Origin of the sequence: Pseudomonas sp. MIACH (assembly GCF_001269925.1) — a bacterium.
Classification (GTDB): domain Bacteria; phylum Pseudomonadota; class Gammaproteobacteria; order Pseudomonadales; family Pseudomonadaceae; genus Aquipseudomonas.
Genome location: NZ_LHVO01000046.1, coordinates 1 through 115,343, shown reverse-complemented (window position 1 = coordinate 115,343; position 115,343 = coordinate 1). Strand labels below are relative to the sequence as shown.

Sequence of the window (115,343 nt, the reverse complement as noted above, 5' to 3'; positions counted from 1 at the left end):
TGAAACCATCGGCATACAACTGATCGGGCCGCTGGTTGGAGGTACAGACCATCACCACGCCTTCCTCGAACATCACTTGGAACAGCCGCCCCAGGATGATCGCGTCACCGATGTCGCTGACGAATAGCTCGTCGAAACACAGCACCCGCACCTCCCGGCTCAGTTCCCGCGCCAGGGCCTGCAACGGGTCATGGGTGCCAGTGAGCTGGAACAGGCGCTGATGCACCCAGCCCATGAAGTGATGAAAATGCTGACGCCGCGCGGGCACGCGCAGGCTTTGGTAGAACTGGTCCATCAGCCAGGTCTTGCCCCGGCCCACCGGCCCCCACAGGTAAACCCCGGTAATGGGAGAACGGCCTTGATGCAAGGCCTGATGACACGCTTGCAAGGCGTCCACCGCCCGGCGCTGGGCGTCGTCGGCGACGAAGCCCTGCTGGGCGATGGCGTGTTGATAGGCAGCGAGGGGCGAGTCGAAAGTCATGCCCGCGATTATGACCTACAGAGAAATATCCAGCCGTGAAATCTTGCCCTGTTCATCAAGGCGGAAGGTGTAGCGCAACTCCAACGGGCTGCCGGGAAAGTTGCCCGAAACCACATTGCTGACCAGCACCTTGCCGGTTCGGTGCTGCACCTTGAGCACTTCGACACGCGGCTGGTAACGGCGTCCGGTGTCTTCCATCCAGCGGGCAATGGCGGCGCTGCCCACCTGGTGCTGGCCTTCATCGAACACATTGGCATCGTCAGCAAAACACTGGGCGATCATCGAGGTGTCACGGGCATTGGTCGCTGCGATATAGGCCGCAATGGCTGGGGCCAATTCAGGCTGGGACATGGCAAAGCTCCTTTTCAGGTGGTTGTGGCGCCATGCTAAGCCAGGGTTGTGTCAGTTTTTGTCAGGAGTGAACGGCCCGCTTTCATGCTGTTCCATCAGCTTGCGCCAGGCCCGCAGCCAGTCGCTGCGCCGCCCCGGATAACGTTCGCCAAGGGCCTCGGCACTCGCCACGCGGTCGGTGCGAAAGGTGCGATACGCGCCGCGTAGCTCACACCAGGCCACGATCACCCGCACCTCATTGAGAAACCCCAGGGCCAGGGGCCAGATCAGGCGTCGACTCTGGGTCTGGCTGGCGTCCGCGTAGTCGATGTGCAACTTGCCCTGATGACGAATGGCTTCGCGAAATACATCCAGCGGTACGCGGTTTTCCGGGTAGCCAAACCCTGGTGGGCCGGGCAGCAATGTCGGGTTGCGCAAGGCTTCCTGGGCCGCCGGGTCGAGCACATCGGCAATTTTCGCCAAGGCGTTGGCAGCGGCACGACTGAGCACGTCATCGCCGCGCTGGTCCACATAACGCAAACCCAGCACGATCGCTTCGATTTCTTCGGCGTTGAGCATCAAGGGCGGCAGAAACAGGCCGCTGCGCAACACGTACCCAACCCCGGCCTCGCCAAAAATCGGCGCCCCGAGGGCCGTCAACTCGGCGATGTCGCGGTACAGCGTACGCTCGGACACCTCCAACTGCGCCGCCAGCACCGCGGCGGTCACCGGGCGTTTCTTGCCCCGCAGGGCCTGCAACAACGTCAGTAAACGAGTGGTGCGCGACACGTTGATCCCACCGAATAAGGAAAAGTGCCGCAGCTTAGCAGAGCCTTCTGCCAGGAAACGTCAGCAGCAAAAAAGCGCTCCTTGAACGAAGCTCCGAGGCAAAAAAAACGGCCTGAACAGGCCGTTTTTTTACCGAAGCGGTTTATTTAAGCAAGACTCTTGCTCACCACCTCGAACACATCGCTGGACAACTCGCCAGACCCACGAATGCGCTCCAGCTCGGCCTTCATCAACGCCTGGCGCGCGCTGTCGTATTTACGCCAGCGGGTCAGTGGCGCCAACTGGCGCGAAGCGATCTGCGGGTTGAAAGCATTCAACTGAATCACCAGGTCCGCCAGGAAGCGATAACCCGAACCATCCGCCGCATGGAAGTTGATCAGGTTCTGCCCGGCAAACGCGCCGATCAGTGCACGCACCTTGTTTGGGTTCTTGAGAGTGAACGCCGGGTGCTCCATCAACGCCTTGACCCGTGCCAGCCCGCCCGGCAGTGTGCTGCCGGCCTGCACGCTGAACCACTGGTCCATGACCAAGGGGTTGTCCTTGAAGTTCTCGGCAAACACCGCCAGCGCCTGGGCCTTCTCCGCGTCGAACGGCGAATTGACCAGCACCGCCAGCGCGGTAAGGCGCTCGGTCATGTTGTCGCTGGTATCGAACTGCTCAAGCGTCGCCGCCAGCACTTCGGGCTTGCCGCTGAGCATCAGGTACGACAGCGCGATGTTCTGCAAGGCACGACGGGCGAAGTGCTCGGCGGCGGCGACATAAGGCGTCTGCTTGGACAGCTCGCGATTGGCCTGGTAACGCAACCACAGCGGTTCATGCAGGTTGTCAGCCAGTTGCTTGCGCGCAAACTCACGCGCGGCGTGGATGGCATCCACATCCGCCACGTCACTGATTTCCGTCAGGTAGGCTTCGCCCGGCAACGACAGCATTTCGGCGACCATGGCCTGGTCCAGGCTTTCGTCGCTCAACACACTGCGCAATGCCGTGATCAGGCGCTGATCCATCTGCAACGCCTTGCCCTGCTGATGCTGACCGATCAGTTCCTGCAGCACCTGCACCGACAGCTGCTGGCCGGCATCCCAGCGGTTGAAGCCGTCGCTGTCATGCTGCATCAGGAACATCAGCTGATCGCGGTTGTACGGGAAGCTCAGTTTCACCGGCGCCGAGAAGCCGCGCAGCAGCGACGGCAATGGTTGTTCGGCGATGTCGACGAAAGTGAAGGTTTGCTCGGCTTCGGTCACCGAGATCACGCGGGACGTGCCGCCCGCCGTGGCTTCGCCGGCGAGGCGCAAGGCAATGCCCGCGCCCTGCCCGTCCAGCAGGCCCAGCTCGACTGGGATCACGAACGGCAGCTTTTCTACTTTGTCCGGGGTTTCCGGGCAGCTCTGGCGGAAGGTCAGGCTGTAGGTCTTGGCCGCAGCGTCGTAGGACTCGCTCACCGCCAGGCGTGGCGTACCGGCCTGGCTGTACCAGCGCTTGAACTGGCTGAGGTCGGCGCCATTGGCGTCTTCCATGGCCTTGATAAAGTCGTCGCAGGTCACGGCCTGGCCGTCATGGCGTTCGAAGTACAGGTCGCTGCCTTTACGGAAGCCTTCGGCGCCGAGCAAGGTATGGATCATGCCGACCACTTCCGAGCCCTTTTCGTACACGGTCAAGGTGTAGAAGTTGGAGATCTCGATAAAACTGTCCGGGCGCACGGCATGGGCCATGGGGCCGGCGTCTTCGGCAAACTGGTGGGTACGCAGGTAAGCCACGTCCTGGATGCGCTTGACCGTGGCGGAGTTCATGTCAGCGGAGAAACCCGAATCCCGGAACACGGTGAAGCCTTCTTTGAGCGACAGCTGGAACCAGTCGCGGCAGGTCACACGGTTGCCCGACCAATTGTGGAAGTATTCGTGGGCGACGATCGCCTCGACCCGCTGGTGTGCGGCGTCGGTGGCGGTTTCGGCGCGGGCCAGCACGGCGCTGGAATTGAAGATATTGAGGCCCTTGTTCTCCATCGCGCCCATGTTGAAATCGTTGACCGCGACGATCATGAAGATGTCGAGGTCGTACTCGCGGCCGTAGGTTTCTTCGTCCCAACGCATGGATTTTTTCAGGCTGGTCATGGCGTGCTGGCACTTGTCGATATTTTCCGGCTCGACGTAGATGCGCAGCGCCACTTCACGCTGGGTCATGGTGGTGAAGCTGTCTTCGACACACCACAAGTCACCGGCCACCAACGCAAACAGGTAGGCGGGTTTCTTGAACGGGTCTTCCCAGGTTGCCCAGTGGCGACCGTCTTCACCCGGACCGCTGGCAATCGGGTTGCCGTTGGACAGCAGCACCGGATAGCGGTGTTGCTCGGCGATCACGGTGGTGGTGAAGGTGCTCATCACGTCCGGGCGGTCGAGGTAATAGGTGATCTTGCGGAAGCCTTCGGCCTCGCACTGGGTGCAGAACATGCTGCCGGATTTGTACAGGCCTTCCAGGGCGGTGTTGGTTTCCGGGTGGATGCGCACGCTGGTATCGACCGTGAAGGTCTCGCTGCTCGGATGCAGGGTCAGGTGGCTGTCCGTCAACTGGTAGTCAGCCTCGCCCAGTTCCTGGTCGCCGAGGTTGACGCTCAGCAACTCCAACTGCTGGCCGTCGAGTACCAGCGGTGGCAGGCCGGCGCCACGCTCGGGGTTACGGCGCATCACCAGCTGCGCGTGGACCAGGCTGTGGTCCTCGAACAACTCGAAGGTCAGGTGCGTCTCTTCGATCAGGTAGTCCGGCGCCTGATAGTCCTTCAGGTAAATCATCTTCGGTTGTTCGGTGCGCATGGGTGGCATCCTTTTTACTGATGCACGGCGAGCTGGTAGGCCGTGTACTTACGAATATTGATAACGCCGGTGTCGAAGATCAGGTATTGGCCCTTGATCCCCAGCAGCGTGCCTTCGGCAATCGGGTTTTTGTCCAGGTTGAAGCTGACGATCTTGGCCGGATACTGCTCCACCGGGTAGCGGATTTCCAACGGTTCGAGGTCGGTTACCGGTTGGATGGCTTGCAGGCCGAAGCGTTCCTGCAATTGCAGCAGGCCATCGGCGCAGGAGGCGAACAACTCGTCGCGCACTTGCTTGAGGTCCACCGCCGCCGCGTCGCCCTTGAGCAACGCACGCCAATTGGTCTTGTCCGCGACCTGGCTGCGCAACACATCCTCGACAAACCCGGACTGCTGGCGCGTAGCCACGCGCATGATCGGCAGCGCCTGGCTGGCGCCCTGGTCCAGCCAACGCGTGGGCAATTGGGTGGCACGGGTAATACCGACCTTGATGCCCGACGAATTGGCCAGGTACACCACATGGTCGGTCATGCAGAATTTCTCGCCCCAGCCTGGATCACGGCAGGTGCCCGCGTCGTAATGGCAACGCTCGGGGCTCATGATGCACAAGTCACACTGGGCCAGCTTGGTCATGCACGGGTAGCAATAACCCTGGCTGAAGCTGGTCTTGGTCTTGCGGCCGCAATGGCTGCAATGGATGGCCCCGAGGTATTCGAGGCGCACATGGGTGCCGATCAACGGGTTGACCGGCACCTCGGTATCGCCTAGGCGAAACGCGTATTGAACGGTCGGCTCACCGAGTTGCGCCGACATTTTGCTGACTGCACCGCGACCAATTTCAATCAATGGATCGCATCCGACTTGAACAGGATATTCGGCACGGTGGTCGACTTCGACTGACACTCCTGCGGGCCCATGTAACCGGTGCGCTGGTCTTCCGGCAGGTTCTGGATCTCCCAGGCGATCATGGCTTGCAGGGACAATTCACGCTGCTCGGCGCTGAGCTTGCGGCCATCGGACCACTTGCCGATTTCCACGGCGAGCTTGAGGCTCTCGTAGATGTCCGGGGTGATGTTTTCGATCATTTCAGCAAAAGAGGACATTGGCTCTTCCTTATCAAATAGAAGACTTGCGGCGGCTGTAGAGCCCGCCCAGCAAACCTGTGAGGCAACCGATGGCCAGGCCACCGACGTGGGCAGCGTTGGCGATTTCGCCGAAACCGATCATCGACACCAGCCCCGACAGGCACAACACCAGCCACACCAGCATCATCACCAGCACCCCACGGGGCAAGCGATAGGCCGGGTTGGGCGAGAGCAGTTGAAAGATCCAGCAATGCCCGAGCAGGCCATACAGCACGCCGGACAAGCCACCGAACAGGCCGGGGCCACCGTACGCATATTGCGCGTAGTTGGAGACCAGGCTGAACAACAGGGTCAGGCCCAGCAGGTTGATACTGCCCTGGCGCATTTCAATACGCCGGCCCAGCTCCCAGTACCACATGCCATTCATGGCCAGGTGCAGGATGCCGAAGTGGATCAGCATCGGCGTGAACAGCCGCCACCACTGGCCCGAGCCCAACATCTCGGCGAACGGCGTGAACTGGATGTACTCGCCCATCACGCGAAACGGCAGGAAGGTCAGCCAGCTCATGGCTTGCAGGTTTTCACCGAGCAAGGTCACGGCGCCGACAATGATGCTTGCCAGCAGCACCAGCGCCGTTACCGGGCTATGGCGCACTTGCTGGACAAAGCCCGGACGTGTGACCGGCGCCTGTTCGGGAATATCCAGTTGCTGGTCCGGGTCACCGGCGGGAAAGCGCTGGTACAGCACGCGCACGTCATCGCTGATGGTCTCGGGCACCCACAGCACCTGCTCGCCGGCTTCTTCGCTGACGCGATGGGGCACTTGCATGCGTTGCAGCAGTTTCACGAAACCGCCCAGGTCGACGCTCAAAGGCAAGCGCAATACGGGCACGGTACTCATACAATCACCTCGGGCCGCTCAACGTCGACCCATACGAATTTACGCGGATCCAATTGGGTTTCCTGGTCCAGGCGGTACGCCACCAGCTTGCCGTAGAGCACCGCGCTGTAGTCCAGGCACGCCAGGTTCGGGCGGATCGGCGCCGGTTTGCCACTGCGCCAGTAATGGCCGACGAACAGCAACGGTTCATCGGCGCCGTAGCGCAGCAGGGAATTTTTTTCATGGGGCGACAATGGCGTGCGCGCCACCGGCTCCGGCAAGGCGTCGGGCTGGAACACGATGTCGCCGTAGGTTTTCGGATCGTCTTCCCAGAACTTGGTGCGGAAGAACGAACGCGTCAGGCCATCGCCACCGGTCAGCGTCAAGCCGTCTGGCAAGCGCATATCGGTGCCGCGCAACAGGCGATCGAAGGCGTTACAGGCAAAACTGCCGGGCACGGCGGCGGCCTGCAGAAAGTGCTGGTCGATACAGCCATCCGGGAACGTCGCGCGCAGCGGCTGGATAAACCCATCGTCCCAGCACGCATGCACCACGCGGAAACGCCCGGCGTCGACAAACAGCGGCATGTCGTAGAACCAGCCGAGGAAGTCGTGCCAGTCAGCCGGGTGCTGCTCGAACTGGGTCAGGGTTTCGTGGATCAGCCGCTCATGCCGTGGAGTGTGCTCACGCACGAACTGCTTGCCACTGCCCGGTGGTGCCGGCGTGGCCCAGCCCAGGGCGTTGAACTCGTGGTTGCCCATGATGCACAGCGCCTGGCCGGCCTCGGCCATGTCGTGGACGATATGCAGCGCCTCGCGAATGCGCGGGCCACGGTCGATGATATCGCCGAGGAACACCGCCATGCGCGAGGGATGGCGCCAGGTGCCGGCCTGCTTGTGGTAGCCCAACTGGTCGAGCAAGTGCTCAAGGGTATGAGCGCAACCGTGCACGTCACCAATCAGGTCGTAGCTACGCGCGGGATCGAGCATCAGTCGCCTCCACCCCCCAAGCGGCTGCCCCAGCCCAACTTGGTACGGCACACTTCGTAGTAGTTGTGATCCAGCGGGTGGATCAACCGCAACTTCTGGGCCTTTTTGCTCACGGTGATGGTGTCACCGGGGGCGCAGGTGAAATGGTTCTGCCCGTCGCAGGAGACTTGCGGGTAGATCTGCATGTCTTTGGACACCACGATTTTCAGCTCACTGTTGCCATCGACCACAATCGGCCGGCTGGACAACATATGGGGGTACATCGGCACGATCACAATGGCATCGAGCTTGGGATGCATGATCGGGCCACCGGCCGACAGCGCATAGGCGGTGGAGCCGGTCGGCGTCGCGACGATCAGGCCGTCGGCCTTCTGGCTGCACACGAACTGGCCGTCGATATACAGCTCGAATTCGATCATCCGCGTGGACTTGCCTGGGTGCAGCACCACGTCATTGAGCGCATCGCCCTGGCCGATGGCTTCGCCGTGGCGGCGCACTTCGGCCTGCAGCAGGAAGCGGTTTTCCACCAGGTAATGGCCGTCGAGCACCTTGGCCACTTCGACTTCCAGCTCATCCGGGCGGATATCGGTGAGAAAACCCAGGCTGCCACGGTTGATGCCCAGCACCGGCACGTTATGCCTTGCCAGGGCCCGGGCCGCGCCGAGCAGGCTACCGTCGCCGCCGACCACGATGACCATGTCGCAGACTTCGCCGAGCATCTTGCGCGAGGAGGTTTGCAGGCCGTGGCCGGGGAGGATTTCGGCGATGGTGTCTTCGAGGATCACATGCAGGTGGCGTTCCAGCAGGAATTTTTTCAGCCGGCGGACGGTGTCCAACACCTGGGTACTGCCCAGGCGACCGATAATGCCGATATTGCGAAAGTGCTCCATGGGGCTCCTGCGGGATTGGGGGTGTGGCAAAAAAGAAACGATTATGGGCGAAAGGCCGCCTCAGGCAAAATCCTTTGTCGCCGTGAAGCCTTGATGACAACGGTTCTCAGCCACCTGCGCAACGGTTAAAAGGCTATGCTCGGACCATGACTGTGTTCCCGGATTTGCACAACCTGCCCCGCCAGCTGCGCCACCCTGAGGTGCGCGACCTGGCGTGGGTAATGCTTGCCCCGCCGATGCTCGCGCAGACGCCCTGGCCACAGCGCCACCCGCTGGCCGGCAGTGATTGGGTACAGGCGCCCGAGCGCCTGGAACACTGGCTACGCGCACTCGACCAGGACAGCCGCGCCTTGCAGCATTGGTTGAGCCTGTCACGCACGCGGCGCCTGGGCTTGTACTACGAGCGCCTGTGGCAGTTCGCCGTGCAGCACGCGCCGGGGGTGGAGTTGCTCGCCGCCAACCTGCCGATCCGCCGCGCCGGGCACACCCTGGGCGAGCTGGACATGCTGCTGCGCGACCGCGAGGGCGTGCACCACCTGGAATTGGCGATCAAACTCTACCTGGGCCCGCAGGACGGCAACGGCCAAGACACCGCGCAGTGGCTGGGCCCAGGCTGCCACGATCGGCTGGACCGCAAGCTGGCGCACCTGGCCCAGCATCAATTGCCGATTTCGGCGCGCGCGGAGAGCCGTGAGGTGCTGGCGGCGCTGGATATCCAGCAGTTTGATGCGCACCTGTGGCTCGGCGGGTACTTGCTCTATCCCTGGCCTGGACTGGCCGAATCGCCCCACGGCGCCCATCCGCAGCATTTGCGTGGGCGCTGGTTGCATCAGCGTGACTGGCGGGACTTTGTCAGCGCCAGTGCACCTGGCCGCTGGCAACCGCTGCCCCGCCACGCGTGGCTGGCGCCGGCGCACTACCCGGCGGATGAAGTGTGGAGTGAAGAACAGATGCAGGCCTGGCTGGCAGACCTTGATCCGATGGCGCCCGCGCAGTTGCTCGTGCGCATGGTGCAGAACGGCGAGGATTGGGAGGAAGCCGAGCGGTTGTTTCTGGTAGCGGATCTTTGGCCGAATGTGCCGGGGGCTGGCTGATAGAGTGTGTGGTGTATGTGAGGGCCTCATCGGGGGCAAGCCCCCTCCCACATTTGACCGAGTACGCCCTTTGGAATGCAGTCGAGTGTGGGAGGGGGCTTGCCCCCGATGACGGTGGTACCGCCACTACAACTTATCGATATGCCGATAATCCAACTGCAACCCCGCCGCCAACTCCTGGGCCCGCCCCAGCCTGATCGGCCCGCGCTCGATATCCACCAGCAACCCCGCACACGCCAATAACGGCAACCCGGCGATGTCCTTCAGCCGCCCATCCGTGATCACCAGCACGCGCCGCTGCTCAGCCGGATACCGCTTGCGTCGCGCCACCAGCCAATTCGCCGCCTCGGTCAGCGCCGCCAGCAACGGCGTACCACCGCCCGCACCCAGTTGATCCAGCCAGCCCGCCAGGCCTTTCGCTGCTTTCAACCCCTGTACCTGCCACTTCGGCGCCTGCCCGCTGGCCGTCAGCAATGCCATACGCGCGCGCTGTCGATAAGCATCGTCAAACAACTGGGCGAGCAAGCCCTTCGCATCGGTTAATGCACGATGCCGCCGGGTGGAGGCCGACGCATCCACGATCACCAGCCACAACTCATGGGCCGAACGGCTGCGCAGGTGGTAGCGCAGCTCTTCACGGGAGTGCGGTCGGCCACCGAGCAAGGTGCCCGGCCAGTTGATCGAACCCTGCTGCGCACTGCGCGCCTTGCCCTGCCTGCCGTTGTCCAGTCGCCCCGCCTTGGGCCGGGCATCCGCCCCCGCGTCAGGTCGGGGGCGAACGCCTAGGGCTTTTTTGGCCAGGCAGGCACGTCTCGGCGAGTGCCCGTGGGCAGGGCCGGCGCGGGCATGTCGCCCCATTGGCCTTGGCCGGGCGACGTGTCCGAGGGTGTCGGTGACTGCCCTTGATGGGGTGGGCTGGCCGGTGGGGATTGCTCTTGGCGACGGTGGCGCAAGGCAAATTCCGCCACCGCTTCGATGTCTTCTTCGGCAATTCTATCCGCGCCCCGCCACGCCGCATGGGCCCGGGCGCCGCGCAGCCAGACCAGGTCAGCCCGCAAGCCGTCGACACCTGCGGCAAAGCAACGCTCGGTGATCTGCGCCAAGGCCTGATCATCCAGTTCGATACTGTCCAACTGCGCCCGCGCCTGGGTGCAGCGCTCGCGCAACGCCGCCTGTTGTTCGGCCCATTGCGTGCAGAAAGCGGCGGGGTCGCTGTCGAAATCCAGGCGACGCCGGATGATCTGCCCACGCTCGGCCGGCACCGTCTGCCCACTCAGCGCCACGTTGAAGCCGAAGCGGTCCAGCAGTTGCGGGCGCAACTCGCCCTCCTCCGGGTTCATCGTGCCGATCAGTACAAAGCGCGCCGAATGGCGATGGGAGATGCCGTCGCGTTCGATCAGGTTGGTGCCGCTGGCGGCGACGTCGAGCAACAGGTCCACCAGGTGATCAGGCAACAAGTTGACTTCATCCACATACAACACGCCGCCGTCGGCCTTGGCCAGCACGCCAGGGGAAAACTGCGCGCGGCCTTCGCCCAGCGCGGCATCCAGGTCCAGGGTACCCACCAGGCGCTCTTCGGTGGCGCCCAGCGGCAAGGTGACGAACTGCCCGCTGGCCAGCAGATCCGCCAAACCACGGGCCAGGGTGGATTTGGCCATGCCGCGTGGGCCTTCGATCAGCACGCCGCCGATCTTCGGGTCGATGGCGGTCAGGCACAGCGCCAGTTTCAGCTCATCGGCGCCGACCACGGCGGACAGTGGGAAATGCGGAGTATCAGTCATCAGCTGTCTTCTTCTATATCCAGCAACAGGTTTTCCAGCGCCTCGCGGTACGCCCCCGGCTCCTGCCACAGGCCACGCTGCTGGGCTTCGAGCATGCGCTCGGTCATGTCGCGCAGCGCTGCGGGGTTGTGCTGCTGCACAAACGCGCGGGTGTCAGGGTCCAGCAGGTAGGCGTCGGCAAGCAAAGCATATTGATGATCGTCGATCAGCGCCGTGGTGGCGTCGAAGGCGAACAGATTGTCCACGGTCGCGGCCATTTCGAACGCGCCTTTATAGCCATGGCGCTTCACCCCTTCGATCCACTTGGGGTTGGCGGCGCGGGAACGGATCACCCGGTTCAGCTCTTCCTTCAAGGTACGAATCCTGGGCAGGTCCGGCTGGCTGTGGTCGCCATGGTAGCTCGCGGCCTTGTCGCCACTCAGGGTTTCCACGGCGGCGAGCATGCCGCCCTGGAACTGGTAGTAGTCGTTGGAGTCGAGCAGGTCGTGCTCGCGGTTATCCTGGTTCTGCAACACCGCCTGCACCTGGCTCAGGCGCTGGGCGAACTGCTCGCGGGCGGCGGTGCCTTCATCGGATCCGCCATAGGCGTAGCCGCCCCAGTTCAGGTAGACCTCGGCCAAGTCCTCGCGGCTTTGCCAAAGACGCCCGTCAATGGCGCCCTGCACGCCGGCGCCATAGGCACCGGGCTTGGCCCCGAAGATACGCCAGCCGGCCTGTTTCGCCGCTGCTTCGTCATCCAACCCGGACGCCAGCAACGCCGCCCGCTCACTGCGCACCTTGGCGGCCAGCGGGTTCATGTCGTCCGGTTCATCCAGGGCCGCCACCGCTTGCACCGCCGCGTCGAACAGGCGGATCAGGTTAGCGAACGCATCACGGAAAAATCCGGACACGCGCAGCGTGACGTCAACGCGCGGGCGGTCCAGCAGGCTGATCGGCAGGATTTCAAAGTCATCCACCCGTTGACTGCCGGTGGCCCACACCGGCCGTACGCCCATCAGCGCCATGGCCTGGGCGATGTCGTCACCACCGGTGCGCATGGTGGCCGTGCCCCACACCGACAGGCCGAGTTGGCGCAGGTGGTCGCCGTGGTCCTGCAGGTGCCGCTCAAGAATCAGGTTGGCCGACTGGAAGCCGATGCGCCACGCGGTGGTCGTGGGCAGGTTGCGCACATCGACGGTGAAGAAATTACGCCCGGTCGGCAGCACATCCAGGCGCCCGCGGCTTGGCGCGCCGCTTGGCCCTGCGGGCACAAAACGCCCGCCGAGGGCATCCAGCAAGCCGCGCATTTCCGCCGGGCCACAGGCGTCCAAGCGCGGCGCCACGACGATGCGCAGGCTTTCTATCACTGCCTTCACATCCTCCCAGCCAGGCTCTTCAAGTTGCTCGACCGGCCCTTCCAGCGCCTGCTCGATCAGTCGCGCAGCGTACAGTTCCAGGCGCTCGCGGGTATCACCGGCGGTACGCCACAACTGCGTATCGATCGTCTGCAACACCGCCGGGCGGCGTCCGGTCCACGGTTCGGCCAGGGCGCAGTCCAGCGGGTCAAAGTCCAATTCGAAGGCTTTGGCCACCACGCGCAGCAGGCTCGATTGCGGGCCACGGCCATCGCCACGGGGGATACGCAACAAGGCCAGCAACGTGTCGATCCGCAAGCGCCCCTGCGGCGACTCGCCAAAGATATGCAGGCCGTCGCGAATCTGCGATTCCTTCAAGTCACACAGGTAGGTGTCCAGGCGCGGCAGCCAGATCGCCGCATCGGCGTCGCCATCCAGTTCAAGCTCCTGGTCGATGCGGGTTTCGCGCACCAGTTTGAGGATGTCTTTTTGCAGCTCGCGGGCCCGGCGTGGATCGAGCAGTTGGGCTTCGTAGTATTCGTCTGCCAACAGCTCAAGGTCGCGCAGCGGCCCGTAGGTTTCGGCGCGGGTCAGCGGCGGCATCAGGTGGTCGATGATCACCGCCTGGGTGCGCCGCTTGGCCTGCGCGCCCTCGCCCGGGTCGTTGACGATAAACGGGTAGATGTTCGGCAGCGGCCCCAGCAGCGCATCCGGCCAGCAGTTTTCCGAGAGCCCCACGCCCTTGCCCGGCAGCCATTCCAGGTTGCCGTGCTTGCCCACATGGATCACGCCATGGGCGCCGTAGGTGTGGCGTAACCAGAGGTAGAACGCCAGGTAGCCATGGGGCGGCACCAGGTCCGGGTCGTGATACACCGCGCTGGCATCCACCTGGTAACCCCGGGCCGGCTGGATACCGACGAAGGTCAGGCCCAGGCGCAGGCCCGCGATCATCAGGCGGCCGTCGCGGAACATCGGATCGTTTTGCGGCGTGCCCCAACGCTCCAGCACCGCCTGGCGATTGGACTCAGGCAGGCGCTGAAACATCGCCTCGTAGTCATCCAGGCCCAGGCTTTGATGGCAGGGGCGCAGGTCGAGGCTGTCGAGATCGTTGGTGACGCCGCCGAGCAGATCATGGATCAGCGCAGTGCCGCTCTCGGGCAGTTGATCCGGCACCGGATAACCTTCGGCCTGCAGGGCGCGCAGGATATTCAGCGCGGCAGCCGGGGTGTCCAGGCCCACGCCATTGCCGATGCGGCCGTCGCGGGTCGGGTAGTTGGCGAGGATCAGGGCGATGCGTTTATCCGCATTCGGCACCCGTGCCAGCTCGACCCAACGGCGCGCCAGTTCAGCGACGAAATTCATGCGTTCGGGCGCTGCGCGGTAGCACACCACGTCCGACTGGCTGCGCTCGCTGCGCCAGGCCAGATCCTTGAAGCTGATCGGCCGGCTGATAATCCGCCCGTCCAACTCGGGCAAGGCAATGTGCATCGCCAGGTCGCGCGGGCCAAGGCCTTGCTCGCTGGCCTGCCAACCGGGCTGGTTATCCTGGGCACAGATCGCCTGGATCACCGGGATATTACGGCGAAACGGGCGCAGATGCGGGGCTTCGGGGCTGGATTGGGCAAAACCGGTGGTGTTCAGGATCACCGCCGCGCCGACCTCATCCAGCAGGTCCTCGACCACCGTCAGGCAGCCGGGTTCTTTCAAACTGGCCACCGCCATCGGCAACGGGTTAAGGCCCGCCGCCTGCAAGCGCTGGCAGAACACATCGATAAAACCGGTATTGGCCGCCTGCAAGTGCGAGCGGTAGAACAGCACCGCTGCCACGGGCCAATCCGCGTGCCAATCGGTCTGCCAGTCATTGAGGCGAGGGTTGGCTTTGTGCGGGTGATAGATCGCGGTGCGCGGCAAGGTCTGCGGCTCGGCCCACGGGTAATCGCGGTCCAAGTAGCCGCTGGCCAGGCAGCGGAAAAAATCCAGCGCGTTAGCGAGACCGCCCTGGCGCAGGAAGTGCCACAGGCGGTCGCGCTGTTCGGCATTCACCGTGCTCAGGCCGCTGAGCTCCGGGTCCGGGCGATCATCCCCCGGCACCAGGATCAGCGTAACGCCGCGCTCGGCCAGCTCCACCAGACGCTCGATGCCATAGCGCCAATAACCGATGCCGCCGTGCAGCGAAATCAGGATGACCTTGGCGTGACGCAGCACTTCATCCACATACAGGTCAACCGAGGCATGGTTCTGCACCTGCATCGGGTTGGCCAGGCGCAGGCTGGGGTAATCCTCGGGCAACTGCTGGGCGGCTTCGGCCAGCAGCGCCAGGCTGGAATCGCCGCTGCACAGGATCACCAGTTCGGCGGGGGTTTGGCCAAGGTCTGCAATATTGTCGTCCGCGACGAAACCACCGGGCTGAGTCCTGAGCAGGTGCATGGGTTAAACGCTGAGGGCAGCGCGCAGTTGCGCTTCGAGGCCCGCTGCGTCCAGCTCCTGGCCGATCAGCACCAGCCGCGTGACGCGCGGTTCATCAGCGCCCCAGGCGCGGTCGAAGTGCTTATCGAAACGCGTGCCCACGCCCTGGATCAGCAGGCGCATCGGTTTGTTCGGGATGGCGGCGAAGCCTTTGACGCGCAGGATGCCGTGCTGAACCACCAACTGGTTCAGGGCGCCGAGCAGCAGTGCTTCGTCGGCTTGCGGCAGGTCGATGGAGATGGAATCGAAGGCATCGTGATCATGATCGTCCTCACCTTCGTGATGATGATCGTGGTGGCTATGGCGAGCATCGATATGTTCTTCGGAACCCGCGCCCAGGCCGATCAATACGTCCAACGGCAGGCGACCGCTGCTGGCTTCGATGATCTTCACCGCTGGTGGTAGTTCTTCGGCGACTTCCAGGCGTACACGGGCCAGGTCTTCGGCGCTGATCAGGTCGGATTTGTTGAGGATTACCAGGTCGGCGCTGGCCAGTTGGTCGGCAAACAGCTCGTGCAGCGGCGATTCGTGGTCCAGGTTCGGGTCGAGTTTGCGCTGGGCATCGACCTGATCCGGGAACGCGGCGAACGTGCCGGCGGCCACGGCCGGGCTGTCGACCACGGTGATGACCGCATCAACCGTGCAGGCGCTGCGGATTTCCGGCCACTGGAAGGCCTGTACCAACGGTTTTGGCAGGGCCAGGCCCGAGGTTTCGATGAGGATATGGTCGAGGTCGCCACGACGGGCGACCAGTTCGCGCATCACCGGGAAGAACTCTTCCTGCACCGTGCAGCACAGGCAGCCGTTGGCCAGCTCGTACACGCGGCCGTTGGCCTCTTCTTCGGTGCAGCCGATGGAGCACTGCTTGAGGATCTCACCGTCGATGCCCAGCTCGCCGAACTCGTTGACGATCACCGCAATACGACGGCCCTGGGCGTTGTCGAGCATATGGCGCAGCAAGGTGGTTTTACCCGAGCCGAGGAAGCCGGTAACGATGGTGACGGGAAGTTTGGCCAGTGTTTTCATCGGATGCCCTTTGGGGCGGGCATACGGGACGATAGGCCCTGCGGCGGCGCGCAGCAGCAGATTTCGTCACCGGATCACCCCGCCCGGTTGAATTGGAAAATCGGTTACGAGGCAGGTCTCCTGGCTTGGGGCTTGCGGGTCTTGCGACCGGCGCTGGCTGCGCCTTCCCGCCGCAGTGGCAGTGGCGTGGCAGTCAGATAAACCCTTCACAGTTGCGGGGGCAGCCGCGGCTTGAACCGCGTTCCCTTCTTAGCTTCGGCGTGGGCCGAAGAACCTCGAAGGTGCAAGGCTACGCAGTGCGCGGGGGATGGTCAATGTCGGCGACTTTCAAGTGACTATCCTCGAAGAGACGACCGAGATGGCTTACCCCCACGCTATACCTCGTGATTAGAAATCAGTAGCAGACCTTACGACTGACTCGATCCGCTCACGCCCTGCACTCGTCAAACGCTTCACACCAAATGTCTTGGCAATTTCCAAAGGCTGGTCACCCGCTGAAATCAAAGACGCCACTAACAGCAACTCTTCAGCAGCTATTTCTTCGACAGAACGGGCATCGTCAAGTGCGCCTGGTGTTCGATATAGATTCCAGTTCAACACATCGCTTTGCGAGTGCCAGACGAACTGCCCTTCCACCGGGTCGCTTTTCAAATGGTGATGCTGCTCGGTCAATTCGAGAACACGCTCCCGGATCAAGCGACCGGACCGTTGAAATCCATGCGCCCTTGCAATTCGCTGTACCAACAGTGAATCCAGAATCGGTGCTTCATGGATCAGCACATGGGAAATCAGGTCTTTCAGAACCGGATCATACGCCTCCGAGTAAAACGCATCCGCGCGAATCCTTTCACTCACACTGGTGAAGTCCGTGACTCGATATTCACCTTTGACAGCAGGATGGGCTGAAACCGAGGCTGCCCTGGCAACTTTGAGCTCCGGAGGCTCGTTTATCGCCAGGCTACTCACAGAAGCTGCAACGATATCTTCTGCCTGATCCTGGACGGATAGAGATGAATCACTACCGACGAGTGTCAAAGGTGGAATGAATACCTGCTGCTCTCCATAAACAACCACTTCAGGGGTAGCCCGGGATTCAACCAGCAGCGCTTCAAGAGCTGCGTGCAGACGATCAAGAGCTCCGGACTTGTCGATCCACCAATCTGTGGACCACAATCGCACCAGCTTCCAGCCCAAACCTTGCAGAATCGCGCTTCGCACCTTGTCACGGTCGCGCGCCGTCGCCGCACTGTGATAAGTCGCACCATCACATTCGACGCCAGCAAGGTAATCACCGGGGCGGTCTGGATGCACGATGCCCAAATCAAGACGGAAGCGGGATACGCCAATTTGCGGAACGACTTGCCAGCCTTTGCGTCTCAAACCTTGGGCGACAGCTTCTTCAAAGGGAGAGTCGTATCCACCCACCGAGCCCTGTATCGCTTCGGCTAACGCTCTCGGCCCACGCTGGGCAAACTCAATGAAGTGTTTTAGATCACGTACGGCTCTTGCATTGGTGCGATTCAAGTCGATCATCGAAGCATCAAAAGATGAAAAGACCAGCATTTCCCGGCGAGCGCGGGTTATTGCTACGTTCAATCGACGCCAGCCGCCCTCTTTATTCAGGGGACCGAAGTTCATCGACATGACCTGAGCACCGGGTTCCGTTGGCCCATACCCAATGCCGAGCATAATCAAATCGCGCTCATCGCCCTGTACGGTTTCCAGGTTTTTGACTACCACCGGTTCAGGTTGATCATCTTGAAAAAACGGCTCAATTTGCGGGAACTGTTGCCGCGCTTTATCCAGCAGGTCAGTAATCAGTCGTTGTTGATCGCTGTTAAGCGTGATGATGCCAATCGTATGACCCGCAGCGATAAAGGCCGGATCCATCAAGCGCTTAACCGTTTCGGCGACGATGGCCTCGGCCTCGGCCTGGTTATTACGACCCTTGCCCTTCGCATACACGCCGTCAACACGTCGCCATTCGACCGTGCTCGCACGCGTTTGCGCGGCTGGGAACGTAATCAAGTTGCTGTCGTAATAACGATGATTGGAAAATGCGATCAAGCTCTCGTGACGGCTACGGTAGTGCCAACTGAGGCTGTGACTTGGGATACCTGCACCCAGACATTCGTCGAGGATGCTTTCCATATCTTCCGCAGTGTCGTCTTCAGAGGCGGATGCCGCACGATTGAAGAAGTTGGTCGGCGGCATTTGCCGAGGGTCGCCCGCAATCACCACTTGCTTGCCTCTGGCAATAGAGCCAATGGCATCCCAAGGTGCTATCTGCGATGCTTCATCGAAGATCACTAGGTCGAAAAGCTGGAGATCCGCAGGAAGGTATTGAGCAATCGACAACGGACTCATCAGCATGCATGGCGCGAGCTTAGGTAACGCATCACCCATTTCCACAGCCAATTGACGCACCGGTTTGTGACGTCGAGACTTCTGCAACTCATGCTTCAAGACACCAAAACCACCTTGTTTACCGATGTCATTTTTCGATGGAATCGAGCCACAAAGTTTCGCGCGAATGTAACGCACAGTAAGCCTAGATAAATCGTCATCCAAGCGCACAAACGCTTCAATATCGCTGGTGTGCTCAACAGGAACGAAGTTGCGCAACAATGGTTCTGCGTCAATCGCCCCAGTTGCAAACCAGCGCGCATAAGCTGTTTCGAACACACTCAGGGTGCCTCCCTCGGGCAATGCATTTGCCGCCAGAGCGTCGCTTAGGGGTTGCAGTCCCACTGCCAGCGCCTCGTCCCTGACTCGACACCAGTCGCACCAAGCCTTCAGCTTTGAGGATTGTCGAGTGACTGCACTGGACACATCAAACAGTGCTTCGATTGACAGCTTGGCCTCGCAGGGTCGATTACAAAGTTCGTAAAAACGTTGGGTTCCCTGATTAAAGTCCCCCAGTACATCCTTCAATACGTGCAACGCGGAAGAAATAAAACCACCTGCACCCAATAGCTCATTGGCTTTCACGACCAGTTTTTCAGTCGTCTCCCTAAGGGAAATCAGGTGCTCTGGCGATTGCGCACTTGAACTGATGATAGCCCTTAAGCGTTCGCCCAACTCACAGGCTGCGGTCATGGCCACACCATCACTAGCCAAACCGCTCCACCCAGGCACTGTACTCAATTCTGAGGACACTCCATCCAGAGCGGCGAGCAAGGTTTGCATTTCATTGAGCTTGGGCAGATCGGCTTCGACGTCCGGCAGCCCTACCGCGCCACCTGCGCCGGCCAGATTTTTGGCAACTGTTTTCTTACCCAGGGTTGCGAAGAACCAGAACTTTTCCTTGGCCCGACTCCATTCCTCCTTGAATACGGCAAGCTCGAGCGTGCGACATACACCCTCGCTGTACCGGACAGAGAGCGAACTTTCGATTGATCGATAATCAGCCAAAAGTTGCGATGCTTTTTTTGCCGAGCTGATCTTGGCACTGACATTCAGCGTGAAGACAAATGAGAGATCAATGCCATGGGCATCAATCAGCAAGGTGACAAACCGTACAAGCTGCTCGAAATCCTCAGTACTCTCGACAGCGAGCGGGAGGCTCGTTGCCTTGAGAAGGTTGGCACCGGCGACTTTGAGTCGTTCGATTTTATCTGGCATCTCTTGTGCGGCAGCGACAATCGCCTCTTGCCATCCATTCGACCAATCTGTAGGCGCCATCAGTGCAAAATCTTTCGACAGCTCACGCGCGGCCTGACTGTTCAAGTCGAGACGTCGCGCCAACTCTTTCATCATCAAGTAAGTGTGCGAGTCGTGAACCGTTCCGGACGGCCACGTCAATCGCGGCAACGACTCGTTCCAATCCCGTACTACCCGCCCGATGGCTAGGTGCACCGACAGACCGTTAGGTGAGCGTTGATGGAGCAACTCGACAACTTGATTGAGCCGGTTTCGCAGCTTATGCAGCTTGGCCGTTTCGTCAGCCCATTCATCCGCACTCAGCGCATCACGAACATCCCAGGCGCGTTCGAGCTGCTTAAGTACTTCAACCTTGGACGTCTTACTCGAGTGAAGCTCGAGGCAAAACTCGCCCAGCCCCTTTTCTTCAAGCCGTCTATACACCACATCAAGCGCGGCCATCTTTTCAGCAACAAACAACACCCTTCGTCCAAGCGCAAGGTTGTGCGCAATCATGTTGGCAATAGTTTGGGATTTACCTGTGCCTGGCGGCCCATCGAGTACAAAATCACAACCACTGGATGACGCAACCACAGCAGACAGTTGAGAGGAGTCCGCTGGTAGTGGGGTAAATAAATTCGCAGGGTTGACCTTTCGATCCAACTCGTGGGGTTGCGGAAACTCTCCAGAGGTCGCATAACTGTCACCGCCTAGGCTTCGCTCCAACAGGTGCTTGACCATCGGACTCTTCAGCAGCTGCTCTGAACGAGCTGCCAAATCTTGCCACATAAGGTACTTGGCGAATGAAAATGTCCCCAGTACGAGTTCTGTAGTGACCTCAAATCCCGGCACATCCCTGACAGCGCGTCTCACGATGTTCCAGATACCAGCCACATCAATACCGCTGTCATCCGTTGGTAGCTCACGATCCAAACCAGGGATAACCAGTTCGAAGTCATGTCGCAGTAACTCAAGCAAGGTCAAGTTGAAGCGCGGCTCATCTTCCAGCAACGTCATCGTCACGCCGGACAACGCACTTTTACGATCAAGTTTGACCGGCAGCAAAATCAACGGAGCTGAATAGCTCTTCTGGTCATCCGCGGATTTTTTCCATTTCAGAAAGCCCAAGGCGAGAAACAAGGTATTCGCGCCGCCCTCATCGAGATCACTTCGGGCCTTGCGATACAAGTCGATCATGGCGACTTCAAGCTTGGCTTTCTCAAGTGTAGCGAGCACCTCCCCCCTGGCCAGAGCCGACCTCGCATACTCGTCGCGCAGGTTTTCACGATTCTGCTGCTCATACAGCGCAGCATCTCTACCACCAGCAGCAAGGTCAGGCACCGAGACAATTCGAATGCGTTTACCGCTGGACAACTGATCTTCCAGTTCAGTTGGATCAGGACAAATTAGCCGCACACCCTTGGCGCTGTCCGGCAGATGCAGGAGCCGATTGCGGGTGGTCAAATCCAAGAGTTTGCGTTGCCATAACGTTAGCTTACCGGCGGGCGAATCCGAATCGGTAGACATCTCAACGTCAAATGGTGGCAGTGCCGGAGCGATCTCCAAGCCCTCAAGCACAGTCGCCGCCTCTTGGTCAGCATCCGGTTTGATGGCAGACACTGAAGTTGCGAGAGGTCGGATGCGCTGCATACGTGCGCGATGCAAATCAACAGCCATGATGAAATCTTCATCATTGATTTGTCGCTCACCAGCATTGATTGCCTGACTGAAGCTCGGAACCGGAAACTGAGTGGCTAGAGTGGTTTCAAATACCAGTGCTTCTTTCAAATCAATGCGTTTACGCACCGCAGCCGCTTCATCAGTAATTAACTGGGAGAATTCTTGAGGCTGAAGCCAGACACCCACGAACGCATGACCCTTGGTCAGAATCAGCAGCGCATTGAGGCCGGCCTGCTCCAGCGCTCCAGCGAACAGAAGCGCAGTGTCCAAGCACGTAGCTACGCGTCCGTCCAAGACAAGTCCCGGCGACCTAACCTTTTGTCCACGGGTTTCAAAGCTTGCAGGCGGTAGCGCATAACTCAGTCTCAGCCCGCAAACTGCCGACCAAATAGCGGAAGTCAGCTCCCATGTTCGAGCTCGGGACTTACGCTCGTATCCATCAATACCATCCGGTTTGCCAGCTCGACGCAGTACGTCCGATGCCGACTTGAGTATCCGATCAACTGCTGGGTCATTTGGCATCGCGAACGCAGGCAATAGCTCCGGCATGGCATTCACACCACCCCACTCATTTTTCGCGAGAAGCTCCACAGAAAAGGTCTGAATAGCCAGAACCTCGTCCTTGCAGCGAAGTCGCAGAACAAGCGTTGCAGCCAGGCTTTCAGCAAGATCAGCCAAATAGCCGGCATTCAATGTCAGATTGCGATCTGAAATATGCAGGGTTGAATCTTTGCCTAGACGATCAAGACGCCAAACCTTTCCTTCCAGGAAAGGCGGGTCAGCCACCAGCTCCAACTCAAGATCGTTGTAATCCGCCTCACCATCATTGTGTACCGTCAGTTTGAATCGCCTCGGGTTTCGTAGACACCTCTTTGCCTTAAACTGAGGCCAATTAGGAGGTGCCATGAGCAACCCACGTTATCCCGAAGAATTCAAAATCCAAGCGGTCAATCAAGTGGCCGAAAAGAAGCTGCCTGTCGCTGAGGTGGCAGCACGTCTTGGTGTGTCGACGCATAGCCTCTATGCCTGGATAAAGCGCTACAGCAAACCTCTAGAAGAACGACAGCAAGACGATGATCAACACGCTGAACTGCGTCGTCTGCGAGCGGAGCTCAAGCGCGTCACTGAAGAGCGAGATATCTTAAAAAAGGCCGCCGCGTACTTTGCCAAGGAGTGCGGTTGAAGTACGCCTTTATCAAGCAGCGAGCCGGCGACTATTCCATTCGACGGCTTTGCCTGACGCTGAAAGTCCATCCAAGTGGCTATTACGCCTGGTTGTCTGAGCCGCAATCTGCACGCGCCAAAGACAACCAGCGACTGCTGGGTTTGATCAAGCATTCATGGCTGGAAAGTGGCGGCGTTTATGGCTATCGCAAAATCCATGACGATCTGCGCGAGGTCGGTGAAGTTTGCGGGCGCCATCGCGTGGCAAGGCTGATGCGTCTTGAAGGGCTGCGCTCTCAGACAGGTTATCGACGCCGCCCTGGAAAGTACGGCGGTAAGCCAGCGGTCGCCTCACCCAATTTGCTGAAGCGCCAGTTCGATGTCGTGGAACCCAACAAGGTTTGGGTCACCGACATCACCTACATTCGTACGTATGAAGGCTGGTTGTATTTGGCGGTGGTGCTGGATCTGTTTTCTCGTCAGGTCGTTGGCTGGTCAATGAAGGCGCAGATGACCAGTGATTTGGCTATTGATGCGTTGTTGATGGCGGTTTGGAGGCGTAAACCGAAGCAAGAGGTGATGGTTCATTCCGACCAGGGCAGCCAGTACAGCAGCTCCGACTGGCGCAGCTTTTTGAGCGCAAACAATTTGGTTGCCAGCATGAGTCGCCGAGGCAACTGTCATGACAACGCCGTGGCCGAGAGCTTTTTCCAGCTTCTAAAACGGGAACGGATCAAGCGAAAAATCTACATCACGCGGGAAGATGCTCGTAGTGATGTGTTCGATTACATCGAGATGTTCTACAACGTAAAACGCCGCCATGGTTTCAACAATCAGCTGTCACCGGTAGAGTTTGAAAAGCGTTACGCAATGAGCTTGCAAGGTGTCTAGAGAATCCGGGGCGATTCAGTTCGCGTAGAACTGGGACAGCGTTTTGGTGGGACGCAAAGCCAATCTTGTTGGCGATCACTCCCTCGATCTTGATGGTCATGAACCACTTCTCCTTAGTAAACGGGGCAACGCGACATTGCAATACAGGCAAAAGGAATGGGCATACTCAACGACGTGCAGGCTTTTTGAAACTGCTTTTTTCATCAAACTCCGATAACACGACCAGGTAATTGTATTTTTCATATTCCACACTTCATAAGCGGCGCCTGGCCACCACATTTGACTCAAATCATCGCCCATGCTCTCCTACACATCTTGTTTCGGGTGCCCTTCACAGGGTGAAACGGGAAACCGGTGAGTCATAGCCTTATGACGAGTCCGGTGCTGCCCCCGCAACGGTAAGCGAGTGAAGCGTCAGATCCACTGTGCCTGTACGGCATGGGAAGGCGACGCTTTCTAGACCCAGTGTCCCTCGCAAGCCCGGAGACCGGCCCGAATAACATCCAATAACAAACCCGCGGTGGGCGGGCGCTGTTAAAACCCTGCGTGCCTGGCTCGCGGGGTTTGCATGCGCTCGTTTCACCCTGACACCTGAAAGGGACGCGCCATGTCGATCATCAGCAGCACCTCGCACACCGCCAGCAGCTCCGCCACCCTCAGCCAACGCCTGACCGCCGCCATCGGTGCGTCGATCCTCGGCGCGTGCCTGGTGTATTTCGCCGGTTTCTCGCACATCGAGGCGGTGCACAACGCTGCCCACGATACCCGCCACAGCGCCGCGTTCCCGTGCCACTGAGGCCTGCCGACATGATCAAGCGTATTGCACAAACCGCAGGGTTCACCGGCTTGCTGGCCGCCCTGCTGCTGACCTTGCTGCAAAGCTTCTGGGTCGCTCCGCTGATTCTGCAGGCGGAAACCTTTGAAAAAGCCCCGGCCGCGACCGAAGTCGTGCACGAGCACGCCGCTGGCGCCGCTGCACACTCCCACGACGCCGAAGCCTGGGAGCCGGAAGACGGCTGGCAGCGCGTGCTGTCGACCACCGGCGGCAACCTGGTGGTGGCCGTCGGCTTCGCCCTGATGCTGGCCGGCCTCTACACCCTGCGCGCACCGACCCGTACGGCCCAAGGCTTGCTGTGGGGCCTGGCCGGTTACGCGACCTTTGTGCTGGCGCCCACCCTGGGCCTGCCACCGGAGCTGCCGGGCACTGCCGCCGCTGACCTGGCGCAACGGCAAATCTGGTGGATCGGCACCGCTGCCTCGACGGCTGTGGGTATTGCCCTGATCGTGTTTGGTCGCAACTGGCTGCTGAAAGTCTTGGGCGCGGCGATCCTCGTGGTGCCACATGTGATCGGCGCGCCGCAGCCGGAAACCCATTCGATGCTGGCTCCGGAAGCCCTCGAAGCACAGTTCAAGATCGCTTCGCAGTTGACCAACGTGGCGTTCTGGCTGGCCTTGGGCCTGATCAGCGCCTGGCTGTTCCGCCGCAACCGCGACGATCAATACTCGGCATGACCCTGGTGGTCGGCCTGGGTTGCCAGCGGGGTTGTGATGTAGACACCCTGCTGGACCTGTTCGACAGCGCCCTGGCCGAGGGCGGGGTCGAGCGCCAGCGTGTCACGGCACTGGCCAGCATCGACCGTAAACAGGACGAGCCTGGGTTACTCGCCCTGGCCCGACTGCTCGAACTGCCCTTGCAGTGCTTCAGCGCCGGGCAACTGGCCGTTTACGAAGCCCGGCTGAGCCACAAATCGGCGGTCGCGTTTGCCCATACCGGCTGTTACGGCGTCGCCGAAAGTGCCGCCCTGGCCCTGGCCGAACAGCTCTGCGGCGGCCCTGCCCGCTTGTTGATCACCCGCCAGAAAACCGCCCAGGCCACCTTTGCATTGGCCTGCGCCGGCTAAAATCCCGATAATCGCCCTTCCCGATCATGAGCAATCTTCATGCTCGCCCGCTTTTGCACAGGAATTCTCCATGACCGTCTACTTCATCGGCGCCGGCCCCGGCGATCCGGAATTGATCACCGTCAAAGGCCAACGCCTGATCCGCAGTTGCCCGGTGATCATCTATGCCGGCTCGCTGGTGCCGGCGGCGGTGCTGGAAGGTCATCAGGCGCAACAAGTGGTCAACAGCGCTGAACTGCACCTGGAACAGATTATCGAACTGATCAAGACCGCCCACGCTAATGGCCAAGACGTGGCACGGGTGCACTCCGGCGATCCGAGCCTGTATGGCGCGATTGGCGAGCAGATCCGTTATTTGCGTGAGTTGGGCATCCCATTTCAGATCATTCCCGGCGTCACGGCGGTGGCCGCCTGCGCAGCCTTGCTGGAGACCGAACTGACCCTGCCGGACATCGCCCAAAGCGTGATCCTGACCCGCTACGCTGATAAAACCAGCATGCCGGCCGGGGAAGACTTCGACAGCCTGGCCCGGCATGGCACGACCATGGCGATTCACCTGGGGGTCAATCATCTGGAAAAGATCGTCGCCGAACTGCTGCCGCACTATGGCGCGGACTGTCCGATTGCCGTGGTGCACCGGGCGACATGGCCGGATCAGGATTGGGCGGTTGGCACGCTCAGCGATATTGCCGACAAAGTCACCGCCAAGGGCTTTCGGCGCACGGCGCTGATTGTGGTAGGTCGGGTACTGGCGAGTGATAGTTTCAGTGAGTCGTCGCTGTATCGGGCGGGGCATGCGCATTTTTATCGACCTTGATTATTTACTTCACGAACAACCTATAACGCATTGATTCAAATGAATAAATACAATAAAAAACGTGGGAGGGGGCTTGCCCCCGATGACGGTGTGTCAGCCTGCTCATGAGTCGACTGAGGCACCGCTATCGGGAGCAAGCCCCCTCCCACACTTAATCCTCCTTGCCAGATAGATTGCATAACCGCTTGAATTTTAATAATAAAAAACGGCGCTCACGGGCGCCGTTTTTTGTTCGCAGTGAACGCCTTACTCAGTAGTAGGCGTTTTCTTTCTGCGTGTGGTCCGTCACGTCACGGACGCCCTTGAGCTCCGGAATACGCTCCAGCAGGGTCCGTTCGATGCCTTCACGCAAGGTCACGTCCGCCTGGCCGCAGCCCTGGCAGCCGCCGCCGAATTTCAATACGGCAATCCCGTCTTCCACGACATCGATCAAGCTCACCTGACCGCCGTGGCTGGCCAGCCCCGGGTTGATCTCGGTTTGCAGGTAGTAGTTGATGCGCTCGTTGACCGGGCTATCAGCGTTGACGTTCGGCACCTTGGCGTTAGGCGCCTTGATGGTCAATTGGCCACCCATACGGTCGGTGGCGTAGTCAACCACGGCATCGTCCAGGAAGGCTTCGCTGAAGTTGTCGATATACGCGGTGAAGCTTTTCAGCCCCAGGGCGGTGTCTTCAGGTTTCTCTTCACCTGGCTTGCAGTAGGCAATGCACGTCTCGGCGTACTGGGTGCCAGGCTGGGTGATAAAGACGCGGATGCCGATACCCGGGGTGTTCTGCTTGGACAGCAGGTCAGCCAGGTAATCGTGGGCGGCGTCGGTAATGGTTATGGCAGTCATGGAAACTCCTCACAGGCTTGCCGGCAGTTTACGCCAAAATATTACGCAGGTACAAAGTCCGAGTAATTTTGTCGGAAAAGACTCTCGCTCCCGTCAGAGGTTTTCATAGCGGTTCATATCCAGCACCCCTTCTTCCACGGGTGTGGTCTCGCGGATGTACACGGACAAATCGTGGAAATACTGCCAGAACAACGGGTGGCTGCGGCGCACGCCCCAGCGATCGACGATTTTCTCAAAGCGGTTGGCGTCCTTGGCCCGCTCCATTTCGGCGACAAACTCGGGGACTTCCCGCGCCGGAATATTGAACATGAAGTTCGGGTAGCTGCTGAGCACGCCTGGGTAGATGGTCAGCGTGTCCAGGCCCGGCTGATAGCGATAGGCCTCACCTAACAGAAACGCCACGTTACTGTGGGCGCGGTTGCGCAGCATGCTGTAGACCATACGCTGGCCGCTGGCGGTTTCAACGCGCAGCATCGTGGCTTCGGGCAACTGGTCGATCACCTTGAGCCCCGCCGCCGGGCGTGAGGTCAGGCGACTGAGCGCCTGCTCCGCGCCCTGCAACTCCGAGTCGACGCCATCACGGGAGCAGTACGCCCCGGCGCAACGGTTGATCGGGTCCGGGCTGACGTTCAGGTCGCCGTAGCGGGTGAGCAACTGATTGGCGAAGTCACGCTTCGGGTCTTTTTTATCCAGATGCAGGCCCGTCGGCTTGTCGTCGTCAATGGCCTCATAATCCAGCCACAGCTTGAGCTTGCCGCTGTTCTGGTACCAGTCATCCATAAAGTCGTCGCGGCTGTTGGCCGGCATCAGGCGCAGAAAATTCTGCTCGGCGCCGTTACGGATCAGGTCGAAGTACAGGCGGGTCTGGGCCTGGTGCGACACGTTGCCGAACACGTCGAAGTTGACCGCCAACTGGTAATAGGTGCGCTCCAGCAGTGGGTAATCGAACAGCCACATCGTCTGCGGCACCTCACCGATCAGGCCTTTGTTGACCGAAGCGCTGTCGAAGTGGCGGAAGATGCTCAGCAACGCATTGTCGTTGCCCGCCCACAGGCTCGACCAACTCGGTGGCGGCAGGTCGGCGTAGCTGTCACGGCGCAGCGCCTCGTATTCATTGCGCTTGTCACGATAGGCCAGCCACAGGCTCAGCACGCTGCCCACGTCGTCGTTCTGCCCCGGCATCGCCAGCAACGGCGTGGCCTGGCCGCGATAACGCGCATCGGTGATGTACAGGTCATGGTCCGGGTCCTGGAACAGAGTCCAGAAATTATCGCGGATCACGTCCGTGGCGATCTGCCCACGGCACACCGGCCCGCGAATAAAGGTGCGTACGAAGTATTCGGCGTTATCGAGCATGAACTGGTAACGCGCCTTGGCCGGGATCGCCTCGAACGTTTCAAATGGGTTGGCTCGACGGCCCGGCCCGTAGCCCGGCAAGGCATTGACCTGCCAGTTTCCGGCGTAGAACAACGCTTTTATACGTGCCATTTTCTCGGCACTGAACGGGTAAGTGATGTGGGTTTTATGCACGATCACACCCTGCACCGGCCACAAACGGTAGTACACGCGGGTGCCTGGATCATCGTTGGGTCGGCGCGTGGCAATCAGGTCGATCGGCTGGCCGCTCGGCGTGCGCGAACGCACCCACTGGAAGAAATGCCCCGGCTCGCCGCCCTCGAAATAGATGTGGGCCAGGAACAGATGCTCGAACAACCAGCGCGCCACCAGGCTCTCCCGGGCGCCGGGCTGGTTGAACAGGTTTTCCCATTGCTGCACCTGCAGGGCTTCCCTGGCGCTCGGCGCCAAGCCCTGCGCATCGATCGGTGCGCCGGACGCCAGCCAGCGTTGCAAGGTCTGGTATTGCTGGTCAGTCAGGCCGGTGACCGCCAGGGGCATGCCTTCCTTGGGATGGGCGCCGGCATAGGCGTTGAATTCACCGGGCGTGGCGCACATGTTTTCGCGATTCAGGCCCAATACGATCTCTTCGGGCAACTTGGCATTGGGCTTGAGCGCTGCGGTATGCCCCAGCTCCAGCATGCGCGCCATCAATGCGGCCTGGCTGCCTTGGGCGTCGAGTACCGAATAGAAGCCCTTCTGCTGCCAGGCCTGCTGGCCGAAGGCGTCATAGAACAAACGGGTGGTGGGCGTGGCCTGGCTGCGCTCGCCGTCGTACACCGGCATCTTGCTGGCGCCCCGCGCCGCGCCCTCGGCACTGCCCAGGTTGAGCTGGCAGGCAGAATCGTAGCAGGCATGGCAGGCCACGCATTTCTCGGTGAAGATTGGTTGGATGTCGCGGGTATAAGAGATCGCCGAAGCGAGACCTTCCGCCAGAGCGGTACTGGCTATCAATGCCAGGACGGCGCTGACGATAAGACGAAGTGACATGTATCCGGTCCCGATTCAATGCGTGCGATTAAAAGTGGCGGTGATTCTACCGGGCCATACTCCCTACCAACATGAGCGATATTCATGCAAATCCCGGGCATGCCGCAAATCTGCACAGGTTTGCTATGATCCACGCCCTCCGTAATGCCTGACCAGAGTAGTCCCATGTCCGATCGTAGCGCTCGTCTGCAAGCCCTTCACCACGCCCTCAAGGAACGCATCCTGATCCTCGACGGCGGCATGGGCACGATGATCCAGAGCTATAAACTGGAAGAACATGACTACCGCGGCAAACGCTTCGCCGACTGGCCGAGCGACGTCAAGGGCAACAACGACCTGCTGGTGCTCACCCGCCCGGACGTGATCGGCGGGATCGAGAAGGCCTACCTGGATGCCGGTGCCGACATCCTCGAAACCAACACCTTCAACGCCACCCGCATCTCCATGGCCGACTACGGCATGGAAGAGCTGGCCTATGAATTGAACGTCGAAGGCGCACGCCTGGCACGCAAGATCGCCGATGCCAAGACCGCCGAGAACCCGGCCAAGCCGCGTTTCGTTGCCGGCGTCCTCGGCCCGACCAGCCGCACCTGCTCGCTGTCGCCCGATGTGAACAACCCCGGCTACCGCAACGTTACCTTCGATGAACTGGTGGAGAACTACACCGAGGCCACCCAGGGCCTGATCGAGGGCGGTGCCGACCTGATCCTGATCGAGACCATCTTCGACACCCTCAACGCCAAGGCCGCGATCTTCGCCGTGCAGGGCGTGTTCGAAGCGCTCGGTATCGAATTGCCGATCATGATCTCCGGCACCATCACCGACGCCTCCGGCCGTACCTTGTCGGGCCAGACCACCGAAGCGTTCTGGAACTCGGTGGCCCACGCCAAGCCGATTTCCGTGGGCCTGAACTGCGCCCTCGGCGCCAGCGAGCTGCGCCCGTACCTGGAAGAGTTGTCCAACAAAGCCAACACCCACGTGTCCGCGCACCCCAACGCCGGCCTGCCCAACGAATTCGGCGAGTACGACGAGCTGCCGTCGGAAACCGCCAAGGTCATCGAAGAGTTCGCCCAGAGCGGCTTCCTCAATATCGTCGGCGGCTGCTGCGGCACCACCCCGGGCCATATCGAAGCCATCGCCAAGGCCGTTGCCGGCTACGCGCCGCGCCCGATCCCGGACATCCCCAAGGCTTGCCGCCTGTCGGGCCTGGAGCCGTTCACGATTGATCGCAGCTCGTTGTTCGTCAACGTCGGCGAGCGCACCAACATCACCGGTTCCGCGCGTTTTGCCCGTCTGATCCGTGAAGACAACTACACCGAAGCCCTGGAAGTCGCCCTGCAACAGGTGGAAGCCGGCGCCCAGGTGATCGACATCAACATGGACGAGGGCATGCTCGATTCGAAGAAGGCCATGGTGACCTTCCTCAATCTGATTGCCGGCGAGCCGGACATCTCCCGTGTACCGATCATGATCGACTCCTCCAAGTGGGAAGTGATCGAAGCCGGCCTCAAGTGCATCCAGGGCAAGGGCATCGTCAACTCCATCAGCATGAAGGAAGGCGTCGAGCAGTTCATCCATCACGCCAAGCTGTGCAAGCGCTACGGTGCGGCGGTGGTGGTGATGGCGTTCGACGAAGCCGGCCAGGCCGACACCGAAGCGCGCAAGAAAGAAATCTGCAAGCGCTCCTACGACATCCTGGTCAATGAAGTCGGCTTCCCGCCGGAAGACATCATCTTCGACCCGAACATCTTCGCGGTCGCCACCGGTATCGAAGAACACAACAACTACGCCGTCGATTTCATCAACGCCTGCGCCTATATCCGCGACGAGCTGCCGTATGCGCTGACCTCCGGTGGCGTGTCCAACGTGTCGTTCTCGTTCCGTGGCAACAACCCGGTGCGTGAGGCGATCCACTCGGTGTTCCTGCTGTATGCGATCCGCAACGGCCTGACCATGGGTATCGTCAACGCCGGCCAGCTGGAGATCTACGACCAGATCCCGGCCGAGCTGCGCGATGCCGTGGAAGATGTAGTCCTCAACCGCACCCCGGAAGGCACCGACGCCCTCCTCGCCATCGCCGACAAGTACAAGGGCGACGGCAGCGTAAAAGAGGCCGAGACCGAAGAATGGCGCGGCTGGCCGGTCAACAAGCGCCTGGAACACGCGCTGGTCAAGGGCATCACCACCCATATCGTCGAAGACACCGAGGAATCGCGGCAGTCGTTCGCGCGCCCGATCGAAGTGATCGAAGGCCCGCTGATGTCCGGTATGAACATCGTCGGCGACCTGTTCGGCGCCGGCAAAATGTTCCTGCCCCAGGTGGTGAAATCCGCCCGCGTGATGAAGCAGGCCGTGGCCCACTTGATCCCGTTCATCGAGCTGGAAAAAGGCGACAAGCCGGAAGCCAAGGGCAAGATCCTGATGGCCACGGTGAAGGGCGACGTGCATGACATCGGCAAGAACATCGTCGGCGTGGTACTCGGCTGCAACGGTTATGACATCGTCGACCTCGGCGTGATGGTGCCGGCGGAGAAGATCCTGCAGGTGGCCAAGGAGCAGAAGTGCGACATTATCGGGCTGTCCGGCCTGATCACGCCGTCCCTGGACGAGATGGTGCATGTGGCCCGCGAGATGCAGCGCCAGGACTTCCACCTGCCGCTGATGATCGGCGGCGCGACCACCTCCAAGGCACACACGGCGGTGAAGATCGAGCCCAAGTACAGCAACGACGCGGTGATCTACGTCACCGACGCCTCCCGGGCAGTGGGTGTGGCCACCCAGCTGCTGTCCAAGGAGTTGAAGGCCGGCTTCGTCGAGAAGACCCGCCTGGAGTACATCGATGTGCGTGAGCGCACCTCCAACCGCAGTGCGCGCACCGAACGCCTGAGCTACCCGGCGGCCATCGCCAAGAAGCCGCAGTTCGACTGGAGCACCTACACGCCGGTCAAGCCAACCTTCACCGGCTCCAAGGTGCTGGACAATATCGACCTCAACGTCCTGGCCGAGTACATCGACTGGACCCCGTTCTTTATCTCCTGGGACCTGGCCGGCAAGTTCCCACGCATCCTGACCGATGAAGTGGTGGGTGAAGCGGCCACCGCGCTGTACGCCGACGCCCAGGAAATGCTCAAGAAGCTGATCGACGAAAAACTTATCAGCGCCCGTGCGGTGTTCGGTTTCTGGCCGACCAACCAGGTGCAGGACGATGACCTGGAAGTCTACGGCGAAGACGGCCAGCCGATTGCCAGGCTGCACCACCTGCGCCAGCAGATCATCAAGACCGACGGCAAACCGAACTTCTCCCTGGCCGACTTCGTCGCTCCAAAAGACAGCGGCGTGACCGACTACATCGGTGGTTTCATCACCACCGCCGGCATCGGCGCCGAAGAAGTGGCCAAGGCTTACCAGGACGCGGGCGACGACTACAACTCGATCATGGTCAAGGCCCTGGCCGACCGCCTGGCCGAGGCCTGTGCCGAGTGGCTGCACCAGCAGGTGCGTAAGGAGCACTGGGGCTACGCCAAGGACGAGCAACTGGATAACGAGGCGCTGATCAAGGAGCAGTACAGCGGTATCCGCCCTGCCCCCGGTTACCCAGCCTGCCCGGATCACACCGAGAAAGCCCAGTTGTTCCAACTGCTCGACCCCGAGGCCCGCGAAATGCAGGCCGGGCGCAGCGGTGTGTTCCTCACCGAGCACTACGCGATGTTCCCGGCGGCGGCAGTCAGCGGCTGGTACTTCGCCCACCCGCAGGCGCAGTACTTTGCCGTGGGCAAGGTCGACAAGGACCAGGTGACCAGCTACACCGCGCGCAAGGGCCAGGACCTGGCCGTCACCGAGCGCTGGCTGGCGCCGAACCTGGGCTACGACAACTAAGCCCTGACGGATTGTCTATGCTGTCCCTCACACACCTTGTGTCGAGGGACGTATGGACGATCCAGCCAACAACAAGCCCCCTACCTTCTGGCAGATGCTCCACAGCGTGGTGGCCGCTGCGTTTGGCGTGCAGAGTGGCAAGAATCGCGCCCGCGACTTTACCCACGGCAAGCCCAGCCACTTTGTGATCCTGGGCATCCTGTTCACGGCGGTGTTTGCGCTGACGTTGTTTGGGATCGTCAAGCTGGTGCTGCACCTGGCCGGCGTCTAGCGCAGCAACAGACGCAAGCTGAACGGGTAACGATAGGACGTGGGCTTGCCCTCGGCGGACAGCGCGCGAAAATTCACCGACGGTGTCGGCTCCAACAAGTGCCGTGCCTGGCCGGCATTGATCAATTGGAACAACGCCAACGGACGCTCACCCCCGCCGTATGCGCATATGTCCACGCCCTTGGCATCATCATTGATCAGCACCATGGCCCACCCGCCGACGGTGAAATGCCCGGCGACCAAACTCGACAAGCGCCCATCCAGGCGCGCCCGCAGGATCTCGGGCGAGCTGTTGACCGCGCTGAACAACGTGTCCTTGCCGGGTGATCGCCCAGTGGCCTGCAGCGCCTGCATGGCGCCCAGTGCCATCTGATCGTTGGCCGACCACACCAGCGCCGTCTGCGGGTAGCGCTTGAACAGTTGCGTCGCCTGTTCGAACGCACGCTGGCGGCTCCACTCACCGTAGACCAGCTGGCGCAGGCGCACCTCGGGATGCTCGGCCAGCGCCCGGCGCATGCCGCGCTCGCGCAATTGCGCCACCGGGGTGGCCTTGGAGCCGGAAAATGCCAGCAGGTCGAGGGATTGGCCAGGCGCAACCGGACCGTGCTGGCGCAACAGGTCGCGGAGCATCAGGTAGCCCGCCTCTTCATCGTCGGCGACCAGGCTGCCGATCAACTGGATGCCGCTGCGGGTTCCCAGCAATTGCATCTGGTCGGGGGTCAGCGCGCTGTTCACCACCAGCAGCTTGACGCCACTGCCCTCGGCCATGCGCAGGATCTGCGGTGCAACGTACTGCTCATTCACCAGCACCAGGTAGTCCGGCCGCTGGCTGCCTTGCAGTACCTCACGCGCCTGGAGCAGCGTGTTGTCGGGATTACGCTCGCCGTAACGCACACGCAAATCCAGGCCGAGGTCCTTGGCGGCGGCCTGCATGAATTGCGCGTAGCTGACCCAGAAGGTTTCCGTCGACGTGCCTGGATTGAGAAACACCACCGACGTGGCATGGGCCATCAACCCATAGGTCGGTCCCAGCAACCAGAAACACGTAATCAACACCTTCAACATGGATGCTTGAGCCTCGAAAATAAGCCGCCATGATAGTGGCAATGCCCAAACCAATCGAGGCTCAATCAACGTCCTTTATTGGTGGCTGACCCAGAAAACGGCAGTTCCCACCACCAGAATGATCAAGAACAGAATGGCCCAGGCATCAACGGTACTGTCAGGTTTACGGGCTTTTGTCGGATTGCTCATTGCATCGCCTCTTGTCGGTTTTATAGGTGATTGCACTCAAACACGATCACAGTAAAGTTGACGATTGCCCGCATGACAAATGTGGGTATCACGATAACCCTTCTCATTAGTCATTTTGGTTATGTGCATATACTCAAACATCACTTTTGCGCATAAACGCAAACTGGTATCGTGCGCCGGCTCCGTTGGGAGTGCGCGGCCGTGCGCGCAGATTTGCCGAGAACAGGACCTATATGTACGTATACGACGAATACGATCAGCGCATCATCGAGGACCGCGTCAAGCAGTTCCGTGATCAGACCCGACGCTACCTAGCAGGTGAACTGAGCGAAGAAGAGTTCCGCCCTCTGCGCCTGCAAAATGGCCTTTATGTTCAGCGCTTTGCGCCGATGCTGCGGGTGGCCGTGCCTTATGGCCAACTGACTTCGCGCCAGACCCGCATGATGGCCAAGATTGCCCGCGACTTCGACAAGGGCTATGCCCACATCAGTACCCGACAGAACGTGCAGTTCAACTGGCCGGCGCTGGAAGATGTGCCGGACATCCTCGCTGAGCTGGCCACCGTGCAGATGCACGCGATTCAGACCAGTGGTAACTGCCTGCGCAACGTGACCACCGACCAATTCGCCGGGGTTGCCGCCGACGAGCTGATCGACCCACGCCCGTGGTGTGAAATCGTCCGTCAATGGACCACCTTCCACCCCGAATTCGCCTACCTGCCGCGCAAGTTCAAGATCGCCATCAATGGCTCGACCTCGGACCGTGCAGCCATCGAAGTACACGATATCGGCCTGGAGCCGGTGTACAACGCGGCCGGCGAGCTGGGTTTCCGTGTACTGGTGGGTGGCGGCCTGGGCCGTACCCCGGTGGTCGGCGCGTTCATCAACGAGTTCCTGCCGTGGCAGGACCTGTTGAGCTACCTCGACGCCATCCTGCGGGTCTACAACCGCTACGGCCGTCGCGACAACAAATACAAGGCCCGGATCAAGATCCTGGTCAAGGCACTGACCCCTGAGGTGTTCGCCCAGAAAGTCGACGCCGAGATGGAGCACCTGCGCGGCGGCCAGACCACCCTGACCGAAGCCGAAGTGCACCGTGTGGCCAAGCACTTCGTCGATCCCGAGTACAAGGCCCTGAGCAATCAGGATGCCGAGCTCGCAGCGCTCGACCAGCAGCACCCAGGCTTTGCCCGCTGGCGCACCCGCAACACCCTGGCGCACAAAAAGCCGGGCTATGTGGCGGTTACCCTGTCGCTGAAACCGACCGGTGTGGCGCCGGGCGACATCACCGACAAGCAGCTGGACGCCGTCGCCGACCTGGCCGAGCGCTACAGCTTCGGCCAACTGCGCACTTCCCACGAGCAGAACATCATCCTCGCGGACGTTGAGCAGAGCCAACTGTTCACCCTGTGGGGCGAACTGCGCGAAGGCGGTTTCGCCACGCCGAACATCGGCCTGTTGACCGACATCATCTGCTGCCCGGGCGGCGACTTCTGCTCCCTGGCCAACGCCAAGTCGATCCCGATTGCCGAATCGATCCAGCGCCGTTTCGACGACCTGGACTACCTGTTCGACATCGGCGAGCTGGACCTGAACATCTCCGGTTGCATGAACGCCTGTGGTCACCACCACGTCGGCCACATCGGCATCCTGGGCGTAGACAAGAAAGGCGAAGAATTCTACCAAGTGTCCCTGGGTGGCAGCGCCAGCCGTGATGCGAGCCTGGGCAAGATCCTTGGCCCATCCTTCGCCCAGGAAGCCATGCCCGAGGTGATCGGCAAGCTGATCGACGTGTACATCGAACAGCGCACCGAAGATGAGCGCTTCATCGACACCTACCAGCGCATCGGCATTGACCTGTTCAAGGAGCGCGTCTATGCAGCGAATCATTAAGAACAACGAAGTACTCGACGAAACCTGGCACCTGCTGCCCAAGGACGCGAGCTTCGACGGCATCTCCAACTGCGACGACCTGATCGTGCCGCTGGCGCTGTGGCGCGAACACGGCCACGCGCTCAAGGCCCGCGACGGCGGTCTGGGTGTGTGGCTGGACGCCGATGAAGAAGCCGAAGAGATCGGCGCTGACGTGGAACACTTCCAGGTCATCGCCCTGAACTTCCCGGCCTTCACCGACGGGCGCAACTACTCCAACGCGCGCCTGTTGCGTGACCGTTATGGTTACAAGGGTGAGCTGCGGGCGATTGGTGATGTGTTGCGCGACCAGTTGTTCTACCTGCGCCGCTGCGGGTTCGATGCCTTCGCCTTGCGCGCCGACAAAGACCCGTACGAGGCGCTGGAAAGCCTCAAGGACTTCTCGGTGACGTACCAGGCCGCAACGGATGAGCCGCTGCCGCTGTTCCGTCGTCGCTGAGTATCGAATGTGGGGTGGGGGCTTGCCCCCTCCCAGATTGGAATCTGCTTGCGCTGTAAATCGGTGCTTTTTCAGGCACCGATCTTAATCGACGCCAGCACTTGCTTCTGCCCCATTGAGCACGGCACGCCTTCCGGCTGCGCCCGTACCGCATCGATTACGCCTAACAATTGCGCCTTGTTGTGGGCCAACTGCGCCTGCATCACCTCGATCTGCGCCACCTTGCGCTCCAGGGCCTCGATCAACTCCTCACGCTTGTGCTCCCCCGGCGCGGGCATTAACGCCTTGAGTTCCTGCAAGGTAAAACCGGCCTGCTGTGCGCTCTGGATCAGTTGCAGCGTTTGCAGGGCATCGGGCGCATAGCGTCGATACCCATTGGCCTGGCGCCCCACCTGACTGATCAGCCCCTCGGATTCGTAGAAGCGGATACGCGACGCCGCCAACCCACTTTGCTTTGCCAGCTCACCAATATTCATCAAAACGCCTGCTTGACATTAAAGTTAACTTTAAGCTTAGCCTGAGGCCTCCCCCGTTCCGGAGTCAACTCATGTCACCCTTTGAACCCTTACAACTGCCCAATGGCCAGGTCCTCGCCAACCGCATCGCCAAGGCGGCGATGGAGGAGAATATGGCAGACGCCAATCAAGCGCCTTCCCGTGAACTGAAGCAGCTGTACACCGCCTGGGCCAACGGCGAGCCCGGCTTGCTGCTGACCGGCAATGTGATGATCGACCGCCGCGCCATGACCGGCCCCGGTGGCGTTGCCCTCGAAGACGAACAGCATCTGGACAGTTTTCGCGAATGGGCCAACGTGGCCCGCGACAAGGGTGTGCACTTTTGGGTACAGCTCAGTCATCCGGGACGCCAGACCATGGCCAACCTCGGCCAGCAAGCCCTGGCGCCCTCCGCGATTGCACTGGACCTCGGCAGCTTTTCGAAGATGTTTGCCAAGCCCAAGGCAATGACCGAGGACGATATTCAAGAGGTGATCAAACGCTTCGCCACCAGCGCACGCCTGGCCGAGAAAGCCGGTTTTACCGGGGTGCAGATCCACGGTGCGCACGGCTACCTGCTCAGCCAGTTTCTCTCGCCGTTGAGCAACCACCGCACTGACCGCTGGGGTGGCTCGCTGGAGAACCGTGCGCGCCTGCTGCTGGAGGTGATCCACGCGGTTCGCGCCAGCGTCAGCCCGTCCTTTTGCGTCGCGGTAAAACTCAACTCGGCGGATTTCCAGCGCGGCGGATTTGCAGAGGCCGATGCTCGTGCAGTGGTCGAGATGCTCAACCCCTTGTCCATTGACTTGCTGGAACTCTCCGGAGGCAGCTACGAAGCACCGGCCATGCAAGGCGAAGCCCGGGACGGTCGCACCCTGGCCCGTGAAGCGTACTTCCTGGAATTTGCCAAGGAACTGGCGACCATCGCCCAGATGCCGCTGATGGTCACCGGCGGCATTCGCCGCCTGCCCATCGTGCAACAGGTGCTGGACAGCGGCATCGCCATGGCCGGCATTGCCACCGCCCTGACCCTCGAACCGCAACTGATCAAACACTGGCACGAGGGGCGCGATCTCAACCCGCAACTCAAACCGATCAGTTGGCAGCGCAAACCCTTGGCCGCCCTCGCCACCCTGGCCGTGGTACGTGACCAGATGCGCCGCCTGAGCCGCGGCCGCCTGCCCAATGCCAACGTCGCGCCCTGGCTGGCACTGGTGCGCGACCAATGGTTTATCGCCCGGCGCACCCGGCAATACCGCGCGGCCATGACGCAATCTTCACATTAAAGGCGGAGCATTCGGCGTGATCGAACTGTCCCCTATTGATCAGCTGCTTTTAACCTCACTGACGATTGGAGTTCTTCATGGCGAAAATCAACCTGGCCCAGCAATTGGCGACCACCCTTGAACAGGCGGGCATCAAGCGCATCTGGGGCCTGACCGGCGACAGCCTCAACGGCCTCACCGACGCCCTGCGTACCATGGACAGCATCGAGTGGATGCATGTGCGTCACGAAGAAGTCGCCGCCTTCGCTGCCGGTGCCGAAGCGGCAGCCACTGGCGAACTGACCGTATGCGCCGGCAGCTGCGGGCCGGGCAATCTGCACTTGATCAATGGCCTGTTCGACTGTCATCGCAACCATGTGCCGGTGCTGGCGATTGCGGCGCAGATCCCCTCCTCCGAGATCGGCCTGAATTATTTCCAGGAGACCCATCCCCAGGAACTGTTCAAAGAATGCAGCCACTTTATCGAGCTGGTCACCAACCCCGAGCAAATGCCTCATGTGCTGCACCGTGCCATGCGTTCGGCGATCCTCAACCGCGGCGTGGCGGTGGTGGTGATTCCGGGGGATGTGTCGTTGCTGGAAGTGGAAGACACGCTCAAGCCCTGGCCTGCCCTGCACGCACCGCGCACCTTGCCGGCGGAACAGGACCTGCAACGACTGACCGAGATCCTTGAAAGCAGCAAGAAGGTCACCCTGCTCTGCGGCAGCGGTTGCGCCGGTGCTCATGATCAAGTGGTGGCCCTGGCCGATGCCCTGGGGGCGCCGGTGGTGCACGCCCTGCGCGGCAAGGAACACGTGGAGTGGGATAACCCGTTCGACGTCGGCATGACCGGCCTGATCGGCTTCAGCTCCGGTTACCACGCCATGCTCGACTGCGACACGCTGATCATGCTCGGCACGGACTTTCCGTACCGCCAGTTCTACCCTACCGATGCCAAGATCATCCAGGTTGACCGCAACCCGCAGGCGCTCGGCCGGCGCGCCACACTGGACCTGGGCATCGCTGCCGATGTGAGCGAGACCATCGGCGCCCTGCTGCCACGCCTGACCCGCAAGACCGACCGCAGCTTCCTCGAAACCTCGCTGAAGCACTACGAAAAAGCCCGCCAAGGCCTGGACGACCTGGCGCAACCGTCAAAGGCCAACCGGCCGATCCACCCGCAATACGTGGCGCGTTTGCTCAGCGAACTGGCGGACGACGATGCGATCTTCACCGCCGACGTGGGCTCGCCGACCGTGTGGGCCGCGCGCTACCTGAAAATGAATGGCAAGCGCCGCCTGATCGGCTCGTTCAACCATGGCTCGATGGCCAACGCCATGCCCCAGGCGATTGGCGCGCAGGCGGCCTTCCCGGGACGCCAGGTGATCTCGATGTCCGGCGACGGCGGTTTTGCCATGCTGATGGGGGATTTCATTTCACTGGCGCAGCTGAAATTGCCCGTAAAAGTGATCGTGTTCGATAACTCGTCGCTGGGCTTTGTCGCCATGGAAATGAAGGCCGCAGGTTATCTGGATGCCGGCACCGAGCTGAAAAACCCGGACTTCGCCGCCATGTCCAACGCCATGGGCATCCTCGGCATTCGCGTGGAGCAATCCGAAGACCTGGAACCGGCCCTGCGCCGCGCCCTGGCCCACGATGGCCCGGTGCTGGTAGATGTGGTGACGGCCACCCAGGAACTGGTGATGCCGCCGAGCATCAAGCTGGAGCAGGCCAAAGGGTTCAGCCTGTACATGCTCAAGGCGGTGATGAGTGGGCGCGGGGATGAAGTGATCGAGTTGGCGCGGACTAACTGGTTGCGCTGATCCAATACTGTGGGAGGGGCTTGCCCTAATACCAGTCAGTTAAGCGTACATCGCCTCCTGTAGGAGCGAGCTTGCTCGCGAAAAACGTCAACGATAACGCGTGCTTCCTGAATGAACGCGGCGCCTATGAGTTTTTCGCGAGCAAGCTCGCTCTTACAAAAGCCTTAACTGAACGGCGAGTGCCGATTCAAGCTGTCTGTTTTTCTACCCATTTGCCGTAGGCATCAATAAATGCCTGCAGGAACGGCTTGGTCTTTTCCGACACCTTGCCGGACTCATCGAACACGCTGCCCGCGCCGCCCAGGTAGGCTTCCGGCTGCTGCATGCACGGCACATCGAGGAACACCAGGGACTGGCGCAAGTGGTGGTTGGCACCAAAGCCGCCGATGGCGCCCGGCGACACGCTGATGATCGCCCCCGGCTTACCGCTCCAGGCGCTTTGACCATAAGGACGGGAACCTACGTCGATGGCATTCTTCAACGGCGCGGGTACGGAACGGTTGTACTCCGGCGTCACAAACAACACCGCGTCGGATGAGCGTACTTGCTGACGGAAACTACTGTAGGCTGCGGGCGGTGATGCCCCGTCGATGTCTTCGTTGTAGAGCGGCAAATCGCCAATTTCCACAATGTTCAACTTCAGGTTGGCAGGGGCCAGTTCGGCCAATGCCAGGGCGACCTTGCGGTTGATCGAGTCTTTTCTCAAGCTGCCAACCAGAACGGCAATCGTGTAGACCTTGCTCATTGGGTTTCTCGACGTCTGACTAAGGGAGCTTGTAGTTATAAAGGCTTCGCAGCGCGCTCACCAGAAGGTTTTGATAATCCTCCAGACGTTTAGCTCGCGATTCGATGCGTAGGAACCGTCTGAAAATGTCAGCGAATAGTATTTTTTTCCAATAGGTAAACTACCCCTCTTTATGACGGTCTACAGCACCGCATATCGAGTGTTTATCTCCAGAGGTTCTAAACAGATGGCAGCAGTACTAGTCGGACAGTTTCATGCCAGAGACGCAGAGGGTCGTGTGTATTCGGTGCATGAGTTCCAGGAATCCAACCCGGCGCAAGGCGACCTGGCTGGCTCGGCACCCGCCACCACCTACAAGCTGGCCATTGGCGACCGTGTAGAAAAACTGGAAGGCGATGAGTTCAAGCTGATCCAGTCGGGGACCATTATCGTCCGCGAATCGCAGACCGTCCTCGCCTCATAAGATTGATCGCCCAGACGTACCAGCTCAGTCCTGGCCATTGACGGCATTGACTGAGCTGGGTGGTCACGGGCGGCGAATCTCCGTCACTTCGAGCCCCGACTCACCGTCGACCTGCTTGAGCGTGACCATCAAACTCCCCCGCTCGCCTTCGACCGCGTACATCACCCGCCTGTAACCCGGCGAGTTGTACCCCGGATACGCCACCACCTGCTTGACTTGCGTCATGCCCAGCACCGTGCCGACCTGCGCGGCGACTTGTTCCTGGGTACGGATGAAGGCCTCAAGCGCAAGGTTTTCCGGGACTGATTCATCGTGATTGCTGAAGAGATAAGCAGCCAAACACCCTACGGTCACCAGGACCAGCAGTTGTTTGACCGTTACCCCGAGAAATGTCGAGGGCAGAGGCATATGAGACCAGACCTGTTTTTGTTGTATGTGCCGGTAACCGGCATTGGTCGTTGATGATCAGACGCGCCATTTTAGTGGGGTCCTGGCTGAACGCCAGCGACATACGCGACCCACACCGTCTTTTTTGCGCACGACGGCATGCGCCATTGAATCCCCAACGCGCTGCACATAGACTCCGGCCATGCGTTTACGTCATATCGAAGTGATTCAGGCCATCTTGCAGACCGGGCACCTCGGCACCGCCGCCGAATGGTTGCAACTTCCCGTGGGCGATGTAGACGCGGCACTCAAGGATGCCGAGCAGCAATTGGGCTTCATGCTGTTTGCCAGTGTGCGCGGGCGTTTGCAGGCGACACGGGAAACCCTGGAGTTGCAGGCAGAAATTGCCCATGTGTACGAAGCCCTGGAACCGGTGCAACGCCTGGCCAGCCGCTTGAAACACCATCACGCCCCCACCCTGCGCGCTCTGTGCACGCCGCCCCTGGCCAATCAACTGCTGCCCCAGAGTATCGCGGTCCTGCGCCGACGCTTCCAGGACACGCCGTGCAACCTGTCGAGCCAGCCAACGCGGGAAATCGTCCGCAGCCTGTTGCTGCACGAGGCCGACGTGGGCCTGAGCCTGCATGACCCGGAACATCCGCAAATCCACAGCACTGTGCTCGCCCAAGGCAAATTGCAACTGCTCGCGCCCCACGGCTGGCTCAAGCCCAAGCAGAAGTACATTGCGCTGCAAGACCTGGCCGGGCAGTCGATGATCGGGCTTGAAGGGCACGACCCGCTCAGCCGCCTGCTGGACGCCAAGCTGCAAGCCTTGCGCCCGCTGCCGGTGGTGCAGACGCGGGTACAGACCTACCAGATGATGCGCAGTATGGTGGAAGCCGGCGAAGGCCTGGCGATAGTCGACCCATTCACTGCGTTTGGCGCGCGTGAGGCGGGTTTGGATACATGCCCGGTGTCACCGCCGATCATGGTCAGCCTGTATGCGCTGACACTCCAGGATGGCGTGACCTCCCCCGCGCTGAATGCGTTGCTGGAGATCGTCACGCAAAAGGCCCAAGCCCTGCTGGTGAGTTAAAGCCGCTCGGCTTCGGTCTTGAACAACCGATACCAGAAAATCGCCACTTCACGGGTTTGCGGGTCTATGCCGCGATAACGCAGGTGGTCGATCCCGCCCATCACATAGCCGCAACGCTCATACAGACGGCAGGCGCCGAGGTTGTTGTTCTGGGTTTCGAGCATCATGCCTGGCAGGTTTTTCTTGCGGCTCCAGAACTGCGCCACGTCCAGCAAGGCCTTGGCCACGCCATGGCGCCGCGCGGGCAAGGCCACCGCCAATTCGTCTACGTGGGCAAAGCCATTCCAATTGGTGCTGACCACGATATGCCCGACCGCACGATCATCCAGGTAGGCCATGAAGATCGCACTGTCCGGCGCATCACGAAAACTGGCGAACTCTTCAGGATCGATCCCATAACATTTGCGGTACGGCAGGATGCGCTCCAGCGGCCATTGATCCACACGCTTGCCCATCTCCGGCACACCGTAGGCGCTGACCTCGAAACTGAAGTCATTGCCCCATACGTAGGCATCGAAGCCCTCGTCGGCGACCCGCACACTGAGCCCTGGATACTTCGGGTTCATTACAGCTTGCATAAACATCCTTAACCCTTGATGCAATCGACGGTGTAACAACGACCACTGCCGTCATCTTCGTGTTGTAACCCGTGAACATCGGCAACAAAACCGGGGAAACTGCTATCGAACGTCCGGGCAAACGCCAGGTAGTCGATGATCGACCGGGTCGACTCGGTAAAGCGCTCGCCCGGCATGATCAACGGGATACCCGGCGGATAAGGCACCAGCATCACGGCTGCAATGCGTCCTGGCAAGGCATCAATGGACACTGCCTCCACTTCTCCCCTTACCAATTGGTCGTAGGCGTCGGCCGGTTTCATCGCGATTTCCGGCAGCACCGTGTACATGCGCTTGAGGTGCTTGGCGGTGGCGTTGCTGCGGTAACAGCTGTGCAATTGGTCGCACAAATCGCGCAAACCCAAGCCCTGATAACGCGCCGGGCCCTGGGCAAACACCGATGGCAAACAACTGGCGAGGCTGACATTCGCGTCGTAGCTGCGCTTGAACTCCAGCAATTCGGTGAGCAAGGTACTCCATTTGCCTTTGGTGATGCCCATGGAAAACAACACGAGAAATGAATACAGCCCGGTCTTTTCCACCACCAGCCCGCGTTCCCAGAGGAATTTGCTGACCACTGCCGCCGGAATGCCGCAATCGCTCAAGGCGCCGCCGGCGTTGAGGCCGGGCATGACCAAGGTCACCTTGATCGGGTCCAGCAACACGTAGTCTTCGGCCACGTCACCAAAGCCGTGCCAGTCATCCTGCGGCTGCAACAGCCAATCCGCCGTGGCGACGCGGTCGATGCCCGCCACCGACGGCGGCTGCCAGATGGAGAACCACCAGTCTTCGGCGGCAATGTGTTGGCGCAGGTTGGCCAGGGCGCGGCGAAAACTCAAGGCCTCGTCGAACATTTCCTGCAGCAGCGAGCGCCCGGCCGGGCCTTCCATCATCGCCGAGGCCACGTCCAGGGAGGCGATGATGCTGTACTGCGGCGAGGTGGAGATATGCATCATGAAGGCTTCGTTGAAACGGTCGCGGTCCAGTTGGCGCGCGCCGCCGTCCTGCACATGGATCATCGAGGCCTGGCTGAACGCCGCCAGCAGCTTGTGGGTGGAGTGAGTGGTGAACACCAGCGGGCTGTCCGGGGTACGGGAGGTGCCCATGCCGTAGCGCCCGGCAAAGAACTCGTGGAACGCCGCATAGGCATACCAGGCTTCGTCAAAGTGCAGCACCTCGACACTGTTGCCCAATTGCTGCTTGATCAGCTCGGCGTTGTAGCACAGGCCGTCGTAGGTGGAGTTGGTGACCACGGCCAGCTTGACCTTTGGCGGCCGCCCACGGGTCAACGGGCTGGCCTCGATCTTGGCGCGGATCGAGTCGGGGCTGAATTCGCTCAGGGGAATTGGGCCGATGATGCCCAGCTCATTGCGCTCCGGGCACAGGTACAGCGGGATCGCACCGGTCATGATGATCGAGTGCAACACCGACTTGTGGCAGTTGCGGTCCACCAGCACCAGGTCATCGCGCCCCACCATGGAGTGCCAGACGATCTTGTTGGCGGTGGACGTGCCGTTGATCACGAAAAAAGTATGGTCAGCACCGAAGTTGCGCGCGGCACGGGCCTCGGCTTCGGCCAGCGGCCCGGTGTGGTCCAGCAGTGAGCCCAGCTCGGGCACCGACACCGACAGATCCGAGCGCAGGGTATTTTCCCCGAAGAACTGATGAAACGCCTGCCCCACCGGGCTTTTGCGATAGGCCACGCCACCGCCATGGCCGGGGGTGTGCCAGGAATAGTTGGAGTCTGCCGTATGTTGCACCAACGCTTTGAAAAACGGCGGCAACAAGCCATCCAGGTAACTGCGGGCAGCGCGGGCCACTTGGCGCGCCAGAAACGGCACGGTGTCTTCGAACAGATAAAGGATGCCACGTAGCTGGTTGAGTTCGCTCATGGCATCGGCCGGGGCGTTTTCCAGGGTGACTTGCTCGCCCAGGGCGAAGATCGGCAGGTTCGGCGCTCGCAGGCGCGCCAGGCGGATCAGCTCGACCATGTTTTGCAGCAGGTGGGTATTCTCACCGGCGCCTTCGGCAGCGATCAGCATGCACGCCAGGCCGTGATGGGTCGCCGCTACCAACCGGCCTTCGGCGTAGTCCACGGCAGAAAAGATACTGAAGCCCTCTTGTTCCAGCTCTCGGGCGATGCCTCGGACCCGGTCACCGGCAACGGTGTCGGCCTTGATGTCGCGGTGCACGATAAGCACAGGGAACTTCAGGTCTTTGTACATGAGTGCGTGTAGTCCTGAGGGCTATGCACTCAAGGGTAGAAGCTCGGGGACGATGACGCGAATGAAGATTTTGAAAGCAATGGCGATCAACTGTGGGAGGGGGCTTGCTCCCGATGACGGTATGCCAGCTCATATTTGATTGGCTGATACACCGCTATCAGGGCAAGCCCCCCTCCCACATTTTGATCATACCTACGCAGGGCTATTGTTGTGTTAGCTGGGTCCACAACGCCGGGGCACCCGCGGACTTGGCAATGGCTTCCAGTCGCGCCGCATGCTCGGCCATATCCTGCTCGCTGGCGCGGATGATGGTGGTGGGCTTGCGATCGGCCGGCAGGCGGCGAATTTCCGAAGGACGGTTGCCCGAGCCTTCCGCCGAGCCGCTGCCATCGGAGGCATTGCCGGCCAGGGACAGGCTGGTCTGCCCACCGGTCATGGTCAGGTAAACGTCGGCGAGAATCTCGGAGTCGAGCAAGGCGCCGTGGAGTTCACGGCCGGAGTTGTCGACGCCATAACGTTTGCACAAGGCATCGAGGCTGTTGCGCTGGCCCGGGTGACGCTCACGGGCCATCATCAAGGTGTCGAGGATCGAGCAGTGCTTGGAAATATCCGCACGATCCGTCTGCCCCATCAGGGCAAATTCGTTATTGATGAAGCCGACGTCGAACGCCGCGTTATGGATGATCAGCTGAGCGCCATTGATGAATTCGAAGAACTCATCGGCCACTTCGGCAAAACGCGGCTTGCCCTTGAGGAACTCGTCGGTAATACCGTGGACGCCGATGGCGCCTTCGTCACTGTCACGGTCCGGTTGCAGGTAGACGTGGAAGTGACGACCGGTGAGGCGCCGACCCATGAGTTCGACACAGCCGATTTCAATGATCCGGTGGCCGTCGGTCACCGGCATGCCGGTGGTTTCGGTATCGAGTACAACAGATCGGATGGCCATCAGGGTTCAGCTCTCAACGGTGTGGTGTGCAGTGTGGTGTGAGTCAAGGGGCGCGATGTTAACACGTCAGCCAACATCAGCTCTGCTTGTAGCCCCGCACTTCGTCCACACCACGATTGGCCAACTGGTCGGCGCGCTCGTTACCCGGATGACCGATGTGCCCGCGCACCCATTTCCAGGTGATGTCATGGCGGTTGCATTGCTCATCGAGCAATTGCCACAGGTCGGCATTCTTGACCGGCTCCTTGGCCGCAGTCTTCCAGCCGCGCTTCTTCCAGTTGACCATCCACTCATTGATGCCCTTCATCACGTACTGGGAGTCAGTCACCAGCAGCACGTTGCAGCGGCGCTTGAGTTCTTCCAGGCCGCGAATGGCGCCCATCAGCTCCATGCGGTTGTTGGTGGTGTTGGCTTCGCCGCCCCACAACTCCTTCTCTACGCCCTTGCACACCAGCAATGCGCCCCAGCCGCCGGGGCCCGGGTTGCCCTTGCAGGCGCCATCGGTGAAGAGTTCTACGCTGTCAGTCATCGGTTACTCGGTCTTAAATCAAAAAGGTTTTTACGGTTCGCTTTGCTTGCGGTTGACCTTGGCCATCGGCATCGGCACCAGCTTGCCCATGGGTTGTCGCAGCACCTGGCGCACTGGTCGCAGGCCGACCACAATCTTGCGCGCCACTAATAAATAGAAGCCGCCACCCGAGAGTTGCCACGCCCCTGCGCGGCGCTCCCAGCCGGCCAGGCGGCCTTGCCACTTGGCCGAGGCAAGCGGCGGACGATAGCACCCGAAGCGGCGTTTCTCCAGCGCGAAGCCCAGCAGGTTCAGCCAGTCCCCGACCCGCGACGGCGAGATGCACCGCGCCTGGCGCAGGCCATCATGGGCGAACACATGGCGCAGGCCCCAACTACTCCAGGGGTTGATGCCGATAATCAGCAAATGGCCACCCGGGCGCACGCTGCTCGCCGCTTCGCGCAGCAGACCGTGGGGTGACAGGCAGAAATCCAGGCCATGCTGCAACACCACCACATCGGCGGCATGCTCGCTCAACGGCCAGGCCTGCTCCTCGCAGACAATCTCCACCCCCGGCAACGGCGCGCCCAGGCGCACATTGCGTTGCACCTGGGGCGCGGCGGGCGGGGTCTGGGCCGACGGGCCGTAATGCACCAGGTAGCCGCCAAAGAAACGGCCCAACTCGTCTTCGAGCATGCGCCGCTCTTCATCCAGCAGAAATTGCCCGATGGGCCCGGACAGCCATTCACGGGCCGCGCCGATCAGGGCCAGCCACTCAGGATCGGCCTGGGCGAACGCTTTATCAGTCATTGCATTCTCCAACTCGCCTAGACGTTCTAAGATGCACCAATGTGATCAGCTTGGCGAATCGAAGAATGATACAGATCAGTGCCCTCCCCGCCTTTACCGACAACTACATTTGGTTGTTGCAGGACCCGCAAACCCAACGTTGTGCCGTGGTCGATCCCGGCGATGCCGCGCCGGTGCTGGCCTGGCTCAAGCAAAATCCGACGTGGACCCTCAGCGACATCCTGATCACCCACCATCACCACGACCATGTCGGTGGCGTCGAACAACTCAAGCGCGTGAGCGACGCCCAGGTGTATGGCCCGGCCAACGAGACGATCCCGGCGCGGGACATCGCCCTGCAGGATAACGACCGCATCAGCGTGCTGGGCTGGGACTTCGACGTCTATGCCGTGCCCGGCCACACCCTGGGCCATATCGCCTTCTACCACCAAGGCGTGCTGTTCTGTGGCGACACCCTGTTCGCCGCCGGCTGTGGCCGCCTGTTCGAAGGCACGCCGGAGCAGATGCACACCTCCCTTGAGCGCCTGGCCGCCCTGCCCGCCGATACCTTGGTGTACTGCACCCACGAGTACACACAAAGTAACCTCAAGTTTGCCCAGGCGGTGGAACCGCAGAATGCCGATATCTCCGAACGGGTGGAAAACGTCCGCCAAATGCGGGCCCGCGGCGAGATAACACTGCCTTCCAACCTGGCCCTGGAAAAGCGTACCAACCCCTTCTTACGTACCGCCGAAACATCTGTTAAACAAAAAGCGGACGAACGGAATGGCCGCGACAACCGCTCTGGGGCCGAGGTGTTTGCTAGCTTGAGGGCGTGGAAAGATAAGTTCTAAGACGATGCAATCTGATACGTAATTTCTGAATGGTTGACCGGAACCAAAGCGCTTTCTAGAATCGCCCGACATTTTTGCCCGGAACTTACTTCCAGCCAATGTCGTCATCTATTCGTAAATCCAACCATTCAGACGCATTGACCCGCCTGGCTCAAGCTGTGGCGGTGGCTGTGTCCGCCACGCTGGCGGGCTGCCAATCGACAAATTTCGCCGCACAATCCACCGTGCAACCCAAGCCCAACCTTGCCGCCAAGATCAAACAGAAACCCGTCATCTGGCTTTCAGAGAAACCTGCTCCAGAAGTGCCCCAGGACGTGTGGGAACGCATGCGCCGGGGCTTTCAATTGCAGGACAACGTGGGCGTCAACCCGCGTATCGAGCAACAGCGCCTGTGGTTCGCCAGCAACCCATCCTTCCTGGAGAACGCCGGTGAACGCGGCAGTCTCTACATTCATTACATCGTCGAGCGCCTTGAAGAACGCAACATGCCCCTGGAGCTGGCGCTGCTGCCAGTGATCGAAAGTGCCTACAACCCGATGGCCTATTCGCGCAGCGATGCCGTCGGCCTGTGGCAGTTCATTCCCTCCACCGGCCGCTACTTCAACCTGCGCCAGACCCGCGCCTACGACGGCCGCCGCGACATCACCGCCTCCACCACCGCCGCCCTGGACTACCTGACCCGTCTGCACGATATGTTCAATGGCGACTGGCTACTGGCCCTGGCCGCCTATAACGCCGGCGAAGGCACGGTGAGCCGGGCCATCGAGCGCAACGAGAAGCTCGGCCTGCCCACCGACTACTGGAACCTGCCCCTGCCCCAGGAAACCAAGGACTACGTGCCCAAGTTCCTGGCGCTGTCCCAGGTGGTACTGGCCCCCGAGGCTTATGGCGTCAACCTGAACCCGATTGCCAACACGCCGTACTTCGAGGTGGTTGAAGTCAAGCAAAGCATGGACCTGTCACGGGTTGCCGCGCTGGCCGAGATCGACGAAGACGAACTGTTCCAGCTCAACCCGGCACTCAAGCAACGCACCACCCTGGATGGCCCGCAACATCTCCTGGTACCGAGTTCCAAGGCACAACTGCTCACCAGCACCCTTTCGACGATGAAGCCGGAAGAATTGCTGGCGATGCGCCCGAAAAAGCAGGTGTTCGACGAAGTTGAGACCGCACGGGTGGCCGGGCGTACCCGCAGCTACAAGGTGCGCAATGGCGACAACCTCACGCTGATCGCCAAGGCGAACAAGGTCGATGTGCACGACCTGCAGCGCTGGAACAAACTCAACGGCCAGGCCCTCAAGGTCGGCCAGACCCTGGTGATGCAGGACACCCGCAAGCTGGTGGCCAAGGCCGACAGCAAGAAGCCGGTGCAGTACAAGGTCAAGAAAGGCGACTCGCTGTACATCGTCGCCAAGCGCTTCAACGTCGAGATGCAACATCTCAAGCGTTGGAACCCGCGTACTGGCCAGGCGCTGAAGCCGGGGCAGATGCTGGTAGTGTCTGGGCCGCGCTAAGGTTTTCAGAACACTGTAGAACCAATGTGGGAGGGGCTTGCCCCCGATATCGGTGGATCAGCCAATGAATCTGGTGGCTGACAAACTGCTATCGGGGGCAAGTCGAATCGTCGCACCGCCCCTCACACACTCAATCTCCAGTGTTCCCAACCGGCTTTTTCCAAGTGGAACAAGCTGTTACTGTACCGATCATAAAGCCCAAGCCGCCTGGATCGGATCTCTGACTTGAAGCGTCCCCTCCTTCTATTAATAAGTCTGGCCTTGAGCTTTGGTGCCAACGCGACGATTACCGAGAGCCACGGTTATACGCAGTTCGGCACGCTCAAGTACCCGGCCAAATTCACCCACTTCGATTGGGTAAACCCTGCAGCGCCGAAAGGCGGGACCTTGCGGGTCATGGCATTTGGCACCTTCGATACCCTCAACCCCTACACCTTCAAGGGCTCAAGCCCGGTTTCCACCCCCAATTTCCTGCAATACGGCGTCAATGAGCTGAACGAGCCGTTGATGGTCGGCACCGGCCAGTACGCGCCGTCCGGCGATGAGCCGACCTCCAGCTACGGGCTGATTGCCCAATCGGTGGAATACAGCGAGGACCGCAGTTGGGTGGTGTTCAACCTGCGCCCGCAAGCACGCTTTCACGATGGCAAGCCGATCACCGCGTATGACGTGGCGTTTTCCTACCGCACCCTGCTGACCGAAGGCCACCCCCAGTACCGCACCAACCTGCAGGAAGTAGCGCGGGTGGACATCCTCAACCGTCACCGCATCCGCTTTGTGTTCAAGCGCGCCGGCAACCCGTTGCTGATCCTGCGCCTGGGCGAGTTGCCGGTACTGCCCCAGCACTATTGGAAAAACCGCGACTTCAAGGCGACCACCTTCGAACCGCCCCTGGGCAGCGGGCCGTACCGCATCAGCAAGGTCACCCCTGGACGCCAACTGGTGTTCGAACGGGTCAAGGATTACTGGGGCAAGGACTTGCCGGTCAACCAGGGCTTCTATAACTACGACAAGGTCGAGGTGGAGTTCTACCGCGACAGCGACGTGGCCTTCGAAGCATTCAAGGCCGGCGAGTTCGACATCTACATCGAGCACCAGGCCAAGAACTGGGCCAATGGCTACAACTTTCCGGCGGTGAACCGTGGCGAGGTGATCAAGGCGCAGATCGCCCACCAGATCCCGACCCAGAGCCAGGGCCTGTTCATGAACACCCGGCGTCCAACCTTCAGCCAGACCAAGGTGCGTGAAGCCCTGGGGCTGATGTTCGACTTTGAGTGGACCAACCGCACCCTGTTCAGCAGCGCCTACAAGCGCACGCTCAGCTACTACCCCAACAGCGAATTCGCCGCCACCGGTGTTCCAACCGGCCGTGAATGGCTGATGCTCTCCCCCTACCGCGAACAGCTGCCGCCCAACCTGTTTACCCAAGCCTTCAGCCTGCCCCAGACCGACGGACGCGGCATCCCCCGCGAGACCCTGCGCCGCGCCCTGGCGCTGCTGGGCGAGGCCGGGTGGAAGTTGTCGGGCCAACGCCTGCTCAACAAGGACGGGCAACCGCTGCGCTTCGAGATCCTGTTGGTCAACCCGAACCTGGAGCGCATCCTGCAGCCCTATGTCGAGAACCTGATCAGCATCGGCATCGACGCACGCCTGCGCACTGTCGACCGCGCCCAGTACAAGCAACGCCTGGATCAATTCGATTTCGACATGATCCTGATCACCCTCAACCAAACCTTGAGCCCCGGCCTTGAGCAGTGGCAGTACTTCCACTCCAGCCAGGCCGCGATCAAGGGCAGCAAGAACTATGCAGGCATCGCCAACCCGATTGTCGATCACCTGCTGGAACAACTGCTGGCGGCGCAGACCCGCGAAGAACAACTGGCCGCCGGCCGCGCCCTGGACCGGGTGCTGCTGTGGCAGCACTACAGCATTCCCAACTGGTACCTCAACTATCATCGCCTGGCGTACCGCAACCGGTTCGCCTTTGTCACCACGCCGCCCTACAGCCTGGGCCTGAGTGCGTGGTGGCTGAAAGCTTCGGAGAAAGCCCAATGATGTATTTGCGCAACGTCCTGCTCGGCAGCCTGTTGCTGTGCACCACGGCCCACGCCGCCCCGCAACATGCGCTGACGCTGTACAACGAGCCGCCGAAATACCCCGCCGACTTCAAGCACTTCGACTACGTCAACCCGGATGCGCCCAAGGGCGGCACCTTCCGCGAGTCGAGCATGGGCGGCTTCGACAGCCTCAACCCGTTTATCAGCAAGGGGGTGCCGGCTGACAACATCAGCCTGATCTACGACACCCTGGCCATGCAAAGCCTGGACGAACCCATCACCGAGTACGGCCTGGTCGCCGGCAAGATCGAAAAAGCCCCGGACAACAGCTGGGTGCGTTTCTACCTGCGCCCCGAAGCGCGCTTCCACGACGGCCACCCGATCCGCGCCGAAGACGTGGTATTCACCTTCCAGGAACTGATGAAGGAAGGCTCGCCGATCTACCGCACCTACTACGCCGATGTCGATGAAGTGGTCGCCGAAGACCCGCTGCGGGTGCTGTTCAAGTTCAAGCGCACCAACAACCGCGAATTGCCGCTGATCCTCGGGCAACTGCCGGTGCTGCCCAAACATTGGTGGGCCACGCGGGAGTTTGCCAAGGGCAACCTGGAGGTGCCGCTGGGCAGCGGGCCGTACAAGGTGGCCGAGGTCAAGGCCGGGCGCATGATCCGCTACGAGCGCGTCAAGGACTACTGGGCCAAGGACCTGCCGATCACCAAGGGTTTCTATAATTTCGACAACCGCATCACCGACTACTACCGCGACAGCACCGTATCCCTGGAAGCGTTAAAGGCCGGGCAGTTCGACTACTGGCTGGAATTCAGCGCCAAGAACTGGGCCAACGCCTACAACATTCCGGCCGTGACCGAAGGCCGGTTGATCAAGGAAGAGATCCCCAACGGCAACCCCACCGGCATGCAGGGTTTTGTGTTCAATACGCGCAAGCCGATGTTCCAGGACGTGCGCGTGCGCAAGGCCATCAGCCTGTTGCTGGATTTCGAGTGGAGCAACAAACAGCTGTTCAACGGCGCCTACACCCGCACCCGCAGCTACTTCGAAAACTCTGAAATGGCCGCCACCGGGCTGCCCGGCCCGGATGAGCTGAAGATCCTTGAGCCCCTACGCGACAAGATCCCGGCCGAAGTCTTTACCCAGGCCTTCGAGCCCGCCAAGACCGACGCCAGCGGCATGATCCGCACCCAGCAACGCGAGGCCTACCAACTGCTGCAGGAAGCCGGCTGGCGAATCGTCGACGACAAGATGGTCGACACCACGGGCAAACCGGTGACCATCGAGTTCCTGCTGGCACAGACCGAGTTCGAGCGCATCCTGCTGCCCTTCAAGCGCAACCTGGCGGACCTGGGCATCGACCTGGTGATCCGTCGGGTGGACGTCTCGCAGTTCGTCAACCGTGTCCGCTCGCGGGACTTCGACATGATGGTGGGCAGCTTCCCGCAATCCACCTCGCCGGGTAACGAGCAGCGGGAGTTCTGGAAGTCTTCCAGCGCCGACAAACCCGGCAGCCGCAACTACATGGGCCTCAAGGACCCGGCGGTGGACCAACTGGTGGAAGAACTGATCGACGCCGACTCGCGCAAAAGCCTGATCGCCCATGCCAGGGCCCTGGACCGTGTGCTGCAGTTCGGCTACTACGTGATCCCCAACTGGCACATCAAGACCTTCCGCGTGGCGTACTGGGACCACCTCGGCCATCCGAAAACCCCGCCGCGCTATGACGTGGGCACCGCCACCTGGTGGGCAAAACCCAACGTAAAACCTGCCGTCACCTCAGACGCGAACACCAACACGAGCGCCGATGCGGCGAGCGGAGGCGATTAAATGCTGGCCTATATTGTTCGCCGCCTGTTGCTGATCATCCCGACGCTGTTCGGGATCCTGCTGATCAATTTCATCATCATCCAGGCCGCCCCCGGTGGCCCGGTGGAACAGATGATCGCCAAGCTCGAAGGCTTTGAAGGTGCCACCAGCCGCATTGCCGGCGGCGGTGCCGAAGTCTCGGTGGCCGGCTCCAGCAGCTACCGTGGCGCCCAGGGCCTCGACCCGGCGCTGATCAAGGAAATCGAAAAAATGTACGGCTTCGACAAGTCGGCGCCGGAACGCTTGTGGATCATGGTCAAGAACTACGCCCGGCTGGATTTCGGCGACAGCTTTTTCCGTGACGCCAAGGTCATCGACCTGATCAAGGAAAAGATGCCGGTATCGATCTCCCTGGGATTATGGAGCACGCTGATCATGTACCTGGTGTCGATCCCGCTGGGGATCGCCAAGGCCACGCGACATGGCAGCCACTTCGATGTGTGGACCAGCTCGGCAATCATCGTCGGCTATGCGATCCCGGCGTTCCTGTTTGCGATCCTGCTGATCGTGGTGTTTGCCGGCGGCAGCTATTTCGACTGGTTCCCCTTGCGCGGGCTCACGTCCAACAACTTCGATGAGTTGAGCTGGGGCGGCAAGGTGCTCGACTACTTCTGGCACTTGGCGCTGCCCATCACCGCACTGGTGATCGGCAACTTCGCGACCATGACGCTGCTGACCAAGAACAGCTTTCTCGACGAGATCAACAAGCAATATGTGATCACCGCCAAGGCCAAGGGCCTGACCAACCACCGCGTGCTCTACGGCCATGTATTCCGCAACGCGATGCTGCTGGTGATCGCCGGGTTTCCGTCGGCGTTCATCGGGATTTTCTTCACCGGCTCGTTGCTGGTGGAGGTGATTTTCTCCCTCGACGGCCTGGGCCTGATGAGCTTTGAAGCGGCGATCAACCGCGACTATCCGGTGGTGTTCGGCACGCTGTTTATCTTCACCCTGCTGGGGCTGGTGGTGAAACTGATCGGCGACCTCACCTATACCCTGGTCGATCCGCGTATCGACTTCGCCAGCCGGGAGCATTGAGATGAATCTATCCCCCCTCAATCGCCGCCGGTTCGAGCGGTTCAAGGCCAACAAGCGTGGCTGGTGGTCGCTGTGGCTGTTCCTGATCCTGTTCGGGCTGAGCCTGGGCGCCGAGCTGATCGCCAACGACAAGCCACTGGCGGTGCACTACGACGGCGACTGGTATTTCCCGGCGCTCAAGCGCTACCCGGAAACCACCTTCGGTGGTGAATTCCCGCTGGAAGCCAACTACAAGAGCCCGTATATCCAGGAACTGCTCAAGGCCAAGGACGCCTGGACCTTGTGGGCGCCGATCCCGTTCAGCTACCAGAGCATCAACTACGACCTGAAAGTGCCGGCCCCCGCACCGCCTTCGAGCGTCAACCTGCTGGGCACCGATGACCAGGGCCGCGATGTGCTGGCGCGGGTGATCTATGGCTTCCGTGTGTCGGTGCTGTTTGCCCTCACCCTGACCGTGCTGAGTTCGATCATCGGCGTGATCGCCGGCGCCTTGCAGGGTTTCTATGGCGGCTGGGTCGACCTGGCCGGGCAGCGCTTCCTGGAAATCTGGTCCGGCTTGCCGGTGCTGTACCTGCTGATCATCCTCGCCAGCTTCGTGCAGCCGAACTTCTGGTGGCTGCTGGGGATCATGCTGCTTTTCTCGTGGATGAGCCTGGTAGACGTGGTGCGCGCCGAGTTCCTGCGCGGGCGTAACCTCGAATACGTGCGCGCGGCCCGGGCACTGGGGATGCAGAACGGCGCGATCATGTTCCGCCACATTCTGCCCAATGCCATGGTCTCGACCATGACCTTCATGCCGTTCATCCTCACCGGCGCCATCGGCACCCTGACTGCCCTGGACTTCCTCGGCTTTGGCCTGCCAGCCGGTTCGCCCTCGCTGGGGGAACTGGTGGCCCAGGGCAAATCCAACCTGCAAGCACCGTGGCTGGGCATGAGCGCGTTTGCCGTGCTGGCGATCATGTTGAGCTTGCTGGTGTTTATCGGCGAGTCCGCTCGCGATGCCTTTGACCCGAGGAAATGAGATGAATCAGGACAATCTGATCGAAATCCGCGACCTCTCCGTCGAGTTCGTCACGGGCGAGCATCACCACCGCGTGGTCAACAACGTCAGCTTCGATATCAAGCGCGGCGAAACCCTGGCCCTGGTCGGCGAAAGCGGCTCCGGCAAATCGGTGACCGCGCACTCGATCCTGCGCCTGCTGCCCTACCCGCTGGCCCGGCACCCATCCGGCACCATCGCCTATTCCGGGCAAGACCTGCTGACCCTCAAGGAAAAGACCCTGCGGCATATTCGCGGTAACCGTATCGCGATGATTTTCCAGGAGCCGATGACCTCGTTGAACCCGCTGCACTGCATCGAAAAGCAGATCAACGAAGTGCTCGGCCTGCACAAGGGCCTGACCGGCAAGGTCGCGACCCGACGCACCCTGGAGTTGCTGGAGCTGGTGGGCATTCCCGAGCCGCACAAACGGCTCAAGGCCCTGCCCCACGAACTGTCGGGCGGCCAGCGCCAGCGGGTGATGATCGCCATGGCCCTGGCCAATGAGCCGGAACTGTTGATCGCGGATGAGCCGACCACCGCCCTCGACGTCACCGTGCAGTTGAAGATTTTGGAACTGCTCAAGGAGTTGCAGGCGCGTTTGGGCATGGCCTTGCTGTTGATCAGCCATGACTTGAACCTGGTGCGGCGTATTGCTCACCGGGTGTGCGTGATGCAGCAAGGTTGCATCGTCGAGCAGGCCGAGTGCGAGACGCTGTTCCAGTCGCCCCAGCACCCTTACACCCAGGAACTGCTGGCGGCCGAGCCCAGTGGTGGCCCGGCCACCAACGAAGTCGGGCCGCCGTTGCTGGAAGTCGATGACCTGAAAGTCTGGTTCCCGATCAAGAAAGGCTTTTTGCGCAACACCGTCGATTACGTCAAGGCCGTGGACGGGATCAACTTCAGCCTGCCCCAGGGCCAGACCCTGGGCATCGTCGGCGAAAGCGGCTCGGGCAAATCCACCCTGGGCCTGGCGATTTTGCGCTTGATCGCCAGCAAGGGCGGGATTCGTTTCGAAGGCCAGCAACTGGACACGCTGACCCAGCAACAGGTACGCCCGTTGCGCCGGGAAATGCAGGTGGTGTTCCAGGACCCGTTCGGCAGCCTGAGCCCACGCATGTGCGTCAGCGAGATCGTCGGCGAAGGCCTGCGCATTCACAAGATGGGCACGCCTGCCGAGCAGGAAGCCGCGATTATTGCGGCGCTCAAGGAAGTGGGCCTGGACCCTGAGTCCCGCCATCGCTACCCCCACGAATTCTCCGGTGGCCAACGCCAACGCATCGCGATCGCCCGCGCGCTGGTGCTAAAGCCGCGCCTGATCCTGCTGGACGAACCGACCTCGGCGCTGGACCGCACGGTCCAACGCCAGGTCGTGGAATTGCTGCGCAGCCTGCAGGCCAAGTACAACCTGACCTACCTGTTTATCAGCCATGACCTGGCGGTGGTGAAAGCCCTGAGTCACCAGTTGATGGTGGTCAAGCAGGGGCAGGTGGTGGAACAGGGCGATGCGCGGGCGATCTTTGCCGATCCGCAGCATGCGTATACGCGCCAACTGCTGGAGGCTGCCTTTCTAGTGCCGTGCCCAGAGCCCCTCTGAGCGATCAGCATGCCCACGTCCGGCGTGGGTGTGCCGCACAATCGGATCACTGCGACTGCCTACTCGACCTACAGCAACTGCGGATGGCGCAGGCTATCAAGCACGGGTAGAAACGCCCGAACATGAAGTTCCGCTCAAGAGCGTTTTCTTGAGCAACCTTGAAACGGAACTTCATTCATGTACGAATTTGCCCCGCTGATTGCCGCTGCGGCGATCCAGCCGCTGCCTGCCAGCCCCGTCTCGTTTGCCACCCAGGATGATCTGACGCTGATCAACAACCTGGTTGCATTGCTGTCGCCCGTTGTACCGCACAATTGGTCCCAGCAGGGGCCTCCCGCGTTTATCAAGGTCGACCGACAGTCCAGGCTCGGCCAGTGGATGGTGCTGTTCGGCAAAGCCATCAACCAGAGCGTGTTCCTGGCATGGGCCGACACCCAGCACCTGGAGTATCGAAGTATCAGGGTCATAGGGGGGGCCCTGCACACCAAGGTCATTCAACACGATCAACTGGTACCCAAGGTATTTCATCTTCATGACGACCTGGGTTGGCAGGACGTGTCCGTACCGATCCTGGGCATCTGCGAGATCATTGATCCAAACCAACTGGGCGTGCCCTATATCGACCCGCCAAACGGCCTGAGTACATTTGAATTGCCACTTGAGTTAACGCTGGCGTTCTACGGTTACAGGTTGCCGCAAAACCACATCCAGGCGCGGGTGATCGTCGATGAGCTGCAGGCCTACCGTGCCTTTCCAACTGTTGGCGAGAATGGCCGCGCGCATTCAGCGACACGCCATGAACTTGAAGCCCAGCACCTGGATTTGCTGCAACTGGCCGATACGCTCGAAGCCTGCATGGACAGCGCAGCCGCCGCAGATGAACCCCACGACAGCTATCTCGCCTACCGTCAGCGCCTCACGCTGAGGTCGGACTCCTACGTAGCACGCACCTTGAACGAGGCGGCGCAATTGCTGCAGAGCGTGATTAATTCGATCGATTTCACGCAAACATTCCAAACGCCACTGAGTCACGATGAGTACTTTATTTATTCCGGCGAGGATCATTCCTTGCGCAGCTCCGCCCTTGAGAATCAGGGCACCAGCGTCAGCTTGCGTACACACCTGGGCGGCGCGCCCGTGGCGGGTCGGCTGATTCGCTTGGCGCAATATGCCGCTTTGCTGGGAGAACAGGTAGCTTCCAATAACAGCCTGAGCCTGGCGGAACTCATGCACTTCTATGCCATTGACGTGCCCATCCAAGCCAGCGAAGTGCAAGCCCTGATCGCGCGCCTGCGCCAGTCATCCGTGCCTGAGCAGCCTTACTGCGGTGAAGCGGCCCAAGATGTGGAATGGCTCAAGCGCAAACAGAACAGCCTGAGCGCCCTGAATAACTTTAATCGCCTGCAGACGGAGTTGGAGCGCGTCAGCACGGGCAAACAACCCGATGAAAAGATTGAGCTCGACGATACCATCGAGCTGGATACCGACTCCATTTTCTACCAGTTGCTGGAAGAGAGCGCTGAAAGACTGCTGAAGATGATCAGGCACCCATCCTTTGTCGCCATTTGCGTAAAACGCAATATCGACGATGAGAAGGCCTTGGTACTGCTGACTGAAGATGGCTACATAGGCGCGGACGACAGGGATGGCAAGCGCAAGAAGCTCACCGACGATGTCGCTGGCAGTCCATCACTCAGACGCTATGTCACGCTCTTGCAGGAGTTGGCTAAACGATTGGGCGGTGAGCTGCGCAGCGATATGAAGGCCTCCCTCAAGCAGTTGATGAAGTTCCTGCGCATGACCGAAGTGAAGACCGCAGACCAGGCCCAGCAGGCGGCTCATTACTTGAAGGCCGTCAGGGCTGCAACCCCGCGTCTGGGCAATTACTGGCAGGGTTTAGGCCAGCCGCAGCCGTCTTTGCTGACGTTATCCAGCGCACAACGCCGCCAGGTATTTGAAGCGCAGCAGGCCTTTGCACAGGAGCAGGGAGCGCCACTGTTCACATGGCTCGGCGAACCTTTTTGGGCCGACAAGAGCGCACCCATGATTCGCGCCGAAGCCGACATACTGCTGAACCAGATTGTGCAGAGTCACCGCAGCCAGCGATTGGCTGACCGCCTGAGCACCCTGGTCAAGTGGTCCGCGGCGGCACTGCACGGCACAACGCCCCAACACCGCCGGCAGACACTGCTGCTCAGCGCACTGATTCTGAGCCTGGATGAACAGGCCGGCACACAACGCAACCTGGTCGGCGGCCTGGCCATCGATAGCGCTTACTACTGGGGTGACGACTGCGCAGCGGTGCGCAGTAATCTTGAAGCCCTCCTACGCCTGACCCTGCTGGAAGGCGCCCCACTGGCCGCGCATCTGTTACTCAGCGGCAGCGCCCCGCAATTCCTGGTGCGCAACATCTCCGAAACACTGCCCTACCTGTGTAACCAGAACTGGGTCGTGTTCAAGCAGTTCGTCGATTTCATCGAACTAAGAACCCCAGGCGCCAGCCGGCACATGACCCTTGAGAACATCATGACCCTGGTCCATAACCCTGCTACGACGCTTAACCGGGAGTTCTGGGCGCTGCCCCCTACGGTCGATCCCGTCCTGGACTGGGCGCGTGCCAATGGCGTGGTGGATGCGACGGACACGGACCTGCCCTTTAAGCGCGAGCTCGCCGTGCGCACCTATGAGAAACAAAAGCGCACACTCAACGATGCCTTCGGATCGCTGCACACACCCTATCCGGATCAGAAGGAGGCGGCATTGAGGTACCTGCGTGAGGTCTATCCAGGTAACGCTAACCTGGACAAAACAGTGTTCATGTCAGTGCCCTTCCTTCCGCCAGGTACTCGCTACCCGCAAGTCAGCAGCCTGAATATTTCCTTTTCGCTGGCTGAACTGTATCTGGCCGGGGAGTTGAAGCACATGGAGCGCTGGAGGGCGATTCTGCCGCAGGTACGTGTCGACAGGTTCTCGCCCCCCTTGAGCGCGCTCAAGGACCACAACGCGGATGAAAACTTCAACGCCGCGCTCAAATCCATGCGCGAAAGCTATACCGTGTACATCGCTTACCTGCTGTCCTGCCTGCCATTGCCCAAGCGTGTCAGCCTGGAGCAGGGAGACATCGAACTGTTGCTGTTACGCAAACCGTCGCCGAGTGCCCCGAACACGATGATCACCGCACATTTTGGCTGCCTGTTGCGTGTTCGCTATCAGCGGGATCACTACCTGCTGCAACTGCTTCCCAAGCAGATGCTGATCACGCGGCTGGTCAACCCACCTCCGGGATTGCTGAGTGACCCGGTCGCCGCAGGCCCGCTAGAGTTGCAGATCGATTGGAACGCCTACCTCACGGGGTCCGAGCCCCTGGCGGACGCCCGCTCGCAGGTCCTGCTCCACCCCCTGGATACAACCCCCATCACCGATACCCAGGGCGACCCTGCTGCCATACCAAAGTCCTGGCAATCGGCACGACTGGAAGCGATTGCCAGGACGGTCGTTGACCAATGCCTGCTCAGCAGCCACCAGGACCTGAGTGAGTCCACGCAGAACCTCAACCATGTAGAAAAGGTTCTGTTGATCAACACAAGGCGAAGCGAGCGCTTGCACAACCTGAAACCCTATTAGGCCAGCGGCTACACAAAGGCCAGGGTCTGTGCAACGATTGGTTACCGATCTTGCCTGCCCTGGAGTCGTGCCCATGACGATGACCGCCCTCTGCCCCGCCGCACCGCGCTTCTGGCGCGACGAGCGCCTGCCGTTCATCGAAGCGCGTACCATCGCCGACGGGCGCAAGGTCACTTATACCCGGCACGCTCATGAGCATTTTTCTATCGGCGCGATCACCACCGGGCGCAGCTATTACCATCACGGCGCCGATACGTTCCTGATCAGCGCCGGCACGGTGGTGCTGATGAACCCGGGCGATGTGCATGCCTGCAACCCTATCCACGACCAGCCCTGGTCCTATCACATGCTCTACCTCGATACGCCCTGGCTGACCGAATTACAGTACCAACTGGGCTTCAGCACCGACCAGGGTTATCGCGCTTTCAATACGCCGCATACCCGTGACCCGCTGCTGTACAGCGGCTTGCTGGCGTTATACCGAATGCTGGTGAATGAACAGGCCGAGCTCCTGCAAAAACAGAGTGCACTGGTGAGTTACTTCACTGAAGTCCAGCAGCGCCTGAACCCCTCACCCACGCCGGTACGCGAGGTCAACCATAAGCTGGAGCGGGCCGCCGAGTACATCCGCGAGCACTGCACCCAGGCGTTGAAACTCGACGACATCTGCCTGGCGGCCGAACTGTCGCCGTCGTACCTGATCCGCGCCTTCAAGCAGTATTACGGGCTCACGCCCCACGCGTTTCTGGTCAACCAACGCATCCAGTTTGCCCGCACCCGGTTGCGCAATGGCGAGTTGATCGCCGATGTGGCCCTCGCTGCGGGCTTTGCCGACCAGGCGCACTTCCAGCGCACGTTCAAGCAGCATTTCGCGGCCACGCCCGGGCAATACCGCGAGGTGCTCAAGCCATCAGCAAATAACCCACACTGGCCACCAGCAACGCGGCCATTGAGCGGTTGAACAGGCGCACGCCGTGGGGATTGTCCAGGTAGCGGCGCAGGAAGGTCCCGGCATAGGCCCAGCACGCCACTGACAGGTAGCAGATCACCAGGTAGAGGCCGGCAAACAGCCAGACCTGCGCCGCGTCGCCGTCGGCCACAAACAAGCCCATGCCCGCCACACAGGCCAGCCAGGCCTTGGGGTTGAGCCACTGCATGATCGCGCCATAGAGCATCGACGGCGCGGTGGCGCCGCCATCCGCGTCGAGCCGGCCATCATCCACCGCCAGTTTCCAGGCCATGTACAGCAGGAAAGCCACCCCGCCCCACTGGATCAGCTGGGTCAGTATTGGCCAGCGCACCAGCACCTCGTGTAAACCCAGGCCGATCAGCACCAGCAGCAAGGTAAAGCCAACGGCAGCACCGAACACATGCTTCTGGCTGGCGACAAAACCGAAGCGCGCCCCTGAACTCAGGGCGACCACATTGACCGGTCCCGGCGTGATGGACGTGGCCAGGGCGAAGGCGGCCATGGAGATGATCAAGCTCATTGCGGTTCCCTTTTTATGATGAGGCGTAAACAGGGCTCCACGGTATAAGGCCCGCGCGCAGCGGTATTGAACAAAATGCCCCTGCGGCGGCAATGGCTTCACGCGTTGATCAACGAGAAATGTGCGCCCACCCCGGCGCGTACGCCCTCGCCCACGGCCAGCGCAACGGACCCGGCGGCGAGGGACGTATCACCACAGGCAAACACGCCAGGCACCGAGGTCTGGCGAGTGTCGTTGGTGTGCAGATAAGGCCCGGTGGGGCCGTCGGCCAATTCACAGCCCAGTTGTTCGGCCAACGGACTGATGCGCGTGCGGGACAGGGTGAAGATCCCGTCGAGGCTGAACACCCTGCCATCGTGCAATTCCAGGTCGGCACGCTCGCCGCTGATACGCCGCACGCCCGCGCTTTCCACGCTGACCCCACGTCGATCCAACTGCGCCTGTTGCTCGGCATCCGGGGTAAACACACCATTGGTGAACAAGGTGGTGGTGCCCCAGTCCGGCAGCATCAGCGCGTGGTGCATCGCCAGGGGTGAGGTTGCCAGGACGCCGATACGGCCTTGGTCCAGTTCATAGCCATGGCAGTAGGGGCAATGGAACACTCGCGTCCCCCAGCGCTCTTCCAAGCCTTCGACCGCCGGCAGTTCATCCACCACTCCAGTGGCGAGGATCAGGCGTCTGGCGTGAAACGTACCGCTATGTTCGGTGCGTACACCGAAACCCTCAGCCTGTTGGTTGACCTGAACCGCACTGCCCTGCACCCAGGTGACCGTCGGATATTCCATCAACTGGCTGCGCCCTTCGGCCGCAATGACCTCCGGCGCCTGGCCGTCCTGGCCGAGAAACCCGTGGGACGTGGCGGCAAACCGGTTGCGCCGCTGCCCCGCATCGATCACCAGCACCTGGCGCCGCGCCCTTGCCAATTGCAGGCCCGCAGACAGGCCGGCATAGCTGCCGCCCACGATAATCACGTCGTACATCATGAAAGTGACTCCATGTTGTGTGCACGCGGTTATCCGCGGGCTTTCACGACACACCATAAGTTACATAAAAATAGCCCGTCAAGAGTCTCGCAACTTTTCGGGTTACGAACGATACTTTCGGCGGACCCAACCTGAGGCTGATTGATGAGAAACGACACGCGCCTGTCGCGCATGCTCCACGTGCTGATCCATATGGGCCGCCATGAAGAGCGCGCCACGTCGGAGACCATCGCGCAGATGCTCGGCACCAACCCGGTGGTGGTGCGACGCACCCTGGGGTTGCTCAAGGAGAAAGGGTATGTGCGTTCGGAAAAGGGCCATCAGGGCGGTTGGAGCCTGGGCAAACCCTTGGGTGAAATCACCCTGCTGGACATTCACAACGCCCTGGGCACGCCCTCGATATTCGCCATCGGCCTGTCCACCGATCACCCCGAGTGCCTGGTGGAACAGGCGGTAAATGCGGCGCTCACGGATGCCTTCGAACAAGCCCAGGCACTGCTGTTGAAACGCCTGGGCAAGGTCACCCTGGCGCAGTTGGCCGAGGACTTTGACGAACGCTACCGCGTGGCAATGCTGCCTTAGCGCTGCGCGGGAATCCGGATATCGCCGTCGCGGCATTGGGTTTTGACACTGCGTGGGCAGCCCGCGAAAGCCAGGTCTTTGGTCAGGCACACGCGCACTTCCGACAGCACCTTGCCTTTGCAGATCACCGCCAGCCCATGGTTGCCCATGCGTGGGTTGCTCTCGCGAAACAGCGCCTCAATCTCGCGGGCCCGCAACGACGGTGGCGTGTTGAACGGCTGCAGTTGCGGCGGAATGGCGACTACGCCCAAGGCTGTGTCGGTTTTCTCCAGGTACGCCAAGGGTTCCAGCCCGCTGCAGGTGCCGTGCTTGGCCCATTCGTGGGTGAGCAGTGAGCGCGTCGGAAACAGCGCCGCGCCCTTGTCCATTTCTTCGCGGCTCAACGTAGATTGCGGCGCGCACGAAGCCGGCCACCCTCCCCGCGCGTATTGCGGCCACAAGCCGTGCAGCACAAAGCCATAGCCTTTGCCCGAACACTGTTCGTTGTTTGGGTGCGTCAGGCAAAAGGTCGGCGACCAGGACAACGACAGCACATAGAAATCGAACTCCCCCGGCGTCCCTTGGTTACGCGGGGCCGCCACCGCGCCGGTAGCCAGCACCAGCCACAACACCATCCAGTATTTCATGCGTCTATTCCTTGAAAAAAACCAGGTATACCGCGACTACCCAGGATGATGGGGGTTACGTTGCAACACCTTGTCCAGGATCCGATCGGTCTTCAACGCCTCGATCGCCAGGGACGGATGCTCGGCTTCGCCGCGAATATGCGCGTTCATCGCCAACACGTGGTGCCATTGGATATGCGTGTGGCACGGCACTTCCAGCACCTCATTCGTTTCGCCCTCCAGGCGCAGCGGTTGGTCTTCGAAGACGGAGAACTGAATGCGCCCGTGGCTGCCGATCAACTCGACCCGATCCTCACGGCGATCGGCGACAAAGTTCCAGCAGCCCATGCCCAGCGCGCCCGAACTGAATGTCCAGCAGGCCGTCACGGCGTCCTCGGCCGCATAGCTTCCGGCCTGTCGTGCCGTAAAGCCCGAGACCTCGACGATATCCCCAGCCAGGTACTGGAACAGGTCAAACCCGTGGCTGGCCAGGTCGGCAAAGTAACCACCACCAGCAATGCTCGGGTCGGTGCGCCAGTTGGCGGCGCTGGCATCCTCGGCGGCCGGTGGCTTGCACAGGGTCCAGGTCAGATGACGCAATGTGCCGATGCGCCCGTCTTGCAGCCACTGGCGCACTTGCTGGAAGCGCGGCAGCGAGCGCCGGTAATAGGAGACAAACAAGTGCAGCCCGGCACGCTCGAAGGTGCGCTGCATCAGTGCGCTCTGTTCGGCATTCAGCGACATCGGCTTCTCCACGCAGCAATGCTTGCCGGCCGCCGCCACCATCAGGCTGTATTCCAGGTGGCTGTCGGGCGGCGTGGCGATGTACACCGCGTCCACTTCGGGGTCGTTGATCAGTGCCTGGGCGTCGGTGTAGTAACGGGCAATGCCATGGCGTGACGCATAATCGCGCACGGCCTCTTCGCGGCGCCCCATCACCGCCACCAGGGCCGAACCTGGCGCTTTGTAGAACGCGGGTCCACTCTTGACTTCAGTGACACTGCCACAACCGATCATGCCCCAGCGTACGCTGCTCATCTGTTTTCCTCGTGCGTTTTGATCAGTCGCGCAGTATCCACATACCCACCCCGACACGCCACAACCACTTAGCATGACAATTGCATTACACTTTTATGACAATCATCCCGCTGCGGGGGCACAGACGATGAAAATACGCGCAACAGTCATTTGCGAACACGAGGGGCATATCCTCTTCGTGCGCAAGGCCAGGTCAAAATGGGCATTGCCGGGCGGCAAGGTCGAACGCGACGAGCGCCCGGTCGGCGCCGCCGAACGGGAGCTGGAAGAAGAAACCGGGTTGAACGTGGACGGGCTGCTGTACTTGCAGGAGCTCAAAGCCCGCGACACCGTCCACCATGTGTTTGAAGCCTCGGTGGTGAATATCGCGGATGCACGGCCTCTGAACGAGATCGTCGACTGCCAGTGGCACGCCTATGGCGCCCTGGACCAACTGGACACCACCGACGCCACCCGGCATATCGTCAAAGCTTTTCTACGGCGTTTGTAGCGGCTTATCCCTCACCGGCGCTTTACCCCGCGCCTGCCCCCGCAAATACAAGGCCTCCACCAGTTTCTGCCGCTCATCCTGGGGCAAGTTGCCGGCGAACTGCGCCAGGGTGCTGTCCACCAATGCCCGCAGCGCCACATCGGCCTCCCGCGCCTTGGCCAGTTCGGCCACCAACGCCTCACGGTCCAGGGTCGGCGCTTCCAGTTGCTTGATCACCCCCAACCGCGCTTCACGTCCGGCCATGATCAGCGGCTGGCTGTCGTCGCGATTGTGGCGCAGCAGTTGGCGCAGCTCCCTGCGCCGCTCCGCAGGCAGCTTGAACATCGCCTGGCGCAGGCCGTGCTGGTTGACCACCGCCTCGGCGGGCGGGCTGCTGGCCAGCCAATGGTAGAGCCCGCCCCCGACGCCGCCGATCAAAAACACGTTGAGCAATACCGAAACGAACAACCACGGTTTAAGGGATCTGACGGTCATTGCTCGGTTTCCTCGGCGTTGACGGTAAAGACGACTTCGGCGTCGCCTTGATCGAAGACGCTGGGCAGCACTTCAGCGGACAGCATCGGCAGCGGCACGCTCATGGATGCCACCAGCATCCCGGTGACAATACCGGCAATGCCCGCGCCGACAAGGCCGGCGGGCGATAACCAGCTGGCATAGCGTGACCAGAATGAGCGAGGGGCAGATTGGCGTATCTGCCGGACCAGCGTGGCGTCGGCGAACGCAGGTTGATGGCCGTCCAACCGACTGTCGAGCCAACGCGCTTGTTGTACGGCGTCGCGCGCATGCACGTTGCCGCTGTCGAGCAGCGCCTGGGCGCCTGCCCGTTCCGCGTCGGGCCAGCGATGCAAGTCCGCGCCGTAGACGTCGGCCAGGTAAGCAAAGCGTTCGGGTGTCATGATTTTCCCCTTCCTGGGCGGGCGAGCCCGGGTGTGTCGGCAAGTTGGCTACGCAACTGGCGTCGGGCCCGCGACAGCAGGCTCTCCAGTGCCTCGACGCTGATATTCATCAGGGCCGCGGCGTCGATGTTCGACAGCTCCTGGTAGTACTGCAACACGATCGCTTCGCGCTGACGCTCGGGCAAAGCCGCCAATGCGGCGGCCATGCGGGCGCTGCGATCCTGGTTTTCCAGTTGTTCCTCAGGCGATGGCGAGCTGTCTGCCATCTCCACCGTCGCCTCATCGCCCAAAGGCCGCTCCTTGCGCCGGCGCAGGCGGTCATGGCACAGGTTGAGCGCGACCCGATGCAACCACGTGTCGAACCGCGCCTCGCCACTGCGCCAATGGGCCGCCTGGCGCCAGATACGCAGGAAGCTTTCCTGAGCCACGTCCTTGGCCTCGTCGGCATCCCCCAGGATCCGACTGGCGAGCGCCAGCAAACGCGGAAGTTTGCGCGTCACCATTTCGTTGACGGCGGCAGGTTCGTTATTGCCGATACGCGCCAGCAGTTCAACGTCCGGATCAGTGTCTTTCAATCGGGCGGTTCTCAGGGCCAAGGGTCAGGGTTCAGCGGATCCAATGCCCTTCGCGCCAGTACCAGTTCGGGCCATGGGCTTCCCAATGGCCAGGCTCCCAGCGTGCATGACGCATCACCGGCTGCCAGTGGCCCGGCACCCAGCCATACCCTCGCCCTTCCCAACGCCAGTGACCACGGTCCCAGGCGTAGCCGGGGCGCTCGGCCGGGATGATTTCCACACGCTGCGGCGGCGGCGCCTGCTGGATGATGATTTCAGTCTGGGCAAACGTCGGGGTGCTGACAAACGCGACGAGGACCAGCGGAGCAAGCAAAACAAAACGCAATGTGGCCAGGGGTCTCATGGCAACTCCTTCATGCAACGCGAGAAAGTGCAGGTTGCTGATGGGTTGAACGGCGGGTGCGGAAAAATCCGTCGCGGGCTGCGCAGTTTTTTCCAGACGCTGGCCGAGTCCAGTATTGCGCGGCGGCTGGCGGAGCTTGATGAAATTTCTGAAAGGTTCGCGACGGATTTATGCCTGAGGCGGCGTTCAACGGATAACGCAACCCACACCCTGAGGAAATACCATGTCCCGTCGCCTATCTATGCTGGTTGTCGCCCTGTTGATCGTGAGCCTCAGCGGCTGCGTGATCGTGCCGGAACACCGCCATTGCTGCTGGCGTTATTACGGCGCGACGACCACCACGACCGACAGCGTGAACAGCTGACCCACGACCTCTCGTCTGCTCATCAGGCTTGCGCTTGACTCTGGACGTCGATCAAAAGAGGCTCTTGGCTATTCGCCATCATCCCCGAGCATCCCCATGAGCATCGATCCGCCGAGCCTGCCCGACAGTGACGTATACAGAACGCTGCTGGAGTCGACGAAGGCCATCCCCTGGCGCATTGATTGGCAGACGATGACCTTCAGCTATATCGGGCCACAGATCGAAACGCTGCTGGGCTGGACGCCGCAAAGCTGGATCAGTGTGGACGACTGGGTCGAACGCATGCACCCGGATGACCGTGAATACGTGGTGAATTTCTGTGTGTCACAGTCCCGCGCCGGCGTGGACCACGAGGCGGATTACCGGGCGCTGACGGTGAGCGGCGACTACGTGTGGATTCGCGACGTGGTGCATGTGGTGCGCAAGGACGGCGAAGTCGAGGCGCTGATTGGCTTTATGTTCGACATCAGTGAGCGCAAGAAGACCGAAGAACACTTGGTGCGCCTGCAGAAACAACTCGAGGAATATTCCTATCAGGACGGCCTCACCGGCATCGCCAACCGGCGCATGTTCGACACCGTGCTGGAGCGCGAATGGGCCAGCGCCCAGCGGAGCCAGTTGCCGCTGTCGCTGATCATCCTGGATATCGATTTTTTCAAGCAGTACAACGACCACTACGGCCATATCAAGGGCGACGAATGCCTGCGCCAGGTCGCGCGCACTCTGTCACTGGCTGCCAACCGGCCCCGGGATTTCATCGCGCGTATCGGCGGTGAAGAATTTGTGTGGCTGCTGCCGGAAACCGATGCAGCGTCGGCCAAACAGGTCGCCGGACGTTGCCTGCACCTGATCCGCCAGCAACAGATCGATCATGGCTTTTCGGCAGTGTCGAACCTGCTGACCTTGAGCCTGGGCGTGGGTACCCGCATCGTCAACTCCAGCAGCCCGATGCTGGGTTTTGTCGAAGAGGTCGACAAGTTGCTCTATCAGGCCAAACGCAACGGGCGGATGCGCGCGGAGTTTGCAGACGATGAAGTTTGATGCGGGGGTCAAATCGCAGGCAAAAAAAATCCCAAGTAGCTGATGGAAACTTGGGATTTAAAAATGCATAAACCGTGGGAGGTGAACGCCCGGCTATAGTAACGAGTGTAAAAAGCTGTAACAAGAAAATTTTATATCCTTTCGTCGGATTAAAAGCGCCGTAAGTCCTTCAATAACCACATATTTTTTAAGGTGGAGAGGCAAATAAGTGCCACTTTTTGGTGCAACTACCGTCGACATTTCCACTTATAAAAAAGGGTTATTAGTTACGGCAGCGTGACACTCTTCGTTCCGCCCTCACTCAATTGCTGGCAGGTATCGCGAAGTTCCAGGCCACCGGATGTGGCCACACTGGCGACCCGTTCAACCTGCCGGCAGAGCGCCAAACGCTCCGCCGCTTCTTCGCGCTGGCGATCCGCCTTGGCGTTGAGTTGCACGAAATAGCCCCCCAATAACACAGCGACGCACAGCACGCCGACCGCGAGGGAGCGCAAGCTGGTGGACGATGGGCGGGCTGCCGGGCTCATCGGCTTACCATGCCCTGCTCTTCTGATAGCGAACGTCGCCCTGCGTCGCCACGCGAATTAGCGTTTGCATACCGGCCTCCTTAGTGAAGGACGCAATTGTATGCAAATAGAAACACAGTAGATGTCATGGATTTGTAAAGCGACGGCTTACCAGAACCCTGAGCCTGCACTTGCTGGCGTAAGCCCCTGTGGGGGCCGATCCAGCATGCCGCTGACGCGCTAAGCAAGCAGGTCGATCATTTACGTGCCACTTTGTAGCGCACGCAATCCTGATAGAAACTCTGGCGAATCGCTTCTGGCTTGAGCCGAGAGCGACTGTCATACGTCTGCTCGGTGATGCCCATGGCCATCATGCGCATCCAGGATTTATTGAACTTGATGGTCTGGATCTTCTGCCGCGCGGCGTACAGCGACACCCCCGACAGCTTCAGCTCCTGGGCCCTGGCGGCCGTGCCGGCGCCCCAACTGCACATGTACTTGTCACCCTCGCGCAGCTCCCGTGCCTGCACGGCAGCGGCGCCGCCGGCCAGGGAGCAGGCAATCAGCATGATTCCAACAGTGCGCATTTGCTTCCTCACCTAACCACCTGAAAATAAAAGCGATTCTGGAGAGAATTTTGTTACAAATGGGCCATTAAATTGCCTTATCGGTGTGCCATCACCATTGGTAGGTCGCGCTCGCCTGCACCGTGCGCTGTGAGCCATACCAGCACCACGAGTAGGAATAGCACGACGCGACGTACTCTTTATTCGCCAGGTTGGTGGCGTTCAGGGCCAGGCGCAGGTTGTCCTTGAGGTTGGCGATGTTCGGGATGTCGTAGTGCACCGCCGCATCGAACAGGGTGTAGCCCGGTACCTTCAGGGTGTTGGCAGTATCGCCCCAGGACGAGCCGACATAACGCGCACCGGCGCCGGCACCGAAGCCCTTGAGGTTGCCATCATGGAAAGTGTAATCGGCCCACACCGAAGCCGTGTGGCGCGGTACCGCGTAGGTGGTGGTCCCTTCGGCGTTGATGGCCGGGCCTACGCCGATATCGCTGATAGGCGCATAACGCACGGTGTTATTCGACTTGCTGATGCGGTTATCCAGGTAGGCATAGGCCGCCGTAATGTCCAGGTTGTCGTTGAGACTGGCCTTGCCTTCGAGCTCAAAACCACGGGATTGCACTTCACCGTCCTGGCTCTGGCAGCGACCGCTGCCGCACAGGTGGGTGGGGTCCGGGTCGGTGGTGAGGACGTTGGTCTGGCGCAGGTCGAAGATCGCCGCCGTGATAAAGCTGTTGCTGCCCGGCGGCTGGTACTTGATGCCGATTTCATACTGCTTGCCTTCGGTCGGTTTGAATACCGATCCGCCGTAACCGGTGCCCGACTGCGGGTTGAACGACTCCGCATAGCTGGCATACGGCGCCAGGCCATTATCGAAGAGATAGACCAGGCCAATCCGCCCGGTAAAGGCCTTGCTGTCCAGGGAGGATTGGCTCTTGGCCGCGGTGCGCAGGGTCTTGGTCGTGCTGTCGGTGCTGGCCCAGTCATAACGACCGCCCAGCAACAGCACCCATTTGTCCCACTTCATCTGCTCTTGCAGGTAGACCCCGGTCTGTTCGCTGCGCGACGTGCCGTCGGTGGTGTACGCCGGTACCGGCACGGCCGCGCCATACACCGGGTTGAAAATATCCAGGGTCGGCCCGGCGGTATACGTCCCTGAGCCGGACAAGGTATCGGTGCTGGTGTTCTGGTAGTCGAGCCCCATCAGCAGGGTATGTTGCAGTGGGCCAGTGTCGAATTTGGCCTGCACCTGGTTGTCGAGGGTGTAGGCGTCCATGTCGACGTCACTGGCGATGGTGGAACGGCGGATGGTGCGGTAATCCGCCATCAGGTAGTTGCTGTAGAGGCTGCGGTACCGGCCCTCACTGCGCAGGTAACGCGCGTTCTGGCGCACCGTCCACACATCGTTGACGTGATGCTCGAACGCCCAGCCGATGGAGTAGTACTCGCGATCACTTTTCTCGAAGTTCTTTTCGCCGTCGTAGAAGTCCACATCGATGCTGCGCCCGGTCGGGCTGTGTAACACCGAGCCCCAGGCGGGCATCGAGCCGTAGGACGCACCCTTGGGATCCTTCTGGAAATGCCCGAGCAAGGTCAGCGAGGTGTCTTCGTCCGGCCGCCAGGTGAACGCGCTGGACAACGACTGGCGACGGGTTTCGGTGTGTTCGACCTGGCCATCGGCATCGTCGAAAAGCCCGGCCACCCGGTAGGAATACATACCCTGATCATCAATCGGCCCGCTCAAATCGAAGGTGGTGCGCTTTTTGTTGAACGTGCCGTATTCGACGCCCACTTCATGGAACGGCGTGTCCAGCGGGCGCTTGCTGACCATATTGATCACCCCGCTCGGCGTGCCCTGCCCGTACAACACCGACGCCGGGCCGCGCAGCACTTCGACGCGCTCCAGGTCAAAGGCATCCTTTTGTGGCAAGGCATCACGGCTCGACGGCATGCGCAGGCCGTCCAGGTAAGTGGCGGGAGAAAAACCACGGATGGTCAACTGGTCGAGACGCGAAGCCGTGGCGCCGCGGGTTTCCGGGATGACCGCCGCGCTGTAGCGCAGGATCTGGTTGAGGCTCTCGGCGTTCTGCGCGCGCATCTGGTCTTTGGTGACGATGGAGATCGACTGCGGGGTTTCGATCAGCGCGGTATCGGTCTTGGTGCCCGACAGACTGCGCGTGGCCACATAACCGGCGACCGGCCCGGTGGGGCTTTCGGCCTGGTAGGCGCCACTGATGGTGGTGGCCTGCAACTCCATGGCGCTGCCGTTATCGGGGATGGCTTCCAGGCGGTAACGGTCGGCAGAGATCTTCAGCGCCTGCAAGCCGCTGCCGGCGAGCAACTGCGCCAGCGCCACGTCGGTGGCGTATTGCCCGCTCACACCGTTGCTGCGCTTGCCGCGTGTCAGGCTCGCATCAAACGCCAACACCAGGCCCGCCTGCTCGGCCAGGCTATTGAGCGCCTGACTCAAGTCACCGGCCGGAATCTGGAAGGAACGCACAGCGCTGCTGCTTTCTTCGGCGAAGGCGGATTGGACGTTCAGCAACGGCACGGCGGCGAAAGCCAACGCCACTGACAGGGCCAGTGGGTGCAAGGGACGAGCAAGGCGCGACATGGGAAATCCTGGGTAATAGAGGTTCTATTAACCATGACGGCCAGGTCGGTAAATCGGGCAAGGATGAGAGCAGTTTTTATTTGAGCAGCGTAGATCGGTGTGTCGTGTTTCCCTCATTAACCCCACGCCACCACCAACAACCCTACCCCCAACACCAAACACAACGGCGAATAAAACCACGTATCCAACCGCGCAAACCGTGATCCCCCCACCTTCTTGAAAAACCCCACCAACTCCGAATCCCCAATCGCCCTGGCAAACATCACCATGGCAATCGCGCTGATCGCCCATTGCAGGGCCGCATGGGATACCGCCGAGAAATACAACCCGGCGCGCAGGCAGACCATCAGTGCAATCGCTACCAACCCCATCGCCACCAGGAAGGTACCCAGCGCCGAAGGTTTGAACGCCGGGCGAGGTCCGCTGGCGAATTCGCCGGGCAGTTGGGGGATGGCGGCGAGGCTGCCGAGTTTGCCGCCCGCAGCCCAGTAAAGATGCACCATGCTGATGCAAGTAAAAACGCCGACGATCCATCGTGCGATGAAAAAGCTCATGACTGGCTCTCCCTGAAAAGGTGCGAAACAGGATAGTCGCCCTGAGATTTTTTGCAGGTATTTCGTCGGCGGCTGATGGTAAAGTGCCGCCCCATGAAACTCGCCCGCGCCGATCGCTCGCTCATTGCCTGGATGCTCTATTGCTGCGTCCTGTTCAATGTGTTCGCCTGCAGTATCGGTCACGGGCAGATGGTGGGGATGCAGCTCAATGGCATCGGCGGGCAGTTCTGCACCGTCGACCCGCGTACCCAGGCGCCCCAGCCAACCAACTCCACCGATGAGAGCCTGCCCACGCTGTCCAAGGCGTTTGGTTGCCCGCTGTGCTCGAGCGGCGGCATGGGACCGGCGCTTAACTCCAGCCTGAATGTGGCGGTGCTGCCACAACCCCATGCACCACCACCGGCCGTCGTGCTGGCCGCTGACATCCCTGCCCGCTTCACCTGGCCCACGGCTAACCCGCGCGCGCCACCCGCCTTCGCCTGATCCCTTTGCTTTCCAATCTGCACTGACCACCGGTTCCACACGGAATGACGGACGGCCGTGCGTTGTTTTCAAGCCAAGTTTTTCAGGATTCAAGCATGAAACATCTACCTCTGTTGGCGGGCCTGTTCGGCTGCCTGCCTGTCTGCGCCTGGGCCCTCGAGCTGGCCCCGACTACCATTGATGGCGAATCAACTGCCGAACCCGGCCTGACCCTGGATCAATCCAGCGGCGTCGCTTCGCGGCTCGGATTGAGCGTGCGGGAGACCCCGGCGTCGGTGGCCATTGCCAGTCGCAATGACATCGAGCGCCATGGTGCCAAGACGTTCCGCGATGCGGCCAACACCCTGCCCGGCGTCAACGCCAGTGCGCCCCCCGGCTTCGGCGGTTTTGTCTCGTATCGTGGTTTTACCAGCAGCCAGATCACCCAAATGTTCAACGGTATCAATGTCGCCACCGGCCTGGCCCGCCCCGTGGATGCCTGGATCTATGACCGCGTGGAACTGGTCGGCGGCCCCGCCTCCCTGATCAACGGCGCCGGCTCCGTCGGCGGTTCGCTCAACTACGTGACCAAGCTGGCCACCCGTGAGGAGCAGGCCGCCGAAGGCCAGCTCACCTATGGCAGCTACGACACCGCCGGCATGGCGTTCGGCGTCAATCACGCGTTCACCGAACCCGGCGCCGAGGTGCAGCATTACGCACGCCTGGATCTGAGCCGCAACACCAACCACAGCTACATCGACCGCGACCAGCGCGAAGCCTGGAGCCTGGCGTTTTCCCTGCTCAGCGATCTCACCCCCGACCTGTCCCATACCCTGGCGCTGGAATACCAGGATGAGCATGAAGACAGCCCTTACTGGGGCACGCCGGTGCTCAATCCCAAGGCCGGCGAGCTGAAGATCGACAAACACAACCGTTTCAATAACTACAACGTCGCCGACGGCCGTTACGAGCAGCGCACGATCTGGGCGCGTTCGATCATCGACTACCGGATCAGCGACAGCACGACGCTGAAAAATACGCTCTACCACCTCGATAGCCAGCGTGATTACCGCAACCTCGAAACCTACCAATACAACGCCGATAACAGCGCGGTAAACCGCTCCACCGCGTACCAGGTACGCCATCAGGGCGAACAGAACGGCAACCAGTTCGAGCTGCGCCATGACGACAGCCTCTTCGGCCTGTCGACCACCTGGTCCGGTGGCTTTGAGTACAAGGTCAATAGCACCACCAACACGCCACTGAATGTACCGGGTAACAGCACCGTGGACCCGAACGGCTTCAACCCCGGGCACTTCTACGACCTCCCGCGTACCCGGGAGCGCTTCGGCCAGGACAAGACCAACGAGGTCACCACCAAGGCGTTGTTCGTGGAAAACCGCCTGGGCCTGACCGATAAACTCTCGCTGCTGACCGGCCTGCGCTACGACGCCATCGACCTGGATGTCACCAACCATCGTGCAGTCACGGCCACCAACCCACGGCACTTCAAGCGCAGCTGGGAACCGGTGACCGGTCGCGTCGGCCTGACGTACCAGTTCATCCCCTCGGCCAATGTCTACGTGCAATACAGCACCGCCGCCGAGCAACCGAGTACGACCACCCAGGTGTTCGATGTCTCGACCGGCAAGCAGTGGGAGGTCGGCAGCAAGTTCGACTACTTGGACGGCCGTGGCTCGGCCACCGTTGCTGTCTACACGATCGAACGCAAGGACTTTGCCGTGACCGACCCGCAGGACCCGACCATGAGCATCCCGGTCGGCGCTCAGTCATCGAAAGGCATCGAGCTGGCCAGTTCATTGCGCATCACGCCCAGGTTGCTGGCGGAAGGCAACGTCGCCTGGGTGGATGCCGAATACGATGAGTTCAACGAAAAGATCGCCAGTGGTGCGGTGGTCTCGCGCAAGGGCAACACGCCGACCAACGTACCAAAACGCGTGGGCAACCTGTGGCTGACCTATGACTTTGCCGAGGACTGGCAAGGCGGCTTGGATGCGCGGTATGTCGCCGACGTCTACGCGGACAATGCCAATACCCAGACGGTACCGGCCTACACGCTGTTCGGGACGTTCCTGCGCTACAAGGTGGACGCCCACACCTCGGTCACCGGCCGGGTGCGCAACCTGACCAATGAGGTGTATGCCGAGTTTGCCCATGTGTCGCCGGCGTATTACCTGGGATCGCCACGGACGTTTGAGCTGGCGGTGCAAACCAAATTCTAAAGCGGCAATGCAAACAACATGTGGGAGGGGGTTGCTCCCTCCCACATTATTTTTTGATCTCCACTCGGCAATAAGCGCCGTGCTTACTTCAAGCTGGCTTCGACCTTCTGCGCCACATCATCCGTCAACCATGCCTTCCACACCTCAGGATGCTCCTTGAGGAACGCCTGGGCCACCTCCCGGGGTGCGGTGTGATTCTCGCTCATGGTCGCCAGGGCTTTGTTCAGCGGCTCGATGGGAAACTCGACCTTCTCGAAAAACCCGGCAATCTGCGGATGTTCCTTCTGGAACGGTGTGGACACGCCAATGCTCAACTTGGATGCCAGCGAACGCGTCGGCTTCGGATCGGGGTTATCCGCATCCGTCAGGGTCTTCCAGGCCTCGGCATCAAACGGTGGTTCTTCCAGCTGGATCAACTTATAACGGCCCATCAGCGGCGTCGGTGACCAGTAGTAGAACAATACCGGCTTGCCGCGACGGATGGACGAGGCAATTTCGGCATCCAGCGCCGCTCCCGAGCCACTGCGAAAGTTCACGTAGCTGTCATCCAGGCCGTAGGCCTTGAGCTTCTGCTTGTTGACCACTTCCGAGGTCCAGCCGATGGGGCTGTTGAGGAAACGCCCCTTGCCTGGGGATTCCGGGTCCTTGAACACGTCCTTGTAGCGGGCCAGGTCCTTCACGCTCTTGAGGTCGGGCGCCAGGGGCTTGATGCCTTTGGCCGGGTCGCCCTTGACCACGTATTCCGGCACCCACCAGCCTTCGGTGGCGCCCTTGACCGTATCGCCCAGGCCCACCACCTTGCCTTCGGCCTCGGCCTTGACCCACACAGGGCTGCGGCCGGCCCACTCTTCACCGATGACCTGGATGTCGTTCTTGGCCAGGGCGGTTTCCAAGGTGATGGTGGTACCGGGCAAAGTGTCGGTGGGCAAGTCGTAGCCCTTCTCGACGATGACCCGCAGGACTTCAGTGATCAGGCTGCCGCTTTCCCAGTTCAGATCGGCAAAGTGCACCGGCGCCTGTGCGGCCGAAGCTGACAACGAAGCCACTGATAAACTCAGGGTCGTCAGCGATGCAGCCAACAGCGTTCTCAATCCTTTCATCCCTTGCACCTCGCGATATCGCAGCAAACAACGAACGGCTTTGCTGACTATGCGCGAAGCCTCTGAATAGTTAAGTCAACTCAACTGTAGTAGAGGTTCCGGGAGAGAAGAGATGTTCGCAGTATTGACTGATTATTCGCTGGCCTTGAACGTTACCAGCTCACCCTTGCGCCACTTGGCGGCCTTGCCGGTCACGGCCTTGAGGGTTTTGGTCAGGCCTTCCTGCAGTTGTTCATTGGCTGCAAACACCAGCATCACGCTATGGCCTTCCTTGAAGACAATGCCCTGCCCTTCGGCCGAAGAAACAAAGGCGTAATCGCCCAGGCCATACACGGTCAACTTGATATCGCGGAACTTGAGTTCGAACTTTCCACCTTCACGACTGGGCAATACCGCAGCACGAAAATGGTCACCCACCTTGAGCTCCAGACGGGGCTTGTCATCCACAACCATTGCCGCTTCGGTATCGATTTCGGCGATGTAAATGCCTTCCGGCGTCTGCTCAGTGATGTAAACAAAACGGGATTGAAACTGTTTGACCAACTTTGCGCGCAAATCACCCAGCACGAACAACGCGTGCATATCCAGATTACTGACTGCCAAGGAAACGCCCCCACATCAAAAAGAACACTGTCCGCCAGAGCGGGCAGCACAAAGAAACGGCCATCTCGGCACGATCACACAACACATTCATTGAAAAACTGAAGAAGCCCCAGCGACCGCGCCCAAGGACCGGTCCAGGTCTGCACGATGGGCCTTGTGCAGGGACATCGGGCAGCGCAGGAGATCACAGGTTCAACAACCAGAGAATACCGGTCGACCCGCTTCAGAGAATAACACTATTAAAAACGCAGTTTCCGACAGCCTATACAAACAAAAACACCTCGGCGTGGAACCAGACGCCAGCTGCCGACAACAATACTAAAACAGCAACACGGGTTAAAACCACCTGTAACGATGCTGGGGGGTCAACAAGATCGATCGACAGGAGCTGACCATGCAACGACGCCAATACGACGCTACGTCTTCCCGCACTCGTTCATCATGTCAGGACGAACGCCAATACTACTGCCTGCGCAGTCCCAACGGGTACCCCCATTCCGTTCTTTACCAAGTGGTACCGGCCGGAAGAAACTTCTTCCATATCCGCGAAGTCACCAGCGGCAGGATCAAAGGCTTTCGCAGCGACCACATCCAGGCGTGTGAACTGGCCAAGCGGCTGGAAGCATCCCTGCACGGTGGGATCGTTTCGTCACCCGGATGACTTTACTGCGCCGCCGCCCCTCAACAACTGCCATACTGGCCTGTCCATCGAAATTTGCCCCGCGCGGGTCAGGTTTCATCAGTGCAGTTAGTTACCTCGAAGGGAAGGCTATACGTGACGGAATTTGATATTGGCGAATTTTTTATCCATGGCGACGCAAGGGAAGTAGACGGTGAGTTTCAAGCAGTGATCGTGATGCGCGCCAAGCCACCGTTAACCACCGTCACCATACATCAGGTGGAAAAAGACCGTTGGTTCAAGACACTTGATACCGCCGCCATCGCCGCCAAAGAGTCCGCCCTGGCACTCAAGACTGCGGTGGATTCAGGGGCACTGACCTCCTGACAATCCGATCGAACTCTACCGCGCCACAAGCCTCCCATGCATAACGATCCTGAAACCCGCATGGAGACAGATATGGATGCGCCAATACCTACACTCGAAACGTTATTTGAACAACTGGGCCTGGACTCAACACCCGAAGCTATCGATGCCTTTATCGTCGCGCACCCGCTGAGTGAGGACGTGAAGTTGATCGACGCGCCGTTCTGGACACCGCAGCAGGCTCAGTTTCTCAAGGAAGAACTGCGTGAAGACGCCGACTGGGCCATGGCAGTGGATGAGCTGAACCAGCGCCTGCATCAACCGCATTAATCCACTCAATGCCGGCTGTCTGACCGTAACAGGCGCAATAGCGCTGGCCAGGCAGCCTGGTATTTCCCAGCCGCTTCCAGGCTGGAGAATGCACCGACAGCAACACTCCCTAGCGCGCGCCCTTCGCCCCCTCCGGCTTATAGCCCAGGCGCAAGCCACCCCAATGCCGCCCCCGGACCATGATCGGCACCGACAAGTCGTGCATCAACTCGCCGGTATCGCGGGTGTAGGTCTGCAATAACACCGCTTGCTGATGGCTGCCGCAACGGATCCCGGTGCGGTCATCGAACTTGCGCTTGGTGCGGTTCTGCACCGCGTCGACCTGGGCATCACCGGTCAGCGCCTGGGAAAACGCCTTGTTATGCGTCGGCACATACCCCTGGGGCGTGCAGGCAATGGCAAACACCAAGCCTTCATGACGAGGCAACAGTGCTTCCTGAATCGCCGGCAATACCTGATCGGTGTAGCCGTCAAATCGCGTGTGGTACTTGGTCGGGCTGGTGTTGGGGATTGGGGTGTAGCTGCGGTCGAACAAGTCGTCGAGGCTGATGCGATGTTGCTCCACATCGGCCTCGAACTGCGCAGCAATACGACTGGCCCCCTCGCGCGCCAGGTCATAGACACGCTGGTGATAGTCATCCAGGCCGACTTCGGCGAGGCGCTCGCTGATGGTTTCCGCCTGCCCTTCCATTTGCACAGCGGCGTCGGCCAGTTGCCGCGTTTGCCGGTCACTCACATCCAGGTCGCTGCGCATCTGCTCCACGGCATGGAACAGGCTGTCGAGCTGGGCGCGGTTGGTGTCGGCGCCCTGGGCGATGGCGCTGACCTGCCCCTCCACATCCGCCGCCAGGCTGGCGATGCTGTGCAGGTGTTCCCCCGCGTGCTCCACCTGCTCGACACCGGTGTTCAGATCCGCCGATAGCTGGCGAATCTGCTCCACCACCTGGGCGGTGCGTTGCTGTATATCCGCCACCATCACCCCGACTTCATCGGTGGCGGTGGCCGTACGCCCGGCCAGCCCGCGCACTTCATCGGCCACCACGGCAAACCCGCGCCCGTGCTCGCCAGCGCGCGCCGCTTCAATCGCGGCGTTAAGCGCCAGCAAGTTGGTCTGGCTGGCGATGGACTGGATCACCAGGGTCACGCGCTGGATTTCTTCGCTGCGCTGGCTCAAGGCTTCGATCAGCTCGCGGCTGGCATTGGCGCGCTGGCTGAGCTGGTGCATGCGGGTGATCGACAGGGAGAGCACTTCGCGGCCCTCGGTACTGCGCTGGTGCGCCTGGCTGGCCGCGCCCAGAGCCTGGCGACTCAGTTGGGAGGTGACTTTTTCAGTCTCGATCATCACTTCGGCGCTGCTGACAATCTGCTTGGCCGCGCTCAACTGCGACTGCACACGTGCCGCCAGTTGCTTGACCGAATAGGCCACGCCTGCCGCCGAGAGGGCGTTATGGCTGGTGGTATAGGAAAGATCGCGGGTCAGGTCGCCAATCGCATTGACGGCTTCGGACGGCGCGGTGCCGACGGTAGTTTTTTTCAGGCGGGGCAGCCAGATCACCAGCAAGGCGATTGGCAGGCAGAGGTATATCGGCAGGCTGGCAAACGCCAGGCCCAGCAGTACCAGCACCAGGGCGGTGCTCTGCAAGAGCGGCATCAACCAGCCGGGCAACCCGCGCACCACCGGTTGCGGTGGCACTGCTGCGCCCATCAGAGATCCGTCTCCAGCCATCGTCGTTACCCCACTGCTTGTCATTATTGTTCCTGCATTAAACGCCACTATCGAGCCATTATCCATGGGCCTTTAGTGGGGTAGCTTGCAGCAGATCAATAGACGGGGCGTAACGAGTGTTTCTCCGGAGAACCGCGCAGGCGGTTCCCCAGCTTCACCGCATCAGGCTTGGCGCTGGTGCTTGTCGATCTGCTCGTGGCGCTCTTGCGCTTCGATGCAGTATTTGGTGGTAGGGCTGATCAGCAGGCGCTTGAGGCCGATAGGCTCGCCGCTGTCATCGCACCAGCCGAAGGAATCTTCCTTGATGCGTTCCAGTGCACGCTCAAGCTGCGGCAGCATGCGCTGGTCGCGGTCGATGGCGTTTACCAGCCAGGTGCGCTCTTCTTCCACGGAAGCAGCGTCAGCCGGGTCAGCCGGGGTGTCCAGGCTTTCAATGGCGATGCGGTTCTGTTCAATGCGCTCGTGGTGCTCCACCTTCATGTCTTGCAGCAACTTCTCAAAAAAAGCGTGCTGTTCGGCATTCATGTAGTCATCCGCCGGCATGGCCAGCAACTTTTCCTTTGTCATTGATTTCTCTATAAAAAATACGTGCATTAAGGCGAATAAGGGAGCGTTCCGGTCGACCCGTGCAGGTCTCGGAAAGGCGCCATCCATTCCAAGCGCCACCCGGCACTCAATTTACGAGGGGCGGCAGTCTAAGGCCGACTTGAGGGCACAGCAACTGAAATGACAGGCATTTTTACCGATATAACCCCCAAAGGCACCAGGACGGGCTTGGCGAATGGTCATCGGAGTGCGTTTATAGCAAGAAATTCAGTGTTGTGGAGCTATATAGAAGACAAACGGTTGAAACAGACTGTTGATGATTAAATGTGGGAGGGGCAACCCCCCTCCCACATTTTGTACTGCGTCAGCGCTTGAGCTTGCGCTTATTGCGATATTGGTCGATCACCACCGCCACCACGATGATCAGGCCCTTGATGATGTCCTGGATATACGCATCCACCCCGACAAAGGTAAACCCGCTGGCCATCACCCCGAGGATCAGCGCGCCGATCACGGTGCCGGTGATACGCCCTACCCCGCCCGCCAGGCTGGTGCCGCCGATCACCGCGGCGGCAATCGCATCCAGCTCATAAGACATGCCCATGCCCGCCTGGCCGGTGGCAGCGCGTGCCGAGGCCACCACACCGGCCAGGCCTGCCAGGAGGCCGGCAATGCTGTAGACGATGATCAGGTGACGCTTGACGTTGATCCCCGACGTCCGCGCCGCCTGCATATTGCCGCCGATGGCGTAGGTGTACTTGCCGTACTTGGTGTAGCGCAGGGCGATATGGAAGATCACCGCCACCACCAGAAAGATGATCACCGGCATCGCACCATGACCGATGGCCGTGTACGAATCCGAGAGCATGCTCACCGGCTGGCCTTCGGTGTAGTAGCGCGCCAGGCCACGGGCCGAGACCATCATGCCCAGGGTCGCGATAAACGGCGGGATACCGGTCACCGCAATGATGCTGCCGTTGATCGCCCCCGCCAGCAGCCCCACCCCCAACCCCATCGCCACCGGAATCCACACCGGCAAGTCCGTCAGCGAAGGGAACACCGCCCGGGAAAAGTCGGAGGTTTGCGCCAAACTGGCGGCGATCATCGCCGACAGCGCCAGCACCGAACCCGAAGACAGGTCGATCCCCGTGGTGATGATCACCTGGGTCACGCCGATCGCCAGCAGGCCGATGATCGACACTTGCAGGATCATCAGCACCAGGCGCTGGGAATTCATCAGGAAGCTCTGGTCACGCACGATCCAGCCAAACAGCTCAAACACCAGGCCGATGCCGATCAGCACCAGGAAGATGCTCAGCTCGGTAGGCAAGCGTCGCCGGTGCTTGACCGGTGCCGTGGCAGGCTTGTTGTCTGTTATTGCGTTCATAGCCAATCACCTTCTTATTCTATGGCACGGGCCAACCGCAGGCCCGCGCGGCTGTTCGTCAGTGGACCGCGGTCATACCGGAGGCCAGCTGCATGACTTTTTCCTGGGTCGCATCGGCGCGGTCCAGGGTGCCCATCAGTTCGCCTTCGTGCATCACCATCACCCGGTCGCTCATGCCCAGCACTTCAGGCAGCTCCGAGGAAATCATGATCACCGCCATGCCTTCGCTGGCGAGGAACGAGATCAAGCGATAGATCTCGGCCTTGGCCCCCACGTCGATACCCCGGGTCGGTTCATCGAGAATCAGCAAGCGTGGGTTGGTCATCAGCCAGCGCGCCAGCAAGGCTTTCTGCTGGTTGCCGCCGGACAAGGTGTCGATGCACTGCTCCAGGGACGGCGTCTTCACCCGCAGTTTCTTGCACATGTCCTCGCACAGGGCGCGCAGGGCTTTCTGCTGGATAAAACCGTTGCCCGAATAGTGCGGCAGCACGGCCATTTCCATGTTTTCCAGCACCGACAGGCAGGGGAACAGGCCACTGAGCTTGCGGTCCTCGGTCAACAGCGCAAAGCCTTTTTCGATGGCCATGTGCGGGTCGCTGATGCGCACCGCCTCGCCATCCAGGGTGATCTGCCCACCGCTGCTGGGGGTGATGCCGAAAATGGTTTCCGCCACATTGGTACGCCCCGAGCCCATCAGCCCGGCGATGCCGAGGATCTCACCGGCATGCAGGTCGAACGACACGCCCTTGAACACCCCGTCCAGGCGCAGGTCGCGCACCGACAGCAGCAGCTCGCCAATGGGCGTCTCGCGCACCGGGAACAACTGGCTCAGCTCACGCCCCACCATCATCGAGATCAGGCTGTCACTGTTCATGCTGTCGGCGCGTTGCAGGCCGATGTACTGGCCGTCGCGGAACACCGCCACTTCATCGGCAATGGCGAACACTTCGTTCATTTTGTGCGTGATGTAGACGATGCCTTTGCCCTGGGCCTTGAGGTCGGCAATGATCGAAAACAGGTGGGCCACTTCCTTATCGGTAATGGCCGACGTCGGTTCATCCATGATCAGGATGTCGGAGTCGTAGGACACGGCCTTGGCAATCTCGACCATCTGCCGCTCGGCGATGCTCAGGTTACCCACGTGTTCCTCGGGGTCCAGGTTAATGCGCAGGCGCGCCAGCAACTCGGCGGTGCAGCGGTGCATTTCGCGGTGGTTGACCATGTGCAGGCTGTTGAGCTGCTCGCGTCCGATCCAGATATTCTCGGCGATGCTCATGTGCGGCATCAGGTTGAGTTCCTGGTGGATCATTGCGATCCCGGCCTTCTGCGCCGCCAGCGGAGTCTCAAACACGATCGGCTTGCCGCGCAGGCGGATTTCGCCGGCGTCGGGCTGGTAGATGCCGGCGATGATCTTCATCAAGGTCGACTTGCCCGCACCGTTCTCGCCCATCAGCGCCAGCACCGTGCCGGGGCGCACACGCAGTTGTACGTCGGCCAGGGCCACGACGCCGGGAAAGCCTTTGCTGATGTTGACGATTTCCAACAGGTAGGGTTCGTCCAGCGGCAACGGCTGGATACCGGGAGGCTGCGAGACAGCGGCTTGAGCGAGCATAAGACGGTACTCCATCAGCAGGGCGGGCACGACCGCCCTGCCGGTTCATTGTTGTTATGTCAGGGCTACTTGAACTTGGCGACGTTTTCCGGCGTGATCAACTGGAACGGGATGATCACGTTCTGCTCGACCGGTTCCTTCTTGGCCATCTTGCGCGCCGCTTCCACTGAGCCCACTGCCTGGCCCTTGGCGTCCTGGAACGCGGAGGCGGCCATGTCACCCTTGGTGATCGCATTCAAGCCGTCCGGCGTACCGTCGACCCCCGCGATCAACACACTGCCCTTTTCCTTGCCGGCCGATTTCAGCGCCATGGACGCGCCGATTGCCATCTCATCGTTGTTGGCCAACACCGCATTGAACTCACGGCCTTGGGTCAGCCAATCGTTGACCAGGGTCATGCCCTTGTCCCGCAGCCAGATGCCGGTCTGTTCCTGTTCGATCTTGATGTCCGGGTACTTGGCCAACACTTCCTTCACACCCTTGGTGCGGTTGGTGGTGGAGTTGTTCGCCAGGTCGCCCAGCAGGATCACGATCTTGCCCTTGCCACCGAGTTTTTCAGCGATGTACTGCATTTGCAGCTTGCCGGCCTCGACGTCATCGGAGGTCACGGCCACCACGTCCTTGGGCAAGTCCTTCTGGTCGGGACGGCGGTTGACGAACACCAGCGGGATACCGGCCTTGGTCGCGGCATTGATGATGTTCTTGGTGGAGGCTGTGTCGACCGGGTTGACGATAATCGCGTCGACTTTCTGGCTGATAAAGTTCTCCACCTGGCTCAGTTGCTTGACCACGTCGGCGCGGGCGTCTTCGAACTGCAGCTGCACGCCATCGCCCTTGGGATAGGACTTGGCTTGCTTGTCCATGTCTTCGCGCAGGTAAGTGAGGAAGGTGTCATCGAACGCGGACATGCTCACGCCGACCTTGATGTCGGCGGCGCTGGCAAAACCGCTGGCCAGCATCAAGGATAAAGCCAGCGCGGTAAAACGGATCGGGGTCTTCATGAACGGTCTGTCTCCACTTTCTTGTTGGTTTTTTGGACGTTGCGTTTATCAGAGCTCGGCGGGCAGTCGTACGACCGGTGCGCCTGGAATGCAGCAGACCAGCGCGCCTTGGTTTTCGACGCACAGCATATTAAGGAAGGAGAAGTAGAACGGCCGGGCGCGGGGCAGGCCGCGGGGCGTGTGGGCAGGGCGTAAAACTCGCAGTACAGCGTTGAAGATTTTCATCTGACGGTACCTGGTTGTTTTTGATCTTGTTTTTGTTGAGTCGCCCGAATCGAGTCCGAACGTACTTTATGCAACCTGGAAAAGACTTTATTGGAAAATAATTTCCATATCAACCTGTTTTAGAATTTTATTCTATTTTTGTTGAAACCACCTGCTGGCGCTCGGCGCTGAGGCGTGCGGCGTCCAATATACGGGTGGTTTCCAGCGCGTCATACGCATCCACGGGCAACGGTCCCTGCCCTTGCACGGCCGCTTGCAACTGGCGATAGAACTGGGTCCAGCAGCCCTTCTCCGACGGCACTCGCTCACGTTCCGGCCCCTGTTCGAACCAGCCCCAGCGGCGATGTTCTTCTGCACCCCAGTGCTCGCCTTCGGTTTTCGGCGACTTGCCGGCCATCAGCGCTTCTTCCTGGCCGTCCAGTCCGTCCACGGTGTAGCAACCCAAGGTGCCACTGACGCGAAAACGCGGAGCCTGGCTGTTCTGCAGGGCGTTGCCCCACAAATGGGAAACCACTCCGTTGGCGTGGGTCAGGGAGACGAAGAAACCATGGTCGAGGTTCGGGTATTCAGGGGTGAACTGTAACTGCGCAAAGACCCGGTCCACCGGGCCGAACAGTTGCAGCGCCTGGTCCACCAGGTGGCTGCCCAGATCGCGCAACCAGCCGCCGCCGCTGGCATTGCCCACGGCTTGCGGGCTGTAGCGCTCGACGCGGGATTCAAAGCGGGTGATCTCACCCAAGGCGCCGGCGTCGATCAATTTGCGCAGGGTCAGGTAGTCCGAGTCCCAGCGCCGGTTCTGGTAGACGCTGAGCAACACCTCATGGCGTTCGGCGGCTGTTATCAGCGCCTGGGCCTGTTCAGCGTTGGCGGCAAAGGGTTTGTCGCTGACCACCGTCACACCGTGTTCGATAGCCTCCAGCACCAGCGCCGGGCGGCCCTTGAGGGTGGTGGAGATGACCAAGGCATCAACACCGGCTTCGACGATCTGGCCGATGCTGTCAAAGGCCTGGACGCCGGGGTGGTCGGTTGCCAGTTGCTGGCGACGTTCGGGTGAGCGGGTGACGACACCGACAAACGTCGCCCCCGGCAAAGTTGCAATCAGCGGCGCATGAAAGAAGCGCCCTCCGTGGCCATAGCCGACAAGTCCGATTCGCATGATCAACTCCTGAATTGAATTGGAAACCAATCAACTGTGGGAGGGGGCTTGCCCCCGATAGCGGTGGGTCAGATAACAACTGGTTGACTGACACACTGCCATCGGGGGCAAGCCCCCTCCCACATTTTTAACAGAGTTCCTTCAGTGATTTAGCCGTAGAAGTGCGGACGATCCGGCAAGCTGACCTTCACAATCTGCTCACTGCCCTGCGCTTCAATACACGCATCCGCCGCCACCGCCGCCGCAAACCCATCCCACGCCGACGGCCCGCCAACCTGCCCGGCGCGCACGCTATCAATAAAGGCCTGCAACTCCACGTCATAGGCGCCGATAAAACGGTCCTTCCAATCCATCAGGATCGCATTCGACAGCTTGGCCCCACTGCGCAGTTGCACCTGGGACGGCTCCGGCAGTTTGGCGATGCCGGTCTCCCCCACCACTTCGCACTGGATGTCGTAGCCGTACTGGCAGTTGACGAACACTTCCACATCGATACGGGTGCCCTTGGCGGTTTCCAGCAGCACGATCTGCGGGTCACGCAGATGGGCCAGGGCCTTGCTGGTCTTGCGCGGGAACACCACCTGCACCGACACGTAGTCGTCGTTGAGCAGCCAGCGCAGCACATCCAGCTCGTGGATCAGGGTGTCGGTAATCGCCATGTCGGTCTTGTAGTTCTCGCCCACCGTCGGGTTGCGGTGCGCGCAGTGCAGCATCAACGGCTCGCCGATCTGGCCGCTGTCGATCACCGCCTTGAGGGCGCGATAACCTTCGTCATAAGGACGCATAAAGCCGACTTGCACCAGGCGCTTGCCGTAGGCCACTTCGGCGTCGACGATCTTGCGGCAGCCTTCGGCCGTCACCGCCAGGGGCTTCTCACAGAACACCGGTTTGCCTGCGGCGATGGCGGCGAGCACGAACTCCTCGTGGCTCGGGCCCCAGGACGTGACCAGAATCGCCTCGACCTGCGGCGAGTTGATCAGCGCATGGCCATCCGGGTACACCTCGGCGTCCAGCTTCAACTCCGCGACCACCTTGGCGGCCTGCTCAAGGTTGATGTCGGTTACGGCCACCACCTGGCTGTTGAGCAAGGTCTGGCTGCACCGACGAATATGGTCACGACCGATGGCGCCGGTACCGATGACACCTAGCTTCAAAGACATACAAACACTCCTCTTGTTATTAGTACTGCCGGGCCTTGGCCAGGTGTTCATTGAGTTTTTTCGCGGCGGCGTTGGTGCGTTCGCTGGTGGACACCTGCGCCACCCCCACCCGCCACCACGACAGGTAGCCGTGAACCATGGTCTTGGGCAGGACCTTGATGTCGATCAGGGTCGAGACGCTTTGCGTACGCGCATCGGCCAGCGCCGCTTCCAGCTGTTCCACGCTGCTGACCTTGTAGGTCTTGCAGCCGTACGCCGCCGCGCTCATGGCGAAATCCACCGGCACCAGGCCACCGTCGAGCTTGCCGCTCTCGGGGTTGCGGTAACGGAACTCGGTGCCGAAGCTGTCCATGCCATTGCCGATCTGCAAATTGTTGATGCAGCCGAAGGCCATGTTGTCGAGCAGCACCACGTTGATCTTGCGCCGCTCCTGGATCGAGGTGGCCAGCTCCGAGTGCAGCATCATGTAGGAGCCATCGCCGACCAGGGCGTAGACCTCCTTGGTCGGCTCGGCCAGCTTCACGCCGAGGGCGGCGTTGATCTCATAGCCCATGCACGAATAGCCGTACTCGACGTGGTAGGTGTTGACGCCCTTGCTGCGCCAGGCGCGCTGCAAGTCGCCGGGCAGGCTGCCGGCCGCAGCGACGATGATCGCGTCGTCGGCCAGGGTCTGATTGAGGACGCCGAGCACCCGGCTCTGGGTCAGGCACGAGCCGGTCAGTTCGATGAATTCACGCAGCACGGCGCGGTCGAGGTGGTCGTCGACTTCCGGCACAAAATCATCGCCGTGGTATTCGACCTGATGGACACGGTCCACTTCGGCGTCCAGTTGCGCCTTGGCGTCGGCGATCTGCTCACCCCAGCCGGAGCGGTAATCACCGAGGGCATCGGCCAGCGCTTCGAGGGCGACCTTGGCGTCGGCCAGTACTTGCACGCCGTCGAGTTTCAAGGCGTCGCAGGGGCTGATATTGAGGTTGAGAAACGTCACCTCGGCGTGCTTGAACAGCGATTTCGACGAGGTGGTGAAGTCGGTATAGCGGGTGCCGATGCCGATGATCAGGTCCGCCTCGGGCGCCAGCAGGTTGGCGGCCAGGCAACCGGTTTCGCCGATGCCGCCGACGTTCAGTGGATGGCTGGAAACCACGGCACTCTTGCCTGCCTGGGTTTCGGCGAAGGGAATATCAAAACGCTCGGCAAAGGCTTGCAACGCGGCATTCGCACCGGAGTACTTCACGCCGCCACCGCAGATGATCAGCGGCTTGCGCTTGCCCCGGAACGCCGCCAACGCATCGCCGATCATCGCGGCGGTGGCCGGGCGGCGGTCGATACGGTGCACCCGTTTTTGCAGGAAGTAGTCGGGGTAGTCCCAGGCTTCGGCCTGCACGTCCTGGGGCAGCGCCAGGGTCACCGCACCGGTTTCGGCGGGATCGGTGAGCACGCGCATGGCGTGAATCGCCGCCGTCATCAGTTGCTCGGGACGGTTGATACGGTCCCAGTACTTGCTCACGGAACGGAAGGCATCGTTGGTGCTGATGCTCAGGTCGTGGAACTGCTCGATCTGCTGCAACACCGGGTCGGGCTGGCGGCTGGCGTAGACATCGCCGGGCAACAACAGCAACGGGATACGGTTGGCGGTGGCGGTCGCCGCGGCAGTGAGCATATTCGCCGCGCCTGGGCCGACGGAGGCGGTGCACGCGTAGATCTTGCGGCGCAGGTGCTGCTTGGCAAAACCGATGGCGGCGTGGGCCATACCCTGCTCGTTACGACCCTGATGCACCACCAGGTCGCCGCTGTCCTGCTCCAGGGCCTGGCCCAGGCCCAGCACGTTGCCGTGGCCGAAAATGGTGAACACGCCGGCGACGAACTTGCTCTGCACGCCATCGACTTCGATGTACTGGTTGTCCAAAAACTTCACCAGGGCCTGGGCCATGGTCAATCGGGTGGTGGTCATGTCGCGCCCCTTATCGTTTCTGCAGGTGGGCGATGCTTGCCCCCAAGGCCTGCTGGATATCCGCTAACTCATGCACGCTTGTCGCAAACGGTTCGAACGACAGGTAGCCGCTGTAACCGCTGCTGAGCAAGGTGTCGATCTGCGCGGCATTGCCGAGGATATCGCCCTCGCCCACCAACACGCGGTGACCGTCGCGGATCGAATTGAGCGGCGCCTGGGCATCTTCCACGCCGGAGATATGCACCAGCCCGGTCAGTTCCGGGAAGAACTCATGCTCGCTGGCCAGGTGATGGTGGAAGGTGTCGTGCACCAGGCGGAACACATCCAGGCCGCCGATGGACTGGATCGCGTCCACCGCCACGCGCTTGCGGCGCATGGCGCATTCTTCAAAGCCCAGGGGCTCGATAAAACCGAGAATCCCGTACTCGCGCAGGATCGGCGCCAGCTCGCTCAACGCGGTGCGCAAACCGGCGGCGCGCTGGGCTTCGTTGCGGGTGTCGCCGGGTTCATTGAACGGGCACATCACCAAGCCTTGCGCACCGCATTCGCGGGCATAGGTGGCGAGTGCTATCGCCTGGGCGCGGCGCTCGTCATTCCACACGTCAAAGGGGTACAGCGCGTTGATCGACAGCACCGTGATGCCCTGGGCCGCGCACAATTCACGCACGCGGCTGGCCGGGGTGCCGTATTCGATCTGACGATTCTTGAGGTCGTTGCGAATCTCGATGGCATCGCATTTCAAGGCCACGGCCAGCTGGATGAAATCCGGCAAGGACAGGTTGGGCGCGACCATACGGTTAAGGGCAAAGCGTAGAGGCGACTTCATTGTTATTGTTCTCCGTCCAAACCGTTTTAGAGGTCCAGCAGCCAACTGTGCTGCGGGTCGTTATGGAAATGCCAGGCACGCTTGGGGCCGGCCATCACGTTCAGGTAGTAAGACTCGTAGCCATACGGCACGCTGACCGGGTGATAGCCCTTGGGCACCACCACCAGGTCGCTGTTTTCCACGGCCATGGCCTGGTCGATGCTGCGATCGTCGGTGTACACGCGCTGGAACACAAAGCCCTGGGGCGGGTTGATCTGGTGGTAGTAGGTCTCTTCGAGAAAGCTCTGGTGCGGCAGGTCGTCGGTGTCGTGCTTGTGCGGCGGGTAGCTCGACGAATGCCCCGACGGCGTGCGCACTTCCACCACCAGCAGCGAATGGGCCGGGTCGGTGTCCGGCAGGATGTCGCACACGTAGCGGGTGTTGGCGCCTTTGCCGCGCACGCTGCGCTTGCAGTGTTCGGGGCGGATCAGGCGTGGCTCGAAACCCGGCGCACCCGGCGCGGCGCAGACGGCAATCTGCACGTCGCTCAACGCGGTGACCTGGGCGTCGGTACCCGGCGGCAGATACGCGGCGAACGGCGATTTGTCCTCGAACACTGACTGGCGATCACCGAGGTTCTGCCAGTTGAAGCCCTCGCCTTCGATATTGACCCGACCGCTGAGCAGCACCAGGCACAGCTCCTGATCACCGGCGGTGACCGGCAGGGTTTCACCCAGGCTCAGGCGGTAGGCGGCAAAGCCTACGTACTCCAGGCGGCCCTCTTCCAGGGCGACCATGGTTTGTCCGCGTTTGCTGCTCTTTACCAGCAAGCTCATGGTTTGGTCCTCTCGTTGAGAAGCGCACGCAACGTGTCATAACCCTTTTTTGCATAGACATAGCTGGGCGCCACGGCCGGGTCCTGCTCGGCTTCCACCACCAGCCAGCCCGCGTATTTCGCGGCCATCAGCACATCGAGCAACTCGGCAAAATCGATATCGCCGTCACCGGGCACGGTGAAAGTGCCGTTGACGATGCAATCGGGGAAGCTCCACATCTGGTTGCGCGCCAGTTGCACCACGGCTTTACGCACGTCCTTGAAATGCACATGGCAGACGCGGTCGATATGCGTGCGCAGCACCTCGATGGGTTCGCCGCCGCCCATGTAGCAGTGGCCCGAATCGAACAGCAGGCCGACTTCCGGCCCGGTACGCCGCATCAACTGATCGATGTCTTCAGGCGATTCGACATACGCGCCCATATGATGGTGGTACGCCAGGCGCACGCCCTGGGACAAGGTGAAACGCGCCAGCTCGGTGAGCTTGTCGGCGTACTCCTGCCAGGCCTGTTCACTGTGGAAACGTGGACGTTCGATCAGGCGAATGCGCGAGCCCTGGATCGAATCAGCCACCTCGCCGTACACCAGCACCTTGGCGCCGTTTTGTTTCAGCAGTTCGACGTGGCCGGCGATGGCCTCGATTTCTTCAGCCACCGAGCGGCGGGCCAGGCGGCTGGAGTACCAGCCGGAGACCAGCGCCAGGTCATAGGGACGCAGGACGTCACCGACGCCCTTGGCGTCCTTGGGGAATTTGCCATTGAGCTCAAAACCTTCGTAGCCGATTTCCTTGCCTTCGCTCAGGGCGGTGCTCAGCGGGGTTTCACCGCCGAGGGCCGGAAGGTCGTCGTTGCTCCAGGAGATCGGGTTGATGCCAATTCGGATTGCGGGCATGGCTGCACCTTTATTATTTTCAGGTATCACTGAGATCTGCTTTCTGCTTTATGTGGGGAGGGCTTGCCCCCTCACATTTAGAGCTGGGTTTAGCCTCGGGCACTGCGCCAGGCGTTGATGAGTTGTTCGAAGGTCGCCTGTACCTGCTGAATCAACGTCTCATCATCAATCTCCCCCGCCATCCACAAACGGCTCGGTTCCTGGAAGATCGTGCGGCCCACGGCAAACCCACGGCAGGTACTGCTCTGGCTGGCTTGCTGGAAGCCGGCGGCCAGGCATTCGGCCGAGGCGTTCAGACCCAGCAACACCACGCCACGGCAGTACGGGTCGCGCTCCTGGATCAGTTCGTCGAGCTTTTTCCAGTCCTCGGCCGACTGTGCCTCGATCTTCCACCACGCCGGGTAGATACCCAGGTTGTACAGGCGCTTGAGGCTGCGGTAGAGCACGTCAGGGTAGGTGGACGGATGGTCCTTGGGCGGGATGACTTCCAGCAACAGTTCATGGCCGCTGGTCACCGAAGCCTCGTACACCGCCTTGAGTTGCGCTTCCTGCTCCAGGCGCAACAGGGGCTCGTCGTCGGGGTGGTATTGCACCAGGCACTTGATGATCTGCTCCTGGGGCCAGGCAATCAGGTTGCTGCCGATCGAGCGGCCATGTTCGAACGCCAGCGGCCGCGAGTTCTGCACCTCCACCGGGCGCGCGATCCACCAGCCACGACCGCTGGCGGCATTCAGCGCGTCCTGGCCGAAGCGCTGGTCGGCCAACAGGCCCACGTCGGCCTCGACACCCTGCTCGGCGAGCTTTTTCTCCACGCGTTCGATGGCCTGGATAAACAGCTGCTTGATCTCGCTGATGCGGGTCAGGTCCTGGCCGCCGCGTTGCGCCAGGTCGACCAGTTGCCAGCGGTGATCGAAGGCAAAGATGAACAGCTGTTTCCAGGCTTTGCGCGGCACAGTGACGCGGTGCAGACGTTGCAGGGTCGCGTCCTGGTCAGGCCGGGTGATCGGCACCGGGCTGCTGAACAGGTAATCCAGCTCGGCAGGCGTCGGCATGGCCGGCGCACAGGCGTGGCGCGACACGACGAGACCGCCGCAGGCATTGGCCAATTGGCTGCAGCGCTCATCGCTCGCGTCATTGATCCAGCCGCTGAGAAAGCCGGACATAAAGGCATCGCCAGCGCCCAGCACGTTGAGCACTTCAACCCGCACGCCGGGGTAGATGGCGCCATCTTCCAGCCGCGCCGGGATCGCGCCGTGGATCACCGTGCAGCCTTGCGGGCCGAGCTTGACCACCAGGGTCGCCGGGGTCAGTTCACGCACGGTGCGCAAGGCGGTGAGCAGATCTTCGCTGCCGCCGGCGATCAGGAATTCTTCTTCGGTGCCGACGATCAGGTCGAAACGCGGCAGGATGTTCTGCACATGCTGGCTGACGTTCTGGTCGGCGACAAACCGGGTTTCACCGTCAGCCTTACCCGCCAGGCCCCACAGCACGGGGCGGTAGTCGATATCCAGCACGCGCTTGACGTTGTGCTTGGCCGCATAGTCCAGGGCCTGGATGCTGGCCTTGTACACGCCGTCGGTGGAGAAATGCGTGCCGGTGATCAGCAAGGCTTTGCTGGAGGCAATAAAGGCTTCGTTGACGTCCTCGGCGCGCAGGGCCATGTCAGCGCAGTTTTCGCGGTAGAACACCAGAGGAAAGGTTTCGCGGTCCTTGAGGCCCAGCAGCACCAGGGCGGTGAGGCGTTCCGGGTCGACCTTGATGCCACTGACATCGCAGCCTTCGCGGGCCAGGGACTCCACCAGGAAACGCCCCATGTGGTCGTCCCCTACCCGGCTCAACATTGCCGACTTGAGCCCCAGCCTGGCAGTGCCGAACGCGATATTGGCGGAGGAACCGCCGAGGTATTTGGCGAAGCTGGACACGTCCTCAAGCCGCGCACCTACTTGCTGTGCATAGAGGTCGACGCCCAGGCGCCCGAGGCAAATCAGATCCAATTGACGCCCACTGGCAAAACGAGTCTGGCCCATGCTGGCTCCTGTTATTTTTATCAGCCTGCGTTGTACCGCCGTGGCGACGGCAAACGCTCTTGGTGGAAGCAGACTAGAACGTCCAGCGCGCGCAATCAATATTTATTCCAGAATTATTTTTAGTGGAATATTTTTTCCAATACGTCAGCATAGGGGCATGCCAGCCGCCGTGCATCGTTTCAGCAGGCCACGCGGGCCGTGATGCCGGGGTATTTTTTTGCGCCTACCCTGTAGACTTGCGCCACCCATCAGCGCACCAGACGAACACGCCAGAAGGATTGCCCATGTCCCGCACCGATCCCGAGACCACCCTGGAAGACACAGTCGCCAGCCCTCCGATCAATGCCGAACGCCTGTTGCAGCTGATCACCGACGAATACGAGAGCCTGCCGCGCCAGCTCAAGCGCATCGCCAGCTACATGAGCCAGCAGAGCGACCGGATCATGGTCGACCGCATCAGCGACATCGCCCGCGAATGCGAAGTGCACCCTTCGGCGATCGTGCGGTTTTCCCAGCGTTTCGGCTTCAGTGGCTTCAGTGAGATGCAGGCGCTGTTTCGCGAGGCCTACACCCACAAAACCACGCCGGTGCAGAACTACCAGCAGCGCATCCGCAGCATGATCGCCAACAAGTCGCAGAAAGCCAGCGGCGGCGACCTGGCCCGCGAGTGCGTCAACGCGACCCTCTCGGGTATCGAGCGCCTGGGGCTGGAACTGGATGATGTGGCCTTCGACAAGGCCGTCGACCTGGTGGTCAACGCCGACAATATCTACGTGGTCGGTGTGCGCCGTTCGTTCGCGGTGGCCGACTACCTGGTCTACAACCTGCAGCACACCAACAAGCGCATCCACCTGATTTCCGGCTTGGGCGGCAGCTATCGCGAGCAGATGCGCAGCGTGCGGGCCAATGACCTGGTGATCGCCATCAGCTTCACGCCCTACGGCAAAGAGACCCAGCACTGCCTGCGGATCGCCCAGCACCATCAGGCCAAGACCCTGATCATCACCGACAGCAACCTGTCGCCCCTGGCCAAGCGGGCGAACGCGGTGCTGTTGGTGAATGAAGGCTCGTCGTTTGCCTTCCGCTCATTGAGCGCGACCTTGTGCCTGTGCCAGGCGCTGTTTATTGCGGTGGCGTATCGGTTGGAGTTGAAGGTGGACGAGATTCACGAGCAGGTCGGGTTTGATGACTGACCGGCAGTAATTGGGCTAGCGCACGCCCGTGAAAGCGGATCTGCGCCAGGGTCAACGCGGTGTAGCCGATGATGACCGCTGGCGGCAGGATCGCCTCGACGCAGAACTTGCCCAGTGGCTGCAACGTCAGCCCGGCTTGTGCGGCACGCGCACAGAATTCGTCTTCCTCGACACCGGTCGGCAACCACAACACAAAATGCAATCCGGCCTGCTGCCCGCTGATCGTACAGTGGGGCCCAAGGCAGTCGAGCAACACATCGCGCCGCGCCTGATACGCCTGGCGGGACGCCCGCAAGTGGCGCACGAAAGCGCCGCTGCCGAGAAACTCCAGCAACCCCAACTGATCAATGGCCCCCACCGAATGCCCGGTGAGTTGCAGGGTGCGCAACAACGCCGGGCGCAGTGCCTTGGGCACCACCATGAAGCCGACGCGCAAACCGGGGAACAGGTTTTTGTTGAAGCTGCCGCAGTAGATCAGCCGGTCATTGGCATCCAGGGATTTGAGCGCCGCCAGCGGTGCGCTGTGGTAGTTGTATTCGCTGTCATAGTCGTCTTCCACCACCCAGGCTCCGGCGCGGGCAGCCCAGTCCAGCAGCGCCAGGCGTCGCGACACCGACAGGGTCATGCCCAACGGTGCCTGGTGGGCCGGGGTGACGTAGACCAGGCGCGCCGTGTCGGGGAGTTGAGCGGTATCGAGCCCCTCGGCCGTGACCGCAATCGCCTGGACCTCTGCACCCGCCAGCCCGAACAAGCGTCGTGCCGGTGGATAACCAGGGTCTTCGACGCAGGCCGTGTCACCGGGCTTGAGCAGCGTACGCGCGATCAAGTCAAGGGCGTGGCGAATGCCGGTGGTGACGATCACTTCATCCGCCTCACAGTGCATGCCACGATAGCTGCGCAGGTAGTCGGCGATCTGTGCACGCAGTTCCGGCAGCCCGGCGGGATGGCCCGCCTCGAGCGCACCCGGCCCCGCCGATAGCAGTCCCCGGGAAATGCAACGCGCCCAGGCCTTCATGTCAAACAGGCTGGCGTCCGGTCGCCGAGCGACAAAAGGCACATGGCTCTGCACCCCGGATTCGGGGCGATCAACCGCCACTTCGCGACGAGGCATCGCGCGAGGTGCAGGTGCCGCAATGAATTGCTCGGGGATCACCGCACACACCCGCGTACCGGAACCGGCCACGCGCTGCACATAGCCCTCGCTGTGCAGGCGGTCGAACGCCGCCTCCAGCGTGCCACGGGATACCCGCCAGCGTTCGGCGAGGCTGCGGGTGGACGGCAAACGGCTGCCCGCCGGCACCTGTCGGTTCAGGATTGCTGCGCGCAAGGCCTCGTAGGCACCCTGCTGCTTTCCCACCTCCAGGCTGTCGGGACGCGGCAGGTCCAGGGCGGATGAGGTTTTTCCTCGGCTCATAGTGGTCCAATCATTTTCGTCATAAGCGGCCCTGAGGATTAAACCACAATGCCGCTAGAGTGCGGGCTCTCCTCCTTGTGAAGACACCGCCCATGACTCAACGCGCCCTCTCCCCGTGGTTCTGGCTGATACTGCTGACCGTGCTGATCGGCCTGCCACGCATCACCCTGGACATGCACCTGCCCGCCCTGCCCGCCATGGCCGATTACTTCCAGACCAGCGACAGCCAGTTGCAGTTGACCCTCACGCTGTACACCTTCGGTTCGGCGATCTCCCTGCTGATCAGCGGCCCGCTGACCGACCGTTTCGGCCGCCGTCCCGTGTTGCTGGCGGGACTGTTTCTGTACGTGCTGGCTACTGTAGCCTGCGCCCTGGCCGACAGCATCGGTGTGCTGATTATCGCCCGCCTGTTCCAGGCCCTGGGCGGGTGCTGCACCACGGTGATCGGTCGGGTGATCGTGCGCGACTATTTTGACCGGGATGAACAGGCGCGCCTGCTGGGCCTGATTTCCATGGCCATGGCCGTGTCCCCGATGGCCGCTCCGGTGCTGGGCAGCCTGATGTTGCCCTTCATCGACTGGCGCGGCCTGTTTGTGCTGCTCGGCGTGATCGGCGCAGTGCTCTACCTGGTGGTGTATCGCCGCCTGCCCGAAACCCGCCCGGCGGATGTCGCCGCCGCGCCGCCGAGCAACCTGCTGCGCCTCTACGGCCAGTTACTGGGCGACCGCTATTTCCTGCGCTATTCCCTGGCGATCGGCTGCGTGTACAGCACCTATTTCCCGTTTATCAGTGAGTCTTCGGCGCTGCTGCAACGGGGCTTTCATTTGTCTGCCACGGCCTATGCGCTGGTGTTCGCGGCGACGATCAGCGGCTACATGCTCGGCGCGAACCTGTTCCGCAGGCTGGTGCGGCGCTTTGAGCCGGACCGGTTGATCAATGCAGCCATTGGCTTGAACGTGCTGGGCAGCGTGATGCTCGCAGTTGCCACCATCGCTATGCCGGGGGAATGGCTGGCGATCGTGCTGCCGATGCTGGTGATCATGGTGTCGGTGGGGATGGTGATTCCGGCGTGCCAACTGTCAGTGTTGCAGCCGTACGGCGCGATAGCAGGAACCGCGTCGGGGTTGTTCTTCTTTACCCAGATGTTCCTCACTGCCGTGAGCAGTTGGGCCACCGGGCTGCTGTCCGACGGTACCTCGCAGCCGCTGGTAATCATGACCGCCGTTGCCAGCGCACTGTTGGTAGCGACCTGGCTGACACTCCACAAACCCAAATGTGGGAGGGAACTTGTCCCCTCCCACATCGGGCCGAGCTGAGCTCGGGATCAGTGCATGAAAATTGCGATCAGGATGATCACCGGGATCGGCACGCCGAGGAACCACAGAAGTAATGAGCGCATGGTGTTCTCCTTGAATTAACGAACGTAGGTTTCGGTTTCGACGTACACCACGGCATCGCGGCGACGGCCACCAAAGGTTGCGGCGAAGCTGGCGAAGAAGGCGCCGATCAACAGTGCGACAAAGGTCCACAGCGAGGTATAGGCAGCGACTTTGGCGGCGGTGTCAGCGGCTTGCTTGGCTTTGAGCTTGGCGTCTTCGAGCGCTTTACGCGCCTCGCCATACACCTTGTCGATACGCGCTTCGGCATCGGCCTGGCTGAGGTTGGTGCGCTGGCTGATCAACTGGGCCAGGTAGGCACGGTCTTCAGCGGCGAGTTGGCCGTCGTTGCTCAGGGTGCGGGTCAAGATGCGTGCAACCACGCCATGGGCAGCGTCATCACTGACGGCGACCGGGCGATCATCACGAAACAGGCTGTCGACGTAGTAGTCAAAGTCACCACCGTTGACGCCTTTGGCGGCACTGCCTGCGGCTTGGCTGATACCGCTGGCCGCACCCGCTGCCACGCTGGCACCGGCTTTCACACCACCGCTGACCACACTGCTGACCGAACCGACCACCAGCACTGCGGTGACCAGCGTGGCAACCGCCCAGGCCAGGAAACCATGGGCAGTGTCGCGAAAGTACACCTCATCGCCGTGCATATTGGCCCACTTCACGCGCAACCGGCCGGCGATATAGCCACCCAGCCCGGAGGCGACGATCTGGGTAAAGGCCAGCCAGATAATCGTGGAAATGCCAAGCCCCTTGGCGCTGATACCGCTGTCGGCCCACGGCGACACCGCCGAAAAGCCCAGGCCGAAGCCCAGCAATACCAGAATCAGAGACAACGCAGCCGCCGCAGCGGCCCCGGCAAAAATCGCCCCCCAGGAAACCCCGGAGAGCGTGCTCGACTCTTGCAGCGTGGATGAGGATGTGATCATTGTTGTTTTGCTCCCGGCAGGAAAAATATAGTGTTACAAGTCTCAAAAGGGACAGTGCAGGCAGCATGCCAGTCGCGCCAAAAATTAAATCCTTTGAATTTCAATAGGTTAAGTAAATTGAACTTGCCTAAACCATGCAACTTGCAAGAAATGATTGTTGCAGGCGGGCGTTATGCATTCCCTGTGGGAGGGGGCTTGCTCCCGATGGCGGCCTCTGGGCCGACCATTTTTTTGGATTGGACCGGGTACATATCCGTTGCTGCGGTAACGGCCGCTATGGGTTCCGCCCTTACGGCGGCTCACTTTTGAACAGCGCAAAAGTAAGCAAAACGCTTCGCCCCACCACTCGGCACCTCGCCCAGGCTCGGTGTGCCCGTAATCCGACAGTGATTTGGGAGGCCGCCGCCACGCGCCCTCCATGGCGCGGGGCGGCTAAACCGGCATCCCTGCCGGTTTACCCCCCAAATCACTATCGAATTCCGGCCAGCGTGGTTTAACGGGGCGCCTGAGATCAAGATCAAGATCAAAAGCAAGATCAAGATCAAGGGCGACTCGCTTCGCATCGTGGTTACCGGGGGTAAGCCCCCTCCCACACCGACCGTTGTTCGTCATGAAATGGGGGTCTGGGCCTAGATGAAGTTTTATTTAGGAAGCGTTCAGCCATTTCTTGGCAAAATGCCCCCACTTCTAGTGTGAATCGCTCACCAGGTAATCCTATGACCCGCATTTTGACCATCGAGGATGACGCCGTAACGGCCCGCGAGATCGTCGCCGAGCTGAGTAGCCATGGACTGGACGTAGATTGGGTGGACAACGGCCGCGAAGGCCTGGTCCGCGCCGTGAGTGGTGATTACGATCTGATCACCCTCGACCGCATGCTGCCGGAACTCGACGGCCTGGCCATCGTCACCACCTTGCGCACCATCGGTGTGTCGACGCCGATCCTGATGATCAGCGCCCTCTCCGATGTCGACGAGCGCGTGCGCGGCCTGCGCGCCGGGGGGGATGACTACCTCACCAAGCCGTTTGCCTCCGACGAAATGGCCGCCCGCGTCGAGGTGCTGCTGCGCCGTAAAAGCACGGTCAAGGAATTCGAAACCGCACTGCGCGTGGCCGACCTGGAACTCAACCTGATCAGCCGCGAAGCCAGCCGCGCCGACCAGCCCCTGAGCCTGCTGCCCACCGAGTACAAATTGCTCGAATTCCTCATGCGCAACACCGGGCAGATCCTGTCGCGGATGATGATCTTCGAGGAAGTCTGGGGTTATCACTTCGACCCGGGCACCAACCTGATCGACGTGCACATCGGCCGTCTGCGCAAGAAAATCGATCCACCGGGCCTCACGCCGCTGATCCGCACGGTACGAGGTTCCGGTTATGTCATTGCTGAACCCCTCTAAAGGCTGGCGCTCTTCCAGCAGCCGCTTGCTGGCGCTCTACAGTTCGTTGTTCGTGGCCTGGAGCTGCATCCTCATGGGGGTGCTGTATTACGAGGTGTCCGGTTACCTGGGCGACCTCTCGCGCCATTCGCTGATGCAGCGCCAGCACCTGTTCCAGCGTTTCGACGGCGAAGAACTGGTGGAAGCGCTGACCACCAGCATGACCTTCGACATGAAAGGCGTGGACGCCTACGGCCTGTTCGATGAGCAATTCCGCCCCTTGAGCGGACCGATCCGCGCGATCCCACCCGACCTGCCGCTGGACGGCAAGATCCACACCCTGACCAACTGCGTCGACTCCGACGACCCCAAACTGCCCAAGGACAGCTGCGACGCCGTCGCCACCCACACCGACGAAGGCCGCTGGCTGGTGCTGGTGCGCGCCAACGGCTCGCTGTTCGGTGTGACGCGGATCATCTGGCATGCCCTGCTGTGGGCGCTGTCCCTGACGATTATCCCCGGCGCTGCTGGCTGGCATCTGTTGCGCCGCCGCCCATTGCGACGGATTCGCGGGATCCAGGCCAGCGCCGAAGCCATCGTCGCCGGCGACCTTACCCACCGTTTGCCGCTGTCCAACCGCCGTGATGAACTGGACATGCTCGCCGCCATCGTCAACGCCATGCTCGACCGCATCGAGAAGCTGATGAACGAGGTCAAGGGCGTCTGCGACAACATCGCCCATGACCTGCGCACCCCGCTGACCCGCCTGCGCGCACAGCTCTACCGCATCCGGCAGGAGGCCGAGCAGGACTCCGGCTACGCGGTAAAACTGGACGACGCCATCGCCGAGACCGACACCCTGATGGCGCGTTTTCGCGGGCTGTTGCGCATTTCCGAACTGGAAGACCACCAGCGCCGCTCCGGTTTCCTGGTCATGGACCCGCTGCCCCTGCTGCGCGAGTTGCATGACTTCTACCTGCCCCTGGCCGAAGAAGGCGAATTGCACCTGCGCCTCGAAGTCCCCGAGTCCCTGCCATGGATCACCGGCGACCGCGCCCTGTTGTTCGAAGCCTTGGCCAACCTGCTGAGCAACTCGATCAAGTTCTCCCCAGCGGGGGGCGAAGTGATCCTGCGCGGGCTCAACGACGCCGGCAGCACGCGCATCGAAGTGCACGACTCCGGGCCCGGCATACCGGCGGCAGAACGCGACGCGGTGTTCCAGCGCTTTTATCGGGTGGATGAAGGCGACCAGCAAGGCGGGTTTGGATTGGGCCTATCGATCGTGGCCGCGATCATCAACTTGCATGGGTTCAAGTTGGAAGTCGGCACCAGCGAGCAAGGCGGTGCGCGCCTGATCCTGGAATGCCGCCAGCAACTGATGCCCGAAGCCTGATCCATAAGCCAGTCAGTCAGTAAGCGTACATCGCCTCCTGTAGGAGCGAGCTTGCTCGCGAAAAACGTCAACGATAACGCGTGCCTCCTGAATAAACGCGGCGCCTGTGAGTTTTTCGCGAGCAAGCTCGCTCCTACAAAAAGCCTTAACTGACGGGCATTAGGGCAAGCCCGCTCGCCACAGGGGAACTCGAAAGTCTCTGAACGTTGTGTAGATACCTTGCATTGCCGGGTAGATCGGATCAGGCCGGGAAGTTGGCCCGCAGCGCCTCAAGCCCGCCGCTGTACATGCCGGCAAACAGCTCTTCCACCGCCGCCTCCGTAGTACCCGCCGCCGGGGTAAACACCCCGGACCACGTTACCTTTGCCGACGACTCCGTCAACGCCTCAACTTGCACAGTCGCAAGATAGGCACTCACCGGAAACGGCGACGCTTCAATGGTGTAGCTGTAAGTACGCCCGACGTTATCGAAGGTCTGCAAACGCTCCACCACCACACCGCCGTCGGCGGTTTCCAGGTGACGCACGCGGCCGCCCTCGCCGGGCTCGCTCTTAACGATCAGCGGCAACCAGTCGGGCAGGCTGTTAAAGCCGCCAACCAATTTCCAGACCTGATCGGCCGATACCGGGATTTCAATTGCTGCAGATGCTGTTGGCACGGTAAATCTCCAAAAGTCGTAGGAAAACTTCGTCCACAGCCTGCCACGCCCCAGGCTTCAATGCATCAATTCCCGCAAACGATGCCACGCCATCCCCAACGCCAGCAGCGGCGAGCGCAACGCTTTTCCGCCCGGAAAGGTCATGTGCGGCACCTGGCTGAAAATATCCAGGCCCTGGCTGTGGCCCGCGTGTATGCCTTCGGCCAGCAGCCGCGCGCACCAGTGAGTGACGTTCAACCCGTGCCCGGAATAGCCCTGGGCGTAGAACACATTCGGGTACTGCTGCAACCGCCCGACCTGCGGGAAGCGATTGGCGGTGATGCCGATCTTGCCGCCCCACTGGAACGCGATGGCGGTGTTGGCCAGTTGCGGGAACACCTTGAGCATCTTGGGCTGCATATAGGCGGCGATGTCTTTGGGATCGCGTCCCGAGTAATGGCAGGCGCCGCCGAACAATAAGCGACGGTCGGCGGACAGCCGGTAGTAATCCAGGCCGACTTTCTGGTCGCACAGCGCCAGGTTCTGTGGGATCAACTGGTTGGCCAATTCAACCGACAGCGGCTCGGTGGCGATGATGTAGCTGCCCGCTGGCAGCACCTTGCCGCTCAGGCGCGGTTCGAGTTCTTCCAGGTGTGCATTGCAGGCCAGCACCAGGCTGGCCGCCCGCACCGTACCTCTGGCACAGCGCACCTGCACGGTGTCGCCGTGGATCAATGCCAACACCTCAGTGTGTTCAAAAATCTTCACCCCCAGGGACTCGGCCACCTGCGCCTCGCCGAGCACCAGGTTCAGCGGGTGCAGGTGCCCGGAGCCCCTATCGACCAGGCCGCCGGCATACACCATCGAGCCGACCACCTCCTGCATATCCTCGGGCCCCACCAGGCGGGTTTCATGCACATAACCCTGGCGCGCCAGGTTCTGCTGCTCGCCCTTGAACGCCGCGAATTGCGCCGGGGTATTGGCCAGCTCACAGAAGCCCCAACGCAAATCGCAGTCGATCCCGTGCTCACGAATGCGTTCCCCCACCAACGCCACCGACTCAATACCGGCCCGCTCCAAGTAACGCACGCCCTCCTCGCCCACGTACTTGGCAAACCCCGACACATCGTGGCCGATGCCACGAATCAACTGCCCACCGTTGCGCCCACTGGCGCCCCAGCCGATGCGCCGGGCCTCCAGCAGGACCACCGAGAGCCCGCGCTGGGCCAGTTCGATAGCGGTGTTGACGCCGGTAAACCCACCGCCGATCACACACACATCGGCGCTCAGGTCGGCGCCCAGTGACGGGCGCTCCGGCATGGCATTCGCGGACGCGAGGTAATAGGAACGGGCATGGTCGCTGGAGGGGATCATTTGTTGGTCTTCACTTTGCTCCAGGCGCGGGTCATCAGGCGCATGGTCGCCGGGGTGGGCGTGGTGGAAATATAGAGTTTGTCGAGCACAGCCTGGGACGGGTACACCTCAGGGTTGTTCACCAGTTCCGGGGCCATGAACGCCTTGGCCGCCGGGTTGGCATTGGCGTAACCGACCGAGGCGCTGACCTTGGCGATCACTTCAGGGTCGAGCAGGTAGTTGATAAACGCATGGGCCGCTTTCGGGTTGCTCGCATCGGCCGGGATCGCCAGCAGGTCGAACCACAGGTTGGAGCCTTCCTTGGGAATCGAGTAGGCGATATTCACGCCGTTCTTGGCTTCCTTGGCGCGGTTGGCCGCTTGGAACACATCGCCGGAATAGCCGAACGCCACGCAGATATCACCGTTGGCCAGGTCCGAAATGTACTTGGAGGAATGGAAGTAGGTGATGTACGGCCGCAGCGTCAACAGCTTGGCCTCGGCTTGCTTGTAGTCCTCGGCATTCTCGCTGCGCGGGTCCTTGCCCATGTAGTTGAGGATCGCCGGGAACAGCTCATCCGCCGAGTCGAGGAAGGCCACGCCGCACTGGTTGAGCTTCTTGATGTTCTCCGGCTCGAACAGCACCGCCCATGAATCGATATGGTCGATGCCCAGCACCTGCTTGACCTTGTCGACGTTATAGCCGATGCCGTTGGTGCCCCACAGGTACGGCACCGAGTGCGCATTGCCTGGGTCGTTTTTCTCCAGCAGCTTGAGCAGCTTGGGGTCGAGGTTCTTGAAGTTGGGCAACTGCGCGCGGTCGAGCTTGAGGAAAGCCCCGGCCTTCACCTGGCGCGCTAAAAAGTGGTTGGACGGCACCACCACGTCATAGCCGGTGCGACCGGCGAGCAACTTGCCCTCCAGGGTTTCGTTGGAGTCGAAGACGTCGTAGATCACCTTGATCGAGGTTGCGGCCTGGAAATCAGCCAGGGTGGTCTCGCCGATATAGTCGGTCCAGTTGTAGACGCTCACCGTTTGTGCCGCTTCGCTGGTGCTGCTGAATGCAGCCACCAAGGCCAGCGGGAGAAGCTTTTTCACAAGACGCATATCGACACCCCTTTTGGTTTTTTTTAGACGCTCAACAGCAGCAACACACGCTCCGGCAGACGGGTTGGCTTGCGCCGGCTTGTACTCGCGGCGCATTGAGGTCTATCTTGGGCCAGCCTTCACAGGCCATCTATCCACTTTGCACGCGGCACAACGCACCAATAGAGTGCGCACGGATCACCCATGACCCAGGCAACCGCTTTGCGCGTACAGGCCTTCACCACCGGTGATGTGGCCGCTCAATGCAGTGCGACACCCGGTTGGGTGCAGCAGTACCAGCAGATGTCCCCGGGGCACTTTGCCGGCCGCATCCGCTACCTCGACCTGCAAGGGGTCGAGGTGTACGAAGAAAGCATGAACACCCGCGTCGAGCAGCACTTCAAAGCACCAACGGGCGCACTGGCGTTCTGTTTCGATGGCAGCGACAACGCGCTGTATGTGCTCAATGGCGAAAGCCGCAATACCTGGATCACCCCGGAAAACTACCGCGAAGTGGCGGTGGTGTTCGGGCCGCACTTCGTGCAGCGCCATGGCCTGGATATGGCGCGGCTGGAAGGCCTGTTCATGGCACCGCTGACCTGCCAGCAAAACGCGCTGTTCAGCCGCTGGCTAAGTGGCACGCTGACGCGCGTGTCCACGGTCAGCGACCCAGTGTCCCTCACTCAGCAATTGCTCGACGACTGCCTGTTCATCCTCGACAACGCCTGCGCGTGCCTGGACCGCAGTTCATTGCAAAAGCGCAGTGAAGAACGCCGGTTGATGGCACGCGTTGGCGAATGGTCGGCGGATGCGCCGGATGAAACCGTCAACCTGCTGGAACTGGCGCAGATTGCCGGTGTGCCGTTGCGCCAGTTGCAGCAAGGGTTCAAGACCTACACCGGGATGAGCCCGGCGCAGTGGTTGCGCCTGCGCCGGTTGAATGGGGCGCGGCGTGAGTTGTTGAACAGTCCCGGAACGACCGTGGCCGAGGTGGCGATGAACTGGTCGTTCTGGCATTTGGGGCGGTTCTCTAACAGCTATCGAGCATTGTTCAAGGAACTGCCCAGCGAAACCCTAAAGCACTCACTTTGAAATGCATCTAAAAAATGTGGGAGGGGGCAAGGCCCCCTCCCACATTGGATTGCATTTCAAGGTTGGGCTTTTAGGAAGGTTGAGATTAGCGAGTTAACCCGCTCCGCCGCCTCCAACTGCACCATATGCCCCTGCCCCGGCAATATCTCCACCTGGGCCTCCAACCCCTGGGCATGGCCGGCCGGGATGATTGCATCGTCACTGCCCCAGATCACCAGGCTCGGCTGCTGGCCCACCACGTTGCGCAAGTCCAACATCTGCCGACCGCCATCAAACAGCTTGGCATTGAGCTGGCGCAGCGCCTGATCCACCCCTTCCAAGCGCTTGAACTTGAGCATGTCCTCCAGCATCTGCCGCGTCACCAGCGCCGGGTCGCTGAACAGTTGCACCAGTTGCGGCTTGAGCGCATTACGGTTATTGGCCTCGGCAAAACCGTGCAGGTAATCACCATTGATATCCGCCCCCAGCCCGGCGCTGGCGATCAGGGTCAGCGACGCGACGCGCTCCGGGGCCTGGTCAGCAACCCTCAGCGAAACCAACCCACCCATGGAGTGCCCGGCCAGGTGCACGCGGTCGAGCTGGAGGTGATCGAGCAAGGCCAGCACCGCCTGGCTCAGCTCCTCGGCGTCACCGGTTTGCAGATGCTTGCCCGACTCGCCATGCCCCGGCAGATCCAGGGCGATCACCCGGCGCTCGGCGGCCAGGGCCGGTTGGTTGAACAGCCAGTTGTTCAAGTCGCCACCAAAGCCATGCACCAGCACCAGCGGCGTACCGCCCTCGCCCAGGTCGAGATAACGCAACAAACGCCCGCCCACCTCGACCTTCTGCGCACTCGGCCCGGTGGCCTCGGCTTCGGCACTGCTGGAGACGAAGCCGGCGTTGAAGCTTTCGATCACCGCCTCGATCTCGGCCTCGCTGGCCTCGCCTTCCACCACGATCCCCAGCAGCGCGCCCACTGGCAAGGTCTCGTCGCTCAGCGCCAGTACGCGGCGCAGCACGCCACTGAACGGCGCCTCGACACTGCTGGAGATCTTGTCGGTCTCCACGTCCAGCACTTCTTCGCCCTTCTCCACCCGGTCGCCGGGCTGCTTGAGCCAGACATCGATGCGACCTTCGGTCATCGACAGCCCCCACTTGGGCATGGTCAAGGTATGGATCATGCGGCATTCCTCTTGTCGGCGATCTTCAGCACGGCGGCCTCGATCTTCGCGGCGTTGGGGATATACAGGTCTTCCAGCGCATCGGAAAACGGCACCGGCGTGTGCGGCGCGGTGACCATCTCGATCGGCGCGCGCAGGAACGAGAAGCCCTGCTGGGCCACCAACGCACTGATGTCGGTGGCGATGGAACAACGCGGATTGGACTCGTCGATCACCACCAGGCGCCCGGTTTTCTCCACGCTCTCAAGGATGCTGTCTTCGTCCAACGGGCTGGTGGTGCGCAGGTCCAGCACCTCGCAGTCGATGCCCTGGCGTGCCAGGTTGGCGGCGGCTTCCAGGGCGATATGCACCATGCGCCCGTAGGTCACCAGGGTCACGTCGCGGCCTTCGCGAACAAAGTTGGCTTCGCCGAACGGCACGGTGTACAGCTCTTCCGGCACTTCGCCCTGCAGGCTGTAGAGCATCTTGTGTTCGAGGAAGATCACCGGGTCGTTGTCGCGGATCGCCTGGATCAACATGCCCTTGGCGTCATACGGCGTGGCCGGGCACACCACCTTGAGGCCGGGAATGTGCGTCCACATCGAAGTCAGCATCTGCGAATGCTGGGCCGCCGCGCGCAGGCCGGCGCCGTACATGGCGCGCACCACCAGCGGAGTAGTGGTCTTGCCGCCGAACATGTAGCGAAACTTGGCGGCCTGGTTGAGCAACTGGTCGAGGCAGCAGCCGATAAAGTCGACGAACATCAATTCGCACACCGGGCGCATGCCACGGGTGGCGGCGCCGACGGCCATGCCGACGTAGCCGACTTCGGACAACGGCGCATCGAGTACGCGGTCTGGAAACTCCGGGTACAGGCCCTTGGTCACGCCGAGCACTCCGCCCCAGGCGTCCTGCTCGCCGGGCGAACCGGTGCCGCCGGAGACGTCCTGGCCGATGATGAACACACTCTGGTCCCGGCGCATTTCCTGGGCCAGGGCTTCGTTGATTGCCTGCTGATAGCTGATTTTGCGAGCCATGAGATTCTCTCCGAGTCTTGTTGTTATTAGCGGTAGGCGACGTAGACATCGCTGAGCAGGTCGGCGGCCTGGGGCTTGGGATCGGACTTGGCCAGGCGCACGGCGTCGTCGATCAACTGCGCGACCTCGCCGTCGATACGTTCGAACTGCGCGGCATCGAGCCAGCCTTCGGCATTGCAGCGCTGGCGGAACAGTGCGAGGCAGTCGTGGGATTCGCGCAGGTTCTTCACTTCATCCGGGCCACGATAGGTTTGTGCATCGCCTTCGAAGTGGCCGTAGAAACGGCTCAACTTGACCTCCACCAGCGTCGGCCCCTCGCCGTTGCGCGCGCGTTCTACGGCTACGCCCACTGCCGCGTGCACGGCGAAGAAATCATTGCCATCGACAATCACCCCCGGCATGCCAAAGCCCACCGCCCGTTCGGCAATGTCCTTGCACGCCACCGACCAGCCGGAACCGGTGGCCTCGGCATAGCCGTTGTTCTCGGCGACGAACAGGCACGGCAGCTTCATGATCGACGCCAGGTTCATCGCCTCGAACACCGCGCCCTCGTTAGAGCCGCCGTCGCCGAAGAAGGCCACGGCCACGCCCTGGCTGCCCTTGAGCTTGGAGGCCAGCGCAGCGCCTGCCGCCAACGGCGCACCGGCACCGACAATGCCGTTGGCGCCGAGCATGCCCTTCTCCTGGTCGGCGATGTGCATGGAGCCCCCCTTGCCGCCGCACACGCCGGTTTTCTTGCCGTAGATCTCGGCCATCATGCCGAACACATCCACGCCCTTGGCGATGCAATGGCCGTGGCCACGGTGGTTGGAGGCGATGCAATCTTCATCGTTGAGGTGGGCCATGACCCCCGCGGCGCTGGCTTCCTGGCCGGCATACAGGTGCACGAAACCGGGGATCTCGCCGGTGGCAAATTCCACATGCAGGCGCTCTTCGAAATCACGGATGGTGCGCATCACGGTGTAGGCATGCAGCAGTTGATCGGTGGACAGGTGAGTGGACATCTTGTTGTTCTCCAGGTTGTCTCGACACACAAAAGGCTGGCTGCGGCCAGCTGTAAGCGGTTCAGCACAGGCTGTGCCAAGGCGCACAAAAACCTGGCAAAGCCTTGACCCAGAGCAGTGCCGCACGGTTGTACCGCTGCGCGGTGCCAGCGCAGAATGAGACCCGGCATTGCAACGTGCAGGCAGCGTCTCAGGCCAATTGAGACGCTGCGTCTCAACCTCGGCAGTTGGTCAGGCCAGCCTTGTCCGCCGACGCCCATGGGCGCTTAATGGCGGGCATAACAACAATGATCGAGAACCGGAGGCCTTATGTTCGCCGCGAACTCCAGGGAACACGTCGACTGTGTCAGTCGCGTGGTCCGCAATGCCGATCGCCTGCCCCAGGCGCCGGTGCCGTCGCTGATTTTCGATTCATGGCGGCGCTCCATGGAGCAACACCACCTCGACCCCGGCTCGCTGCAGGGGCCCCGTATCCTCACCGAACCCTTGCTCAAGGAATGCCGCGAGCGCGCCGAACTGTTCATGCGCATCGCCAGCGAAGAAGTCGGGCAACTGCACCACCGGGTGCGCCACGCCGACTACTGCGTGATGCTCACCGACGCCCAGGGCCAGACCATCGACCACCGCGTCGACACCGCCATTCGCAGCGACTGCCGCAAAGCCGGCCTGTACCTCGGCACCTGCTGGTCGGAAGCCGAGGAAGGCACCTGCGGCGTGGCCACTGTACTGACCAGCAAGGCCGCAGTGACGGTGCACAAGCGCGACCACTTCCGTGCCGCCTTTATCAGCCTGACCTGCTCCGCCGCGCCGATCTTCGACCCCCAGGGCAACCTGCTGGGGGTGATGGATGCCTCGGCGCTCAAATCCCCGGACGACCGGCGCAGCCAGCACCTGGTGCGGCAGATGGTGGCGCAGAGTGCGCAAGCCATCGAAAACGCCTTCTTCATGCACAGCGCCCGCGAGCATTGGGTACTCCAGGCCCACAGCACACCGGGCTATGTGGACAGCCAGCCCGACCTGCTGCTGGCCTGGGACCAGGATGGGCGCCTGCACGCGCTGAACAGCAAGGCGCGCCAGGCCCTGCGCCGGCGTTTCGGCCAGGTGCCGGAGCATATCGGCGAAGTGTTCGACCTGGATGCGTTGCGCTCGGTCACCGATCAATCGACCCAACACCTGCAATGGCTGGGCGAGCCTGGCGTGCTGCACGTGCGGGTCAACACCCCGCGACGCAAACCCGCGCGTCCCGTTGCGCACACCCAGGTCGACCCACGGGTGGAAGAACACCTGCGCCTGGCCGTGCGCGTCAAGGACCGCAACCTGCCGGTCCTGGTGCAGGGTGAAACCGGCGCTGGCAAGGAAGTTTTCGCCCGCCAACTGCACGAACGCAGCGCCCGCCGTGCGGGGCCCTTTGTCGCGGTGAACTGCGCAGCGATCCCCGAAAACCTGATCGAAAGCGAGCTGTTCGGCTACGTGGCCGGGGCCTTTACCGGCGCGTCCAGCAAAGGCATGCCGGGGCTGTTGGTGCAGGCCGATGGCGGTACGTTGTTCCTTGATGAAATCGGCGATATGCCGCTGGCGTTACAGACGCGCCTGTTGCGGGTGATGGCCGAGGGTGAAGTGGCGCCCCTGGGCGGGGCCAAAACCCGCACGGTGGACATCCAGGTGATCTGCGCCAGCCACCGCGACCTGGCCGTGCTGGTGAACGAAGGACGCTTTCGCGAAGACCTGTACTTCCGCCTCGGCTGCGCACGCTTCTGCCTGCCGCCGCTGCGCGAGCGCAGTGACAAACTGGCATTGATCAACCGGCTGGTGGAGCAGCAAGCACGCGGCAGCGGCGTCTCGGTAGGCATCGGCCAGGCCGCGCTGGAACGGCTGCTGGGCTATGCCTGGCCGGGCAATGTGCGCCAACTGCACCATGTACTGGCGTATGCCTGTGCAGTGTGTGAAGGCGGCACGATTCAACTGGCGGACTTACCGGTGGAAGTGCGCGGCGAACAGGTCGAGGCGCTGACCGAGCACAGCGTCAGCCCGGAACGCCAAGTGGTACTGGACGCGTTGATCCGGCATCGCTGGAAGCCGTTGCCGACGGCGCAGGCGCTAGGCATTTCCCGAGCCACCCTGTACCGCCGAGTCAACCAACTGGGCATCGACATGCCCGGCAAGCGTTGAGACGCACGGTCTCAGCGCACGCGCCGGTACCGAACGCTTGTAAAACCTGGCTGTTATGCCTAGCTTATGCGCCCCCCGCCCTGCGCTTTAAGGCCCTGCCCCCATGGTTTTGCGTTTTCGTCCCGTTGTCACTTCACGTTTCGCCCTCGGCCTGCTGCTCAGCGGCGGTATCGGCAACAGTCTGGCGGCGCAGGTCGAACTGCCGGCGGTGCAGGTCCAGGGGCAGGACGAGTCCGGCTATCGCGCAGACACCGCCTCGGTCGGCGGCTTCAATGAGGCGCCTCTACTGGACACCCCAGCCTCGATCACGGTGATCAATGCCGCGCTGATCAAGGACCAGCAAGCGCGCCTGCTCAGTGAAGTGCTGCGCAACGACGCCTCGGTGGGCGACAGCTACGCGCCCATCGGTTACTACGAAAATTTCGTGGTACGCGGTTTCTCGCTGAATGCGGCGAGCAGCTACAAGATCAACGGGCGCACCATCACTGGCGAGCAGAACGTCGCCCTGGAAAACAAGCAGCAGGTGGAAGTGCTCAAGGGCCTCGCCGGTTTGCAGAGCGGGATTTCCGAACCCAGCGGCGTGATCAACTACGTGACCAAGCGCCCGGAGGATGTGCGCTCGGTGACGGTGTCCACCGATGATCGCGGCAGCGGCTATATCGCCACTGATGTGGGCGGCTGGTTTGGCAGCGAGCAGCAATTCGGTCTGCGCGCCAACGTCGCCCACGAAGACCTCAACTCCTACGTGGAGCACGCCAACGGCCAGCGCGATTTTGTGTCCCTGGCCTTCGACTGGAACATCAGCCCCGACGCGGTGCTGCAACTCGACGCGGAATACCAGAACAAGCAACAGCGCTCGGTGCCGGGCTACCAGTTGCTGGGCGGCACCGAAGTGCCCCACGACGCCTCGCCGAAAAAACTGCTGGGCCATCAGAGCGGCTCCAAGCAGGTCGGCATCGACGCGTTGAACCTCAATGGCAAGTTCGAATACCGCTTCAGCGACCAGTGGAAAGGCAGCGTCAGCGCCGCGCGCAGCAAGGTGGTGATCGATGACTACAGTTCGTTTGCCTGGGGCGGCGACACCACCGGTGTCGGCAACCACTTCACGCCCGAAGGCAACTACGACGTCTACGACTACCGCAGCCCCGACGACACCCGCCGTGACGATGAAGTCCAGGCGGCGATGACCGGCCTGTTCGACACCGCAGGCATCGGCCATGAACTGACCTTCGGCACCAGCGCATTTCGCCGGGTGGTCGACAAGCGCAACGCCGTCAACGAGTACCTCGGCACGACCAATATCGACGATGACGCGCCGACGTTCACGCCCACCGACAAACCGCTGAACGACAGCCATCGCACCCTCGACAGCCGTCAGTACGGCCTGTTCGTCACCGACCGCATCCGCTTCAACGAGCAATGGCAAACCATCCTCGGCGGCCGCGAGGTGCGCCTGGATGAAAAAGCCTTCGACGGCGTCACGGGCGACCAGGCCCGCCATACCCAGCAATACGTGTTCCTGCCCCAGGCGGCATTGATCTACAAACCCATAGAAAATATCTCTCTGTACACCAGCTACAGCAAAGGCTTGTCCCTGGGTGGCACAGCGCCGTGGTTTGCGACCAATCAAAGTGAAACCCTGGCCCCGACCACCTCGCGGCAAATCGAAGCCGGGGTGAAATACGACTGGCGCCGCATCAGCTTCGCCGCCGCCGTGTTCCAGACGCGCCAGGCCTACCAGTACGCCAAGCCGGAGGGCGCCGGTGCCTTTACCTATGTGCAACAGGGCGAGCAGAAGAACACCGGCGTGGAGTTGTCGGCCAACGGCTGGGCCACCGACCGCCTGCAGATTTCCACCAGCGTGGCGGCGATTCGTGCCCGGGTGAACGGCAGCGGCACACCGGAATACGAAGAGCACCAGGCGATCAACGTGCCCAAGCTGCGCGCCAGTGTGTACGCCGATTATGCCTTGCCGTGGGTCAATGGCCTGGCGGTGCTCGGCGGTGTGCAATACAGCGCCAAGAAGTACGCCAACCGCAGCGGCAATGTGGAGGTGGGGGATTATGCGGTGGTCAACATCGGCAGCCGCTACACCACCAAGGTCGACGGCTACGAGACGGTGTTGCGCCTGAGCGTCGACAACCTGTTCGACAAGCGCTACTGGCGCGACGCGGGCGAGTACATGGGCGATGACTATCTGTTCATGGGCGCGCCACTGACGGCGCGCCTGAGTGCTTCAGTTAACTTCTGACAATTACCCCTGTGGAGAGGGAGGTCTCACTACCTCTTCGAAGCAGCGCTGTCGCGCAGCAAACGGCCCCCCTGTGGCGAGCGGGCTTGTCCCGCGTTGGGCTGCGAAGCAGCCCCAAAACCAGCCGCTACAGAGTGTCTGATACACCGCGTTCTTTTTAATGGGGCTGCTGCGCAGCCCAACGCGGGAC

98 protein-coding genes, 1 pseudogene and 2 riboswitches (1 of these 101 running past the window's edge) are annotated in these 115,343 nt (G+C 61.2%); of the genes and pseudogenes, 39 read left to right on the top strand and 60 right to left on the bottom strand.

Going from position 1 to position 115,343, the window contains the following annotated elements; all coding sequences use genetic code 11:
• The 9 genes from zapE to AD670_RS17605 form a co-directional block, all read right to left on the bottom strand.
• Positions 1–481 carry the 5' portion of a cell division protein ZapE gene (gene zapE / locus AD670_RS17645; protein ID WP_053135030.1) on the bottom strand. 623 nt of this gene lie to the left of the window's left edge, so 481 of the gene's 1,104 nt are visible here — the first part of the coding sequence; the start codon lies at positions 479–481; its stop codon lies off the left edge, out of view.
• 15 nt (positions 482–496) lie between these two features.
• Positions 497–832, bottom strand: a complete 336-nt coding sequence (locus AD670_RS17640; protein WP_053135027.1) for a nuclear transport factor 2 family protein — start codon at positions 830–832, stop codon at positions 497–499.
• 51 nt (positions 833–883) lie between these two features.
• Positions 884–1,600 (bottom strand): YafY family protein, encoded by a 717-nt coding sequence (locus tag AD670_RS17635; protein ID WP_053135024.1) that lies wholly within the window; start codon positions 1,598–1,600, stop codon positions 884–886.
• A 146-nt stretch (positions 1,601–1,746) separates the two neighbouring features.
• Positions 1,747–4,404, bottom strand: a complete 2,658-nt coding sequence (gene pepN / locus AD670_RS17630; RefSeq protein WP_053135021.1) for an aminopeptidase N — start codon at positions 4,402–4,404, stop codon at positions 1,747–1,749.
• A 14-nt stretch (positions 4,405–4,418) separates the two neighbouring features.
• The gene (locus AD670_RS17625) at positions 4,419–5,249 is read right to left on the bottom strand and encodes a DUF2797 domain-containing protein (protein WP_053135016.1); all 831 of its coding nucleotides are present in this window, start codon (positions 5,247–5,249) and stop codon (positions 4,419–4,421) included.
• Positions 5,246–5,506, bottom strand: coding sequence for a YeaC family protein (locus AD670_RS17620; RefSeq protein WP_017738604.1), 261 nt, complete (start codon positions 5,504–5,506; stop codon positions 5,246–5,248). The genes AD670_RS17625 and AD670_RS17620 overlap by 4 nt, the downstream gene beginning before the upstream one ends.
• 13 nt (positions 5,507–5,519) lie before the next feature.
• Entirely contained in the window at positions 5,520–6,389 is an 870-nt protein-coding gene (locus AD670_RS17615) for a rhomboid family intramembrane serine protease (RefSeq protein WP_053135013.1), read from the bottom strand.
• Complete coding sequence (locus tag AD670_RS17610) at positions 6,386–7,360, bottom strand: metallophosphoesterase (RefSeq protein WP_371263186.1); 975 nt, start codon at positions 7,358–7,360, stop codon at positions 6,386–6,388. The genes AD670_RS17615 and AD670_RS17610 overlap by 4 nt, the downstream gene beginning before the upstream one ends.
• Positions 7,357–8,247, bottom strand: coding sequence for an NAD(+) kinase (locus tag AD670_RS17605; protein WP_003190745.1), 891 nt, complete (start codon positions 8,245–8,247; stop codon positions 7,357–7,359). The genes AD670_RS17610 and AD670_RS17605 overlap by 4 nt, the downstream gene beginning before the upstream one ends.
• 146 nt (positions 8,248–8,393) lie before the next feature.
• Here AD670_RS17605 and AD670_RS17600 point away from each other — a divergent pair, with 146 nt between their 5' ends.
• Positions 8,394–9,341: a DUF1853 family protein gene (locus AD670_RS17600; protein WP_053135007.1), complete on the top strand. Its 948-nt coding sequence runs from the start codon at positions 8,394–8,396 to the stop codon at positions 9,339–9,341.
• Positions 9,342–9,467: 126 nt separating this feature from the next.
• Here AD670_RS17600 and AD670_RS17595 read toward each other — a convergent pair whose 3' ends face one another.
• From AD670_RS17595 to AD670_RS17575, 5 genes and pseudogenes are all read right to left on the bottom strand, one after another.
• Complete coding sequence (locus AD670_RS17595; RefSeq protein WP_053135344.1) at positions 9,468–10,070, bottom strand: VWA domain-containing protein; 603 nt, start codon at positions 10,068–10,070, stop codon at positions 9,468–9,470.
• Positions 10,071–10,123: 53 nt separating this feature from the next.
• Positions 10,124–11,122: an ATP-binding protein gene (locus AD670_RS17590; RefSeq protein ID WP_053135005.1), complete on the bottom strand. Its 999-nt coding sequence runs from the start codon at positions 11,120–11,122 to the stop codon at positions 10,124–10,126.
• Positions 11,122–14,883: a cobaltochelatase subunit CobN gene (gene cobN, locus AD670_RS17585; protein ID WP_053135002.1), complete on the bottom strand. Its 3,762-nt coding sequence runs from the start codon at positions 14,881–14,883 to the stop codon at positions 11,122–11,124. The genes AD670_RS17590 and cobN overlap by 1 nt, the downstream gene beginning before the upstream one ends.
• A 3-nt stretch (positions 14,884–14,886) precedes the next feature.
• Positions 14,887–15,948, bottom strand: coding sequence for a cobalamin biosynthesis protein CobW (gene cobW, locus AD670_RS17580; RefSeq protein WP_053134998.1), 1,062 nt, complete (start codon positions 15,946–15,948; stop codon positions 14,887–14,889).
• 92 nt (positions 15,949–16,040) lie between these two features.
• Positions 16,041–16,241, bottom strand: a riboswitch (cobalamin riboswitch).
• 94 nt (positions 16,242–16,335) lie between these two features.
• A pseudogene (locus AD670_RS17575) lies at positions 16,336–22,113 on the bottom strand (DUF3320 domain-containing protein); the annotation flags it as partial.
• 61 nt (positions 22,114–22,174) lie between these two features.
• Between AD670_RS17575 and AD670_RS17565 the strand changes: the two are divergent.
• The 5 genes from AD670_RS17565 (at position 22,175) to cobM (ending at position 26,043) form a co-directional block, all read left to right on the top strand.
• Positions 22,175–23,325, top strand: a protein-coding gene (locus tag AD670_RS17565) for an IS3 family transposase (protein WP_100490110.1) whose coding sequence is annotated in 2 segments (ribosomal slippage) — positions 22,175–22,409 and positions 22,409–23,325 — 1,152 coding nt in all. Because the reading frame shifts where the segments join, the coding sequence is not laid out codon by codon here.
• Positions 23,326–23,630: 305 nt separating this feature from the next.
• A riboswitch (cobalamin riboswitch) is annotated at positions 23,631–23,836 on the top strand.
• A gap of 96 nt (positions 23,837–23,932) precedes the next feature.
• Positions 23,933–24,121 carry a CbtB-domain containing protein gene (locus AD670_RS17560; protein WP_027606475.1) on the top strand — a complete coding sequence of 63 codons (189 nt, stop codon included), beginning with the start codon at positions 23,933–23,935 and terminating at the stop codon, positions 24,119–24,121.
• A gap of 11 nt (positions 24,122–24,132) precedes the next feature.
• Positions 24,133–24,837 (top strand): CbtA family protein, encoded by a 705-nt coding sequence (locus tag AD670_RS17555; RefSeq protein ID WP_053134990.1) that lies wholly within the window; start codon positions 24,133–24,135, stop codon positions 24,835–24,837.
• Positions 24,834–25,226 (top strand): cobalamin biosynthesis protein, encoded by a 393-nt coding sequence (locus AD670_RS17550; RefSeq protein ID WP_053134986.1) that lies wholly within the window; start codon positions 24,834–24,836, stop codon positions 25,224–25,226. The genes AD670_RS17555 and AD670_RS17550 overlap by 4 nt, the downstream gene beginning before the upstream one ends.
• A 70-nt stretch (positions 25,227–25,296) precedes the next feature.
• A complete protein-coding gene (gene cobM / locus AD670_RS17545; protein WP_053134983.1) occupies positions 25,297–26,043 on the top strand; it encodes a precorrin-4 C(11)-methyltransferase in 747 nt (248 codons plus the stop codon).
• A gap of 250 nt (positions 26,044–26,293) precedes the next feature.
• Here the strand turns inward: cobM and nfuA are convergent, their stop codons facing one another.
• Both nfuA and AD670_RS17535 read right to left on the bottom strand, forming a co-directional pair.
• The gene (nfuA, locus tag AD670_RS17540) at positions 26,294–26,878 is read right to left on the bottom strand and encodes a Fe-S biogenesis protein NfuA (RefSeq protein ID WP_017136914.1); all 585 of its coding nucleotides are present in this window, start codon (positions 26,876–26,878) and stop codon (positions 26,294–26,296) included.
• A gap of 93 nt (positions 26,879–26,971) precedes the next feature.
• On the bottom strand, positions 26,972–29,263 hold the full coding sequence (locus AD670_RS17535; RefSeq protein WP_053134981.1) for a fatty acid cis/trans isomerase: 2,292 nt from the start codon (positions 29,261–29,263) through the stop codon (positions 26,972–26,974).
• Between the two features lie 165 nt (positions 29,264–29,428).
• Between AD670_RS17535 and metH the strand changes: the two genes are divergently transcribed.
• Positions 29,429–33,139: a methionine synthase gene (gene metH, locus AD670_RS17530; protein WP_053134978.1), complete on the top strand. Its 3,711-nt coding sequence runs from the start codon at positions 29,429–29,431 to the stop codon at positions 33,137–33,139.
• Positions 33,140–33,191: 52 nt separating this feature from the next.
• Positions 33,192–33,410, top strand: coding sequence for a DUF2970 domain-containing protein (locus AD670_RS17525; protein WP_053134974.1), 219 nt, complete (start codon positions 33,192–33,194; stop codon positions 33,408–33,410).
• Here AD670_RS17525 and AD670_RS17520 read toward each other — a convergent pair.
• Complete coding sequence (locus tag AD670_RS17520; protein ID WP_053134971.1) at positions 33,407–34,474, bottom strand: ABC transporter substrate-binding protein; 1,068 nt, start codon at positions 34,472–34,474, stop codon at positions 33,407–33,409. The genes AD670_RS17525 and AD670_RS17520 overlap by 4 nt on opposite strands.
• Positions 34,475–34,896: 422 nt before the next feature.
• Between AD670_RS17520 and AD670_RS17515 the strand changes: the two genes are divergently transcribed.
• A complete protein-coding gene (locus AD670_RS17515) occupies positions 34,897–36,555 on the top strand; it encodes a nitrite/sulfite reductase (RefSeq protein WP_003190712.1) in 1,659 nt (552 codons plus the stop codon).
• The gene (locus tag AD670_RS17510; RefSeq protein ID WP_003235539.1) at positions 36,539–37,033 is read left to right on the top strand and encodes a DUF934 domain-containing protein; all 495 of its coding nucleotides are present in this window, start codon (positions 36,539–36,541) and stop codon (positions 37,031–37,033) included. Before AD670_RS17515 ends, AD670_RS17510 begins: the two co-directional genes overlap by 17 nt.
• Positions 37,034–37,104: 71 nt before the next feature.
• Here AD670_RS17510 and AD670_RS17505 read toward each other — a convergent pair whose 3' ends face one another.
• The gene (locus AD670_RS17505) at positions 37,105–37,509 is read right to left on the bottom strand and encodes a MerR family transcriptional regulator (protein WP_053134968.1); all 405 of its coding nucleotides are present in this window, start codon (positions 37,507–37,509) and stop codon (positions 37,105–37,107) included.
• A gap of 71 nt (positions 37,510–37,580) precedes the next feature.
• On the opposite strand from AD670_RS17505, the gene AD670_RS17500 reads away from it, so the two are divergent.
• Both AD670_RS17500 and poxB read left to right on the top strand, forming a co-directional pair.
• A complete protein-coding gene (locus AD670_RS17500; protein ID WP_053134965.1) occupies positions 37,581–38,813 on the top strand; it encodes an NADH:flavin oxidoreductase/NADH oxidase family protein in 1,233 nt (410 codons plus the stop codon).
• 77 nt (positions 38,814–38,890) lie between these two features.
• A complete protein-coding gene (poxB, locus tag AD670_RS17495) occupies positions 38,891–40,615 on the top strand; it encodes a ubiquinone-dependent pyruvate dehydrogenase (protein ID WP_053134961.1) in 1,725 nt (574 codons plus the stop codon).
• Positions 40,616–40,802: 187 nt separating this feature from the next.
• Here poxB and AD670_RS17490 read toward each other — a convergent pair whose 3' ends face one another.
• Positions 40,803–41,360 (bottom strand): NADPH-dependent FMN reductase, encoded by a 558-nt coding sequence (locus AD670_RS17490; RefSeq protein WP_053134958.1) that lies wholly within the window; start codon positions 41,358–41,360, stop codon positions 40,803–40,805.
• Positions 41,361–41,586: 226 nt separating this feature from the next.
• Here AD670_RS17490 and AD670_RS17485 point away from each other — a divergent pair, with 226 nt between their 5' ends.
• Positions 41,587–41,823, top strand: coding sequence for a hypothetical protein (locus AD670_RS17485; RefSeq protein WP_053134954.1), 237 nt, complete (start codon positions 41,587–41,589; stop codon positions 41,821–41,823).
• Positions 41,824–41,886: 63 nt separating this feature from the next.
• Here the strand turns inward: AD670_RS17485 and AD670_RS17480 are convergent, their stop codons facing one another.
• Positions 41,887–42,231 carry a hypothetical protein gene (locus AD670_RS17480; RefSeq protein WP_053134951.1) on the bottom strand — a complete coding sequence of 115 codons (345 nt, stop codon included), beginning with the start codon at positions 42,229–42,231 and terminating at the stop codon, positions 41,887–41,889.
• A gap of 181 nt (positions 42,232–42,412) precedes the next feature.
• Between AD670_RS17480 and AD670_RS17475 the strand changes: the two genes are divergently transcribed.
• Positions 42,413–43,306, top strand: a complete 894-nt coding sequence (locus AD670_RS17475) for a LysR substrate-binding domain-containing protein (RefSeq protein WP_053134948.1) — start codon at positions 42,413–42,415, stop codon at positions 43,304–43,306.
• Here the strand turns inward: AD670_RS17475 and AD670_RS17470 are convergent.
• From AD670_RS17470 to AD670_RS17450, 5 genes are all read right to left on the bottom strand, one after another.
• On the bottom strand, positions 43,303–43,884 hold the full coding sequence (locus tag AD670_RS17470; RefSeq protein ID WP_082340991.1) for a GNAT family N-acetyltransferase: 582 nt from the start codon (positions 43,882–43,884) through the stop codon (positions 43,303–43,305). The genes AD670_RS17475 and AD670_RS17470 overlap by 4 nt on opposite strands.
• Positions 43,885–43,892: 8 nt before the next feature.
• Positions 43,893–46,148 carry an Orn/Lys/Arg decarboxylase N-terminal domain-containing protein gene (locus AD670_RS17465; protein ID WP_053134942.1) on the bottom strand — a complete coding sequence of 752 codons (2,256 nt, stop codon included), beginning with the start codon at positions 46,146–46,148 and terminating at the stop codon, positions 43,893–43,895.
• A gap of 202 nt (positions 46,149–46,350) precedes the next feature.
• Positions 46,351–47,091: a DNA polymerase III subunit epsilon gene (gene dnaQ, locus AD670_RS17460; protein WP_172681497.1), complete on the bottom strand. Its 741-nt coding sequence runs from the start codon at positions 47,089–47,091 to the stop codon at positions 46,351–46,353.
• A gap of 82 nt (positions 47,092–47,173) precedes the next feature.
• On the bottom strand, positions 47,174–47,626 hold the full coding sequence (gene rnhA / locus AD670_RS17455) for a ribonuclease HI (RefSeq protein WP_003173571.1): 453 nt from the start codon (positions 47,624–47,626) through the stop codon (positions 47,174–47,176).
• A 30-nt stretch (positions 47,627–47,656) separates the two neighbouring features.
• Positions 47,657–48,415 carry a class I SAM-dependent methyltransferase gene (locus AD670_RS17450; protein ID WP_053134936.1) on the bottom strand — a complete coding sequence of 253 codons (759 nt, stop codon included), beginning with the start codon at positions 48,413–48,415 and terminating at the stop codon, positions 47,657–47,659.
• A gap of 65 nt (positions 48,416–48,480) precedes the next feature.
• Between AD670_RS17450 and gloB the strand changes: the two genes are divergently transcribed.
• From gloB to AD670_RS17405, 9 genes are all read left to right on the top strand, one after another.
• Positions 48,481–49,248, top strand: coding sequence for a hydroxyacylglutathione hydrolase (gene gloB / locus AD670_RS17445; RefSeq protein WP_053134933.1), 768 nt, complete (start codon positions 48,481–48,483; stop codon positions 49,246–49,248).
• A 98-nt stretch (positions 49,249–49,346) separates the two neighbouring features.
• Positions 49,347–50,762 (top strand): lytic transglycosylase domain-containing protein, encoded by a 1,416-nt coding sequence (locus AD670_RS17440; RefSeq protein WP_053134930.1) that lies wholly within the window; start codon positions 49,347–49,349, stop codon positions 50,760–50,762.
• A 225-nt stretch (positions 50,763–50,987) separates the two neighbouring features.
• On the top strand, positions 50,988–52,817 hold the full coding sequence (locus AD670_RS17435) for an extracellular solute-binding protein (protein WP_053134928.1): 1,830 nt from the start codon (positions 50,988–50,990) through the stop codon (positions 52,815–52,817).
• A complete protein-coding gene (locus AD670_RS17430) occupies positions 52,814–54,658 on the top strand; it encodes an extracellular solute-binding protein (RefSeq protein ID WP_053134924.1) in 1,845 nt (614 codons plus the stop codon). The genes AD670_RS17435 and AD670_RS17430 overlap by 4 nt, the downstream gene beginning before the upstream one ends.
• Complete coding sequence (locus AD670_RS17425) at positions 54,659–55,735, top strand: microcin C ABC transporter permease YejB (RefSeq protein WP_027606500.1); 1,077 nt, start codon at positions 54,659–54,661, stop codon at positions 55,733–55,735.
• 1 nt (position 55,736) lies between these two features.
• A complete protein-coding gene (locus AD670_RS17420; RefSeq protein WP_053134921.1) occupies positions 55,737–56,756 on the top strand; it encodes an ABC transporter permease in 1,020 nt (339 codons plus the stop codon).
• Position 56,757: 1 nt separating this feature from the next.
• Positions 56,758–58,371 carry an ABC transporter ATP-binding protein gene (locus AD670_RS17415; protein ID WP_053134918.1) on the top strand — a complete coding sequence of 538 codons (1,614 nt, stop codon included), beginning with the start codon at positions 56,758–56,760 and terminating at the stop codon, positions 58,369–58,371.
• 177 nt (positions 58,372–58,548) lie between these two features.
• Positions 58,549–61,995 (top strand): hypothetical protein, encoded by a 3,447-nt coding sequence (locus AD670_RS17410; protein WP_053134914.1) that lies wholly within the window; start codon positions 58,549–58,551, stop codon positions 61,993–61,995.
• 73 nt (positions 61,996–62,068) lie between these two features.
• Entirely contained in the window at positions 62,069–62,956 is an 888-nt protein-coding gene (locus AD670_RS17405) for an AraC family transcriptional regulator (RefSeq protein ID WP_053134910.1), read from the top strand.
• Here the strand turns inward: AD670_RS17405 and AD670_RS17400 are convergent.
• Both AD670_RS17400 and AD670_RS17395 read right to left on the bottom strand, forming a co-directional pair.
• Entirely contained in the window at positions 62,898–63,485 is a 588-nt protein-coding gene (locus tag AD670_RS17400) for a LysE family translocator (RefSeq protein WP_053134907.1), read from the bottom strand. The two genes, AD670_RS17405 and AD670_RS17400, sit on opposite strands and share 59 nt — an antisense overlap.
• A 98-nt stretch (positions 63,486–63,583) precedes the next feature.
• A complete protein-coding gene (locus tag AD670_RS17395) occupies positions 63,584–64,468 on the bottom strand; it encodes an NAD(P)/FAD-dependent oxidoreductase (RefSeq protein ID WP_053134903.1) in 885 nt (294 codons plus the stop codon).
• A gap of 144 nt (positions 64,469–64,612) precedes the next feature.
• Between AD670_RS17395 and AD670_RS17390 the strand changes: the two genes are divergently transcribed.
• Positions 64,613–65,050, top strand: coding sequence for an Rrf2 family transcriptional regulator (locus AD670_RS17390; protein WP_053134900.1), 438 nt, complete (start codon positions 64,613–64,615; stop codon positions 65,048–65,050).
• On the opposite strand, the gene AD670_RS17385 is transcribed toward AD670_RS17390, so the two are convergent.
• Together AD670_RS17385 and AD670_RS17380 are read right to left on the bottom strand one after the other, a co-directional pair.
• Complete coding sequence (locus AD670_RS17385) at positions 65,047–65,676, bottom strand: ribonuclease T2 (protein ID WP_053134897.1); 630 nt, start codon at positions 65,674–65,676, stop codon at positions 65,047–65,049. The two genes, AD670_RS17390 and AD670_RS17385, sit on opposite strands and share 4 nt — an antisense overlap.
• 36 nt (positions 65,677–65,712) lie before the next feature.
• Positions 65,713–66,693, bottom strand: a complete 981-nt coding sequence (locus AD670_RS17380; protein ID WP_053134894.1) for a Gfo/Idh/MocA family protein — start codon at positions 66,691–66,693, stop codon at positions 65,713–65,715.
• Between the two features lie 127 nt (positions 66,694–66,820).
• On the opposite strand from AD670_RS17380, the gene AD670_RS17375 reads away from it, so the two are divergent.
• On the top strand, positions 66,821–67,183 hold the full coding sequence (locus AD670_RS17375; RefSeq protein ID WP_053134891.1) for an NUDIX hydrolase: 363 nt from the start codon (positions 66,821–66,823) through the stop codon (positions 67,181–67,183).
• On the opposite strand, the gene AD670_RS17370 is transcribed toward AD670_RS17375, so the two are convergent.
• From AD670_RS17370 to AD670_RS17355, 4 genes are read right to left on the bottom strand one after another with little or no spacing between them, the layout of a single operon-like run.
• Positions 67,169–67,657, bottom strand: a complete 489-nt coding sequence (locus tag AD670_RS17370; protein WP_053134888.1) for a periplasmic heavy metal sensor — start codon at positions 67,655–67,657, stop codon at positions 67,169–67,171. The genes AD670_RS17375 and AD670_RS17370 overlap by 15 nt on opposite strands.
• Positions 67,654–68,079 carry a hypothetical protein gene (locus tag AD670_RS17365; RefSeq protein WP_053134886.1) on the bottom strand — a complete coding sequence of 142 codons (426 nt, stop codon included), beginning with the start codon at positions 68,077–68,079 and terminating at the stop codon, positions 67,654–67,656. The genes AD670_RS17370 and AD670_RS17365 overlap by 4 nt, the downstream gene beginning before the upstream one ends.
• The gene (locus AD670_RS17360; RefSeq protein ID WP_053134883.1) at positions 68,076–68,654 is read right to left on the bottom strand and encodes an RNA polymerase sigma factor; all 579 of its coding nucleotides are present in this window, start codon (positions 68,652–68,654) and stop codon (positions 68,076–68,078) included. Before AD670_RS17360 ends, AD670_RS17365 begins: the two co-directional genes overlap by 4 nt.
• Positions 68,655–68,685: 31 nt before the next feature.
• The gene (locus AD670_RS17355; RefSeq protein ID WP_053134879.1) at positions 68,686–68,997 is read right to left on the bottom strand and encodes a YXWGXW repeat-containing protein; all 312 of its coding nucleotides are present in this window, start codon (positions 68,995–68,997) and stop codon (positions 68,686–68,688) included.
• Positions 68,998–69,220: 223 nt separating this feature from the next.
• On the opposite strand from AD670_RS17355, the gene AD670_RS31680 reads away from it, so the two are divergent.
• Both AD670_RS31680 and AD670_RS17350 read left to right on the top strand, forming a co-directional pair.
• Entirely contained in the window at positions 69,221–69,361 is a 141-nt protein-coding gene (locus tag AD670_RS31680) for a hypothetical protein (RefSeq protein ID WP_172681491.1), read from the top strand.
• Positions 69,362–69,457: 96 nt separating this feature from the next.
• Positions 69,458–70,402 (top strand): diguanylate cyclase, encoded by a 945-nt coding sequence (locus AD670_RS17350; protein WP_053134876.1) that lies wholly within the window; start codon positions 69,458–69,460, stop codon positions 70,400–70,402.
• A 266-nt stretch (positions 70,403–70,668) separates the two neighbouring features.
• Here AD670_RS17350 and AD670_RS17345 read toward each other — a convergent pair whose 3' ends face one another.
• The 4 genes from AD670_RS17345 to AD670_RS17330 all read right to left on the bottom strand — a co-directional run bounded on the left by AD670_RS17345 (position 70,669) and on the right by AD670_RS17330 (position 74,642).
• A complete protein-coding gene (locus tag AD670_RS17345; protein WP_053134873.1) occupies positions 70,669–70,929 on the bottom strand; it encodes a hypothetical protein in 261 nt (86 codons plus the stop codon).
• A gap of 236 nt (positions 70,930–71,165) precedes the next feature.
• The gene (locus AD670_RS17340; RefSeq protein ID WP_026136677.1) at positions 71,166–71,495 is read right to left on the bottom strand and encodes a hypothetical protein; all 330 of its coding nucleotides are present in this window, start codon (positions 71,493–71,495) and stop codon (positions 71,166–71,168) included.
• Between the two features lie 91 nt (positions 71,496–71,586).
• Positions 71,587–74,088: a TonB-dependent siderophore receptor gene (locus AD670_RS17335; protein WP_053134871.1), complete on the bottom strand. Its 2,502-nt coding sequence runs from the start codon at positions 74,086–74,088 to the stop codon at positions 71,587–71,589.
• A gap of 116 nt (positions 74,089–74,204) precedes the next feature.
• Positions 74,205–74,642, bottom strand: a complete 438-nt coding sequence (locus tag AD670_RS17330; protein ID WP_053134867.1) for a DUF3995 domain-containing protein — start codon at positions 74,640–74,642, stop codon at positions 74,205–74,207.
• Between the two features lie 93 nt (positions 74,643–74,735).
• Between AD670_RS17330 and AD670_RS17325 the strand changes: the two genes are divergently transcribed.
• Entirely contained in the window at positions 74,736–75,125 is a 390-nt protein-coding gene (locus AD670_RS17325; protein WP_053134866.1) for a DUF2946 domain-containing protein, read from the top strand.
• 95 nt (positions 75,126–75,220) lie between these two features.
• Complete coding sequence (locus tag AD670_RS17320) at positions 75,221–77,347, top strand: TonB-dependent siderophore receptor (RefSeq protein WP_053134864.1); 2,127 nt, start codon at positions 75,221–75,223, stop codon at positions 77,345–77,347.
• 83 nt (positions 77,348–77,430) lie between these two features.
• Here the strand turns inward: AD670_RS17320 and AD670_RS17315 are convergent, their stop codons facing one another.
• Together AD670_RS17315 and AD670_RS17310 are read right to left on the bottom strand one after the other, a co-directional pair.
• On the bottom strand, positions 77,431–78,447 hold the full coding sequence (locus tag AD670_RS17315) for an ABC transporter substrate-binding protein (protein WP_053134860.1): 1,017 nt from the start codon (positions 78,445–78,447) through the stop codon (positions 77,431–77,433).
• A 132-nt stretch (positions 78,448–78,579) separates the two neighbouring features.
• Positions 78,580–79,029, bottom strand: coding sequence for a hypothetical protein (locus AD670_RS17310; RefSeq protein WP_050554011.1), 450 nt, complete (start codon positions 79,027–79,029; stop codon positions 78,580–78,582).
• A gap of 415 nt (positions 79,030–79,444) precedes the next feature.
• On the opposite strand from AD670_RS17310, the gene AD670_RS31015 reads away from it, so the two are divergent.
• The 3 genes from AD670_RS31015 (at position 79,445) to AD670_RS17295 (ending at position 80,365) form a co-directional block, all read left to right on the top strand.
• On the top strand, positions 79,445–79,711 hold the full coding sequence (locus tag AD670_RS31015) for a hypothetical protein (protein ID WP_082340990.1): 267 nt from the start codon (positions 79,445–79,447) through the stop codon (positions 79,709–79,711).
• A 114-nt stretch (positions 79,712–79,825) separates the two neighbouring features.
• Complete coding sequence (locus AD670_RS17300; protein WP_053134854.1) at positions 79,826–80,056, top strand: hypothetical protein; 231 nt, start codon at positions 79,826–79,828, stop codon at positions 80,054–80,056.
• A 72-nt stretch (positions 80,057–80,128) separates the two neighbouring features.
• Positions 80,129–80,365 (top strand): DUF2789 domain-containing protein, encoded by a 237-nt coding sequence (locus AD670_RS17295; RefSeq protein WP_053134851.1) that lies wholly within the window; start codon positions 80,129–80,131, stop codon positions 80,363–80,365.
• 109 nt (positions 80,366–80,474) lie between these two features.
• On the opposite strand, the gene AD670_RS17290 is transcribed toward AD670_RS17295, so the two are convergent.
• From AD670_RS17290 to iolC, 13 genes are all read right to left on the bottom strand, one after another.
• Complete coding sequence (locus AD670_RS17290; RefSeq protein WP_371263185.1) at positions 80,475–81,707, bottom strand: methyl-accepting chemotaxis protein; 1,233 nt, start codon at positions 81,705–81,707, stop codon at positions 80,475–80,477.
• Positions 81,708–82,253: 546 nt separating this feature from the next.
• A complete protein-coding gene (locus AD670_RS17285) occupies positions 82,254–82,658 on the bottom strand; it encodes a TraR/DksA C4-type zinc finger protein (RefSeq protein ID WP_003191666.1) in 405 nt (134 codons plus the stop codon).
• 343 nt (positions 82,659–83,001) lie between these two features.
• Positions 83,002–84,024 carry an ABC transporter permease gene (locus AD670_RS17280; RefSeq protein ID WP_024076018.1) on the bottom strand — a complete coding sequence of 341 codons (1,023 nt, stop codon included), beginning with the start codon at positions 84,022–84,024 and terminating at the stop codon, positions 83,002–83,004.
• A 58-nt stretch (positions 84,025–84,082) separates the two neighbouring features.
• Entirely contained in the window at positions 84,083–85,636 is a 1,554-nt protein-coding gene (locus tag AD670_RS17275) for a sugar ABC transporter ATP-binding protein (RefSeq protein ID WP_053134844.1), read from the bottom strand.
• Positions 85,637–85,701: 65 nt separating this feature from the next.
• A complete protein-coding gene (locus tag AD670_RS17270; RefSeq protein WP_053134841.1) occupies positions 85,702–86,637 on the bottom strand; it encodes a sugar ABC transporter substrate-binding protein in 936 nt (311 codons plus the stop codon).
• Between the two features lie 48 nt (positions 86,638–86,685).
• Positions 86,686–86,862, bottom strand: a complete 177-nt coding sequence (locus AD670_RS31675; protein ID WP_167655448.1) for a hypothetical protein — start codon at positions 86,860–86,862, stop codon at positions 86,686–86,688.
• A gap of 127 nt (positions 86,863–86,989) precedes the next feature.
• Positions 86,990–88,018, bottom strand: coding sequence for a Gfo/Idh/MocA family oxidoreductase (locus AD670_RS17265; RefSeq protein WP_053134838.1), 1,029 nt, complete (start codon positions 88,016–88,018; stop codon positions 86,990–86,992).
• 149 nt (positions 88,019–88,167) lie between these two features.
• On the bottom strand, positions 88,168–89,178 hold the full coding sequence (locus AD670_RS17260) for a Gfo/Idh/MocA family protein (protein WP_053134835.1): 1,011 nt from the start codon (positions 89,176–89,178) through the stop codon (positions 88,168–88,170).
• Positions 89,179–89,197: 19 nt separating this feature from the next.
• A complete protein-coding gene (iolD, locus tag AD670_RS17255; RefSeq protein ID WP_053134831.1) occupies positions 89,198–91,129 on the bottom strand; it encodes a 3D-(3,5/4)-trihydroxycyclohexane-1,2-dione acylhydrolase (decyclizing) in 1,932 nt (643 codons plus the stop codon).
• A gap of 10 nt (positions 91,130–91,139) precedes the next feature.
• On the bottom strand, positions 91,140–91,955 hold the full coding sequence (locus AD670_RS17250; protein WP_053134828.1) for a TIM barrel protein: 816 nt from the start codon (positions 91,953–91,955) through the stop codon (positions 91,140–91,142).
• Positions 91,956–91,981: 26 nt separating this feature from the next.
• On the bottom strand, positions 91,982–92,770 hold the full coding sequence (iolB, locus tag AD670_RS17245; protein ID WP_053134825.1) for a 5-deoxy-glucuronate isomerase: 789 nt from the start codon (positions 92,768–92,770) through the stop codon (positions 91,982–91,984).
• The gene (gene iolE, locus AD670_RS17240) at positions 92,767–93,660 is read right to left on the bottom strand and encodes a myo-inosose-2 dehydratase (RefSeq protein ID WP_053134822.1); all 894 of its coding nucleotides are present in this window, start codon (positions 93,658–93,660) and stop codon (positions 92,767–92,769) included. Before iolE ends, iolB begins: the two co-directional genes overlap by 4 nt.
• A gap of 89 nt (positions 93,661–93,749) precedes the next feature.
• Entirely contained in the window at positions 93,750–95,687 is a 1,938-nt protein-coding gene (gene iolC, locus AD670_RS17235) for a 5-dehydro-2-deoxygluconokinase (RefSeq protein WP_053134819.1), read from the bottom strand.
• 284 nt (positions 95,688–95,971) lie between these two features.
• On the opposite strand from iolC, the gene AD670_RS17230 reads away from it, so the two are divergent.
• Entirely contained in the window at positions 95,972–96,880 is a 909-nt protein-coding gene (locus AD670_RS17230; RefSeq protein WP_017735816.1) for a MurR/RpiR family transcriptional regulator, read from the top strand.
• Here AD670_RS17230 and AD670_RS17225 read toward each other — a convergent pair.
• Positions 96,810–98,294, bottom strand: coding sequence for a PLP-dependent aminotransferase family protein (locus tag AD670_RS17225; RefSeq protein ID WP_053134816.1), 1,485 nt, complete (start codon positions 98,292–98,294; stop codon positions 96,810–96,812). The genes AD670_RS17230 and AD670_RS17225 overlap by 71 nt on opposite strands.
• Positions 98,295–98,386: 92 nt before the next feature.
• Between AD670_RS17225 and AD670_RS17220 the strand changes: the two genes are divergently transcribed.
• Positions 98,387–99,610, top strand: a complete 1,224-nt coding sequence (locus tag AD670_RS17220; RefSeq protein ID WP_053134813.1) for a multidrug effflux MFS transporter — start codon at positions 98,387–98,389, stop codon at positions 99,608–99,610.
• Positions 99,611–99,708: 98 nt separating this feature from the next.
• Here the strand turns inward: AD670_RS17220 and AD670_RS17215 are convergent, their stop codons facing one another.
• Positions 99,709–100,614: a hypothetical protein gene (locus tag AD670_RS17215; RefSeq protein WP_053134810.1), complete on the bottom strand. Its 906-nt coding sequence runs from the start codon at positions 100,612–100,614 to the stop codon at positions 99,709–99,711.
• 716 nt (positions 100,615–101,330) lie between these two features.
• Between AD670_RS17215 and AD670_RS17210 the strand changes: the two genes are divergently transcribed.
• Positions 101,331–102,014, top strand: a complete 684-nt coding sequence (locus AD670_RS17210; RefSeq protein WP_010564812.1) for a response regulator transcription factor — start codon at positions 101,331–101,333, stop codon at positions 102,012–102,014.
• Positions 101,992–103,386, top strand: coding sequence for a HAMP domain-containing sensor histidine kinase (locus AD670_RS17205; RefSeq protein ID WP_053134807.1), 1,395 nt, complete (start codon positions 101,992–101,994; stop codon positions 103,384–103,386). Before AD670_RS17210 ends, AD670_RS17205 begins: the two co-directional genes overlap by 23 nt.
• A 241-nt stretch (positions 103,387–103,627) precedes the next feature.
• Here AD670_RS17205 and AD670_RS17200 read toward each other — a convergent pair whose 3' ends face one another.
• From AD670_RS17200 to AD670_RS17190, 3 genes are read right to left on the bottom strand one after another with little or no spacing between them, the layout of a single operon-like run.
• A complete protein-coding gene (locus AD670_RS17200) occupies positions 103,628–104,044 on the bottom strand; it encodes an SRPBCC family protein (RefSeq protein WP_053134804.1) in 417 nt (138 codons plus the stop codon).
• A gap of 57 nt (positions 104,045–104,101) precedes the next feature.
• Positions 104,102–105,397, bottom strand: a complete 1,296-nt coding sequence (locus AD670_RS17195) for an FAD-binding oxidoreductase (protein ID WP_053134802.1) — start codon at positions 105,395–105,397, stop codon at positions 104,102–104,104.
• A complete protein-coding gene (locus AD670_RS17190) occupies positions 105,394–106,482 on the bottom strand; it encodes a polyamine ABC transporter substrate-binding protein (protein WP_053134798.1) in 1,089 nt (362 codons plus the stop codon). The genes AD670_RS17195 and AD670_RS17190 overlap by 4 nt, the downstream gene beginning before the upstream one ends.
• Positions 106,483–106,665: 183 nt before the next feature.
• On the opposite strand from AD670_RS17190, the gene AD670_RS17185 reads away from it, so the two are divergent.
• Positions 106,666–107,553 carry a helix-turn-helix domain-containing protein gene (locus tag AD670_RS17185; RefSeq protein ID WP_053134795.1) on the top strand — a complete coding sequence of 296 codons (888 nt, stop codon included), beginning with the start codon at positions 106,666–106,668 and terminating at the stop codon, positions 107,551–107,553.
• Positions 107,554–107,609: 56 nt separating this feature from the next.
• Here AD670_RS17185 and AD670_RS17180 read toward each other — a convergent pair whose 3' ends face one another.
• From AD670_RS17180 to AD670_RS17170, 3 genes are read right to left on the bottom strand one after another with little or no spacing between them, the layout of a single operon-like run.
• Positions 107,610–108,713 carry an acetoin dehydrogenase dihydrolipoyllysine-residue acetyltransferase subunit gene (locus tag AD670_RS17180; RefSeq protein WP_053134792.1) on the bottom strand — a complete coding sequence of 368 codons (1,104 nt, stop codon included), beginning with the start codon at positions 108,711–108,713 and terminating at the stop codon, positions 107,610–107,612.
• Positions 108,710–109,729, bottom strand: coding sequence for an alpha-ketoacid dehydrogenase subunit beta (locus tag AD670_RS17175; protein ID WP_027606544.1), 1,020 nt, complete (start codon positions 109,727–109,729; stop codon positions 108,710–108,712). Before AD670_RS17175 ends, AD670_RS17180 begins: the two co-directional genes overlap by 4 nt.
• 26 nt (positions 109,730–109,755) lie before the next feature.
• The gene (locus AD670_RS17170) at positions 109,756–110,733 is read right to left on the bottom strand and encodes a thiamine pyrophosphate-dependent dehydrogenase E1 component subunit alpha (RefSeq protein WP_053134789.1); all 978 of its coding nucleotides are present in this window, start codon (positions 110,731–110,733) and stop codon (positions 109,756–109,758) included.
• 309 nt (positions 110,734–111,042) lie between these two features.
• Between AD670_RS17170 and AD670_RS17165 the strand changes: the two genes are divergently transcribed.
• Both AD670_RS17165 and AD670_RS17160 read left to right on the top strand, forming a co-directional pair.
• Positions 111,043–112,902 carry a sigma-54-dependent Fis family transcriptional regulator gene (locus tag AD670_RS17165; protein WP_053134786.1) on the top strand — a complete coding sequence of 620 codons (1,860 nt, stop codon included), beginning with the start codon at positions 111,043–111,045 and terminating at the stop codon, positions 112,900–112,902.
• A 103-nt stretch (positions 112,903–113,005) separates the two neighbouring features.
• Complete coding sequence (locus AD670_RS17160; RefSeq protein ID WP_053134782.1) at positions 113,006–115,153, top strand: TonB-dependent siderophore receptor; 2,148 nt, start codon at positions 113,006–113,008, stop codon at positions 115,151–115,153.
• The last annotated feature ends 190 nt before the right edge of the window (positions 115,154–115,343 follow it).

What these genes read in the sequence shown, in the direction of transcription:
- AD670_RS17640 (WP_053135027.1), bottom strand. Translation starts at nt 832, where the DNA reads ATGTCCCAGCCTGAATTGGCCCCAGCCATTGCGGCCTATATCGCAGCG.
- pepN (WP_053135021.1), bottom strand. Translation starts at nt 4,404, where the DNA reads ATGCGCACCGAACAACCGAAGATGATTTACCTGAAGGACTATCAGGCG.
- AD670_RS17620 (WP_017738604.1), bottom strand. Translation starts at nt 5,506, where the DNA reads ATGTCCTCTTTTGCTGAAATGATCGAAAACATCACCCCGGACATCTAC.
- AD670_RS17615 (WP_053135013.1), bottom strand. Translation starts at nt 6,389, where the DNA reads ATGAGTACCGTGCCCGTATTGCGCTTGCCTTTGAGCGTCGACCTGGGC.
- AD670_RS17605 (WP_003190745.1), bottom strand. Translation starts at nt 8,247, where the DNA reads ATGGAGCACTTTCGCAATATCGGCATTATCGGTCGCCTGGGCAGTACC.
- AD670_RS17600 (WP_053135007.1), top strand. Translation starts at nt 8,394, where the DNA reads ATGACTGTGTTCCCGGATTTGCACAACCTGCCCCGCCAGCTGCGCCAC.
- AD670_RS17590 (WP_053135005.1), bottom strand. Translation starts at nt 11,122, where the DNA reads ATGACTGATACTCCGCATTTCCCACTGTCCGCCGTGGTCGGCGCCGAT.
- cobN (WP_053135002.1), bottom strand. Translation starts at nt 14,883, where the DNA reads ATGCACCTGCTCAGGACTCAGCCCGGTGGTTTCGTCGCGGACGACAAT.
- cobW (WP_053134998.1), bottom strand. Translation starts at nt 15,948, where the DNA reads ATGAAAACACTGGCCAAACTTCCCGTCACCATCGTTACCGGCTTCCTC.
- AD670_RS17560 (WP_027606475.1), top strand. Translation starts at nt 23,933, where the DNA reads ATGTCGATCATCAGCAGCACCTCGCACACCGCCAGCAGCTCCGCCACC.
- AD670_RS17555 (WP_053134990.1), top strand. Translation starts at nt 24,133, where the DNA reads ATGATCAAGCGTATTGCACAAACCGCAGGGTTCACCGGCTTGCTGGCC.
- AD670_RS17550 (WP_053134986.1), top strand. Translation starts at nt 24,834, where the DNA reads ATGACCCTGGTGGTCGGCCTGGGTTGCCAGCGGGGTTGTGATGTAGAC.
- cobM (WP_053134983.1), top strand. Translation starts at nt 25,297, where the DNA reads ATGACCGTCTACTTCATCGGCGCCGGCCCCGGCGATCCGGAATTGATC.
- nfuA (WP_017136914.1), bottom strand. Translation starts at nt 26,878, where the DNA reads ATGACTGCCATAACCATTACCGACGCCGCCCACGATTACCTGGCTGAC.
- AD670_RS17535 (WP_053134981.1), bottom strand. Translation starts at nt 29,263, where the DNA reads ATGTCACTTCGTCTTATCGTCAGCGCCGTCCTGGCATTGATAGCCAGT.
- metH (WP_053134978.1), top strand. Translation starts at nt 29,429, where the DNA reads ATGTCCGATCGTAGCGCTCGTCTGCAAGCCCTTCACCACGCCCTCAAG.
- AD670_RS17525 (WP_053134974.1), top strand. Translation starts at nt 33,192, where the DNA reads ATGGACGATCCAGCCAACAACAAGCCCCCTACCTTCTGGCAGATGCTC.
- AD670_RS17520 (WP_053134971.1), bottom strand. Translation starts at nt 34,474, where the DNA reads ATGTTGAAGGTGTTGATTACGTGTTTCTGGTTGCTGGGACCGACCTAT.
- AD670_RS17515 (WP_003190712.1), top strand. Translation starts at nt 34,897, where the DNA reads ATGTACGTATACGACGAATACGATCAGCGCATCATCGAGGACCGCGTC.
- AD670_RS17510 (WP_003235539.1), top strand. Translation starts at nt 36,539, where the DNA reads ATGCAGCGAATCATTAAGAACAACGAAGTACTCGACGAAACCTGGCAC.
- AD670_RS17505 (WP_053134968.1), bottom strand. Translation starts at nt 37,509, where the DNA reads ATGAATATTGGTGAGCTGGCAAAGCAAAGTGGGTTGGCGGCGTCGCGT.
- AD670_RS17500 (WP_053134965.1), top strand. Translation starts at nt 37,581, where the DNA reads ATGTCACCCTTTGAACCCTTACAACTGCCCAATGGCCAGGTCCTCGCC.
- poxB (WP_053134961.1), top strand. Translation starts at nt 38,891, where the DNA reads ATGGCGAAAATCAACCTGGCCCAGCAATTGGCGACCACCCTTGAACAG.
- AD670_RS17490 (WP_053134958.1), bottom strand. Translation starts at nt 41,360, where the DNA reads ATGAGCAAGGTCTACACGATTGCCGTTCTGGTTGGCAGCTTGAGAAAA.
- AD670_RS17485 (WP_053134954.1), top strand. Translation starts at nt 41,587, where the DNA reads ATGGCAGCAGTACTAGTCGGACAGTTTCATGCCAGAGACGCAGAGGGT.
- AD670_RS17480 (WP_053134951.1), bottom strand. Translation starts at nt 42,231, where the DNA reads ATGCCTCTGCCCTCGACATTTCTCGGGGTAACGGTCAAACAACTGCTG.
- AD670_RS17475 (WP_053134948.1), top strand. Translation starts at nt 42,413, where the DNA reads ATGCGTTTACGTCATATCGAAGTGATTCAGGCCATCTTGCAGACCGGG.
- AD670_RS17470 (WP_082340991.1), bottom strand. Translation starts at nt 43,884, where the DNA reads ATGCAAGCTGTAATGAACCCGAAGTATCCAGGGCTCAGTGTGCGGGTC.
- AD670_RS17465 (WP_053134942.1), bottom strand. Translation starts at nt 46,148, where the DNA reads ATGTACAAAGACCTGAAGTTCCCTGTGCTTATCGTGCACCGCGACATC.
- rnhA (WP_003173571.1), bottom strand. Translation starts at nt 47,626, where the DNA reads ATGACTGACAGCGTAGAACTCTTCACCGATGGCGCCTGCAAGGGCAAC.
- AD670_RS17450 (WP_053134936.1), bottom strand. Translation starts at nt 48,415, where the DNA reads ATGACTGATAAAGCGTTCGCCCAGGCCGATCCTGAGTGGCTGGCCCTG.
- gloB (WP_053134933.1), top strand. Translation starts at nt 48,481, where the DNA reads ATGATACAGATCAGTGCCCTCCCCGCCTTTACCGACAACTACATTTGG.
- AD670_RS17440 (WP_053134930.1), top strand. Translation starts at nt 49,347, where the DNA reads ATGTCGTCATCTATTCGTAAATCCAACCATTCAGACGCATTGACCCGC.
- AD670_RS17430 (WP_053134924.1), top strand. Translation starts at nt 52,814, where the DNA reads ATGATGTATTTGCGCAACGTCCTGCTCGGCAGCCTGTTGCTGTGCACC.
- AD670_RS17425 (WP_027606500.1), top strand. Translation starts at nt 54,659, where the DNA reads ATGCTGGCCTATATTGTTCGCCGCCTGTTGCTGATCATCCCGACGCTG.
- AD670_RS17420 (WP_053134921.1), top strand. Translation starts at nt 55,737, where the DNA reads ATGAATCTATCCCCCCTCAATCGCCGCCGGTTCGAGCGGTTCAAGGCC.
- AD670_RS17415 (WP_053134918.1), top strand. Translation starts at nt 56,758, where the DNA reads ATGAATCAGGACAATCTGATCGAAATCCGCGACCTCTCCGTCGAGTTC.
- AD670_RS17410 (WP_053134914.1), top strand. Translation starts at nt 58,549, where the DNA reads ATGTACGAATTTGCCCCGCTGATTGCCGCTGCGGCGATCCAGCCGCTG.
- AD670_RS17405 (WP_053134910.1), top strand. Translation starts at nt 62,069, where the DNA reads ATGACGATGACCGCCCTCTGCCCCGCCGCACCGCGCTTCTGGCGCGAC.
- AD670_RS17400 (WP_053134907.1), bottom strand. Translation starts at nt 63,485, where the DNA reads ATGAGCTTGATCATCTCCATGGCCGCCTTCGCCCTGGCCACGTCCATC.
- AD670_RS17395 (WP_053134903.1), bottom strand. Translation starts at nt 64,468, where the DNA reads ATGATGTACGACGTGATTATCGTGGGCGGCAGCTATGCCGGCCTGTCT.
- AD670_RS17390 (WP_053134900.1), top strand. Translation starts at nt 64,613, where the DNA reads ATGAGAAACGACACGCGCCTGTCGCGCATGCTCCACGTGCTGATCCAT.
- AD670_RS17385 (WP_053134897.1), bottom strand. Translation starts at nt 65,676, where the DNA reads ATGAAATACTGGATGGTGTTGTGGCTGGTGCTGGCTACCGGCGCGGTG.
- AD670_RS17380 (WP_053134894.1), bottom strand. Translation starts at nt 66,693, where the DNA reads ATGAGCAGCGTACGCTGGGGCATGATCGGTTGTGGCAGTGTCACTGAA.
- AD670_RS17375 (WP_053134891.1), top strand. Translation starts at nt 66,821, where the DNA reads ATGAAAATACGCGCAACAGTCATTTGCGAACACGAGGGGCATATCCTC.
- AD670_RS17370 (WP_053134888.1), bottom strand. Translation starts at nt 67,657, where the DNA reads ATGACCGTCAGATCCCTTAAACCGTGGTTGTTCGTTTCGGTATTGCTC.
- AD670_RS17365 (WP_053134886.1), bottom strand. Translation starts at nt 68,079, where the DNA reads ATGACACCCGAACGCTTTGCTTACCTGGCCGACGTCTACGGCGCGGAC.
- AD670_RS17355 (WP_053134879.1), bottom strand. Translation starts at nt 68,997, where the DNA reads ATGAGACCCCTGGCCACATTGCGTTTTGTTTTGCTTGCTCCGCTGGTC.
- AD670_RS31680 (WP_172681491.1), top strand. Translation starts at nt 69,221, where the DNA reads ATGTCCCGTCGCCTATCTATGCTGGTTGTCGCCCTGTTGATCGTGAGC.
- AD670_RS17350 (WP_053134876.1), top strand. Translation starts at nt 69,458, where the DNA reads ATGAGCATCGATCCGCCGAGCCTGCCCGACAGTGACGTATACAGAACG.
- AD670_RS17345 (WP_053134873.1), bottom strand. Translation starts at nt 70,929, where the DNA reads ATGAGCCCGGCAGCCCGCCCATCGTCCACCAGCTTGCGCTCCCTCGCG.
- AD670_RS17340 (WP_026136677.1), bottom strand. Translation starts at nt 71,495, where the DNA reads ATGCGCACTGTTGGAATCATGCTGATTGCCTGCTCCCTGGCCGGCGGC.
- AD670_RS17335 (WP_053134871.1), bottom strand. Translation starts at nt 74,088, where the DNA reads ATGTCGCGCCTTGCTCGTCCCTTGCACCCACTGGCCCTGTCAGTGGCG.
- AD670_RS17330 (WP_053134867.1), bottom strand. Translation starts at nt 74,642, where the DNA reads ATGAGCTTTTTCATCGCACGATGGATCGTCGGCGTTTTTACTTGCATC.
- AD670_RS17325 (WP_053134866.1), top strand. Translation starts at nt 74,736, where the DNA reads ATGAAACTCGCCCGCGCCGATCGCTCGCTCATTGCCTGGATGCTCTAT.
- AD670_RS17320 (WP_053134864.1), top strand. Translation starts at nt 75,221, where the DNA reads ATGAAACATCTACCTCTGTTGGCGGGCCTGTTCGGCTGCCTGCCTGTC.
- AD670_RS17315 (WP_053134860.1), bottom strand. Translation starts at nt 78,447, where the DNA reads ATGAAAGGATTGAGAACGCTGTTGGCTGCATCGCTGACGACCCTGAGT.
- AD670_RS17310 (WP_050554011.1), bottom strand. Translation starts at nt 79,029, where the DNA reads ATGCACGCGTTGTTCGTGCTGGGTGATTTGCGCGCAAAGTTGGTCAAA.
- AD670_RS31015 (WP_082340990.1), top strand. Translation starts at nt 79,445, where the DNA reads ATGCAACGACGCCAATACGACGCTACGTCTTCCCGCACTCGTTCATCA.
- AD670_RS17295 (WP_053134851.1), top strand. Translation starts at nt 80,129, where the DNA reads ATGGATGCGCCAATACCTACACTCGAAACGTTATTTGAACAACTGGGC.
- AD670_RS17290 (WP_371263185.1), bottom strand. Translation starts at nt 81,707, where the DNA reads ATGATCGAGACTGAAAAAGTCACCTCCCAACTGAGTCGCCAGGCTCTG.
- AD670_RS17285 (WP_003191666.1), bottom strand. Translation starts at nt 82,658, where the DNA reads ATGACAAAGGAAAAGTTGCTGGCCATGCCGGCGGATGACTACATGAAT.
- AD670_RS17280 (WP_024076018.1), bottom strand. Translation starts at nt 84,024, where the DNA reads ATGAACGCAATAACAGACAACAAGCCTGCCACGGCACCGGTCAAGCAC.
- AD670_RS17275 (WP_053134844.1), bottom strand. Translation starts at nt 85,636, where the DNA reads ATGCTCGCTCAAGCCGCTGTCTCGCAGCCTCCCGGTATCCAGCCGTTG.
- AD670_RS17270 (WP_053134841.1), bottom strand. Translation starts at nt 86,637, where the DNA reads ATGAAGACCCCGATCCGTTTTACCGCGCTGGCTTTATCCTTGATGCTG.
- AD670_RS31675 (WP_167655448.1), bottom strand. Translation starts at nt 86,862, where the DNA reads ATGAAAATCTTCAACGCTGTACTGCGAGTTTTACGCCCTGCCCACACG.
- AD670_RS17265 (WP_053134838.1), bottom strand. Translation starts at nt 88,018, where the DNA reads ATGCGAATCGGACTTGTCGGCTATGGCCACGGAGGGCGCTTCTTTCAT.
- AD670_RS17260 (WP_053134835.1), bottom strand. Translation starts at nt 89,178, where the DNA reads ATGTCTTTGAAGCTAGGTGTCATCGGTACCGGCGCCATCGGTCGTGAC.
- iolD (WP_053134831.1), bottom strand. Translation starts at nt 91,129, where the DNA reads ATGACCACCACCCGATTGACCATGGCCCAGGCCCTGGTGAAGTTTTTG.
- AD670_RS17250 (WP_053134828.1), bottom strand. Translation starts at nt 91,955, where the DNA reads ATGAAGTCGCCTCTACGCTTTGCCCTTAACCGTATGGTCGCGCCCAAC.
- iolB (WP_053134825.1), bottom strand. Translation starts at nt 92,770, where the DNA reads ATGAGCTTGCTGGTAAAGAGCAGCAAACGCGGACAAACCATGGTCGCC.
- iolE (WP_053134822.1), bottom strand. Translation starts at nt 93,660, where the DNA reads ATGCCCGCAATCCGAATTGGCATCAACCCGATCTCCTGGAGCAACGAC.
- iolC (WP_053134819.1), bottom strand. Translation starts at nt 95,687, where the DNA reads ATGGGCCAGACTCGTTTTGCCAGTGGGCGTCAATTGGATCTGATTTGC.
- AD670_RS17230 (WP_017735816.1), top strand. Translation starts at nt 95,972, where the DNA reads ATGTCCCGCACCGATCCCGAGACCACCCTGGAAGACACAGTCGCCAGC.
- AD670_RS17225 (WP_053134816.1), bottom strand. Translation starts at nt 98,294, where the DNA reads ATGAGCCGAGGAAAAACCTCATCCGCCCTGGACCTGCCGCGTCCCGAC.
- AD670_RS17220 (WP_053134813.1), top strand. Translation starts at nt 98,387, where the DNA reads ATGACTCAACGCGCCCTCTCCCCGTGGTTCTGGCTGATACTGCTGACC.
- AD670_RS17215 (WP_053134810.1), bottom strand. Translation starts at nt 100,614, where the DNA reads ATGATCACATCCTCATCCACGCTGCAAGAGTCGAGCACGCTCTCCGGG.
- AD670_RS17210 (WP_010564812.1), top strand. Translation starts at nt 101,331, where the DNA reads ATGACCCGCATTTTGACCATCGAGGATGACGCCGTAACGGCCCGCGAG.
- AD670_RS17205 (WP_053134807.1), top strand. Translation starts at nt 101,992, where the DNA reads ATGTCATTGCTGAACCCCTCTAAAGGCTGGCGCTCTTCCAGCAGCCGC.
- AD670_RS17195 (WP_053134802.1), bottom strand. Translation starts at nt 105,397, where the DNA reads ATGATCCCCTCCAGCGACCATGCCCGTTCCTATTACCTCGCGTCCGCG.
- AD670_RS17190 (WP_053134798.1), bottom strand. Translation starts at nt 106,482, where the DNA reads ATGCGTCTTGTGAAAAAGCTTCTCCCGCTGGCCTTGGTGGCTGCATTC.
- AD670_RS17185 (WP_053134795.1), top strand. Translation starts at nt 106,666, where the DNA reads ATGACCCAGGCAACCGCTTTGCGCGTACAGGCCTTCACCACCGGTGAT.
- AD670_RS17180 (WP_053134792.1), bottom strand. Translation starts at nt 108,713, where the DNA reads ATGATCCATACCTTGACCATGCCCAAGTGGGGGCTGTCGATGACCGAA.
- AD670_RS17175 (WP_027606544.1), bottom strand. Translation starts at nt 109,729, where the DNA reads ATGGCTCGCAAAATCAGCTATCAGCAGGCAATCAACGAAGCCCTGGCC.
- AD670_RS17170 (WP_053134789.1), bottom strand. Translation starts at nt 110,733, where the DNA reads ATGTCCACTCACCTGTCCACCGATCAACTGCTGCATGCCTACACCGTG.
- AD670_RS17165 (WP_053134786.1), top strand. Translation starts at nt 111,043, where the DNA reads ATGTTCGCCGCGAACTCCAGGGAACACGTCGACTGTGTCAGTCGCGTG.
- AD670_RS17160 (WP_053134782.1), top strand. Translation starts at nt 113,006, where the DNA reads ATGGTTTTGCGTTTTCGTCCCGTTGTCACTTCACGTTTCGCCCTCGGC.